Here is a 115,343-nt window from a genome sequence, read left to right as displayed (position 1 = left end):
AAGCCAAGGCATCAACTAAAATAGGGCTGTTTTCAGCCTACATTCAAGCTTTGCGTTCTTCATTCAGGCTTTTCAATCTTCATTCGGACCATTTGTATTAGATTATCAGATCAGTCCTTAAGCGAACGAAGCCACGGTTCAACTTTTCCCAATAAACGTTCCTTGTCATACTGCACATATTGGTTCACCCGATTGCGCACGGGATCACCCGCGTAGAAACGTTCATATAGATCATGCCTTGCTCCGAGTGGACTTCCAGTCAGCTCCCATGCGAGTTGAAAGAGACGAATCTTCTCCGGGGCTTGCATCGTTACTCCACCAAGATATTTGCCTACCATAGAACCCATCATTTCATTTATTTCAAACGTACCTGAAGGAATCTGAATCAGACCACCCGCAGCAATGGTCTTCAAAATCTCAACCGCGCGGGGATAATAGCGATTGCCCAGATTACGTGCGGTTTCAATATATTTGAATTCCGGCAACCAGTTGCCAAATGTGTCTGGTTTGGACTGTGCTTCAGCAGCAGTAATCAGTCCCTCGATAGTCTGCATCTGACTGATCAGCTCTCCAAGTTGTTCCTGCACATTCAGGAAAGAGTCCACCCCAATCTCCTTGGCAATGGATGAGGTCACGGCTGTAATAAACTCCAGTTTCGAGTGTAATCGAATGACACTCTGATGGTAGGCCAGACTGGCCGAAGCTGTATTGCAGCGAATCTGCCATACGGCTTCAGGGTTATTGTGCAGTAATACACGTTCCCAGGGCACAAATACATCGTCAAAAAATAATACAGCATCCATCTCATCATACTGCGCACTGAGTGGATGTGATTTATCTGTATCTTTTGTGGCAAAAGATTCACGACACATCATGTGCAAGCCCGGACTGTCCGCGGCTACAATTACCATATGGGCCAGCTCTGGCAGGTGGCCTGGAATTCGTTGAACGGGATAAGCAATGATATCATCGGCATAAGGCGCTGCTGTTGCCACCATTTTGGCCCCGCGGATCACAACGCCCTCTGTATTCCTTTTGACAATTCGCAGCATGGCATCCTCATCTTCTCCAACAGGCAAGGAACGATTAATCTGTGGGTCCCGCTGGACAATTGTCAGGAATGCATCTTTTCGTTTGGCTTGTGCAAAATAATCCGATATTTTGTCTGCAAATGCCGGGTCATGCGCTGTCATCTCATGTCGTGTTGCATACCAACCGGTCAGCCTGGATCGGGCATAATCAGACAATCGGCTCATCACCCCATACGTCCGATCGGCCCACAGCCGAAAAGCATCCGCCCTGCTGTTTACGTCAGGAAGTGAACGAGGCACAAGAAAAGAGCGATGCACGTAACTTCCCGTCTGTTCGTCCCAATAGGCCACGGTTTCCCTTGTCTCCGGGTCATCCACCAGATTGAACAATCCTTCTATGGTTTGAAGTGTTCCCTGAAAGGCCTGATGCCCAGTTACCTGGATACGCTCTCCGTCCAGCCATACATTCCGCTCATCATTCAGACGCTGAATGTAAGCTTGTCCACGAGACATCGTGATACTCATGATATGTCCTCCCTCTCAGGCACCGGCCTGACATTTCTGTAACTCCATCCTTCTAACTGCTTGAGAAACTATGTAATGATACATTCTGTATCTAACAAAATAGTACTGTGCCAGAGATAGAAAAGTCAACAGACACCGAGCGAAGAGTCCGGTGTCTGTTGGGCCATGCTATTTTAGACTAACTTGGAATACATATGACGCAAGTACCGCCAGCGCACAAGTGCAAAATACAGGATCTGCATGGAAGCAAACACCAGGAAGATGCGAAGACTGTATCCGAAGACTGAGAAATCAACCAACTGTTGCAACGCTACAAAGGCCACCGAACTGTGGATGACGGCAATCAGAATCGGCAGGAAGAACATAAGTAATAGCTGCCTTGTTACGATCTGGCGGAGTTCGGGACGGCTGAGTCCCATCTTGCCAATCATGCGATACTGCGCTTCATCCCGTTCAAGGTCTGCGTAGAGTCTGAAATAGGTGAAGCTTGCTGCAAAGGTGAAGAAAACAATGCCAATCAGGCCGCTCAAAATTAGAATGATGCCATTGGTCTGCTTGGAATTAAGCCAATCCACCACAAGCGCGCTAACCTCGTAATAACCTTTGTCGGAATAATCATCTTCAATCGATTTGATCAATTCAGGAGCAAAACTGCGTGTGCCCATCCAATCTTTCACGATAAATTGGATCGTTCGCCTCGAATAGAAACCTTCAGGCATGCCAACTTCCTCGTTGTACGCAGGCCTCATCTGATTAAATAATTCGTCAGTTACGATATAGAGATTAATTTCACCTTCAAAAGGAATCACAATCTCGGTGCCAGGTGTCGATAGCTGAACAGGTACGCGCTCACTAGTCACCTCCAGAGTGACCTTTCCTCCCGAGAATCCTTGTTCAGCCTGTTTACGGTACGTCTTGCGAACCGCCAAATTGCTTGGTGTCATAAATGACTCATCGACTTGTTTCAACGTACGTTCTTCATACCCCAGTGCCTTCGCCAGACGGTTATAATCACTTAACTTGATAATCTCTCCATTATTATTTTCAGATACAGGAGCATAACTGCCCTTCACGTAGGGAACTTGATGATCAATCAACGCTTCTTCAATCTGTTGAATATGTTCGTCTGACTGAGGAGTATCCCATGAATTCATATAACTGAATGCGTACGGATTCGACATCGACGACAACCCCGGGTCAGCAATCGCGAGCATGGTGCCAATTCCCGTAAATGAAGAAGCCGAAATGATACTTACCATGAAAAACATAATGGCGTTATCTTTCATTCGATACGTAAGTTCTGATAGAAAGAGCATATTGGTTTTACGGAAAAATAACCGTGAATTGCCTTTGAGTGCCCGGATAACGTACACACTGAGCTGTGTGAACAGTAAGTATGTACCTGCAATCACGACCATAACACTCGCAAATAATAGCGGAAACGAGAAGCTTACCCAGACAAAGGTGAATACCCCAGCATAGCCCCCGCCAATGAACAATACGGATAACAAGGCGAGCAGACGCGATGCTTTCGGTTCCGGTTTTGGCTTTTCCTCCGATTTCACAAGTTCAATAAGTGAACCTTTGCGTATGAGCAAGGATGAACACATCGCGATGACAACGAACAACAGCAGAAATGCGCCAACCGTCAGGGCAATACCCTTCAGTGGAAAATAGAACCGAAGACTGTTCTCAACAGCCAGCATGGAGCCACAGATGAGCAGAATCAATTTGCCGAAAATGAGCCCAAGTCCGATGCCCGTAACGATCGAAGCTAATCCGATACTCATATTCTCCATAAACAGGAGCCGGTTCATCTGTTTGGGTGTCATGCCAAGGATCAGGAAAATACCAAACTCTTTCTTGCGTGTCTTCAGAAATGAACCTACCGAATAGAGCAGGAACAGAAATGAAAAGATGAATATAATGATCTCCGCAATCATAAACCCCTGGTTGGCAAGCAAGGTAACCGTTCCATTGGAACCCTTTAACCCTTCTTTCAAATCGGGATGGAAGAGGAGCAATGCGTAGATAAAGAAGATCATGACGGAAAATGTACTGCTCAGAAAATGAGCCAGATAAATTCGTTTGTTGCGAACAACGTTATTAATGGCGAACTGGCGAAAATTCATGTCCGGACCCTCCCATTAGGGATAATACATTAATAATCTTCTGGTAAAAGGCTGCACGATTATCGCCGTAGTGAATTTCGTTGTAAAGTTTGCCATCCTTGATAAAGACGACCCGGCTGCAATAACTTGCGGCGACTGCATCATGGGTAACCAGCAGCATCGTAGCCCGGTCTTCCTGATTGCGGGTTTCCAGAATCTCCATCACATCTCTTGCCGCCTTCGAATCCAGATTACCTGTTGGTTCATCAGCCAGAATCAGCTTGGGTGAATGAATTAGCGCTCTGGCAATAGCCGTACGTTGTGCCTGTCCACCTGAGATCTCATAGGTCCGCTTGTTCAAAATGCTTTCGATTCCCAGCTTGCCCGCAAGTCGTTCCACACGTGTGTTCATCTCTGTCAGTGAAACGCCGTCAAGCGTAAGGGGTAATACGATGTTTTCCTTAACCGTCAGTGTGTTCAACAGATTGAAGGACTGAAAAACAAATCCCAGCTCTTTACGCCGGAACAGCGCAAGATCGTCTGGTTCAAGTTCAAACGGATTCTTGCCTGCAATCCGCAGTTCTCCGGATGTGGGATGATCGATTGTAGAGATCATGTTCAGAAGTGTCGTTTTGCCACTACCCGATGGTCCCATAATCCCGACAAACTCTCCTTCCTGAATACTGAGGTCAATACCTGATAATGCTTCATACGATACAACGCCTTTATAGATTTTGCTGATCTGTTTGACAGAACAAATCTCCATAGTTACAACTCCTTAGTCATGTATAAAATTTAAATCAAGATACGTTCATGCTGTGTGCATGCGGTTTATGCATGGCCTTCCTTTGATCTTCTGACTACAGTCTATCGAAGTTTCGGCCATTCTCCTATGGTTTAACCTTTCACTAACATGACAATGTTGTAAGGTTGCATCATGAAAATCAAAAAGACGCCTTCGCCCCGATCAGGCAATAGACGTCTATACTTACACTTACACTGTAATTCATACTCCACTCACACTTCTTCAACCTGTCACTTCAGGAGTTGAATGTAATTCGGACAGTCGTTCCTTCGCCGTACACGGATTCAAGATCAATCTGATGATTCATCCGCGTTAACACTTCTTTTGCTATATACAATCCCATGCCTGTGGACTCTTTGAAATGCCGTCCGTTCTCCCCGGTGAAGAAAGGTTGGAATACCCGATTCAGATCAGACTTCGGAATCCCGATGCCCTGATCCTGCACTTCCAGCATGATAGAGCGTTCCGCTTCATACGCACGCAGATGAATCTTTTGTCCGTTGCCCGCAGAGTACTTGATTGCGTTCGACAGTAACTGTACCAAGACAAAACGAATCCACTTAGCATCGGATTGTACAACCAGCGCAGAATCTATATGCATCTCTGGATAGACGTGATTGCGAATAAAGAATCGCTTGAGCTCATGGATCGCTTCTTCCCCAGCGGTCTTCAGTATCACAGGTTCCACACTGAAATCCTGCTCGAAGGTATCCAACCGCGCCACATACAGCACAGTCTCCAATCCCCGTCTCATCTGGTCTGCTTCCTCTCGAATGCTTATGAGCCTAGGGTCGTCATCTTCCTGACCTTCCACGGTCAACTCGATGACGGATAACGGTGTCTTCATCTGATGGACCCACTGGTTCATGAATGTCAGATATTCTTGCTGCCGTTGTTCCAACCGATGCAGATGTGCGTGATACTGGCCGTATTGTGAATCCAGCAGCTTTTCCAGTGCCAGTGATAATGGACTTGTTTCGTTCAAGGGTACAAATTCCTTCAGCGAATCCATCGACCGTGACATCCGGGTATAAAAGGAGCGATGTGAATAATAACGATACACCAAATATCCAACGTACAAAAATAATCCCAGCGTTACGGCATAAGCAGCCGTGACCCAATCGTTGTAACCGTCATACCAGAACACTGCAACAACGGTGAACAAGATGGCAACAACCCAGCACGTTAAAGCGAGATGTTCTCGTATAAACAATCTCATGATGGAGAAGAAGCTTTCCAGTTATTGTTCAATCGGTAACCCGAACCTCTGACCGTTTCCAGTGCATCCGTAATACCAAGCTCAGCTAATCGCTTACGCACCCGAGTAACGTTAACGCTGAGTGTATTGTCATCTACAAAAGAGTCATCCCACAGCTTCTCCAAGATTGTCTCTCTGCTCACCAGCTTGGGACTGCGGCGCAGTAACGTTTCCAGCAGAATCGTTTCCTTCTTCGTCAGCTGCACTTTGCGATCACCAAGCTGAATCTCCAGTCTTTCCAAGTACACGACCAAGCCGTCCAGTTCCACCTTGCGTTCTTCGTCACGTGCAGCATAATCCCCATATACCCGGCGTAGCTGACTTCGAATTTTCGCTATAACAATCTCATGCTCAAATGGCTTCGTAATATAATCATCCGCCCCGTTCTCCAGTGCCATGACCTGATCCATCTTCCCACTCCGCGCGGAGATAAACAAAATGGGGCATGTGGACAGCGTACGAATCTGGCGGCACCAATAGAAACCATCGTAACTGGGCAAGTTGATATCCAGAAGTACCACATGTGGCTGTACCTGCTCAAACTGTTGCACAATCATCTCAAAATCCTCGACCAGAACGGCCCGGTCCCCGTAGCGTTCAATATGTGATTTCAATAATCCCGCAATCTTGGGATCATCCTCTATTATCATAATGGTATACATTATTGGATCTCACCTCTGGCAAAATCATAACACAGGATTTATTATCTAGCATCGATTTGCTTACGCCAATCCACAATATCTGCATTCAATTGCTTCAGGTCTCCAGAAGCTTTCTGATCATCCGATAACTTGTATTGTTGCTTCAATGCCAGGATACGATATACACTTTCATCAATTCGGGACTCGGTGATCTTGCCTGACTTCACTGCACTTATTAGCGTATCAAAAATCGTCTTGGCACTCTCATAACTATGAGCTACCAACAGAATGTCACTTCCTGCTTTAACCGTTGCTAGGGCAGCTTCATCCAACTTGAAGTTCTTCGCGATTGCACCCATACTCAGGTCATCTGTGATGACCACACCATCATAATTGAACTTCCCGCGCAAATGTTCACCAATAATGACATCCGATAAGGAAGCCGGATGATCTGGGTCCAGCTTCGGGAACAAAATGTGTGCAACCATGACCGCCTCTACCTGCTCCTTCACTGCGGCCTTGAATGGAATCCATTCAAGTTCGGCCAGTTGTTTTTCAGTTTTGTTCACAACAGGCAGATCAAGATGGGAGTCCACGGACGTATCACCATGACCCGGAAAATGTTTCACTACCGGAATAATGCCTTCACTACGTAGTCCCTTCATCTCTGCAATCCCCATACGTGACACCAGTTCTGCCGAGCTGCCGAATGAACGATCTCCAATCACCGGGTTCTTCGGGTTACTGTTCACATCCAGCACAGGAGCAAAGTCCACATTAAAACCTGCAAGCTGAACTTGTCTGGCCAGCAATTCGCCCATCGTTTCAGCAAGTGCGCTATCATTCGTCTCGCCTACTTTTCTACTGGAAGGAATGGATTCCACCGTCTCTGGCATACGACTGACTTTGCCACCCTCCTGATCCACACTCATGAAGATCGGTACCGGGTTGGATTGATTCGCTTCCTTGATGGATTGTACAAACTTGGCTGTTCCCTCGAGTGTCGATACATTGTTGGCATAGAAAATAATGCCCCCTACCTTTTGATCCGTAATCATCTGTTTGGCTTGATCATCCAACGTTGTCCCTTGAACACCGGCCAGTATCATCTGTCCAATCTTCTCTTCTAACGTTAATGAACTGAGCTGCTCCTGCACCGGATCGACTTCTTCTTGCGGTTCCTCTGGTACTTCTTCCTGCGGTGGAGCGGTATTCTGCTCCGGCGATGAGGAAGATTGCCCTGGGTTGGAGCCAGCGTTTGAGCCGCCGGTATTCGAGTCTGTTGCGGAGGAAGGTTTCTGTGCTTGGCCACATGCCGATAAAAGCAAAACGATTCCCAGCAGAAGACACAGCATATGCAGTGGTTTTCTCCATTTATTGTTCGAGTTGTACCTATAATTGTGCAAGGATATTCATCCTCCTTATGTAATGTCATCTTGGTAATTCGAAGGTTCAGGCCTAACCTTATCACAAGGTGAATGATTTTCAAAATGAGCGCTTCTGAGGATTGAATCGTTGTACTGACACTTAAGCGGCAAAAAAAGTGGTTGCTATAGAACCTGAAATATTGAACTTAATGGTGTTGTGACCAAGCGCGTGCGGGACGTGTGGGGATAATCAATAGGAGCAACGGCGCAGGAAAGTGTTTTACTATTATGAATTTTTCATATGTTGAAATTATTATTATAGCTACATCAAAAAGCCGCCCAAAGGCGGCCTATTTGTTCGTTTTTGTTTTACTTTTCGTTGTAAATCGTTGCCGTTCAGCGTTGGTTCACCTTTCACCAAACGTTCTTAGGCTTCTATTAATGGAGTGTTTGCAACACTTCCGTTGTAAATGGAATGATTTCGGATATGCGACCTTCACGAACTTTGGCAGGCCATTCGGGATCACTAAGCAGAACACGACCCAAGGCGATCAGGTCAAATTCATTGTTCTCCAGCTTCTCATTTAATAGATCCAGATGGGCATCCCCTGTTCCCTGGTTCTCGGTTGCTCTGTCCACAAATTCAGCTTCAAGACCTACCGATCCAACCGAAATGGCTGGTTTGCCAGTGATTTTCTGCGTCCAACCCGCAAGGTTCAGCTCGGAACCTTCGAACTCCGGTAACCAGAACCGGCGTGTAGAGCAATGGAATATATCCACGCCAGCAGCACTGAGTGGTGCCAAGAATTGCTCCAATTGTTCTGGCGTCTCCACCAGACGTGCCTCATAATTCCCCATCTTCCATTGGGAGAACCGGAGCACAATTGGGAAATCAGGACCAACCGCCGCACGACAAGCTTCAATTACTTCAACCGCAAATTGAGTTCGCCGTACCAAATCACCACCATATTTGTCGGTCCGTCGATTCGTCTGCTCCCAGAAGAATTGGTCAATCAAGTACCCATGGGCTCCGTGCAGTTCAATGCCGTCAAACCCGATTCGCTGTGCATCCGCTGCCGCTTGGGCATATGCCTGTACAAGCCCTTGAATCTCCTCTTCCGTTAAAGGTTCACGTGATGGTTCACCTGCCATGCTAACCCCTGACGGACTTACAGGCTCAGCTTCTGCGTTAGGCAAGTCACCGGAACGACGTGCTGTACCCACATGCCACAATTGTGGCATGATTTTGCCACCCGCTTCATGTACTGCTTTCACAACATTAGCCCATCCTTGCAACGAATCTTCACCATGGAATAATGGAATACTAGCTCCACTAACCGAAGATGGATGATTAATGCCTGTACCTTCCGTTATGATGAGCCCCACTCCACCTGCTGCTCTGCGACGATAGTATTCAGCAACTTCTGGTCCAGGTACACCCTCTGGTGAGAATCCGCGAGTCATGGGTGCCATAACGATTCGATTAGACAATGTTAGCTTGTCCGAGGTGAAAGGTTTGAATAATGCTGAAGGTACGTTCATAGTACATTGCTCCTTTGCAATTGGAAGTATGGAACTCCGCATCCACATGAAATGCGACATGCTTTTGTATATTGTAACAAGTGTACTCCAGTTGACTGGTTTAGGATTATTTCTCTATCCATTTTATAGTTTCTTAATTTTATTTTCAAATTTTCGAAGTTGGGCGTTCAAACGTATCTTATAGAAAAAAAAGAAAGCTACCTTACGGCAGCCTCTGTTTGATCCACTACGGAAGCAGTCTGACATGCACTCTACTACATCTTAAAGTATTTTCCCGGTCACCAATAATGTGGATGTAGCATAGTATATAATCCATAATCTTCCTTCGAATTTAATTAGCATTCACAGGGATATCACTGCGGTTCACTCGAAGCAATTTCCCTGATGAAGTCGATAACACATCCGGATCGGTACCCAGACCAAAGTAGAAGTCACCCTCGTTCTCTTCGAAAGACTTGGCATAGGTGTCCTGATTAAAACGTAAAATCTCATTCCATGTGGTCAGATCCGTGGATTGGTAGACCCGATTGATATACAGATTGGCACTTTGGCGAGTGTACGTAAGCACATATACCTTGCCGTCTCGTAACAGCACATCCGTAGGAAGCGCCTTGGCATCTGGGAGATTAACTCGCCTTGCCTGATTAATGTCGGTCATGACATTCAAGGATTTGGGCAGCAGCTGCCCATCATTGAACACGCCTCCCGCTATATAGAGCAACTTGTTATTGAAGTTAACATTTTTGCCTATTTTATTATAAGGAATCGTGCCCGTTTGATAGGTTAGTCCAGGCAGCATTTTGCTGCCATAGATGACAACATCTCGTTTCTCAAGCTTTTCGTTAATCTCCAGAATATTAGTTTTGTCATTCCATATTTTATTGGCAGGATACATCATGCCAGATGCATATAACTTGCCATTAAGATGGAACATGGTATAAGCCCGGAAACCAAACGTATTAATGGTCGCATATTTCTGCCAAGTTTCACCTTCATCATGAGAGATTAATATCGTTGGTTTGGAATCTGTCCCCAGCGCGGCAAACATCTTACCCTGATAAGATGCCAAATCGTATACGTGTACACCAAGCGGCAGATTGCGATATTTGGTCCACACCTCTCCATCCAGACGATAAAAGTTACCCAGTTCCCACTGTTCACTATCGGAATCATTGCCAGGAATATATAACTTGTCGTTTAGTACTCTGTAGATATCAATCTGTTCCTCATCCACATACATCTTCGTTGATGGCAAGATGCCCGGGTTGCTGTTAGTCACCGATTGGGTCTTAAATTTCGCGTTCGCTGTATCATAATAAATGACTGGAATAGGGCCTGAATTTGGAGCTACGCCCAGATTGCTGCTATTTCCGTGGCCCAAATATATTTTGCCGTTGTACAGTTGCATGTCCCAGACGTTATTAGCATATGGTGTTTTGGTAAAAGGTCTGCCTAACAGTTCGATCTTCGATGTTACATCGGCTGAACTGATCGGTACATTCGACACCTTGGCAAGCCCACGTTCCGTCGCAGGGGGTTGACTCGTTGACGTGGTGTTTTTCGGCTTGGAGTTCCCCATAAGCATCCAGCTCATTCCTGCGACAATGGTCAAAATTACGGCTGTCCATTTCGTATGTCTCTGCATGTCCGCTTCCTCCTTCATTTTTTCATCATCATTACCTTCACACCAATATGATACAAATTGTATCTTTTTATACTATGTAAAACCACCCGCACATGCAACAAATTCCGCCCTATTTATACAAAAAAAGTAGACAATCACATCTGTTGATGTGCTGTCCACTTGTTCTTACTGTCTGTGATTTCTATTCAGCTTTTACCAAAATCTTAACCTGATTTTTCTCTTTCAACAGTGCTTCAAATCCATGCTCTACCACTTCATCCAACGAAATTCGTTTGGTCACCAGCTTGTCAGCCGGGAAGAAACCTTTATCCATCAGACTGATCACCGCCGGGAACACATCGCGATAACCAATAATGCCATTAACTGTACGTTCTTTCATGACAATTGAGTTCGGGTGGATCGGTGCTTCCTGTTCAAAAATACTGACGATCATCAACTCTCCACCAATACGTGTTGAATCGATGGCTTGTTGCAGAACACGTGGAACACCGGTTACTTCATAGGCTACGTTAACGCCACCTTGTGTACGTTGATGGATCTCTTCCACTACATTAAACTGCACTGGATCAATCACAATGGCACCAAGTTCTTCGGCTTTTGCTTTCCGTTCATCCGATAACTCCACCACATAAATATCCGACGCTCCCGAAGCTTTAAGCGCTTCGATGACCAGTAGTCCGATTGGGCCTGCGCCAAACACGGCTGCCGTATCTCCCACTTTCAGTTTGCTTTGGCGCACAGCGTGAAGTGCTACAGCTGAAGGTTCAACCAACGCACCTTGCTCATACGAGATTGAATCCGGAATGGCATGTACCATGTTTTCTGCAGCAGTTACATACTCGGAGAATCCTCCTCCGCCTCCAGCGAGTCCAAGGAAACCCATCTGATCGCAAAGATTGTATCTGCCCTGTTTACAAGCTTCGCAGTGTCCACATGCATAGATGGGTTCTACCACAACACGATCGCCCGCCTTGAAACGTGTAACACCTTCCCCTACTTCAACCACCTGTCCTGAGAATTCATGCCCCATGACTATAGGCGCTTGTTCCCCTGTTAGCGGATGTGGCGCTTGAGCCGGAATGAAAATCGGACCTGCTGTGTACTCGTGCAAGTCACTGCCGCAGATGCCGCACCATTCCACTTTTATTTTGACCTTACCTTCTTCAGGGTGAGGTTCATTAATATTTTCGAGACGTAAATCTTTGACTCCATGCCAACGTAATGCTTTCATTCATTTCATCTCCCAGATCATAATGTGTGATATAATCGGAAACGTTTCCGTAAATTAAATATGTCACATTTTAGATACGCTGTCAAACATATTTCTCCACTAATATGTCTATTTCGTGATCATATCGAGTTTACTTTAGAATGCTTATACTTTAATTCAAGTGATCTTAAAACGATGTAATCCTTATTATTAACATATATCATGGCAAATAATATTGCAGACTGAATGAAATATAATCATACCTCGCCATAAATCTGGTCCTTTCACGGGATACTTCATTGCTCAAATGTTATAATCAAGTTATATAACTATCGTGAAGTTCATACATATTCCTAATAATTCGGAATCGTTTCCGATAAAGTGAGGTAACCGTACATTGAGGAAAGAACAGAAACTTACGATCAAGGACGTTGCAGAGCGTGCCGGCGTGGGCATCGCTACCGTTTCCCGGGCCATCAACAATTCAGAAGGCATCAGCAGTAAAACACGGGATAAAGTGATGCAGGCCATTGAAGAACTGGGGTTTGTACCCAACACCTCGGCACAGAGTCTGAAAATCCGGCAAACGCACCAGATTGCACTCGTGGTACCCGACATACGTAACGCCATCATTCCGGAAATCTCCTGGTCTGTAGAGCAAACGGCGAAGCAGCATGGGTACCATGTCGTGCAGATCAATACGGCAGGCAATGCCAGAACCGAGTTGGAAACCATTCGTAATGTCAAAAAATTGCATGTGGACGGACTGATCTTCATGCCTCTCGCGTATCCCAAAACGTTACCCGGGCTGATTGATAAAGCGCCGCTCCCTATCTCCATGATTAATTACGGCAAAAAACTGGAACCGGGCATGAAGGCAGATATCGTCTCTCTGTCTCAACCTGAAGGCAAATTGGTGATGGAGCATCTGTTCAAAATCGGCCGGACTCGAATCGCTTATGCAGGAGCACCGAAGGACATTATAGAAGAACGCTTTCGTGCGTATGAGCAAGCCGTAGGTCACGTGGACATTTCTCTCGTCTACTTTGGTGAGGACTTTTCATTGAATACAGGTGCCAATGCTGCAGATTATTTCTATGGACTTACGCATATGCCAGATGCCGTCTATGCCATTAATGATATGGTTGCCATCGGATTGGTTAATCGGTTCAAGGAGTTAGGGGTTCGTGTACCTGAAGATGTGGCTGTTGTTGGTGTCGATAACAATCAATGGACGACCGTCACGTCTCCTCAGATTAGTTCCGTCTCCATAATGGGCGAAGAAGTCGCCAGACTTGCTACCGAGCTGTTGTTAAAACGAATTCGGGAGATGAATACGACCGATTACGAACATATCCAATTTGAACCGCGCTTAATCGTTCGTGAATCAAGCGTAGCCATGATTCATTCCTCCCAGCGAGGACCACACAGTTAAGCTATTCCTTCATTTGTTCTGCTACACAGATATACTAAAAAGGTGTTGCTCAGGTCTAACTCTTTCCTGGCAGCACCTTATTTGTCGTTGATTCTATATAATTATAGCCGAGTCATACTCCGCATACGTTCATTCTAAGAAAGCAGTTGCCTGATTGGTGTTCCCTTCAGGAACATCGCTATATTCTCCACGGTATGATCATAATAGATTTCATAATTGCCACGAGTCACATAACCCAGATGCGGTGTGGCCAGAACGTTGGGCAATGTTCGCATCACATGGTTAACTGGCAGCGGTTCCTGCTCATATACATCCAGACCTGCACCAGCAATCACACCACTCTGCAATGCCTCCACCATAGCTTCCTGATCGACAATGCCCGCTCGCGACGTATTGATGAGTAGCGCACTCGATTTCATTAGTTGAAACTCGGCTTGTCCGATCAGATTCCGCGTACGATCACTCAATACCAGATGAATGGATACGATGTCGCTCTGTGCAAGCAATTGCTCCTTGGTCTCGGACCAGATGACACCATGTTTTTCGGCTTTCTCTTGTGTTAGATTCTCGCTCCAGGCCATCACATTCATACCAAATGCTTGTGCGATCTCAGCCATGCGAGTGCCTATCTTGCCCAAACCGAGCAATCCAAGTGTTCTCCCATGCAAATCCAACCCTACAGTGCTCTGCCAGTTTCGATTGGAGCGAAGTGCATTATTTTCCGTAACCAGTTGTCTGGACAGCCCCAGAATCAGTGCCCAAGTAAGCTCCGTCGGCGGATTAGAGCTTCCCTCGGTTCCACACACAATGATCCCGTTCTTCTCTGCAGCCTTGAGATCTATCGACGCGTTGCGCATACCACTTGTAATCAGAAGTTTTAGCTTAGGGAGCTGAGAAATGACCTTCTCCGGAAACGGTGTACGTTCCCGCATCAGAACCACAATATCGAAATCCTGCAATTCCTGAATGACTTTTTCTTCCGAGCCCATATAGTTGTTGAATGTCTGAATCTCTACCTGATCCATCAACGGACTCCAGTCCGCCGACGTCAGCGCAACATTCTGATAGTCATCCAAAACGGCACAGCGCAACTTTGTATTCATTTCTGATCTCCTCCTATATCTGCTCAATTCTTATCTGTATAAATTGTCTAAAGAATCTTTACACTGGTCACTCCAATGACAGAACAACCTTCTGATCGCTGTTATCCCCAGATTTTCTTCGATTCCTTTTTATAAAGGAAAAATCCGGGGATAAAGGCGAACGCTCCGCTTCCTCAGCTTATTTCTGTCCTCTCCGTTTTGTGTAAATGTTTAGTCCTATTTATGTATATTGTAGCAACTCTGGCTTCATCTGCCCAATGCCATCAGACACAGATAAGAGCAGGGAAGCAACTTACATAACCCTCGTATATTGAGGTACTCTGCATCACTTTAAAAAGTATCATTCCGATTACTGTAACAAAGATAGTGTAACCTGGATGCTCTGCTCTACAAACAATCGGTCCGGTCCTGATTTCATCAGAACAGTCAATCCAATCATGGATACCACCAAAGACTGTGCTACCGCACTCGCGTTCAATTGGAGGGACAATTCCCCGCTCTGTTGCCCTCGTTCTATCGTTTCTTTGAAAAGAACACCCAGGTACATCTGATGCTCCCGTGTAAGGACAGCGAATTTGGGATCATGTGGAGCCAGTTCAACCATCGTATTAATGCAAAAACAGCCGTGACTAGGCTCGGTCACACTCCCCTCTGCTCCTATATGTTCAAACAGTCCACGAAAGGCTTCTCGCACGGAGGAGCTCTGTTGAAGTCTGGCTCTGACTTGAGCAGCATGCTGAGTGGTATACCTGCGAAGTGCTGTTTCAAATAATTCCTTTTTATCGCCAAAAGCCGCATACAGACTGGGACGTTGTATGCCCATTGCGGTCGTCAAGTCATTTAAAGATGCCGCTTCAAATCCCTTGTCCCAAAACGTATGCATCGCTGCATCGAGTGCTTTATCCGTATCAAATTCCCGTTGTCTAACCATACAATTCACCTCTTTATGTATCGATCAGTATGTTTATATATTTTAACCTCATACCAATGGATAAGTCAAAGATCACTCAATAAAGATTATTAAAATTAAAAAAACTCTTCCATAAAACGTTTTTAACCAAATTGAAAATCTCATCCAATTCTCTGTTGACAGAATTCACGTAAATAAAGTATGGTTATCCCGAAACATAACATACCGATCAGTACATAATAGAAAGGTGACAAATACGCATGCAAACTTCTTCTTCAGATGCACAATTATCCAATAAGGATCGTCCTGCCATGTCACGGTTAGTTGCTCTTCTCTTTGCCGTGTGCAGCGGACTTGCGGTCGCCAATATTTATTATGCTCAACCTCTGCTGGACTCCATTGCTCAAGAATTCAGTCTCTCTCCATCATCCATAGGGATTGTCATCACAGTGACTCAAATCTGTTATGCCTTGGGGCTGTTCCTTCTCGTTCCGCTTGGTGACCTCTTAAATCGCCGCAAGCTGATCATCATTCAAATGCTCTTATCTGTGCTTGCACTGGTTCTCGTAGGAACCGCACAATCCAGCTCACTTTTATTCACGGGCATGGCTGTCGTTGGTTTATTAGCCGTCATTACGCAAACGCTCGTTGCCTTTGCTGCACACTTAGCAGCCCCGTCCGAACGTGGTCGCATTGTCGGGCAGGTAACCAGCGGAATCGTCATTGGCATTTTACTTGCACGAACGGTTGCAGGTACACTGAACGATTGGCTCGGGTGGAGATCGGTATATCTGTTCTCTGCCAGCCTTACATTACTCGGAATTGTCGCATTATTTTTTGTTCTCCCAAGGCAGCAATCACCACAAGTGAAACAAAGCTATATCCAATTAATCGGTTCCGTCTTGCAACTGTACCGTGAGTTGCGTGTGTTACGAGTACGAGGTGTGCTGGCCATGTTGATTTTTACAGCCTTCAGCATCTTGTGGACTTCTATGGTACTGCCACTAAGTAGCCCTCCACTGTCCTTGTCTCATACGGTCATAGGTGCATTCGGTCTGGCAGGAGCGGCTGGGGCACTGGCCGCTGCCCGTGCAGGTAAACTCGCCGATCAGGGCCTTGGGCAGAAAACAACCGGTGTCGCCCTTGTCATTTTGCTCTTGTCCTGGCTGCCCATCGGTTATGTCCATCATTCTCTCTGGTTCCTGATCCTGGGTGTTATCCTGCTCGATCTCGCCGTGCAGGCCGTACATGTTACCAACCAGAGCCTGATCTACGAAGTTCGCCCCGAAGCACAGAGCCGCCTGACGGCAGCTTATATGATCTTTTATTCCATCGGCAGTGCAACCGGCTCCATCGTTTCTACCCAAGTGTATGCATGGGCGGGCTGGACAGCCGTATGCTGGTTAGGTGCTGGCGTTAGTGCAGCAGCCCTTGTGTTCTGGATGATCGATCGTTATATGCATCGGAATCTCAATCGTTGAATTAGTCCAGTTTATTCCACACCACAATAAAGAGGGTTGCTAACGGACCAAATAACAGGGAAATCAGAAACCAGTTCCGACCACTTCTGTTTTTTCCCTGAGCTAGTCCGGCATTAATCAAGGCAAGTGTGCCCCAACCTACAAAATATTCATTATCCATCAAACGTCTTCTCTCCTCTATCCCTTCAATTATGACTACTGCTCAAGCATATCTTTGAGCTTACGATTGCGACTCTCCAGAAATGCCTGCATGTATCTCTTCAGCACAAGTCGTTCGGTTGCCCATCCCAGCAATCCAAGTGGAGCTTCAAACCGCAGCGTGTCTCTCATGCAAGTCACCTGTTCTCCGCATTCGCTAAAATGATGTTCATGTCGCATGCTCTTGAAAGCCCCTTTCTCCATCTGATCCACAAAGAGGAAAGGTCGTTCAAACTGCACGATTCGGGACTTCAACTTCTGTCTGATACCAAAATGAGTAGCCTGAAATGTAACTGTATCCCCTGCTCCAATTCTTCCTGTGGTTACTCCTGCGACTGCTCGCTCTCGCGTATGTTGCCAGACGGTCTGAGTATGTACATCAATATCCCGGGCATAGTCAAAGCACCGTTCAATCGAGGCATGTATCGTAATCTCGGTTGTCACTTCAATCATGGCGATCGCTCCTTGGCAGGAAAAATAAGGTCTTTGCAAGTATACGCTTGCTTCCTTGGTCGAACAACACATCGTGGATGATATAACAAAAAACGGGTCCCCTGTCTTAGTACAGGAGGCCCGTTCTCAATATAAGTAAGGAATACAGATCATATTCAGATTAAATAAGCAATTCATCAATGGCAAGCGTACGCTCTTTGGAGAGATCGCGATATTCTTCAGACTCCACTTTGATGAGTGGTTTGAAAATATCAGATGTATTGTTCATGACAATAACACCTTTTTCTCCATTGCTGAGCAGAACCTGTTTCCCGATGAAATTAGGAAGCAAATGTTGCATCAATGCCTGAACCGGTTTTTCATTCAATTTACCAAATCCCATTCCATAGATATCTCTAAGGTTGTTGATCAGGTTTGGATTGCTTCCTCCGTGATTCCCGGATCTCATGCCTATATAGATATCCGCTACAGATACAATTTGTGTATATGGATGAATTTCACTTTTCTCAAGTTGCATCGGATAACCCGACCCATCTTCCCGTTCGTGATGCTGCAGAGCAACCAGTGCTGTCGCTTCATCCGTCATCGAATTTTTGATAATTTCATGACCATATATGGTGTGACGTTGCATTTCAAGCTGCTCATCAGCCGTCAACGGTTCTGTTTTGTTCCGAATCCGGTGGGATACTTTGCACTTTCCAATGTCATGCAGATAACCACCGCGACTAATCTGATAACTCTCCTTCTGAGAATATCCAAGCCAGTTCGCAAGGTAGAAGGACAACAATCCTACCTGGATTGAATGTGTATAGTTATTGACGTCATCCCGCTCCAGCATCATCAGGAGATGAACGACATCTTTCTGCTCATCCAGTCCCTCAACCATCGGTTGCAGTGCATCATCCACCATGGTTGCGTTGAACTTGCCAACGGTCAGAGCTTCGAGAAAAGCATTTTGATAATTATGTACAGTCTGAATAAATTGGGACTTCATCTCTTCTTCAGGTGCTTCTTCCTTCGTGCTAGTACTTAACCCGGAAGCATGCTTTGCCGCTGCAGCAAAAAATTCTGCTTCAGTGATTTCCTCTTCGCGTGATTCAATATCTACATAATCTACACGGTGCTGCATAAGCAAGGAGATATCCTCACCTTTGATCACAGTTCCCTTCCCGAGAACGTGTAATCCTGCATCGCTGAATGTATCCGCAGTTAGACGGTCTCCGTCTTGCAGGTTCATAATATGGATTCTCAAATCGGTATTCCCCCTGAACAATTCATTATAGTAACAGCACCCAACGGAACGGGGCCACAAAAATACCTATACTCTTTATATCGTTATAATTCTTCATTTCATACATAGTTCAAACGACCTTAATCGAAAAGGTAAATACGAACGTATAAGACTTTATCCTCACTCCAATATCCAAATTAGTCCCGGTTTTAAACTTTTACACACTTTTGTGCCTCATTGCCGTATCAGAATAAGCCAAAGAAGTTCAAACTCTTTCGTTTGAACTTCTTCAGGACATCTCAAATTAGATTTTGATCGAACCCAGACTAGCCCCTTTAACAAATAAACGTTCAATGCTCTTCTCGACCGAAACATCGGGAATCAGCGGCGGTGCCTGGTGAGGTTTGGTACGTGCATCAATAATGACCTGATCACAACCCCAATGCTTGTGGTCATATCCGCTATTAACCCCGTACATGTCATGTGAAGGGTTGCTTCGAGTAAACGTTGCCCATAAGAAGTTGCTGAGGTTAGCACTCAGGAACGAACTGTCGTCACATAGAATGATCATCGGACACGAGTCCAGATCGCCTTGTTCTTTCAATAGAGAAGTGAATGCTTGCATCTCCTGTGCTGTATCCGCATAACTCGTGAAGGCCGATGTCTGGATCGAAACGATACCCGGCATGATGAGCTGCGGATTCTCATAACCACGAATGTTTTTCAAAGACTCTGGAACTTCCGTGCACAGATCCCGAATCTTGTCGCCATAGGCTGCAAAAACAACTTTGCTACCGCTGTTCAGCCCTGTACCCGAGTAATCCAATGTATCAATGGTCGTATGGGTATGGAAATGAATATCCCGCTGCATATCCATGCGCTCCAAGATATAGGTCAGGAATTCAACTTCCTTATGGGTGTCCAAAGGCTGCTGATCCTCTGCGGTAATGAAGAGATACTTCGCCAGACTGAGCTGACCCGTACCCAAAATACGATTGGCAATCGTAAGCAACTCTGTCGGCTGCTTCACCGCCTGATACGGCGTGTAACGTTCACTGCCGATTGCAAATAGCAATGGATGGACCCCTGCCGCATCGACCGCATGCACTTCTTTGACACCTGGAATCTCCTGTTTGATCGCGTCTCCAGTAATCTCATGAATCAAATCCCCAAAAGCCGTATCCTCTTGCGGTGGACGACCAACAACCGTAAACGGCCAGATAGCATTAGGTTTGGCATAGACTTTATGCACACGCATTAGCGGAAATTCATGCGTCAGACTGTAGTAACCCAGATGATCCCCGAACGGACCTTCGGGCTTTGTCTCGCCTGGGTAGATATCACCCGTGATGACAAAATCGGCATCATTGCTAATGCAATACCCGTCCTTGTAACTGTACCGGAAACGACGTCCAGCGAGCAGACCGGCAAATGTCATCTCACTGAGTCCTTCAGGCAAAGGCATAACCGCTGAAAGTGTATGTGCTGGTGGACCACCAATGAAAATACTAACTTTCAATGGTTCTCCCTTTTTGACCGCTTTGGCTTGATGTATACCAATTCCGCGATGAATCTGATAGTGCAATCCAATTTCTTTGTTTAATTCAAAATCATTGCCATTTAGTTGAACCCGGTACATCCCCAGATTGGAATTCATGATGCCTGGCTTATCTGGATCTTCGGAATACACCTGTGGCAACGTTACGAATGCCCCACCGTCCATAGGCCAATGTTTGATGAGCGGCAGGTCCGAGATTTGAATCTCTTGTGCCGACACGGGTAGGCTGATAGACTTCTGCTTTGGCAGTGCCTGCCATGCAGCAAGACCTGTGCGGACATGCTGAAATGGCGTCTTAAGCGCCTTCATGGGATCGTCACGAACAGCCATGACCCGTTGTACGCCTTCGAGTGTACCGCGGAACATGAATTTGCTTCGTTCCACCGTGCCGAACAGATTCGATACAGCCTGGAACTTTGAGCCTTTTACATTTTCGAATAATAACGCAGGGCCTTTAGCCTCGTGCACTTTCATGTGGATCGCTGCCATCTCCAGATGAGGATCAACCTCTTCTTTGACCCGAATCAAATGACCGTGCTGCTCCAGATCGTTAATACAATCTTCCATATTGCGATATTTCATTGGATGGCTCCATTCTGTGTATAATAAATTGATTAAGTTCATAGATTCACATAACGTCTCTTCTATTTTATCAAATGATCCTCTGCTAAACAAAACTATATGTGAAATTTTGTCGCGAATACAGATATCAAAAAAAGCAATATGGCAGCAATCTGAATCCTGAACGCACAGGGACCGATTGTTTCCATATTGCTTCTCTCTATTTTGACTTGCCTTAAGATGTAATTCCCGATCTGGGAATCGTGACAATAAACTGCGTACCTTTTCCGACTTCGCTCTCTACATCAATTGTACATTGATGCAATTTCAAAATTTTAATCACAATGGACAACCCCAATCCATTGCCTCGAAGCGAGCTGCTTCGGGCTTTGTCCACCATATAGAATCGATCAAAGATATACGGAAGAGCTTCCTCAGGAATGCCTTGTCCAGAATCTCTAATCAATACCTTCACAAATGAAGATGACGTCTCAATTTCGACATGAATGGTACCTTTAGGTTCGGTGTATTTGATCGCATTGTTTATTAAATTCTGCCAGACCTGACCAAACAAATCTTTGTCCACTGTGATTTCGCAGGGCAACAAGTCCAACTCGATCTGGATATCCTTCTGCGCCCACTGCGGCTCCGCCAGTAAGATCGCCCTTCTTAATTGTTCATCCAACTGGAACGTGGTGAAATGAACCGGATGATGCTCTGAATCCAGCGAGGCTAGCCGAAGCAGATTATCACTGAGCCTCGATAAGCGCAGCGTTTCCTCATAGATAATATCCAAATGCTCTTTCTGCTCTTCTAATGGAATAACACCATCCTGTAGTGCTCTGGTAAATCCTCTTATCGATGTGAGCGGAGACTGCATTTCATGAGAGACGTTGCTGACAAAGTCATCACGAACCGAATCGATTTTTTGCAACTCACTCGCCATATGATTAAAGCTCTCCATTAGTTCGCCAAACTCATCCTTGTTATTATGTTTCAAGCGGACCGATAGATCTCCTGATGACATCTCTTTCGCTGCCATCGTTAATCTCTTAATCGGTTTCACAATGTATCCGGACATGAACAGGATTAATAAGCTGCCAATCACCAGAACCGTTAACAGTGAGGTTAAGAGCGTGTTTCGCAGTGTATGAAAAAGAGAGGAAAAATCACTTTGAATCAGAAATGTGCCAATTCCCTCGTTTGTTCCGGGAACACCTATGGTTGCAATTCCATCTTTACTGGACAAAAAAATGGCATCTGTTGTACCCGTTTCAAATAACGAATGAACTTTGTCCTCTGGCATGGAAGATAACACTTCACTTTGTTCATTCACGGGAGTGATATTCAAGCCGTAGCGAGCAAAGATATCGAAGCTTAATTTCACTTTTTCCGGATCATCAATCAGGTTAATCAGTGTAGCGAGATCTTCAGCAAAAGTAACCATAAACCGATTAGGTGTCTTCTCCTGGGACCCGTTATTTAACATAAAGGAGAGAATTAAACTCACCAGAACAATCCCGATAAACGTAGCTACGATGCGAAGTCGCAGGCTTTTCCTAAACATGTTCATGCCCGCTCCAGACGATATCCAAGTCCTCTTATCGTTGAGATCACTAGCTCAGGTACAGGTTCAAGCCGTTCCCTTAACCGTTTGATATGTACGTCAACCGTACGCTCATCTCCTTCGTAATCGATGCCCCATATGTCATCTATAAGCTGTGTACGTGTGAATATTTTCCCTGGCGAACTCGCCAGAGAAAATAACAATTCACATTCCTTCTTTTTCAATTCGATAGTTTGTCCGTCCGCAATGACCATCAGATTGCCCAAATCAATCGTCACACCGCTGATCTGAATCATGTTTGATGAACTTTTGTTATATCGTTTTAATAATGATTTTACACGCAGGATTAACTCCACAGGATCAAACGGTTTAACCAGGTAATCGTCTGACCCGGCATTAAATCCTCTGACTTTGTCCTTGGATTCTCCCTTGGCCGTCACCATCAAGATTGGAATATCCAGATAGGACCGAATATCTTCCGTCAGTTCAATGCCGTCTATTCGCGGCATCATCACATCCACAATCGCCAGATCAACTTTCGTATGCGAAAGGATATCTAAAGCCTCTTGACCGTCTGGTGCTTCCAGCACGGAGAATTGATTCTTTTCAAGATAGATTCGGATTAATTTGCGGATATGGGAATCATCGTCCACCACCAGAATTGTGTTCATGCAGCCATTATCCTTTCCAAAATTGATATTTATTCGTATCGTAAGGATTCCATCGGGTCCAGCTTCGCCGCTTTTGATGATGGCATCAAACCGGCCACAATACTAATCGCTGTACTTACCACGATACCAAACAAGATATAATATCCCGAGAGATTAATGAGTTTTGCTCCAAACGCATTGTCCAAAAGAATGTTTAACACATAACTGATGATCACTGCAAAAATTACCGCAATAATACCACTAAATACGCCTAATAAGGCAGATTCGGAGAAGAATATGCGCTTGATATCTTTCTTTCGTGCTCCAATGGCCCGAAGAATGCCGATCTCTTTCGTCCGTTCCACGACACTAATATAGAGGACAACCAATATCATAATACCAGATACGATCAACGAAATGCCTGCAATACCCGCGAGTACAATGGAAGCCATACTTACATATGTGGTGATATTCTCCATGACCTTGGCCATCTGGGAGCCTGCGAAGCCCGCATCAACAGCAGCTTCATTGATTTCATTTACATATTTCATATCGGTTGCATAGGCGTTAACCTGAATCGGCCCGATTGTTATTCCTTTGTCCGTATACATTTGCTCCAACGTCTCTGATGAAATGTATCCCGGGGATTGCTGCATTGGAGATCGTGGATCTGCCGCTTCGTAGATCCCTGAGATGGTTACTTCTTTCTCCAAAGTTAACGGTTTATTATTGCCATCCATCTCATTGATATATAGAAACACGGACTTGCCGATCATGGATTCAGCTTGGTCATTTCCGCTTAATTGTTTCGCCGTATCGAGAGGTAACAGCATCTGATTTTCTACCGGCAGAACACCAATTGTCATCAGTGCTGGATCAAAAGCATCCGTTAACGTTGTTAACTGTGTGAGTCCTACACTTTGTTTTTCATTCACCATAGTGGATTTGCCTGTAATGGTCGTGATCGTCTCTACATGATCCACATTAGGGAAATTTCGGATCGTCTCGATATCAGCTTCGGTGAACGGTTCACCTGGTGCCATCAAAGCCTCGGGGCCTTGCATATCCTTGGCTTCTTCACTCGGCTTTGTTATATCCACGAGCAAAGGGTCCATACTTGAATTGATTTCGTCATTCATATACGTCGTTATACCATTCCCCAAGGAGAGCATCAGGAGTACACTTAATATACCTATAGATCCCCCCAATGCTACCAGTACATTACGCTTGCCGTTGAGTTTCATATTTTTAAGTGCCATCTTGAATGAAGCAAGCAAGCTCAGGCTCCGGGAAGAATCCTGACCACTCTCGTAAACAGCCGTAGAAGGATTTTTCAGGTGAATATCGTCACTAATGCGCCCCTCTTCAACCTTCACAATACGTGTACCGGAATCAGCGACTTTCTGCGAGTGAGTTACGGCAATCACCAGCATTCCCTTTTTGGCTATACTGTCCAGCAAAGCGAGGATTTGATCTCCGTTTTCCCTATCCAGAGCACCCGTCGGTTCATCAGCCAAAATAATATCGGGATTGTTGGACAAAGCCCGTGCGATGGAAACCCGTTGCTTCTGCCCCCCGGATAACTGGTTGGGACGTTTGTTCAGATGATCTTTCAGTCCGACCTCTGTCAAAATATCAACAGCACGTTGGTTGCGATCCTTCTCATTGGTATCCGTCATTTGCATCGCAATCGTCACATTTTCGAGAACAGACAGATGCGGGATCAGATTGAAATTTTGAAAGACAAAGCCGATATTATTCTTCCGATAATCATCCATTTCCTTTTCTGTCATGGCACTTAAGTTCTTGCCACGAACAACGACGTCCCCTTCATAATCGGAGTCCATGCCACCAATGATATTCATCAGTGTTGACTTACCGCAGCCAGATTCGCCAAGGATCGAGACAAATTCTCCTGTCTCAAAACTCAGGTTCAAACCGTGGAGTACGGGAACTTTTTCTTTTCCATATAAGGTGTATGATTTCTTCACATTTTTAACTTCTAGTATTTTCATATGGATCTCTTCCTCTCCTGATCATGCACAATATCTATCTATTTGATGTTCATATCGTAACAAATCAGTATGAACTGATAATGAACTGGACCATTGCACCTATAAGAGGTTCGAGAAAAACGATATGCAAAAAAAACACCTACAGCTTGCTTGAAATAAATCATTTCAAGTAAGTGTAGGTGTCCAAAATTTGATTAGATTAATCCGGCTTTTGCCAGCAGCCTTTTCACAATTGCCGCAGATTGTGCACGACTAATGTCTGCATCTGTCATCAGCTTGCCATCAGCACCTTGTACCAGCTCTTGTTTAATCGCCGATGCAACCGGCTCTGCTGCCCATGCTTGTACTGTAGCGCTATCGCTGTATGTGCTCAGCAGACTTGTTGTCTCTGACGCGTCGGCCTGTGCCAGACCGACCAGTTTCATTGCACGTGACACAATGGTCAGCGCTTCAGCACGAGAAATTTCGCTGTTCGGACGGAAGCTGTCATCAGCATAACCTGAGATCAGACCGTAGGACACAGCCGTCTGAACCTCATCCTCATACCAGCTGCCTGTCTTCACATCCGTGAATGATGCCGCTTCTGTACTGCGCGGTGCGTGCAGCCCCAAACCTCTTAACAGAACAGCCGTAAACTCTGCTCGCGTAATACTCCGGTCTGGCGCAAACACGTTCTCACCAGTACCTTGTACGATCAGACGGGATGCCAGATCCTGTACGTCATCACGACTCCAGTGGTTCGTTACATCACTGAATGTTGCCGGATGATAGATCAGAGCATAAGTGCTGTTCGTCAAGCTGTTAATAATAGCAGAATCTTGTCCATTACCTTTGATAACCTTGGTTGGTACATGCAGAAGGCTGCCATCTGGCTGAAGTACAACTCCTGTCGTGATCTTTGAACCATCGACACCCTCTGGCAATGTAATGGAGCGCTCTACATATGAGTTGAAACGATCCACATTAACCTGCTGTCCATTCCAAATCGCTTTCACTTCAAAATCAACCGGAGCTGCGATCACTGTAGTGTTCTCCAATTTGTCCGCTGCCGCCTGAATGGCTGTTTGTTTGGATGCAGCACTAGGCGCAATGGCGATCTGAATTGTGATATCTTCGAGTGGAGTCGTTCCTCCAAATTGGTTATGAATCTGATCCACCTGAATCTGGTTAGCTGGGAGGGTGTATGTACCACTGTCAGTCTGAATGACAACTTCGGCATTACTTCCTTCCATTGTTTTGACCAGCTTGCCGTTCAGTTCACCAACGACCGCGCCCTTACCTGTACCTGTAATCGGCAGCAGAAGCGTTCTTAGTCCACTACCAATCTGATTGATGACTTTGTCATTATCCACGTGAATCGTGGTGGTAACCTGATTGTTTACCGTTGATGTGGTAGCTGTCGCAGATTGTTCCTGTTTCTGTCCGTTCACATAGATGTCTACACCTTTAGTTACCGCCGGAGTCGATGGAACTGGGGTAACGACAGGGGAGGTTGGTGATACACTACCTCCTCCACCCGAAGAGTTACCAGGATTCGGTGTAGGTGTCGAACCAGAATTGTCGCCACCTGAGTTTGCTGCTGTAATTGTGATTGTTCCACCAGACAATTCAGTATAATTTTCATAATCTACGTTTGTGAAACTCCAGTGCTCTGCATCTTCCCTATTAACCGTGAGTTTTTTCGTTCCTGGAGCCGCATTATTTTTGGCTTTGACCTCAATATCAAACAGTTGTTGCTCCACAGGTACTGGATGTTCGCCTGCAGTAAAATCAGCCCAGATGATCCGCACCCAGCCAGCTTCATTATCAATCTTATAATGGAAGTTTTCTTCATTGTTTTCCACTATGGATGGTAAATTGCCGCCCACATATTTAGGCGTGATACGTACGATCTCCAGTGCAGACGAATCATAATCAATCTGCATATTATAAGCGGTAACTGCCGCATAATGCGGTTGTTTTAACGTCACAGGAACATGCACGCTCTGTCCAGCCTGTACGCTGACATCCGTAAACTGTACCTGTGATGGTTCCATCGGCTCCGCCCCTGCTACACTCGGCAATACGAGTGACGAGAGTAACGCCAGTGCGATCAAACCTGACATTGTTTTTCTGATTCTTGGACGTTTCTTTTTCGGTTGAAACATGTAATAACCTCCATAGTCTTTATTCTTTAATAGATGCACTGATGAACGAGATTTTTATCCCCTACTTAAGATCAAGGGGGTGGTGGAGGTCCTTCAACAGCTTGTTTGCCAACAATTGTTACTGTTCTTCCTCGGAATTGCTCGTCGGAAGTAGATTGAGGTGTGATTTCAAGGAAAAGGTATTTTCCCAAGTCGCTCGTAGTAATAGTGTACTCAGAGCCTGTTGCTTCCGCGATCTCTGTCTTACCTTCTCCCGTTGCATCCGAACCTTGGTACCATTGATACAGCGTCGTATTAGGGTAATCACCATCTGCGTCAAAGTATTCGACTGTACTGGTTATCTTGACTCCGGTCTTCATCTCACCGATTAGTTGAGCATTCAATGCATAAGGCGCATCGTCCACTTGCTTGAATGTCAATACATAACGGTTATCCTTGGCACCAAGCTCTGTAACGGCATAGCCTTCCAGCAAAGCCTGAGGATCAGACCAAAAAACTTCACCGTCACGGTTGACATCCATCCGATTCATCTCAACAGCAGAATAGGAGCGACGGTTGAATTCGTTACGAAGATGTTTCAATAGCGCTGCTGCATCCGCAGAATTCACTTTGCCATCATTATTCACATCACCTTGTTTACTAATATAAAGTTCGAAATTATCCTTAACAGGTTCACCAGATAAAGTATAATTGGCTTTCAATTCAATGTTGATCTTACCCCATTTATAGGGAATAATTACCAATTTATTTTCATTGTTTACGTATACGCGAGCCACACTATCATCATCTGAACTGGCGCCTACCGAATCGTATGCATTGAGTGGAAAATGCGTATTTAAATCAATGATAACAGTCTTATCCAGTGCCTCGATTGGTGTATACGACACGAGAGAATGCTGATTTGAATCTTCCGATGAACGATTCAACCATCGAATATCCTCGTTGAGCACAGGTCGTGAAATGGTTATTTCCGCACCAATGGCTCCTGCGTTAGCCTGTGGGAGCGTTCCACCTATAGGCAATGCAATGCCCAATCCGAGCGCAGTCAACATGCTTTTTTTCAATATCGGCTTAAGCCGTTTTTTGTTTTGTTTCCCCTTCAATTCATGTTCCTCCTCGTATACATTTCAAATTTGAACAACTACATGCTCAGTATAACGACCCATTCTGAACCAATTCTGAACAGGACCATGGACCTATTACCAGTTATAATTCGACAAAAAACGCCATGGAGTAAGCCTCCATAGCGTTTTGAGTACAAATATTTTGCCAGTTTGGATCAAATTCACTAAAAATTAAATTCCCTCAACAATTCTTTTTGCTCTAACCTTTACCTCACGGTAGAGTTCATCCTCATCAATCGTCAGCAGTTTCCTGCCTCGCATGAGGATCTGACCGTTCACAATGGTGGTGTCCACGTCCGCCCCATTTACACTGTAAGCCAGTAGCGACTCTACCTCATGTATCGGTTGAAGATGTGGTTTTGCCAGATCGATCAGGATCAGATCCGCTTTGTGCCCCACCTCAAACATACCCACTTCATCCTGTAGACCCAACAGATTAGCGCTTCCGCGTGTAGCCATGTGTAGAACGTTCTTGGCTGGCAAGCGAGTGGGGTCACCATAGTCCAGCTTTTGCAGCCAAGTCGCGGCTTTGATCTCCTCGAACATATCCACAGTTGTGGCACTTCCCGCTCCATCGGTTCCGATTCCCACGTTAATCCCCTGTGCCAACATCTCGGTGATCGGAGCAATTCCACACCCCAGCTTCAGATTACTGACCGGATTGTGCGCTACACCTCCTCGCATGCCCTTCAATCTGCCGATGTCCCTGCGATTGAGGTGTACACCATGTGCAAGCAGCACATGTGCCTGTTCGAACATGCCCGCCTCTTCCAAATACTCTGTTGGTGTCATGCCATAGCGCTCACGGATCTTCACAACTTCTTCCTTCGTCTCAGCCAGATGAATATGTAGCGGGATATCCTCCGTGACAGCCAGAGCAATGACTTCACGTAGCGGCTCCATGGGACAAGTGTAGGGTGAGTGGGGCCCATACATGGTTGTAATTCGCCCATCGGCCGCTCCAGACCAGCGTTGCACCAGATCGATTGCCTCCTGCAACCTGCGTCCCCCATCCTCCTCCATGAATACCATCCCACGTGTAAGCGATGCCCGGATGCCCGTTTGCTGAACAGCTTCCGCTATCTCATTCATGTGAATATACATATCCGCAAAAGCAGTGGTACCTGAACGGATCATCTCGGCGATGGATAACTTGGCACCCCAATAGATGTCTTCCGGGTTCATCCGCGCCTCGGCAGGCAGCATTTTGCGTTCAAGCCAGTCCATCAGCTTCAGATCATCCGAGAATCCCCGGAGCAGACTCATCGGTGTATGTTGGTGGGCATTAATCAGTCCTGGCATGGCAACCTTATTGCGTCCATCGATAATCTCATCTTGCGGTTGAGGCAGAATGTGATCAGTAATCTGCGTAATGCGATCTCCCTCAACACGAATATCCCCCGTAAAGGGGGCATCGGCATCTTTCATCGTTAGGATCGTAGCTTGCTGAATCAGTATACTCATTACATTCACGGCTCCTCTGGATTCGTTATCATTCCTTCCATATCCGAGAGTAAGCCTTTACGTAACGGCAAGGTCAAGTCATTTTAATTTTTGAATCGTCATCTTTCTGAAACTTTGTATAAAGGGTTTGGGATCAATTTCAACCATATATGGATACACGCCTGTACTTGTGTGCAGATAGAAAAATCCACCTTCATCACCCATCCGGCGAAATGACATATCAAACACTTCTGTGATGTTGAACTCACGGTATTTGGTCACAATTTTATCTGAATACAGAATCATGGAGCGGGCATTCATCTCAATCTCTTGGGCGAGACCCGTCACTTCTCTCTGCACTTTGTAATAAGGTAATACAGCAACACAGTTCATGATCTGCCTCCATTCATGCCTTGATTATTGTTCCATCATAGCAGATCGGAGGTTCTCAGCAAAAGAACATGAAACTAGGTGATCTTTGTCGTCACCTTTAGTGGCATATGAAGTGCATCCTGAATGTCCTGCAAAGAGAGACACTGTTCAATATGAAATACACCATGTGGCAACTCTGTTTTGTACACACGTTCTGCCACGGCTGCAGCTACTGCTGCTGTTGCATCTGCTTCCTTTGCGCCGACCAGTAGTTGTTCGACGCGGATTTGCTCACCATTTTCCCACCCTACGGCATCGACCTTGACTGCATACATCGGCTCTCCCCCAGGAATAAGGCCAAATGCCTTAACCGTTCCACTCCGAATAGACGGGATACGCAGCAACGAAAACAAACCTGCACGTTTGGAGATTGCCATGGATCTTGTGATCCAGCGGGAGTCCAGACAGAGTCTGGTAGATACGGTTGGAATACGTAACGTCCGAGCAACCACGTGCTGATCGGAAAAGTTAAATCGATAGGCCTTTCGGTTCCCCAGTTCCGCTCCAAAATCAATACATTTGCCATCTCCGAAACTTTGTACCTCAGCAGATTTGCCCTTTTGCATCACTTGGTAGGTGGCATTCATCTGATCAACGGTCCACTCCACGGCAGCTTTTCCGTGTTTCTCTCCAAGTCCCAGCATTACGGTAATGTCTGCTTCCTCCACCTGATCCATATGCATGGTCGCTTCACGTACAAGCAAATTAGTCACTCCGGGAGATAATCCAACGCTGAGTATCGCAGTCGATTTGGAACGTTGCATTTTGGTGTGCAGTTGTTCCACCTGGGCGAGAAAATCATATTTTGCAGAAATATCAATATAATCGGTTCCGGCTTGTGCACAGGCTTCAACAAACCGGGTATCGCTTTGGTCCACACACATGATGACCAGCTTCACTGGCCTTAACATAGATGGCTCTACAGGTCGTGTTACATCCAGTTGAAGAGGTAGCACAGCACCACCTGTAGATCGGCTGAACTCTTCCGCACGGCTCATACGCGTACCCGCAGCCCATACTTTACCCGGGAACAATTTCCCCAGTTGAGTACATATCATCTGCCCCACTTGACCATAACCGCCAACCACCCAGATCTGATCTTTCATAGGCTTCACGTTAGTTTCGAATTGCATAATACCCCTCCACCCAGAACGCCCCGAAGTAACGTGTAATATGTGAGAAACCGCATTCCGTCAGCAGCTGAGTCATCTCTTCAGAGCATATCGGATCGGATTCACGGCCTAGGGAAGCAGCAAAACGCTCCCACTCTTCAGAAAGCACGCCCACACTCAACATGTGATCCTTCCAAGCTTGCATCATGATTGGATGTGCAGGTGAACGAAGATCGGCATTTACAGCCGCAACAATCAATGGTGCACCCGGTTTAAGTCTCGCTGCGAGGCTGGTAAGAAACATTCTCTTGGCCTCCATCCCCTGAAGGAAATGTAACATGAGCATGCTTGTCGCCCCATCATATACGATATCCTCCGGCAATTCTTCAACCGTGACAGGTTGCAGCTTCACTCTGGAACCGATGCCTGCTTCCTCGACTCGTTTCTCAGCAAGTTGCAGCATGGGCAGTGAAGGATCAACACCGATCATTGTCCACTCCGTATGGCGTGAGCCAAGCAGAGCAATCTCTTTTCCCCCTCCCGCTCCGGCTACAAGTATATGAATATCGTTGTTATCCGCAAACGATGCTGCGAGCAGCCGTTCCATTAGATCATGCATATGAGAATAACCCGGAATTTTCAGGGCTATCGATTGTTCGTAACGATGAACATCTGCCGTTTCCCAGCTCATCGGTGATGGATTGTGATTCATGGACACCGCACTCCTCTTGAATTGAAGTTAGACTTGACTCGTTGTTCGTCTAATTTCATTATAGAAGGATACGGCGAGCCTACAATCCCAGAACATTGGGATATGTGCGCAGAGAGAGGAGTAATTTTGTTGACATCACGTATTGATCGGAACCATAGACTTATCACTTCTCTTGAAAAAGGAACCTGGACCTCACGTACCTATCGGGAAGCTGTTCTCAAGCAGATCCATTCGGTTGTACCTTACGACGCATACTGTTTCACTACCGTTGATCCTCTGACTCTTCTTTCCACAGGAGCCGTGACAGAAGATGGCATTGAGGCCATTCATGATCGGTTATTCATCAATGAATACATGGAAGAAGATATACATAAATACGCTGAATTAATTCGCAGCGGTGAACATAGTGCTACACTTCATACGTCTATGAACTCACAGCTTGAACAAAGCCCACGTTATATCAACATTCTTCAGCCAGCGGGGTTTGGTGATGAACTACGTGCTGTATTGGTCAGTGGAGACGCTTGCTGGGGATATCTGACCCTATATCGTAAGACAGAAAGTGCTGTCTTTACAGAGGAGGAGCGGTTGATGATTCAGTCCTGGACCGCTTCTATTGCATCGATGCTGCGGTCCACGAGCCTGACACTGATCGATGAGATTACGAGTGAAAGTCCCGAGGAACCCGGAATTTTGATCACCTCAGACACGTTCCAGCTTTTATCCCTAAACGCCCCTGCTCAGTATTGGCTATCCCAATTGCGCATGCTGGAACATGTAGGGCCTGATGTTCTGCCCCGTCCGGTACGTGCAGTGAGTTCCCACTTGCAACGCAAGAATCAGGCAGAACGGGCTGAAAATACTCAACTCACTCCTGACTCGCCCTCCAAAGTCTGTATCCAACTTCCGGATGGGCGTTACCTCCTACTTCATGCCAGTCTTATGCAACACCTCGCGGGACCGGATCAGATTGCCATCCGTTTGGAGCAGGCGATGCCGCAGGATTTGCTTCCCTTGCTCGCCGAGAGCCATGGATTATCCAGTCGAGAGCGGGAATTGCTCGGATATGTGCTCCGCAGCTATTCATCCAAAGAAATTGCTGCTGCGATGCATATTTCTGTCTACACCGTTCAGGATCATTTAAAATCCATTTTTGCCAAAACCAAGGTATCCTCACGTCGCGAGCTCATCTGGTATTTCGTTTCCCGTTTTCAGCTGTCGGAAAACCTGCCATATAAATCCTGAGTAATTTCCTAGTAATCCACTTGACTATCAAATGAGAAAAAATCAAAAGATGCCACTACGATATCCTCGTAATGGCATCTTTTTTTATATGCTATTGATTAAGAAGCATAGCGGTAGCAGGCAGCTTCGATCGTTGAACTTTTGATATCGTGCATTCTGCTTTAAAATGCAGCGCACAGTACTACCAAGCCGTTTTCCACAAAAAATTCAGACCATATCATTGATTGTGTTATTTGGCTTTTGCTAGTAAATAAAGAAAATATGGAACACTAATGACTGTAATGACGATTCCTGTCGGCACATCTCCTACCAGGCTAACCGTGCGCGTAATCGTGTCAGCCAACACCACGACTAGTCCCCCGGCCAAGCTGGCAGCCGGAATGAGCAATTTATGATCGGGACCGACCAGTTTTCTGGCCATATGCGGAGCGATCAAGCCAACAAAAAAGAAGCTTCCCCCCACAGCTACACTTCCAGAGGATAAAGCAACAGCAGCGATTGACAATCCCAAAAACTGCCGATTTACGGAAACACCAAGCCCCTGTGCTGTCTGATTGCCCAGATGGAGGGCATTCAGTATGCGAGCCTTGTAAAAAATATAACCGAGTAAGATCAAAACCCATGGTGTCAGTATGGAAATATAGCCCCAATCATCGCCCCATAGGCTCCCCGCGAGCCAATACAGCATGAAATTCATCTGCGAATCATCCAGCTTGAGTGTCAAGAAAGTCGTCAGCGCCCCATACCCGCTTCCTAGCGCGACCCCGGTCAAGATTAAACCGATTGGTGAGATGTCTCGTCCGCGGCGATACGATAATAAGAAGATCAATCCCGCCGCCAATAGTCCGCCAACAAAAGCCAACAGAGGCAGAGCAATGAAGGAACTCTTCCCTGTTGGTGCAATGAATACAACGAAGAACAGGACAAACAAACCCGATCCCGAACTAATTCCCAGTGTTCCCGGACTAGCCATGTCATTGCGCAGCAAACTCTGCATCACGCCCCCCGCCGCTCCCATCCCCAGACCTACCAAGATCGAAAGTACAATTCGTGGCAAACGAAAATCAAACACAATCAGATTTTGCTTATCGGTACCGTTTCCTATGAGAACGTTCAGCACTTCTAGCGGTGAAAGATTCATCTTGCCAGAATTCATGCTAATGATAGCAAACACAAGGATGAGCACCATAAGCACTGCATTGATGATAATGCCTCGTTTCACCGTATAACGCCGCTTGGTCATTCGTATTCCCTCCTTTGTCTTCGAGCCAAGAAGAGAAAATACGGCACACCAATGATAGAAAATATAATGGCAATCGGCGTTTCGAACGGTTTATTGATCAAGCGTCCAGCCAAATCGGCCGATACGGTGAGCAACGCACCATATATTGCCGCTGCCGGAATAATGTATCGATAGTCGACACCTACCATATATCGCACAATATGCGGGGTGATCAGACCCACAAAACCAACCGGGCCAACCACAACAACAGCCAATCCAGTCAGCACAAGTACAATAAATGTCGACAAAATCTTGACCAGTCCGCTACGAATGCCGAGTCCACTTGCCACATCATCTCCCAAACTGAGCAATGTAACGGAAGGGGATAAGGCCAGTGCCAGCAGTATACCACCAACAAAGAGCGGTGAGATAATCAGCAATTCTCCCCATTTGACCCCCGCTGTACTACCCGCCGTCCAGAATGTCAATGCTCTGCCCAGGTTATAATTGATCGCCAAATACTGACTGAGTGCGCCAAACAACATTGAAATAGATAGACCTGCCAGTACAAGCCGCTGTGGCGTCATTCCGCGATTGCCCAGTGATGCGGTAAAGTAAGTCATACCGGTGGCGATCGCTGCTCCCAGACAAGCGAACAACATCATCTGCCAATACGAATAACCCGGCAGAAAGGCCAGGCATAGTGCAATTGCAAATGCTGCGCCAGAGCTAATCCCCATGAGCCCGGAGTCGGCCAGCGGATTGCGCGTTGTCCCCTGCATGATAGCGCCACATACCGCAAGGCTGCACCCAACGATCAGATCAGCTACGGTACGCGGAAGACGCATGGTTTGAATAATTTGATGTTCAGTGCGCATTGGATCAAATCGGAAAATAGCCTCCCATACCGTTGCTAACCTCATATCAGCAGCACCAAACATAATCGATGCCGCCGACATGAGAACCGTTAATCCAAGCCCTACTACCATGTACATGGTGAAGTTCATCGCCCCACGGCGTTTTTGTTCAGGCTTGCTTTTCATCTCGTTTCCCTTTCATCACCTATTGACAATCCAAACGAATATGGATATTAACGTCCATAAATTCGACTGGTCATGTTTGAAAATTTGGAGTTCTCAATTAAAATTTCGTTCTAACTCTTATTTAGCTAATGCCAGCAATTGACTAACAATATAATCAATCAATGCACTGGAAGTCATTACGTCGGTGGACCAAGATAGCGAAGAATCTACCTTTACGATCCGATCATGTTGCACAGCAGGTATGGCATTCCACACAGCATTATCAGAAGCAACGTTTCCATCTCCTAAGAAGATCATATAATCCCCAGAGTAAGCGGGTAATACTTCCATGGAGACATCGCCCCAATATTTATCTGCATCGATAATATCCGTTTGGACTTTTGAAGGTGCCTGCAATTGAAGTTCATTGTAAACAAGCTCGCCAACGGCATGCTTGGCTCCAGCTATGTAGTTACTTTTATCACTGAATTCTCCAACCGTAATCGTCATATCGGAAAGGCCCGCATTCTGAAAGGCTAGCTTTGCTTCTTCGATTTTTCCGGTATAAGCATTCAAAACATCCTTAGCCTCTTCCTGTTTGTTCAAAACATCGCTAATAAATTGTATCCGCTCTTCTGTAGTCATATCACCATAGGGAACATAAATGGTCGGGGCAATTTTGGATAAATCATCATACGACTCATCACTCCATGCCAAAATGATAAGATCAGGCTCAAGCGTCATGATATCTTCCGGCTCCATGGCTACTTTTATGGAGTCTGTAATCTGGTTAGCATAAACAGGCTCTGTCTCTCCCCGTGCAGCTCTAGCCACACCTAAAGGAGTTACACCTAGGGCTACCACATCACCAACCAAATAATCGACTACAACTCGCTGAGGATTGTTAGGCACCTCAACATCACCCTTAACTGTGGTTATCGTTCTGGTCTGCGAGACTGCTTCCGAAGCTTTTGTCTCCGACCCTTCCTGTTGTGCCGTCTGCTGTGTCTGTGCAGGTGTTGTATTTGCCGTTCCCCCATTATTCGCTGGCGTCCCTGACGTACATGCTGTCAATAAGAGCATCATGCTTATCGCCGCCGCCAAAATCATTTCTTTACTTCTTAATGATCCAAACATCGTTGATTCCCCATCTCTATAAGACTTGACTAGACTCGCTAGTTCCCTCTCATCGTAAGGGAGATGAGAATCATTATCAATACCATCAACCTGCATGGATAGTGCGTTTATTTTCCGATAATCACTTGGTGTCATCTTGTAATGTTTCTTAAACATGCGGAACAGGTTTTTCTCATCTGCGAAACCAGCTCCAGTTGCGATTTCTTTAACCGTCGCTTCTGTATGTTTCAAGTCATGACAGGCAGCTTCAATCCTTCTCTGAATGAGATACTCCTGTAAGTTCATCCCTTCCCTTTTTTTGAACAACCGCGTTAATTGTCCACCACTGATCCCAAACATATCGGCAATTTGTTGAAACATAATCGGCTCCCTGTAATGTTTATCGAGATATATCTTGGCAGAACAGGCTGGATCTGGCTGGAGATACCGAATCTCACCACCCTCCAAATCCCTATACACCTCATGAATCAATTGATATAGAAAACTTTTGGCCTGTAGCTGATCCATCGCCTTGCCACGTTTCCAGCCATTCATCATCCGTTGGAACCAATCGCGTAGCAAGATGGGATTACTTGGCGTATAACCAAACTGTTGAACAAATGGATTTACTTGCTCCAGTAATTGTTGCAAATGTTTCTTGAAAAAGAGAGGTGATTCTGCTCTATAAAACACCATAAAGGTCTTCACCATCTCCTCTTTAGGTGTAATACTGAGCAGGCTCCCCTTCCCACCGTGAACTAAGCCAAAACGTTCCATTGCAAATGTGGTTTCATTCAGTTGGATTTGCGCTTCTCCCCCATATGCATAGATAAACATGCTACTAGGCATTTTATATTGCTCCAACGGGTATTGTGACGCTACATTCTGAAAGCGTACATCTATTAATGTAATGATCGAACGTGTCCAGATACTGGCCATCATATCAATCATCTCCGGTGTAAATCCCTGTCTTGCTTCTTCCTCTTGCATCTATCCGCGCTCCTCGTTTCACTTTTTCCAATGTATACATCACTCAATAATTGATATTGATTATCAATATCATATTTGATCAGGTAAGTATATCATCATTAAGTGATATTGGGGAACAGGCAGTGGACGTTATGCTTTTCATCCGCTTTCGTAAAAAAAACTAAAAAGGAACACCTGAGAGTACAAAAAAAGCCTGATCCATATGGATCAGGCTTCTTCATTATGTTTTTTTGTATTCAACAAGTTTACGTAGTCACCATGTTTCTCTTGTCACCTGCGACCAAATTTATTAAGACTTTGCAGGTTTCCGAGAAGGTTTGGCGGAGCTAGATTTTTTATTCTTTTTCTGACTCACTTCCACAACCACAGGCTCCTGCGGATGTTCTACAGGGTACATTTTACGGAACAATAACGTCTGCAGTACCAGGAACGAACCCCCAACCGTCCAGTAAAGCGGCATGGCTGCCGGGGCTGAAAGAGAAAAGAATGCCATCATCAATGGGGAGAGATATCCCATGATGGCGAACTGTTTTCGCTGCTCAGGCGCCATATTGGCTTGTGATACCTTGGCTTGAATCAGATATATGACCGCGACCACCACTGCGAGTACGTAGTCCGGCGCTCCCAGTTTGAACCACAGGAACGAGTGGGAGGACAACTCCGGTGTAAGTCGGATGGCTGTGTAAATACCGGACAGGATAGGCAACTGAATGAGCATTGGCAAGCAACCAATGTTCAGCGGATTGAACTTATGTTTCTTGTATAGCTCCATCGTTTCCTGAGACAGCTTTTGCTTATCAGCAGGGTCATTTTTGCCTTCATATTTTTTCTTGAGCGCATCCATTTCGGGTTTCATGGCGTTCATGATGACTCGTGTTCCCTGCTGGGACTTGGCTTGGCGCATCATCAAGGGCAAAAGCGCTAAACGAATGACCAGCGTAATCACGATAATCGCGACCCCGTAGCTTCCGTTAAATATCGTGGCAATATGCTGAATCAGATACGACAGTGGAAATACAATGTAGTGATTAAAAAATCCCGGTGTCGATGAAGTAATCTCCGACACGTTGTTGCTGCATCCGGCAAGCAGCATGACTGCAAACAAAATGACAATCAGGCCATAGATCCGTCCCTTGCCCAAAGTAAAAGTGAATCCCTTGTTAGTCTTATGTTCCATATATATCCTCCTCGTTGATTTGTTGACCAATCGTTCAACGAGGAATGACAATCTGGTTCATCTTCATCGGGCGCTTCTCTTCGTCTAATCATGCGGCTCCAGTCTTCCTGTCTATGCTGTCTGTCCAAACATAAGGCGGGAAGTACAGGTTCAAGTCCACCACCGGCGCCACCTTCCATCCAGTACTCTGTCATGCCACAGTGAAGATGGGCAATATAGGCATAACTGACGGTGAAGATGAGTCCAATCGAGAATAAATATGGTAATAACTCCTGCAGTTCAAACAAGGGATTCACCCCCTTTATAGGTTAGTTTTTATATTATAACACTTACATATTGTTTTTGCATAAATCCGTACGTGAAAACAACTACTATTCAGCTATTCCGTTCTCAATTTGGACATTTCTAGCTCAGCTCGGTATCTTGCCACGTTATAAGAAGGCCATGAACGATCTGATGAATCCTCGTCCAAGTAGGCTTGACGTTCCAGCATTTCCCTCTTGAGATCCGGGTACTCCTCCTGAGCAAAATCTCGAAGTAACGGAACTGCATCTGCCGACAGACTTGCCAGATAGGTTGCATCAATATTGCCAGTCTGATGATAACGTTCAATATTCAGCTCGGCAATCCGTTTATCCATGCCCACATAGTTGACAGCAACATATGCAGTGAGCGCAAGCACAAGATACCAGCGGATCAGCGGTATTGATGTGTACCGTATACGAAGGCCAGCAATCAGCAAGAGGAGTGCGAGGAAGATCATGAATGCGTGTACCAGAAAGCGGATGTACGTATATCCATATGCCTGCTCATACAGATTTAGGCGCATAAACGCGGAATACAACATAATTGCTGAACAACTGACCAGAATCAGGAGAAGTACCTGATGCACGATGGAACCCGCTTTGCCACTCGAACGGGTATACTGCAAAGCAACAATAAGAATAAAGAAGTTAATACCTGTGACGAGAATTAACTCTGCGAATCCACTTCTAGCATAGTCTGCGTAAGACAGATCTACCGGAAGATGCCCCTCTCCTGCACCAAACAGATACGAAAACTGTACAAGTACAAACAAAACGTACACACAGTTAATGACAATCAGCATCGTCCCCACAATGATGGGGTCCAATCTGAATGGTTCCCGATGAACCGGAGTGCGTTCGGGCTCGGGTGTAATCTTATTTGTAACCTTACCTTCAGTGGCCGGGTCCACAGGAGAGAATATATAGGTGTGATCACGCTTATCAACCGTGGATGCTGCTCCATTTTTCCAATGTGCGTTCTCTCTCTTCTCTGCCTCATATTGCATTGGCTGTACAAATCCCCATGCATAACCGAACAGCAATACACCCACAATGACAATCCAGATGATTCTTGGTATCCCTGGAGTAAAAGCCAATTGATTCAGCCACTCCGGAAAACCGGCTAAATACTGATCAAAGACCCCGTCAGCGGAGGACAGTAATGCAACGACTACAATGAGGATAGGCAAGGACGCCACAAGACCAATGAGCACTTTGAACACAACTGTTTTCTGTGATTTGCCCATGCCACGCCCGCCTGCTCTCACAGCAATGGCAGCAACAGTCCCCCAATGACGTATGGCTTGAGGCAACAAGTGGTCAATAGCCGTACCAATCAAACCAATCTCCCACCACTGCTTCTGTTTTCTGCCCATCAGATAAGTCATATGTAAGATAACTACGCCGGGTATAACCAGAAAATTAAGAACATACAGCAGTTCATTGTCGTATAACAGGAACGTTAGCGACAACAATAGCACTACAGCCGCCACAAAAGCATCAATGAACTTGAAAGACCTCATGCGGTCCCTTGCAAACAGATACATGAACACATAAAAGAGAATTACAAAAATAGGATACGATACGCCAATCTCATTACCATAGAATAAATACTGATGAATGATTGCCAGCATCCATGCAGACAGTAGCGTGATTAGAGCACGTTGCGGTGAAGCCATTATTTTATCAATCATCGGAATAACCTCCATTAACCTTTCTATGCTATATTCTAGATGATAAAATAGGAATATAAATAGAAATTAAAATCGACAAAACTTCTTATTTTAGAGGAATACGTCAGAGTTCACCTCCAGGAGGGAATCAACACTTGAAATTACATCAGCAATATCTGCTGTTGCATCGTCATTACGGCCACCAAACAGAACATGAACTTACACTCGCCGATCTCGCTGAGTTGCTAAATTGTACGCACCGCAATACGTTAACGATTGTCAAAAAGATGGTTGCCCATGATTGGATTAGTTGGGTTTCCCAGCGTGGCCGGGGTCGACGTTCATCACTGACTTTGCTTGTTCCGGCTGATCAAATCGCCGCAGAATATATGATGCAGGCCATGAATCGCCGGGAATTGCAGGAAGCTGCCGAGCAGGTGAGCGCATTCTCCAGTTCAACAATCATGCAGGATCATCTAAACCAGTGGTTGCTTGGATATTCAGGACATCATACGGAAGCCGGTACCAATAATGAGCAGATTGATACACTTCGGTTGCCCCTGCGCCAACAGCTTCATGCGCTTGATCCGCTGTACATTAATCTGTTGGCTGAATCCTTTGTGACTAGCCATGTCTTTGACGGGGTGGTTCAACGGGGTGAACAGGGAGAGATTCTTCCATGTCTCGCTCACACTTGGGATGTCAGTACAGACCGTAAGACCTGGATCTTTTATTTAAGAAAAGGGATTACATTTCACGATGGTCAGTTGTTGACGGCCCATGATATTGTGCATACGTTCGAACGGCTGCAATCTACAGATCTCCGGACACTGTACCGTGATGTAAGTAAACAGATTCTATCTATTGAAGCGGTCGATTCCTTAACCGTGTGTTTCCAGTTGAAAGACCCTCATGAATTGTTTTTGTCTTTCCTGACAACAAGTCGTGCGGCGATTGTACCCTCACCAAGAACAAACGAACATAAGATGAAGCATGCCCGTGATGTGCATGGAATGCAAAAACCTGTTGGGACGGGACCGTTCAAGGTCACTGCCTGGGATGATCACTTGTGCAGACTTGAAGCCTTCTCATCATATTTTCAAGGTAGAGCACATATGGACCGGGTAGATATCCTGCAGATTCCGTGGAGTGCCTCGGCAAAAATGGACGATAGCCAAGATATCGAAACTCCGTTCTTTCATCTTGTTCATAATCCGTCTTCGTCTGCGGGTGCAGACTGGACACAGATTAGTGCAGGGGTGATGGTTCATAAATTACTCACGTGTAATACACAAAAAACCGGACCGTTAAACGATCCGGAAGTAAGAGCACACCTTCAGTCATGCCTAGCTAAAATGTATAGAGATGACGGACGTGCAGATGACTCTAAACGACTCACTTCAGCTAGTCCCATCTCCCTGCACATTGCAACCATTCCACAATATCGCAGGGATGCTCAACATCTGGCCTTCATACTGGAGCAGTGCGGTTTCTCCTGTACCGTCCGTACTGCTACGATGGAGCAGTTCAAAGGAAATCTGCGGCTGGAATCTGATCTGATTCTCTTCTCGCTGATTCGGGACAGGGACGAAGAACTGCGAAGGTATGATCTCTACTCTACGTTATCTGAGCATCTGGAAGATTCTGCTCGTATAACGATCCATGAGATCTTGCAAACGATCGTCGCCTCTCCCATCGCAGCAGATCGAACTTGTGAATTAGACCGGATTGAGCAATTTTTAGTTGATCAGAATTTACTGTTCCATTTATCCGAGAAACCGGTAGAAACCGCTTATCTGCCTTCGGTTCGTGGCCTATCTTTCAATAGCCAGGGCTGGGTGAACCTGCGTCATATCTGGTTTCCGTGAATGCTCGTTAAACGAGCATAACAATACTCTCATTTCATGATGTGGTAATGATTTTGGATGCCTATGAACTGGTCATTGGGTCGGCATCCATCTTCTTCCTTATTTTTTTCATTTCTCTTCGAAATAGTATCCTTGCGGCGGTAAATACCGAGCAGTAAACCGAGCATGGCGTAATCAAACATCAAGTGATTTCCGTATCCAATAAAAGGGAAAGTAATACTAATAATAGGTGCTTTTCCGGTAGTCATAGCCAGCGAATAGATGATTTGCATTGCAAACATAGCTGTGATACTCACAATAATCATACGGCCAAAATCATCCCGAATTCGAGGAAGCATCTTCACCATACTTGCAACAAACCAGATGATACCCACCAATAATAGTATCCCGGCTGACCAGCCAAACACATCAATGAGCAGCACACCTGGGTAATTGAAATAACTCGTTTTGAACCTGTCAAACGTTGTATCAATCCCGTTCCCCCACCAGCCCGATGATCGAATAACTTCAATAATGGAATAGTTACTATAGGCGCTGCCGTAAGGGTCATCCTGAAGATTCAAAACAACAGTGAGCCTCTCCAGCCGTCCGTATTGATCTGCAAAGAACAATAACAATACAAAAATACTTCCTGTTATAACAGCACCTATGACTATATAAAGCCATTTTCGCGTGAGCCAGCCAAATAAAATAATGGACATTATGCCAAACAGAAACAAGCGAACCCAGTCCAACGTTTGAAACAATAGTACTGCGGGAATCGTTACCATCGCAATGTAGGTCAATATGGATTGCATATTACAATTGGAACGAAGCTTGTCCAGCATAACGGCACCTATAGCAAGTGGCAAAATCCACACTGAAGCTGTGGTAAGGTCTAATGTTAATCCAAATAAGCTCCAATATCTGCTATTACCATAAAAATCTGTAGTTATCATTGGACTGATCCACAACATGACATTAAGCAGAATATAGATCCACCAAGCTGCTTTTTTCAACTTACGATAATCAAAGTAAATAAAGAACAACATCAACATTACACCTATAACGGTGTACACCACATGCCCCCGATATAAGGACTGATACTTTTCATCTGCGACATTCGTTGTAAAAATCCATATCAGTAACAGGCTAGTTATAGACAAACCAATTAGTCCAACTAACAGCCCCCAATGCATGCGATGACGATGTAAGCGGTGCATACTCTTGCCTACGACAGCTGGATCACCCATCTGTTCAATGGCATATGCAATTGCTTCTTCCTCTGTATAACCTTCTTGTTCTTTATCCAAAATCATTTCTTCCATGTGGTTCCCCAACTCATTACGCAAGTCGTTATGTACTTCGCGAGCTTTAACCTGAACACACATGTGATCAAGATAATGCTGAATTCGCTCATCTCGATTCGTCATGTCAGGCCTCCTTCCCCAAGCACTCGATCCACAGCGCTACGGAACAAATTCCATTCTGCTTTTTTACTTTCTAAGGCCTTCATGCCCTTGTCACAAATCGAATAATATTTCCGTTTACGGCCTTCAACCTCCATCCAGTACGACTCTACCCATCCTTCAATCTCCATGGCATGCAAAATAGGATATAACGTGCCCTCTTTCAGATTAAACACACCCTCGGATTGACGATGTAGTTCCTTAATTAATTCATAACCGTACAACGGTCGTTCCTGAAGCAAGGTCAGAATCAATGTCTCGGTACTGCCTTTAATCATTTGTTTGTTAACCTGCAACGCGCTCACTCCTTCCTTTTCAATTCATTTAGCAAGAGTTTTTAGATTTCGAAAAATACACTTCTACATCTCTTCTTTTTATATACATCGGAAACATATGCATAGAACAACTAGGTATGATATTACCTTATCCTTCCTTTTCTGTCTAGCCAACAAGCTTCTTTATTTATGTTAAAATAAACAAGTCCTTTCATTCACGAACTCTAATGATGAATCTAAATATTCGTGTATTTCTCAATTACATATCCTATTTTTTGAATCTAGTTAAAGGAGGCATTACATTCATGAGCAAACTAATTTTCTTTCTTGGCGGGGCCGGAAGTGGCAAGACCACACTTGCCAAAACCCTTTCCCGTAAACATAAAGCGGCTTTCTTTGATATGGATATTCTGCTTCGTCCCGCGGCTGAGGCAATTATGACCCTTCAGGGACTTGACCCATCCGACCGAGATTCGCCTGAATACAAAAGGTTATGCCGTGATCTTGGGTACCGCATCACAATGGACGCCGCTCTGGATAACGTTCAGTTAGGTATCGATACGATCATTGTGGGGCCATTTACCAAAGAAATCGTTACCCCTGACTGGATCGAGCAGGAACTCGCACGGATTGGACGTTCTCTAGATGATACGGATGTGCGTGTGGCCTATATTTATCTTGAGAATGAAGCGTTGTATCACAAACGGATCTCAGCAAGGAAATCCCCACTAGATGAATGGAAATTAGCCAACTGGGATGCCTTCACAGCTTCTCTCGTCCGTAAAGAAATAGTCTGGCCGCTCCCTGCTTCATCCGTCGCTTATATTGACAATTCCAGTAATGATCCTGCCATTGCCTATGCTGAACTTGAACGACGGATGTACGAGTAGCTTTATAAAATTCACATCACAATTCCTTTGCACGATGTCGCTTCACATGGAAAATAAAAGAAGAAACAAAAAGAGGTATTTGTCGAGATCCCCGTTGGGTCCATCATGACAAATACCTCTTTTTCATATATTCAAGATCATCTTTTCATATGTTCAAGATCATTCGCAACTCACTATTCACCTTCTGCGATTGCGGGATCACGCAAAAAGGTTTGCGGATGTCCTGCCGTAATAAGTGCGTACTACGGAATCGCCATTACATTCGAACTGATAGATTATAGATGTACTTAAATGTAAGAGAACGAACATATCTCAACTCAAAGGAGAATTTCATGAAATCTCACGTAGCAACATGTCCAACTCGACAAAAACAACACAGCTACAAATCGAATCCTAATTGGAAACGTGCCATAGCCAACATCCTCCTGGTTGCATCTCTGAGTTTCACCATAATGACCAGTGTATCGGCAGAGAGCAGTCTCCCTCTTCACCACGTAAGCCCTAAGGAAACTGAATCGTTCATCAATCAGTTCTTCGCCCAGCCTGAAGTGAAATCTGCTCTGAAAGGGGCTGTCGTCACCGTTGTTCAAGACGAACAGATCGTACTTAATAAAGGATATGGTTATTCCAATGTGGCAAAACAAATCCCAGTCGATGCCGACTCCACCCTGTTCCGTGTAGCTTCGATCTCCAAAACACTGACAGCAACTTCCATTATGCAATTGGCAGAGCAAGGTAAAGTCAAGCTTAATGAGGATGTCAGCACATACACGGATGGTTTGGAGCTGACCAATCATACCGGAACAGCGTTAACATTGGAACATCTGATGACCCACACCAGCGGGTTTGATTTCACAGATGCAACAGCTATACCCAGGGAGTTGAATCATTCTTATCCGCTTGAGCAATTCATCCAAGACAACAAACCGTCCGTTGTTCGCAATCCAGGAGAAGTTTTCCGTTACGACAATTACGGCTATGCACTCTTAGGCTACATTGTTCAGAAACAGTCCAAACTTCCGTTTGAGACTTATGTACAACAGCATATATTCAACCCTCTTGATATGTCGGATAGCCATTTTACACTAAGCAAAGACACGCTGAGTAAACTCGCAACTCCTTATAGCGCTGAAGGACAGGAACTTCCCCAATATCCCAATGTACCGGACAGCTCCCCTGAGGGCGGATTAATTACGACTGGACGGGATATGGCTCACTTTATGCTTGCGCAGCTCAATCAAGGTTCGTATCAGGGTGCACGTATACTCGAACCGTCATCTGTCCAAGCAATGCAAACGTTGAATGTCTCCATACACCCGGATATACCTGGCACAGGTTACGGATTCGAATCCACCTATTCGCAGTATAATCATGGACGGAAAGTCGTGAGTAAAGCAGGCGATCTGGACGGATTCCACTCCAATCTGTGGCTGTTACCTAACGAGAAGACTGGACTATTTATCGTCTCCAACAGTGATGGACCAGATGTGCGAGAAGCGCTTTTTCAAGCATTTATGGATCATTTTTATCCAAATGACGAGACGCATTATAGTGATTATAGCGTACCAAAGTCTTCACTCCGTACCTATGAGGGACTATATCGGGATATTCGCTTGCCCGCATGGTTGTATGATATTTCAGCAACAGAGAAAGGTCTTCAGGTTATAGATGCTTATGGCACTCACACCTTAACACCCGTTAAGGACATGTTGTTCATGGATGAGGACGGTAAGCTTGCTGGTTTCAAAAAAAACCAGTCAGGTGAAATCACGTATTTCTATTACAACAAGTCAGATAGCTGGTCCGAGAAATTGCCAGAAGCCAGACCTTATGAAGATGTGCCAGAAGACCATCCCTATGCTCCGTACATCTATCGCTTAACACAGATTGGCCTGTATCCACAGGATCAATCTCTATTTGAACCAGAGAAGCCTGTTAGTCGTGGGGAATTTGTAGCACAGGTTGTGGGCATAAGCGGAATGTCCATTTCAGCTCAATCACCAAAATTTAAAGATACCCAATCAAGTCCCTATGCCGCCTACATTCAAACAGCGCTTGAACTGGGTATTGTACAAGGTAATACCCGTGGATTGTTCCATCCTGACCAAGCCATAACAAGGCAAGAGGCCGCGGTGATCATATCAAGAACGGCACAACAACTACTTGGCTCACCTGCCGTAACTGCCGATCTCATCGGTTCACAGGATCGTTGGGCTGAAGAAGGTGTTCAATTTGTAGTCGCTCTAGGTCTCTACGGTCCAGAAGTATCCATATCCAGCAGCGGTGCTGTGGATTATAGATCGAAGCAGCCTATGCTCAGGCAGGAATCATCAGTTTTGATGTACAAAATGTTAGGCACTCTGCTACATTAACATAGAGTGATGCTCGGCAAGCCATGTCATTGCTACATGGCTTGTTTTTCCGCTTCATTTTACCAATGATGCATTTTATAAGAACGGATGATTTTACCATGCGACTAAAACTCCCATTACATAGATTCATGAAAACTAAATTTAATTTCGTGTGGTTTGTAACGATGTTGTGCTTTATACTGACAGCCACGTATATCCATATCTCTTCATTTGTTAATCCTTATATTGGACTTTCGTTAACGCCAAGTGCCTCTAATTCTTGGGCAGTACATGATGTAGATCCGCAAGGTTTAGCTTATACATCCGGGATTAGATCGGGTGACACCGTTATCTCGCTGGAACCCAAAAGAGAAGTCCGGTTACTCCATCAAAAAGGTGTATTCTTAGTGACTGAAGCCTACACCATCGGCGTTGAGAATTCTCGCGGTCAGGCATCCGAACATACAATGAAGCCTGGACCACGTGAATGGTTCAACATCGGCTTCTCATCCATTGTAGAATTATTGCTACTGATGACCGGAACCTATGCCTTGTTTAGCCAACCCGGTTCACGAGTGATGCGTCTGTTCTACCTGCTTAACCTGTCCATGGCCATATGTATACTGACGATATACACGTCCCAGTTGCCTTTATCCAATTATATTCTGGCCTTTTGTGCGGCATGGTTACCTTACTGTCTAACTGCTTTTTATGTGTCTTTTGTATTCCGTACCCGCCTGCTTCGTTTCCGGTGGTTACTATTCATCTGCAGAGGTATTGCAGTTGCTTATTCTGCAGGCCTAGTATTTCTGTACATCAAGCAGTGGATGATGACCGATGTTCAGATCAATCAAGGCATTACCACCGTCAGTACTCCTGTTGCGCCGTCTGGACCAACCAATCTGCTTAACTTTATTCTTTGTGCAACCCTTCTGATCATAATCTGGATGACATGGGTTAATCGTAAAAGCTACAATCGCAAGGAGCAGAACCAGCTATTGCTTATGTTAACAGGAATACTTGTTAGCCTGATTCCCTTCATCATCTGTTTTGCCATTCCAACCCTGCTTCAAGGTGAACCATTATTGCCTGTAGAGTACACATTAATTGGATTTCTGCCTTTATCATGGATGTTCACTTATGTACTTGTACAACGGAGTATGCTTGACCTCAAACTGGTTATGCCAAGGTTGATGATTCGTGGACTATATGCTTTGATCGTATTTTTACTGTTTCTGGCTGCTTCTCACCTGAGTAGGTTAGTTCATATTAGCTTGCTGTTTGTCTCGTTTTTGCTGATCACTTGGGCGTATCAGTACACGCTCACCCGCTCTCGCAAGAAAAACAAACGTAACAAAGACTGGTTGGAACACCAGCAACTGCGGTTAACTGTGCGAATGGCTGAGCAGCAAAACATGCGAGACATGATTCACGTGTTTGCCGAGATGTTCCACAAGATGCTCGATATTGAAGGCGTAATTGTCATATGGATTGATGATAAACACAGATATTCTCAGGAAGGTACAGGGATTTTTGCTTCCATTCAGAATATCGATAACAAGGCGTTGGATATTGAAGGTTTACGACAGAAATATGATCTGGCACAGGTTTGGGAGCTGTCAGGTGAACCCACTACGGAGACGATCGGATTTCTGGGCATTGGTCACAAAGAAAATCGCACCCTTTTTTCAGCAGAAGAACAGGAGATCATTGATAAAGGCAGGCTGGAAGCGATTCGAATGCTCGTCAATGGCAGACTCTTATCCGATCTGCAGAAGCGATATGAATACCATGTAGACCAGACAGCTTTTCATGAACACCAGATACGCCGTCATCGGCAGTTCAATGATATTATGATGGAAGCCCAACAGGCAGAGCGTATGAAGACTTCTTATTTCCTTCATGACCAACTGCTTCAAAATCTGATTTTCCTGTCTCGTGATTTGGAGGAATTACACGATACCGGAGAGACGCATAAGGATCAAACGGCTGTTTGGCTGGAGTGCCTGTATGCTTCCCAGAGAGATATACGCCAATTATGTGATGATCTCTACCCTCATATTATGGATCGAAGTGATCTTGAGGAAGCGTTGCAATGGCTCATCCGTACACTTCAAATGCAAAGTGGCATCAGAATGGAACTGAACTACAACGCCCTGTCTGAAGAGTTGAAGCAAGAACCTCTGAAGTCCACCGTCTTTCGGACGATCCGTGAACTCATTATGAATGTGATGAAGCACGCACAGGCGTCGTTTTGCTCCATTCAGGTACATACAAGGGATAATGACTTGATTCTCCAAGTAGAGGATGACGGTTTGGGGTTTAATGCTCATACCACATTTGATACTGCAACAGGACACTTCGGTTTGATATCCATACAAAGCAGCATTCAGCATCTCGGTGGAAAATTCACCATACATTCCAGCCTTGGCAAAGGAACCTCAATCAACATTCGTTTGCCTTTAATCAAAGGAGCAACTGAACAATGAGCGAACCCATTACAGTCGTACTGCTTGATGATCATCCTCTGGTCATGGAAGGTCTCAACAACCGTTTGAATCGTGAACCAGACATACAGGTAGCGAAGACATTCAGCGACCCATTGCTTTTTTTATCCGAAGTAGAGGCGCTGCGGCCAGATGTTGTTGTGATGGATATCCGCATGCCCCAGCTTGATGGTTTTGAGGTTGTGAAAAGATTGAAAGATCAATACGGGTTATCCGTCAAAATTATACTGCTATCCGGATACAACTATCACGAATTCCAGTTGAAAGCTTATGATCTGGGCGTCCATGCCTACTTGTCAAAACAAGCAACGTATGGACAGATTATCAACGCCATCCACCAAAGTATGTTGGGTCATGTGCTTATTCCAGAGAAAATGTTATCTCCTAATCTGGAGGAATCTCTCACAGCAACTGAACGGGAAGTACTTAACCGCATTGCACTGGAGATGACCAACAAGGAGATTGCACAAGATCTGGCGATCAGTCAACGCACAGTGGAGTATCATATCACCTCTATAACACAGAAATTTGGTGTGAAATCTCGAATTGGTGCTGTAGTCAAAGGCTATCAGGCAGGGATTCTCGGTGAGGTAACACTCCCGGAGAGACGGTAAAAACATGTACCACATTAAATGAACAACAAAAGAGCGGCAGAACCCCTCCCAACGCAACCTAAGGTATGTTCTGAACCGCTCTATCTGTTGGTTTACTTTCCCTAATAAAGTGCATTCATGTTTGATGCGTGTGCTCTCTATCCGCGCTGACGCGACGCATGACGTTCAGCAATACGAGCCGTGATTATTCCATGACTCTCATCGATTTCTTCCGGGGTACACGCGGCTTTCAGCTCATATACTTTCACCGGTGAACGATCAATAACATCCAAAAATGAATCAAAAAAGGTCATGTCTTTACTATGAATGTATGGACACCAATGATCTGCCAACCCTACGGTTTCATGAATATGCACCCCAACCACGTGATCAATCAACGCGTTAGCCTCACGTACATTATCGTACAGCCCCATTCGATCCATCATCATACCGTGACCAATATCGTACCAGAGACCAAGCGGCGCACCCTTCATGTGTCCAATAATCGTTCCGGCTTCGTGCAAAGTGGGCATCTGATAACAGCGTGAACGGGTCTCAATACCGAAGTTCACTCCGTATCCCCGCTGCTCCGACAAGTTGCATACCTCTTCCAGACTCTCCTGAATCCGGCTCAGGTAATGTACGCTGCCATCTTCCCGCTTCTCCAGCATCTCTTGCCATAAAGATTGATATGAAGGTGAGTCCGGCCCCTGATCGTGGTATATCTTTTTCAACGCTTCATCTATATTGTATTCAAACGGAACCTCACCCGGATGTACAACAACAGCCTTGGCCCCATAACGATGTGCGTACTCGGCTGAGCGAAGTAACAGTTCAATCGCCCGCTTGCGGCGCGGTTCATCATCGAATCCGAGCAGGACGGAATCCGTCCCGTAATCTGGATCAGCCACATGCGGGAATGTATTATGCACACTGGATACACCGATCTCTCCCCGTTCAATCATCGGTTCTATCGTCTGCAGCATCTCTTCCGTAACGTTGTAATTCAATTCCACCTGTCTGAACCCAAGAGACTTGATCTCTTCAATCATGCCTTGTCCGGTCGTATGACGTTTGATATTCCAACATGTTGAAAACGAATATTCCTGCTTGTCCGTATACATGATTGGTCCTCCTGTCTATCATTCTATCGCCTTCCCCAGATTTTTTTGATCCCCTTCTCCAAAGGGAAAAATCCGGTGATAGCTTATGCTTCCGATGCAGCTTTCTTGCAGAAAGCTTTCAGGCGAACGCTCCGCTTCTTCAGATCGGTTCTGCACTCTTCGTTCTCGTGTAAATGTTCAGTTCATCTTATATACCTATTTATTCCTCATACCGTTGTCTTCACGGAGGGTCAGTTCAAATCTCATCTTGTTCGCAGTTTTCCCAGGCACATAACGATAGATGATCTCCGCATGATTCACGTACATTAACACGGATGGTTCAGGTGCTTCAGCCTTCACGGTACACGTAAGTCCCGGGAACTGCCATAACACTGGTGTAATATCCTGCTGACGAAGGGATGGCCCTCTGATTTCAAAATAAACATCGATCTCTTCCGCCGTATCCAGCTCCACATCAATGGTTAACGAATCTGGCGTGAGATCCGCGTCAAACGTCACTCCGCGCAGATGACTGTTCCACCCCTCGCCTACCTCACGGCGGATCAAGCGAAGATAATAACGTTCACCCATCTCTGTCTGCCAGTGGATCGTGGCTGGATGCATCTGGCCGTTGGTATTCACACTTCCCGACATGGCACCAATCATCCGGTCCTCACCAATCCAGGCTTTGGCCGTACATAGATTCCGATTGGACGTTGGATCATTGCGCTCACACAGTTCCATGAACTGTTTCTGCACAAGCCGATCCTCTTGATGAGCCTTGAAATACGGCACGGCTTCCGCGGGCACATCTACCCCAAGGAGCGCAATCAGTGGATCATGGCCTGACTCACAGTTGATTCCTGCCAGATATTCATACCCTTCTCCAAGCAAGAGATAGATAAATAAACCGATTGAACTATGCTCTCGCATTTCCATGTCGTACGCCCGAGAGAATGGGCCGGAGAGATTTTCGAGGTTGGCATTATAATATAGCGCAATGTTATTCCACAGCCCATGTTCAATTCGGTGTCCAATTTCAAGTAAACGTTTGGTGACTCCGTACTTTCGATACATGCCAAGCACGGAGAGATCCACCCCGTAATACGTTGTTGTATTGAATTCAGCGAATGTCCCGTCGTACTGTTCAAACTCCTTCATCAATCCCTCCGCCTGTTCATCCGAATGCTGAATCCATTCTGTTCGGTTCAAGCGATGGCCGTAGTAGTGGGTAATGAAAATATGCATTAACTCAATATTGGTGTTCATGGGGATTACGTCAGATAACCTGCGTTCTATTGACCCTTGCACAGCCAACTCCATCGCATGGTCCATCCGTTTCATGAGTGTCTCCGGTATAAGTTCAGCGAATTCAGCAGTTACGACCACACAGACACAAGCGATAAACTCGCGCCAGTTGGGATCATAGCTGATCCAGACCGGTGGCAGAATCTGATTCACTGCCGAATGAAAAAGGCGTTTCAGTTGTTTGGAATCTGCCGCCTCTGTGAGCAGAGATCCATATTCCTGTAGTTTATGGATAAACTGCGCAGACACCTTCTCAAAGGTGCGTTCCAGGAAATAGGCCGTGCCTGGCGCAAAAGATTTCCAAGCATAGTGACCCGCTGGTGGATGCACATCAGTTGGCCGGGTCGCGAAGGTTCCGTGATAGATCTCATCCGGAGCGTCATATTGAACATCGAGCACCTTGTGGAACACTTGTATCGCGCGTTCCACATCACCAGGCTCATTTCGAATCAACAACCCAAGCGCATAATGTGCACTGGCTCGTGTGCTGTGCTGCGATGAATCCTCTTCTTCAAAACTCCGAAGCAGATCCAGTTCCTTATCATAGAAGCTATCCATCATCGTCATGGACTGGTTTACAAGATACTGCTGCTCTTTCGACATCTTTTCTACCATTCGTTGTGTCATGTCATGCGCCCTCCCGAGACTATAGGTGCGTGTTCAAAAAGATCAGTTTTCAGTACCAAGAAGATGGAATTAAGCTAGAAATGGAGTAGCGGAGCGTAGGACAACTACGTGAGCAACTACAATGTTTCTGAAGGAAACATACTTCGTAAGCATCAACCTATTTCGGCTAAATTTCATATTCGATGCTGATGATGCCACTAGGCATCATTCGTAATCAAAAGTGAACTTTTTGAACAACCTCTATTAACCTTTTACAGCACCTACCATTACGCCACTGATAAAGTACCGCTGCAACCACGGATACACAAGCAAGATCGGTAAGGTTGAGAAAATAACGCTGGCTGCTTTCAGACTCTCAGGCAGGACTTGAACGGCACCAATGCCTTCGTTCTGCATCAGTTCTGTAATCTGGTTTTGCTGAATCATCTGATACAATTTCAATTGCAAAGGGTATAGTTCAGGCTTGGTGATATACATCAGTGCATCCTGGAAACCATTCCACCGTCCTACTGCGTAGAATAGGCTCAGTGTTGCCATAACCGGAAGGGATAGCGGCAAAATAATACGCATAAGTGTTCCGAAGTGGCTGCTTCCATCAATGCCCGCCGCTTCTTCGAGACTTTCGGGAATCCCTCGGAAGAAGGTGATGAGGATAATCATATAGAATGGACTAATCAATCCAGGCAGAATAAGTCCCCATGTGCTGTCGAGTAGATGCAGATTTTTGATCAGAATGTACTCGGGAATAATGCCCCCACTGAAGAACATCGTCACTACAATGACAAGCATGAACCACTTACGCCCTTTCAGATTACTCTTCGCCAGTGGATAAGCTGCTGCAATGGTCATCGCCATGCTTAACACCGTACTCAGGACGGTCAGCCAGATCGTATAGATCAGGGAACGAATCATCGATCCATCTGCAAATACTTTGGTATACGCCTCAAAGGATAACTCTTTGGGGAAAAAAGAAACTTCTCCTGAACCGATCGCCCGGTTTGAGCTGAGCGAGATCGCAATAATATGAATGAATGGTGCAAGACACAGCACCATCGTAATGATAATAAGAATGACGTTTACCGTGTTGAATATTCGATTCGCCGTGTTTTCAGACATCTCACTCACTCCTTACAGATCATATGTGAATCAAATCCACTACATAATGCTCTCATCGGTCAATTTCTTGGACGTATAGTTTGCTCCGAGTATGAAGACAAGTCCAACTAATGCCTGGAACAAACCTACAGCTGTTGCGAGCGTGACCTGACCGGATTGTAAACCGACACGATAGACAAACGTGCTGAGCACATCCGAGTATTCACGTACAGCCACGTTACCGATAATAAACGGTCGGTCGAAGCCGATAGAGATCATGTTGCCGACATTGATGATCAATAAGGTAACAATCGTTGTTTTGATGCCTGGCAAGGAGATGTGCCAGATTCTGCGTAACCGACTTGCTCCATCCACTTCTGCCGCTTCATACAGCTCACGGTTAATCCCTGTCAGAGATGCCAGATACAGAATCGTACCCCAGCCGGCACTCTGCCACACACCTACCGCAAGATACGTAAAGAGCCAATAGTTTTTGTCTGAAAGGAAAGGTAATGGATCAAATCCCATGCTCATTAAGATATTGTTAATGAAACCAGATTGTGTACCGAATACCTGAAGTACGATCCCTCCAATAATGACCCACGAAATAAAGTGAGGAATGTACAGTAAAGTCTGTGCCAACTTTTTGAACCAAGCCTTTTTCAGCTCAAACAATAAGATGGCCAGTATTAGTGGCGCCGGGAAAGAAACCAGTAGATCCAGCATGTTTAGCACTAACGTGTTGCGTAATGCAGTGTAAAACCCCTGATTTTGAAACACTTCTCTGAATGCATCCAAGCCAATCCACTCACTACCAGAGATCCCTTGAAAGAAGTTAAAATCCTTGAACGCAATCTGCACGCCATACATTGGCCCATACTTGAAAATAATGAAGTAGATCATGGGCAGTAGGAGCAACGCATATAGTTGCCAGTTTCTGCGGAAATAGATGCTTGTTTTCATAAACCTTCCCCCCATGTCATTCAGGATTTTTCATCAAGGCGATGTTGCCATCGCCCTAATGAATTCCCTGTTCTTTGTTGTCATACACATTAGATGTGAACTCTACTCTGCTTATTTCATCGCTTTGTAAGCTTCTGTACGTTCATCCAGGATCGCTTGACCACCGCTCGCCATGTAGTCTTTCATCATGCTGTCATACGTGGCTTCAAAATCAGCGGGTTTGGAAATGGTTGTTTTCACGAAGAACTCCATAAACTTGTCTTTCAGGCCGTTACCGTAACGCGCTTCTGCATCAATCGGTTTGGAGAAACGTACCGGTTGAATCGTGTCCGTGTTGGAAATTGCTACCGACTTGCGCATGTCATCCCGATACTTCGACTCTACCTGTACGACATAAGCCTCTTCATTTTTCTTGTCATCCCCAACGTATTTACCATTAACGATAATGGCAATGTCACCGGAATTATAGATACGACCTGCGATTTCAGGTGAAGCATCATCTTTGATCAGTGGTACACCATCCACGAGCTCATAGTTCTCATTTTCAACACCGAATTGCAGGTCGAACAGGTTGTTGCCCGAAGCCATCCAATCCAGATACTTCATCGCTGCTTCCGCATTTTTGCTCGATTTTGGAATCATGACATACATCGCATTGGGAGCATATGCCGGTTTGGCAAATTTGCCTTCGGAGTTCTTGAATGCATCAATCGGTGTGATCACTGCACCCGGTTGATTGGTTTGCAAGTTTTTGTACGTACCGGAGATGTAAATCTCCCCTGCATCTTCGGTGTAGAATCCAACTTTGCCGTTAGATACATCTTCCCACAGCTTTTTCTTGTCTTTATCTAGTCCAAAGTCCTTGCTCATTAATCCTTCATTATAAAGTGTGTTCATATATTTCAGGGCGTCTTTGAAACCAGGCAACAACGTTGGATAGTCATTGGAACCCAGTTGTTGTGTTAACGTATATTTTTGTTCTTCCGTCAGTGGTTCAATGAATGACCAGATGAGTGGTTCATATTGAGCCGAGGCAATCGACATCCCCATTGGGATAAGTCCTGTGCCCACCTTACCTGGATCTTTTTCCTTAAAGGCCTTCAATGTTGTATGCAACTCCTCAGCTGTCTGAGGTGAAGGCAGTCCGAGCGCATCCAGCCAGTCCTGACGAACATAGGATGCGTACTTGCCCAGAACAAGACGTTTACCTGGAACCGCAAACTGTTGTCCATCGTATTGACCGTAGGCCAGCGTTTCATCTCCCAGGAACTTCTTCAGGTTAGGACCGCTTTGATTGATCAGATCCGTAAGTTCGGTCAGACCTCCTTGCTCTGCATACCGATTGAATGTTCCCGAATCGTAGGTAAAGACGATATCAGGTACTTCAGAGCCACTCGCCATCAGAACGTTAAGCTTCTGTACTTCCTCCGAGCGTGGTACCGGAACAAATTGAACATCGATGTTGTTTGGATCACCAAACTTCTCTTGAATGAAGCGAGTCAGATAACTGTCCGAAATGGTGTAGCCCGCCGGAGTGTTTCCCCGATCGAAGATTTCTACTTTCAAAGTTGTTTTTTCCCCCGAACCCGACTCTCCAGATGAAGATGTTGATTCGCTTCCCGACGAACATGCAGATAATAATAGAGTGAATGCTGTTACCACTGCGAGGATTGAACTTGCCTTGCCTGCCTTACGCCTTTGAAATAATCTCATTTGACCTTTCCCCTTTCGCACACTCTCTGAATGGATTCACATGATTGCCACTCCACTTTGTTCATCCCATTTTGTTGCACCTGTGAATGTCACTAATCATTACATATGATCTGATATTTAGACAATAAACTATTTTCAAAATGTAAAATTCACGTTTTTTAAGTTGAATAGCACGATATATAAACATATTTCCTGACAATATACAATTTTCACGCCTTTAATGTTAATTATAATAACATATTATGTTGCATTGAGATCGATTTCTCATACTCAATCTGGCATCCCCCATCTTGCAATAATCCTTTTTCCATTGAATCTCTCTTCAAAAAAAAGAAAAAGAGACCACATCTTATGTGATCTCCTTGTTTAGCAACACGTGTAGAACGTTTCGACGCACTAATTCCTCGGCGGAAGATTAAACTTCACTTGACCAAACAACGTATCGATGGCATTTCCCGCAAATTGATCGATAACATGTTCGTTGTTCGTATCCGTATGTTCCAAAATCAATACATTATACTTCTCATCATAATGCATTCCGCCCAAAATAAATCGTACAGGAATGTTCTGAGCCGCCCCTGCCTTCGAAATGGCCTGAATAAGTTCGGATTCATGCCTTTGTTGACTTGTTGTGTAGGTACCCACAGGTATAGTTATCGTATATGACAAGTTATCTACATGAAATATAAATGTGTTGTTGTTTGCTGTAATGGTAACCCCTTTACTGATATCTACTGACCCCCATACTTGCTGTCCGTGTTTGTACATCATCTTCACTCCTGCCCTATTAATCTATGAATTGTCATAATGCTAGTATAGGACATTCGTAAAATTTCATAACAACATACCAGCTACACTGTCCTAAGATCGTTGTTGAACATCCAAAAAATCTCCTGCAAAGGACGATAAGGGAAAAACCTTATTGCCTCATACAGGAGATTTCATTGATATCTCTAAGATTATTGGATTTCACCCGATACTCGGATGTTCTAACACGTGCAATTCCGTTATTGATCTCCTTGTTTTCCACTCTGCTTGCGGTAGTCGCCTGGTGTCACGCCCATAATCCGTTTAAATACTCTGCCGAAAGAGATGGCATTGGCATAACCCACTTGCAGAGCAATATCCTGAACAGCCATATCGGATGCAGACAACAAACGGCAAGCCTTTTCGACCCTCAATTTCACCAGAAAATCAACAAACTTCATCTCAAACTCTTCCTTGAACAAATAACTCGCATATTTACCCGAGATCTGGAACCGATCACTCAGATGTTTTAGCGACAGATCGGGATCATCAAAATGCTCTTCGATATAAATTCGCAGCTCGTTGATCATCGCACGATGACTTTTCGTTTCATTCACAGACACATAATTGCGATAAACCTCTTTAAGCCACTCCTGCAAAATCTCTTGAATCCCCTCCAGTGTCTCCACCTGCTGAATATCACTGCGAAGGCGAGTCAGGATTTCCTCGGCAAATTGGCTTTGCAACCGCTCAGACAGCTCCCCGAATTCACGGGACAACATCTGGATTAACGCCTGCAGCAACATGCGAATATCGTTATCTGTAATCTGATCTTCGCTGAACGCAACAAACATCTGATCCAGCTGCGTTCGCCAACCATCACCGGTTAGTCTGAATTCACGGACAAAGTCTGCGAGCATCTGCAAATACTTGTACGATTGCAGCTCAATACGATCGGGCAGTTGCTCACTGAGAACGATGGCATCTTTACCAAGGGTAAGTCTATGCTGCAAACCCGCATCTGCACTCGCATAGGATCGAGTAATCTCCTCCCAGCCCGATACGGTTCGTCCAATCCCGAACGTAAACCGTAAGCGGAAGTTTTCCGCAATCCACATATGCATCTGCTTAGCCAGATCCATAAGCAATTCACGGTCCAGTCCTTCCTGCTCATCCGACGCAATCACCACAATAAGCCTGCGGTTCCCAAACCATTCAGCCCAACCGCCGAACTGGGTCTCATTCTGCACAAGTTCTTCCACTACGTTCATGAGCGCAATCTTCAGAATATTCTGATTGGTCGAGAGATCGTCACCATTCATCTCCGCAATGAGGACAGCAACACTCTTCGGTTCCATGAATCGTTCCTCTAGTGGTTGCAGATGGCGAAGTCGCTGACGGAACGAATCCATTCGCTCTCCTTCCATCAGGTCAACAAGCAACTGTCTGCGATGAATCAGCAAGTTTTCATGATGTTGTTTCTCATAGTCAACCGTCTGAGCAATCAGATGTTCCAGCGCACGGTCGATGAGTGCCAGTTCATCCTTGACGGATGGTGCTGCTTCATCCTCCTCAGCACGTGGCTGTAACGCCTGAATTCGATTCATGATGAGCTGGATGGGCCGCGTATTTCTGCGCGTAATGTAGATTAGTCCCGCCACTGCACCAACAATCGTTAATAATCCAATACCGATCCACACATAAGAGACAAGTGATACCCATGAATACAGCTGTCCGGATTGAATGCCGCTCTCAAAGACCAGACCAAGCTTGTCCGCAGTCACACGATTAAGGATTTCACCTGCAGAAGGGTCCATTTGATGCGCGGTATAGATCAGATTGTCGCTCTTGTCCCGAACCTGAAGAACAGATAACTTTTCATTGGTCATGTTATCAATCTGCCGTTCTACTGCATACATGCGGATGGTAATGACGAGCAGTCCTTCCCCGCCCCACGGCAAAGGAAGCCACTTATTCATGCTAATCACCTGTGAAGGTACGTCGAAGGAACGTTCCTTATAATCACGTGGCAAGTTCCAACCGAGATTCTCCCGATCTTTCAAAGCTTGCTCAATATAGGCGCGATCTTCAAAATCTTCCAAACGCATCATGCCTCTGGGCGTAAGAATCTGGGAATCGGACATGCGATAGAGATAAATGGATTGAATCATATCCTGCTGATCCAGCATACGTCCCAGCCCACTTGCTGCATCATAGATGAATTGACTCGATAATTGTCCCTGTTCAGCTTCCAGAAAGCGACTATATGTTTTGTTCGCACCAATGTCTTCAAGCAACCGAAGTTCAATGTCACTTAGCGAGCGCTCCAGTGTATCCACGATATAGCGGGTGGAGATCATGTCGGCTTTTTGCGTTTCGTTACGTGAGAGTTCGTTGACAATCAGGAAGGAGAGAAAGATCAGAATGGAAATCGTAAGCAGAAAAATAGGAAAATACGAATACATCAACTTGGTGTGCCAATTCCGCTTCAGATTTACTTTCATAGGCTCCAACTCCTTCCATCTCTATTCTAATGAGTATGCTCTTCTCTGTTCTTTGGCCTGCCTGCTGACGATATACAGAATCACTGATCCTAGTGCCGCACTGATCGTGCAAGCCAGATACATCAGTGATGGACCGCCGGAATCGAGTAAATATCCGTTAAGCATATTACCAACAATTCCGCCCAGACCAGCAAACACCATGTTAAATAAACTTTGTCCTGTGGCTTGCATCTCCCGTCCCGTAACGGAAGCCACATATTCCACTGCTGCAATATAGAAGAATCCGAAGGATAACCCATGCAGCACCTGAACGCCAATCATGACCTCAGGTGTCGGCCATAGCCATTGTATCCCCCAACGTAACATATACGCCCCCGCTGCAAGCAGCATCGTCCGTTCATGTCCCCATTTTCGGAGTATGAATGCCGCTGCCAACATGGATGGAACATTGGTGATCGATGCAAGCAATAGCGCTGTACCTGTCATCGTCACAGAACCGCCAGCCATTTGAAATGAAATAACAAAAAAGGAGTTAAACGCAGTGAGCGTTTGGTTAACCAGGAAACAACCTGTTAGAAATAGAAGGAATGTCCGGTTTCGGAGCAATCTTGCCAAACCTACGGAGAAGGTTACCGAGGACGAGGAGATACTCGTCTGCCGGGGAAGTGTACTTGCCAGTATAGCGCTCAGAATGTTAAACAGGAGAAATGGCAGCCATAACATGTGAATGGAAAACTGGGAGAGATACATCCCTGCGGCAAATCCACCAACTCCCGTTCCTATGCTGCCGAAGAGTCGGATCATGCCATATGAGGTGTTTGCGGCTCTCGCGGCTGTAACCGCATAGGAGTCAGCAACGGGTATTTGAGTCACTTGGAATATAGTGCATAAAGTATAAATCAATATTAATATAAAGTACACTTGAATATTGTAGAAGTACGCTAACGATGCAGGAACAAGCAGGCTTATCACCAGGACGAACCGTGTCTTTTTAAACTTATCTACCAGAATTCCCCATATAGGTTGAAGAATAATGGATACAAGTGTGCCAAACGCCATGATAAATCCGGTTTCTTTACTGGAAAAACCTTGTGCAACCAAAATGGGATTAATGTACGGGTTAAACATCCCCCCGGCAAGCCCCATAAACAGATATAGGCCCTGCAATTGGAGTAAAACACGTTTTGCATCATTGGAATCGGCTTTTGTTTTCTCTGTGTAAGCCTTCATATGTCTACTTCTCATCCGGATCTCCATCCTTTATTTCTGTAGTTGCTTCGCCTATTCTCTATTTTTATGTGCGTTTCAGACTCGACTTGATTGCAGCCAATGCCCCGATTGCTCCTGCTTTGTTCCCCAGTTCAGCTACAGCTAAAAGTGTAGGCAGAACAGTGTAACGTTGGAGGCGTGTGCGCACTTCATTTAGATAATAGGATGGGTTGGATGCAGCCACGCCACCACCGATCACTATGATGGAAGGATTGAGTAAAGCCGTAATATTCGCCAAACCTCTAGCCATATAACGCATGGGCAGTTCCAGAATCTCCAGGGCAGCAAGATCACCTGACTCGGCTGCTTTGAATACATGCCTGGCTTCAATCTGTTCCGCTTCCCCTCCTGCCAGACTCATGATCAGGGATAAGGAACTTCCCTTTCCAGCAGCAAAATAACGCCTCGCCTGTTCGGTAATTCCCGTACCTGAAGTCACTTGCTCAAATACGCCAAAGGAATCCGCATCTGCAACGTAACCGGTATGAAGCCCTTCGTCTCCTGCAATGAAATGCCCAATCTCACCTGCTGCTCCATTCTGGCCGCTGTAGAGCTGTCCATTCAGGATAAGAGCAGCTCCAATGCCTGTTCCAACCGTGACCATCACACAGTGTTGATGTCCCTGTGCTGCCCCTTGATCATATTCTCCCATTGCAGCCAGATTCACATCATTGTCCAACATGATATTCCCGCTATAATACTTTGCAATCACAGGGCGAATATCATGCTCAGGCCACTGAAAAGCTGGAGCATTTCGCAGTATTCCCTCCTCCTGCAAAATCACACCAGGGAATCCCAAGCCTACACCGTTAAGTTGATCCAGACTGCATCCAACTTCGCGGCAGAATGTTTCCAATTCAGCGAATAACCATCGGAAGAACTCATCCGGCTGATCACTGGCAAGAGTAGGCAAGATACGTTCATGAACTTCACTTCCAGCCTGTTGTGATGACATGAGCATTAATGTTTTGGTGCCTCCAATGTCAACACCTGCTATCCAACCGGATCGATCACCTCCAACCGTACCATCCTGATTGGACAGATCATCATTACTTACGTTTTTCACGGATTCTGTCATCCCGTTTTCCTCCTCACATGTTGTATATCCATTCTCTTAGTCCAACGCTTCCTGCTGAAGGTTCAGCATCGTTTGTTGGATGGCCACCTGCACCGCACCAGTGACAACAGCCTGCTCACCAAGCTTGGAGCAGATTAACTGTGGTTGCACCGGGAATTGCTCAGATATGATCTGCCTTAGTACAGGCAATAACACATCGCCGTTCCCTCCTACGCCTCCGCCAAGCACAATGAGATCTGGAGCAAGCACAACGCTAATCTGACGCAGAGCTGAAGCAATCATCTGGCTGTATTGTTGTAGAATGTCTAACGCCTCAACTTCTCCACTGCGTGCAGCTTCAAATAACTTTTCGGGAGTCAGGTATCTGTGAAGATCATCTGCAACTATATGTACTTTTCCATCCACATCCGCGTCCATATCAGAAGAACCAGCTACTTCCATTAGTTCATAGTGCGGATTAAGGTGAAGATTCGCCAGTTGCATCAGACCATCAGCTGATAACACTTCCTCCAGACGTCGACCATCCTCCATCAGCATCTCTGCAATCTCTCCAGTTAAGCCACCAAGACCTCGTAGCAGTTGGCCATCTACCATGATGCCAGCTCCCGTCCCTGTACCGATGGAGAAAAAAACAAACAAGGGATAACCTGCTGCTGCACCACTCCGATACTCCCCAAGTGCCGCAAGATTCACATCATTTTCCAGGATTACTTCACAGGGAAAAGCTCCTGACAACGACTCTAGAGAGAAAGCTTCTTCCAGACCCGCTAACGGGTCCACAATACGATGGATACGCCCTGAATCAGGCAGCACTACGCCTGGTATACCAAACCCGATGCACTGAATCTGATCCCAGTTCAGATGATTCTCATCAAGCAATTCGTTCATATGGCTTCGAAGAAGGTCCAGCATCGTTGCTTCTGCTCGTTCATAAACTTTTTGAACAACCATGGGATATGTTTGATAGGCAATGATCTCTCCATTCAGATCGGATAATGCAATCCGAATACGTGTTGCGCCGATATCTATACCACAGACATAATAAGCCGTTTCATTGAAACGAATGAGGGTTGCTTTGCGACCCTGAGCGTTGTCAGCTGGCCCCATTTCCCTTACCAGATTACGGTTAATCAGATGTTCGACTGCCAAAGACACCGTTGGTTTACTAAGTCCTGTCTGACGGCTGATATCCGCTCTCGACATGGTCCCCTGAGTTATCAGGGCATCCATAATGAGATTTTCATTCAGATTGCGGATAAATTGCGGTGTGCCAGCCATGCTATCGCCCCCTCTTATAGTTAGTTAAGTTTATTAACAAATTAATTAAATTCAATATATCATCGTGCTTGGTAGGTGTACAGCTTTTTGTCATTGCACTCTCTTACTAGAAAGAACCAACCTTCACCTGTAACACAAAAGCCTAATAAAGGAATTATTATACAATAATAGACGTTTATACATTTCCGAAACAGTGACGCGGTCATAGAATACCTTATCACGATCAGGGAGGTTTTAATATGTATAGAAAACATCATAAATGTCATCATCCAAGACCAAAGTGTTTTTACAAAAAAATTACGAAAACTTGTGTTACCAAAATCAAATATGTCCCTACAAAGTGTAAAAAACATTGTTGTGTCACTGTTGAATATTGTCCAGTCAAAAAAAGAAAACATTATTAATATTCTTTTGCCCTTCTCTATAGAGAAGGGTTCTTTCTATTTGAACTAGATTAATACCGGATACCATTAACCTATCAAAAAAGTTGCGGTGATATTTCACCGCAACTCCTTTCTTCCTTATATACATATTCATCAAGTTTTGGAGAGTTCAATAAATCCTTCACCAAATACATCACGCACATCATGAATGGTGATAAAAGCAATCTCATCTTCTGCTCGTACAATTTTCTTCAGCATAGAAACTTCCTGCTTGCTAATCACAATGTATAAAATTTCTTTCTTATTTTTCGTGTAATAGCCATGACCAGACAGGACGGTTACTCCGCGATCCATCTTCTCAATGACTTGCTTCGCGATTTCATCCTGTTTGGAGGAAATAATCATAACTGCTTTTTTCGGATTGAGCCCTTCAATAATGAACTCCATTGTTTTGGTTCCGACAAACAGCAAGACAATTGTACACATTAATCCTTGTGGCCCAATGATGAAGTATGAGGAGAAAGCCACAATCAGATCGAAGAACAGAAGTCCGTAACTGATATTCCAATCCAGATATTTGTTGGCAAGTCGGGCCAAGATCACTGTTCCCGCCGTTGTGCCTCCCACTCTAACAATTAAGCCAATACCAAGACCGGCAAATACTCCAGCAAAAATGGTATTGATCCAGAGTTCATCCGATGCAATCGTCCAACTCTCCGTCAGATGCAGGAACAACGAGTTGAATACCACCGCAATAATCGTATATACCGTAGTCGTTTTATCAAGAAACCGATATCCCGCAATTAACAAAATACCGTTCAGAATCAAGTTCATCAGTCCAGGGGACCATTCAAACAGGTAATACAAAATAATCGTGATACCCGTGACGCCGCCTTCAGCCAAATCGTTCGGGATGACAAACAGGTTCACCGCCAGTGCAAACAGAAATGCACCTGCCATAATAAATAGGATATCCGTAATTCGTTTCTTCATTATGCATTCCATCCAATCCATCAGAAATCAACCTAATCGACCCGTCTCATAAGTTGTCATAACCACTCAAAGATAGATTTTACCATGCTCTCAACAAAATTTGTATACATAATACAAATTGTTGCGTAATTTGTGCAAAGGAATTTGTAAAACCTGCTCTTCCGTCTTCTGCAGAGCTATTGAGCATCATACACCCATGACAAATGTCATGGTCCGTCATTGATATTCATCATTACAGAAGGCTGACGTTTATGACTTACTGTCATGTTCGGATTGTTTTACAATGATAAAAACGCTTCCTACAGGAAAGTCTAGCGGGAAACGCCAAGTTGTAGCTGATTACAGTTATAACGATTGAGGAGGACACAATATTATGAACAGATCAAAAGAAATGGCCTTAAAAAAGGAAGTTACCCCTTACGAAAAAAATGATCTCAGATTAAGTATCCGTCAGTTAATCAATACATTGCTCCCGCTCTTCTTGTTATGGGCTGCAGCTTACTTTAGCTTATCGGTTTCCTACTGGCTGACCTTCCCGATTGCTTTGGTGGCATCCGGATTTGTACTTCGGACCTTTATTATTTTCCATGACTGCTGTCATGGTTCGTTCTTCAAGAGCAAACGCGCCAATGATATTCTCGGTACCATTACGGGTGTATTAACAGTCACACCTTATCAGCAGTGGAAAAACGAGCATTCTATCCATCACGCAACAAGCAGTAATCTTGACAAACGTGGTGTAGGTGATATCTGGGTTATGACGGTTGACGAATACAAAGCAGCTTCTCCTTGGGGACGCCTCTTCTATCGGATTTATCGTAACCCGTTTGTATTGTTTTGTATCGGACCTATCTACGTGTTTCTGTTGGCTTACCGTTTTAACCGCAAAGGTGCAAGACGTAAAGAACGTATCAACACACATCTGACTACAGTATTAATCGTAGTGCTCTATGCATTCATGTCCTGGTTAGTCGGATGGCAGGCTTTTGTAATGGTGCAGGCACCTATCTTCTTCTTCTCCGGTTTCTTTGGTATCTGGCTGTTCTACGTTCAACATCAGTTCGAAGAGACGTATTTTGAACATGAAGATGAGTGGAGTTATGTAAAAGCAGCTGTTGAAGGCAGTTCTTATTACAAATTGCCAAAATTATTGCAATGGATCAGTGGTAATATCGGGTTTCACCATGTGCATCACTTGAGCCCACGTGTACCTAACTATTTCTTGGAAGAAGCACATAACGCAACACCACCCTTGCAAAAAGCAACGACTATTACACTACGTTCCAGTCTGGTTGCCCTTCGCTTCCGTCTGTGGGATGAAGATTCTAAACAGTTTATTAGCTTCAGACAGCTCAAAAACTTGTCCCGCAAGCCGTATGTTCAACCGCCTATCCGAGTAACGAATCCAGCGGGTCTGACAGAGAAGCCTTAACTCTGTCGGATTCGTTTTCTTGTGTTCAAGCCATAGTCATGCTACAGTCATGCTAAAGTTGAGTACAAGTGCAAGGAGGAGAATTACATTCAAAAGTGGATGCAGATTTTTTATAAAAATACAGGGTTAAACCCTTATGTATGGCTCGTCTTTTTCATCCTGCCCTTCTATTACATTTCACAATATTCCAAATTATGGACGATGGTAACAGGCATTATTATCATTCTCGTTTTCTTCGTCTGTTATCTGCTCGCCTTCATCACCAAGGGCTGGCAGGTATACATGTGGATTGGATTGCTCATTGCCATATCCATTACGATGACGATCGCCTATGATTATGCCTACTTCTCATTGTTTCTTGCTTTTTTTATTGGGAATATTAAAAATAAAGCCGGTTTCTTCACCCTCTACTCGGTGAACTTGGGAGCCAGCTTCCTAACCATTAATTATGGTTTTATCAATCAGAGTTCATTGCTTGTGAGTCAGTTTCCGTTTGTATTCATCAGTTTAATGGCCTCCATCCTGCTCCCAATCAGTACGTATAACAAAAACAAAACTGAACATTTGGAAGGCCAATTGGAGAATGCGAACAAGCGACTTGATGATCTCGTAAAAATGGAAGAACGCCAGCGTATCGCTCGTGACTTGCACGATACACTTGGACAGAAGCTCTCTCTCATCGGTCTGAAAACCGATCTGGCGAGACGGCTGCTCCGCAATAATCCCGATCAGGCCGAGATTGAATTGAACGACCTTAGACAAACGGCAAGCACAGCTCTGAAAGAGGTCCGGGAAATGGTCACCACCATGCGTGGTACACAATTGGTTGATGAACTGTTTCGAGCGGAGCAGATTCTGAAGGCCGCTTCGATTGATTTTGTGCTGGAAGGCAATCCGAAGTTACAGGATACATCACAATTAAATGAAAATGTGCTCGGTATGTGCTTGAAAGAAGCCGTCACCAATGTCGTCAAACACAGTCAGGCAACAACCTGTACCATCATCATTAAGGAAACCCTAGCGGATAATGTATTAACCGTTCAAGATAACGGTGTTGGAATAGAACGAACTCGCAAACAGGATCGGCGCGGAACAGGAATTTTGGGCATGAAGGAACGACTTGAATTTGTGAACGGTTGTCTGGATATTCGCTCTGCAACAGACATCCCGGGTACAGCGATCATTATTCATGTTCCGAAACTCGTCCGCAAACCGATAAAGGAGGCAGAATCATGATTAGAATTGTAATCGCGGAAGATCAGCGCATGATGCTCGGCGCCTTGTCCTCCCTCCTCAATCTGGAGGAAGATATGGAAGTCGTCGGACGTGCCAGCAACGGCCAGGAAGCCCTCGCCCTTGTCCAGGAGCTTGCACCAGACATCTGTCTGATGGATATAGAAATGCCCGTGAAAAGCGGCCTTGAAGCCGCAGAAGAACTCAAAGGAATGAACTGTAAGGTCATTATCCTGACCACTTTTGCCCGGACCGGATATTTCGAACGTGCCCTAAAGGGCGGTGTCCGTGGTTACCTGCTCAAAGACAGTCCAATTGAAGAACTTGCCGAGTCGATCCGCCAAGTTATGAATGGCAGACGCATCTTCGCTCCCGACTTGGTAGATGAAGCTTATGTAGAAGAAAACCCCCTGACAGAACGGGAGAACGCCGTACTAGGCCTCATGGCAGATGGGAAAAACACCAAGGAAATCGCCGGGCATCTTTTCATCACAACGGGAACAGTGCGTAACTACATCTCCATTATTCTCAACAAGTTAAATGCCAGTAACCGCATTGAGGCCATCACTCGCTCCAAGGAAAAAGGGTGGTTCAAATGAAAGTACCGCTTTAACCCATTGAAACAAAAATAAACATGTGTCCCGGCTGCATAAGCTGCGATAACATACTCAAAATAAAAAGCTTGGCCCAGCAATTCCTTCCTGGGCCAAGCTTTTTTATGTGTATCGTCACAATCCAACACTCATCTCTTCTACATTGCAGAATATCCGTAAAACACTTAGGATTTCACAGATACAACCATGCCAAGAGCTTCTAATGGCACTTGATCGGTCTTAAGCTGATGAATTTGGTTACCATCCTGCCATGAGATCGTTACATGAACAGACTTTCCACCACTTGGATATTCAACCTTGATATACCCTTTATCTTTGGGTACAGGCAACGTATGTGACTCCAGGTACTCCACCATTTTCTTCGCTATGCCCGGATTATTCATTTCATCTTCGGAAACCGAACGAATTTCCAGCGTCCATCTACCTTCTTGCCAAGTCAGATATTGACTGCCTGCGGCACCTTCACTCATGCCTTTGATGCCATGTCCCAGATCCACAGCCATATCTGCTGGAATATCTTTCAGGTCCGTCTCAGGGAAAATTCCTGGCTGATTCGGGTCCTTATAGGTCTTCACTTCATAGGTAGCCAGAACAGGTATCTTACTTTCGGATGCAGTTAAAGACGGATCATTAATGGCAACAGACTGAGTGGTAGCGTAGAAGTTTACCTTAAATGCATCAGCAGTATTGGACAGTATTGCCGCACCCAAAGATGTACCCTTGTCCAATGTGAATGAAGTGGGTAACGCTGCATCCTTCATCTTCAACTGGTTGCGAACTTGCTTGATCACATCATTCACACCTGATTGACCCGTGGCAACTTGGTTGTCATTTGCCTTCGATCCTGATGTGTCTTCATTATCTGTTGTGCCCGTATTCTCTTTGGTTCCCGTTTCATTTTCATTAGAGAAATCAGCACCACCGCTGCCGGTCTCGGTCTGCTCACCCACTGTTGTCGTTGGTGAAGAACTATTCTCTGAAGATGTTGCATTTGAATCCGGTCCGCCACATCCTGCCAGAGCAAGTAAAACGGCTGTCGTTACTGGAATCGTGATCCATAATGGTTGTTTCTTCATGATGTGTGCCTCCTTCGTTGTAGCCAATCTGTAGAAAAATTAAAAAGATTAACGCTTGTCGTTCCAGAAGTTAACCGGCTGCACTTTTTTGCTTAATACTTCAAAACGATATCCTTCTGCCTTCAATGTTTTCAACACTTGCGGTAATACTTTCAGCGTTGCTTCCTGGTCGTGCATAAGCACAACTGGTGTTGTTCCGCTCTTTTGCACTTTGTGGATTTGCTTCATTACACTGTTATAGACTTTCTGGTGATCTTTCTTGTATTTCCAGTCTTCCGAATCGACATTCCAATCCCATAGATGGAATCCACCCTGGCCCAGCAGTACATTACGGAATGCCGGTTTGAGATAAGGTTTACTACCATATGGCGTCCGCACGAGACTTGTTTTAACTCCGGCAACCTTGTTCAGACTTACATTGGCCTGTTGCATCTCTTTTAATCCGCTATATGCAGATTTATAGAATTTGCCTGGAACGTGAGACACCCCATGCAGACCCAACCCATGCCCGTCAGCTACGATTCGTTTGGTAGCCTTCTGAAATTTCTCCATTTGAGGACCCAGCATGAAAAACGTTGCCTTCGCATTATACTGATCCAGAATATCCAGTAACTGACCCGTATGAGCGGTTGGCCCATCATCAAACGTCAGGTATATGATTTTGGAATTTACTTTGCTTGCACCATCCTTGGATGCAGCTGATTTGGCAGATACCGACTGCGGCAATAAGAGTGGAATGATTAGTAAAATAGCAAGTGTGACCATGATAGATTTACGAATATGTAGCATAATTAAAAGTCTCCCTTATGTGTTATATTTCCCCGGGTGTCCATGTTTTTCTACCTTCATCCCTTGGCGATTAATCCTAATACTATCAAAGATAGTGGCTCCTGTTCTCGCTCCAAAGGCTACGGTAGAGTTACACTTTTGTCAGATAAACCTAAAATTTAATACGAATTTGATAGATTTGCGCAAAATAAGATCCCGCCAGGATAGATCAATTGTGACATATCCTCTATTACCCAAATTCAGAATTTTGATAGACTATTACTCCAATTCAAGCAAATCAATACAATCATTAAATATCGTTGCATGCAAAAAAACCTGCACAAGTGCAGGCTTCTATGTCTTCAATCAGCATATGGCATCAAACCATCATCCCTTGCAAGGAGATTGCCCCCATTGCATTCAGGATCATTACCTTATGCTGTATGTACATGGTGTTTTGACGCTGGAATCTTATCGACTCCTACGTAAAAGTTATTCAGCAGGAGCAGTGAACGAACGTTTGCCAAACTCGGCATCCAGCATGTAGAAGGCATTGCTGTCTTTTTCAATACGGCGCAGCTTCTGAATAATGTTGTCAAACAATGCTTCCTCTTCAACCTGCTCATCAATGAACCATTTCAGGAAATACATCGTTGCATGTTCACGTTCATTCAGAGCGATGTCAGCCAGATTGTAGAATTTTTTCGTGTTTTGCTGTTCATGAGCATAACCATGTTCAAATACATCCAGCATCGAAGCATATTCATTCTTCGGTTCTGGCAAAGCCGCAAGTGTGGCACGTTGTCCACGATCATTCAGGAATTTGTATATTTTCATGCCATGGAATCGCTCTTCTTCCGCTTGCACGATAAAGAAGTTCGCAAATCCATCCAGACTTTTGCTGGAACAATAAGCTGCCATAGCCAGATATACATGAGCGGAATAAAACTCAAAGTTCATCTGTTCATTTAAAGATTCTGTTAACGTTTGGCTCATAATCAAAACACCTCTTTCTTTCTCTAGGGATGGTTATATTCTAACATAACGTAAGCAGGACTAACACCGATTTTCTACAAAATTCGCCAATGACTGAACGAACAAAAAAGCTCTGCCATGATGGCAGAGCTTCTTTCATTCTTTAGAGATATGCAATTATACCAAGAACGCTTTGGAGATGATAACCAACAGGATGAACAGAACCAGAATGGCACCTACAGAAGTGAAACCTCCGTATCCGTAGCCTCTTGTTTCTCCACCTAATACTTCGCTCATTGACCGTACCTCCTCTGCAACAGGTATGGGTTATCTTATGCAGGAAGAACGACTTTGACAGGGCGGATGCCCTAATTATTCAGATTGCTATTTTTTTCGTTCAGTACCGGGGAGATTGCACACGCATGATATCCAGAAAAGGTACCTTCGCTGTGAACTCTTCTTCGGTATACTCTACATGCACTAGTCGTGTACGGGAGTCCATTTTGACGATGACTCCTTGCACCTGATCTTCCTTGCCCCATACCGTCAACAGTACTTCCGAACGTTCCCGAAAGGCTTCAACCAGCTGGTTTCCCAACTCTTCAAGTTCAAACTCATCCCGTGTAGGTCTTTTTGCTACTTTTGCTTTTGCCAATGTGGCTGCCTCCTCTACTCCGACGTCCCGATTCCACGGGTTGATTGCCGAGTTCATATTCAATTAGTATACCATTCATTTACGTTCGTGTAATCTCATGGCATCCAGAATGAGCAAATTCCTCAGGCAAGTTACCGTTAACCGTGATACCTCCTATTCTTCTCCATACTCCACAATGATGCTGTACTCATTCGATCGGGTTTCGCCAGCGCGTTTTTGTCCATTCCATTCATACGTGTACCTAGCAATCAAGGCTCCTTGCAGCGTCCCCGTCTTCTCAGAAGCTAACTTCGCTACATAGGAGATGTTCTTTTCCGTTCCAGGCTCAATCACACCCACATGCAGAACCCGTGGTGTGGAATACTCTGGTAAGCTCAATTGGATCTCACCCGTAGCTTGCCCAAGCCATCTGGCACCCTCAGGTAAAATGCTCCCAAGTTGTACACGTGCCGGCAAATTGCCCGTATTCTCCACACGTACCTGAAAAGTGACGGTACCTCCCTGCTCGACCAATGTGGGTGTCACTTGAACATAAGCCTGAATTATCGGCGCTTTTAATTCGACCACAGCTTCATTGGATGTAATCATCCGCTGCACTGATCGTGAATCCGGCAATCGAAATGTATACATCAGGCTAGCATGATTCACATACCTGTAATCATCAGGCATCGAATCATCTCGATCTGGAAGTTTCGCTTCAAACTGAATATTCAGAACCGACCGGGCTGTCAACGTCCCCAGATTAAGCCCTCTAGCTAGATTGGTTCCGGGACGTTTAACCCCATTCCAGCCCAAACTGCCTTCGACAAACGTCAAACCTGTTGGCAGTACATCCAAGAGAATTCCATCCACCGCATAACTGCTTGCATTGGAGACGGTAATATTATATTGGACGGCATCACCCAATGTGGCCGTTACCGGGAGCACACTTTTCAGCACAGAGACCTGGGGCTGTATAACTTCCAGGGTAACCTGATTGGAGTAGACCGTCTCCTGCTGTCCTGCCGAGATATACGCCAGTACAGCTACACTTGATATTCCGTTCGCATCGCTTCCCCCCATAACCTGAACCCGATATTGTATCCTCATTGAGCTTCCGGGCAAAATCTCTCCAAGTTGTATGCCCGTATCAGGCGTTACTTGTGGCGCAAACATTTCATCTACGATGACACTCGCAGGTATAAAAACAATACCTTGTGGCAAAGAAATCGTTACTTGGGCATTCGTGGCTGTAATAAAACCCGGATTGCTCACGATGACGGTGTACATGACAATATCCCCTGAGAAGGTATAGATGTGATCCGCCTGAAAGGAGATCTCCAGCCGGGATGAGACCATATTGACCTCCACGATATTGGATTGTTCCACACCCGTAACCGTTCTGCCTTCCGGTGTCAAAAACTCATAGTTAACCTGTGCCTGATTCAGCAGCTTCAGTGTCTCAGGTAAACGTAAGATTACAACTTGGAAGTGGTACCGCAACATGGCTCCGGGCGCGATTTCAGCTGGAGGCAATCCTCTCTCCGGTGATGCTCCCGGTAACGGAATACCATCACGCAATACACTGTTGGGAAGCAGTGCCGTCTCTGCAGATAGCTGATCCAATAGGTGCACTAGGGCCGTAAGATTTCCGGTGTTAACAATTTCAACACGGTAGATAAGAGACTGCCCCAAGGCAGCCTCTGTGACATTGCACACTTTTCTGACTTCAAGCCTGGGGCCGATCCACGGTGTTACAACCGTATTCGAATAGGATACCTGTTCCAGTTCAGTCGCACCCGAGCTGAATCGAACCAGGGACTGATTCTTTAGCCAGTGGGACAACGGACCGGAAGATTGGCTCATATCACCACAACCTCTACTCTGAATGTAACCGTAACGGAAGCACCCGCAGCAATCGAACCAAGCGTGATGCCTGTATTCGGATTCCCTGTTGGTCTTGGCACACCATCCACCGTAACACTTCCTGGCACAAATACTGTACCGACAGGTACCGGGTCAACCATGACCACATTATTCACCACTTCAATGCCGCTATTGGTTACTACAACCGTATAGGTGATTACATCACCAACAACAGCATCAATGGCACTTGTGCTTTTGGCAACAACAACATTTGGTGCGGATACCGGGATAACCAGAACATTCGAAGATACGGTCCCCGTCAACAGACGGCCATCGGGTGGACTAAATGTATAGTTGGCCACCGCCTGGTTAACCAGTTGCTGATCCTGCGGCAACGTATCTACAGTCACTTCGAGGGTAACCGTTACAATAACCGTACCTCCGGACGGTATGGCACCCACAGCGATACCCGTCTCCGGATTGGCACCTGGCTGTGGAACACCATCAATCAGAACACTGTTGGGAAGCAGTACGGCTCCATTCGGTATATTGTCCGTTAATGTCAAAATTGCATCAAGATTCCCGCTATTGTTAATGGCAAAAGAATAGGTGATGGTGTCACCAATCGTTGCATTGGAAGTGCTCCCCGTTTTGGTTACGGCAATAATCGGCTGATAGATTGGTGTTACAACCGTATTGGAATACGCTGCTCCCGAGAAGACACCCGATGTGAAACTTACGGAAGACTGACTGCTCACTTGTGGTGGTGTTGGAAGCGTATTGACCCGCACTGCATACGATACCGCTATCGATGCTCCAGGCGCCAAACTACCAAGAGCTATGCCCAGCGCAGGGTTGGCCAAGGCACGTGGGACGCCGTCCACCAGAACACTGCCTGTAACAAATGTGGTGGCTGGGTTAATCGGATCGGTGATCACAATGTTGTTTACCGGGTCAATTCCTTCATTGGTCACAACCATCTCGTATACAATCGTATCGCCCACCACAGCATCAATCACCGGAGTAGTCTTCACAACGCTGACATTCGGAGCAGATACCTGAATGTTGAGTGCGTTGGACGTAATCGTGCCTCCAAGTGTTCTTCCATCAGGCAATGTATACGAAAATGTAGCAGAAGCCTGATTGGTGATGGACTGGCTCAAAGGTAACGTCACAATCACAACGGAGAAGGTAACTAGAGTTGTTGTGGAAACGACACCAAGCGGAATACCCGAAGCCGGATCTGCACCTGGTGCAGAAGCCCCGTTAATAATAACGCTATTTGGAACAAGCTCTGTTCCTGCTGGAATGGTATCGGTCAACGTGACGGATGCCCCATAGTTCCCGGCATTGGAGATGGCGATGCTGTACACAACTGTATCCCCTACCGTTGCTATCGTCTGATCTCCCGTTTTGACTGCCGACAGAATAGGTTGATAGACCGGAGTTGTAACCGTATTGGAGAATGTGGTCGCTGAGAAAACACCTGATGTAAAGCTGACCGTGGACTGATTGTTTAACACTGCACTTGCCGGGAGCGCCGTAACCTGCACACTAAATACAACGGTTACCGTAACACCAGGTGCGATGGAACCAAGTGTTATTCCCGTAGAAGGATTGGCACCAGGGCGCAGAACACCATCGACAAATACGCCGGTTGGCGCAAGAACGGTACTTGTCGGCACTGCATCCGTGAAAACCACATTGTTCACCGTTGCAATTCCGTTATTGGTTACAGCGATGCTATACGTTACGACATCACCAACAGATACCGCCGTTGAAGTTGTGGATTTGACGACATCGACATCCGGTGCCGATACGGTAATGGTCAGCACATTGGATAGAACGGACTCCGTGATGTTCCGCCCATCCGGCAATGTATATGATAGAGCTACCGTAGCCTGATTCACCAGTTGTTGCGGACTTGGCAGCGTATCAACAACTACTGAAAAGGTAATGGTGGTCGTAGCTCCAGGAGCCACATTGCCTGCGGGGATGCCCGTTGCTGGATTTCCTGCTGGCAGTGGTTGACCGTTCACAATAACGCTATTTGGAACAAGGATGGTTCCGGCTGGAAGGTTATCTGTCAGGTTAATCTGGGATCCATAGTTTCCCTGATTGCTCACGGTTATCGTGTAGCTGACCGTATCCCCAACGGTAGCGTTTTGTGTACTGGCTGTTTTTTGTGCTGAAAGAATAGGCTGGTACACCGGAGTGACCACGGTATTAGAGAAGGTTGTGCTTGAGAATGTACCTGAGGTAAAACTGACCGTAGAGCGATTGCTCAACTGATTGCTTGGCGGGATCACGTCGACACGGATACTGAACGTGACCGTTGCGGACGTTCCGGGCCCCAATGTCCCAAGGGATACCCCACCTGCTGGATTGGCTCCAGGTTGCGCAACCCCATTCACTGTGACACTCCCTGTTACAAAGGAGGCTCCAGCTGGAATCGGGTCCGAAAACTGAATATTGTTCACCGGTGCAATTCCGCTGTTGGTCACCAGAATGGAATAGGTCACCGTATCGCCTACCGTAGCCGCAGTGGAAGCTGTGCTTTTGACAACAGCGACGTTTGGTGACGAGACTGGAAACGTGAGCGTATTCGAAGTGGCTGAGCCAGTCAACGTCCGCCCATCTGGAGGTGTAAATGTAAAGGATGATGTAGCAAAATTGCTAAGCTGCTGCGGAGATGGAAGTGAATCCACAACAACGGCAAACGTGACAACAGCCGTCGCCCCCGCTGCTACAATGCCTACCGGAATGCCTGCTGCTGGCGTCGCTCCAGGCTGTGGCACACCGGATACAACCACACTGTTGGGTACTAAAGTAGTCGCAGCAGGAATGGTATCTGTCACGGTAACATTTGCCTCGAGATTGCCTGTGTTGCTGACCGTTACCGTGTATACAACCGTATCACCTACGGTCGCATTTACGGTATTTGCCGTTTTGACAAGTGAAATCTGCGGTTGTATAACCGGAGTCTGTGTGGTATTGGAGGATGATGACCCTGAAAATGAACCGGATGTGAAGCTGACCGTCGACTGATTGTTAATCTGCGAAGGAATCGGCATGGTAATCGTCACCTCAAAAGTTACGGTAACCTCGGCTCCTGGAGCCAACGTACCGATTGGAATGCCGGCTGTCGGATTGGAGAGCGGGAACGAAGTCCCGTTCACAATGACACTTCCGGGTACAAATGGGGTATTTGAAGGAAGAGGATTGACATATACCACATTATTAACGGCTACTGTGCCGTTATTACGAATAACAGATGTGTATCGAATGACATCCCCGACTACGCCGTACTCTACATTGTCACTGTTAACAATCGTAACATTGGGTAGAGACACTGGAATAGTGATGGTGTTTGATGACGAGAGACCGGCAATCGTTCTACCACTTGGAAGCGTGTAGGCAAACGAAGCAACCGCCTGATTAATTAACTGTCTTGCATCTGGCAAACTGGTAACCGTCGCAACAAAGGTGACCGTTGCACCTGAGCCCGCAGCAATCTCTCCTAGACTGATTCCTATTTCCGGGCTGAGCCCAGGTGTAGGTACGCCATTAATAATGACACTATTTGTGCTGAATATTGCTCCTGCTGGAATGGGATCTGTCAAGGTAACCGATGCAGCTATATTACCTGTATTGTTTATCTGGATGGTGTAATTAAACGTATCGCCTACCGTCAAACTTGTTGTACTTGCTGATTTCACCACTTGAATCACTGGCAGAAATATGGGGGTATTTACTGATATGGAAGAAGAAACACCATTAAAACTGCCTGAGGTAAATGCTGCATTGGCCCGGTTACTAACCAAACCTGTGGATGGAACAGAATTCACTCTGGTCTGATAGGTCACAGTTACACTACTTGAGCTATTCAATGTACCCACTGCGATTCCCGCAACGGGGCTTGCGCTGGTAACAGCAGATCCATTAATCGTGACACTACCCGGGACAAATTCAGAACCGGATGGTGCATCCGAAATCACCAGATTTTGTACTGCACTAATTCCTGCGTTTGTTGCAACAACGGTATACGTAAGCACATCTCCTACTGTCGCATCCGGTGTATTTACTGTTTTACTAATAGAAATATTCGGAGCCGATGCAGATATACGAACGATATTGGATAAGCTGCTGCCTGAGAGATTCCGTCCACTTGGAAGCTGGTACGTATAACTTGCAGTCCCTTGATTCTCCAGTGTCGGGGGAGTCGGAAGTGTGGTGAGTGTAGCGCGAAACACCACCGTAGCCGTAACTCCCGGCAGGAGGCTGCCCAGTGTTATTCCGGTTAATGGGCTGGTTCCAGGACGTGCAGTACCATTCACGGTTACCGAATTCGGGACAAACGTCAGCCCCGCTGGAATCGTATCGGTCACATTCACTTGAGTCGATATGTTCCCACTGTTCGTGACCACAAGTGTGTATGCAATCTGATCCCCCAGTGTCGCATTGGTTTGGCTTGCCGACTTGTTGATCCCGACAACAGCTTGGTATACAGGGGTTGTAATGGAATTGGAGTTGGAAATACCCGTGAACGCACCTGAGCTATACGATACTACCGCTCGGTTGACTAATGAACCCGAAGCAGGCTGGGACTGCACATTCACCTGAAACGTCACCGTTGCAGAACTTCCGGCCGCCAATGTCCCAATAGAGATTCCACTGCTCGGATTCGCAGACGGTACGACAGTTCCCCTTACGGTTGCACTACCGGAAACAAATGTTGTTCCAGCAGGGAGCGCATCTGTAAGTACCACATTGTTAATCACCTGAATACCGCTGTTGGTAGTAACTACGGTGTACGTGAAAGTCTCCCCGACAGCAACATCGGTAACGGATGCTGATTTTACCGTGTTCACATTGGGCAATGTTACCGGGATTGTTAAGGTATTCGAGGCGATGTTTCCCGTGATCGTCCGACCATCAGGTGAATTGAAGGAATAAGAAGCCGTAGCCTGATCCACAAGAGTCGGAGGTGTCGGCAAGCTTGTTACAAGTACCTGAAAGGTCACGGTATTGGCACTTCCTGCCGCGAGGCTCCCCAGATTAACGCCGGTAACCGGATTGGCGCCAGCAATCACATTTCCATTCAGACGAAAGCTTCCTGCTACATATGAGCTACCACTTGGAATGTTATCCCTCAACGTAACGTTGGCAGCAACATTCCCTCCGTTGTTCACTTGGAGTGTATAGGTTACCAGGTCACCCACCGTGGCATTGGTAGTACTCGCCGATTTCACAATGGACAGGTTTGGCGAATAAACAGGAAGGGTGGAGTTATTGGACGGAATAACTCCGGTAATGACCGGCCCCCCTGCTACACTTTGAAATGTAAAGGCTGCATTGGCCGAATTCACTAGTTGCAGGATGCTTGCATCCTGACCGATGAGTGCTCGATAGGTTACAACGACACTGCTGGATAAAGTTAACGAACCCAGCGGAATGCCTGCCGTCACATCAAGTGTTGGACGGGGTACACCTGCAACCGTGACACTGCCTGGAATAAAGGTAAGCCCTGCAGGAAGTGAATCGGATAAAACAACACTGGCCGCACTCGCAGTGCCTGCATTGGTAACGGTAACCGAATATAGAATACTATCCCCGGCAACTGCACCGGCGGCGACCGTTGCCTTAGCCAATGTGATCTTGGGTGCATTAATATCAACTTGAATTGCATTGGCGTTGACAATGTAGGCATCCCCCGAGGTCGTTAATGTCAACACCGCAGATGACTGGTTATTGATCAGTCTTGCTGAAACATCCACATTGGTAATATCCCAGCCTTGACGTCCACCGATAATATTGGTACCTGGAGCTCCGTTGATCTGATTTCGTGTCCCAAACGTTCCGGTTGTATTAAGCGCTCCGGTATCTCCGTTAATCTGAGAAGCAAAAAAGTTCGCAGCTAGATTATTGGGCCCGGACAAAGCAACCGATGTAGCTGAGGTTGGCCCGAATAATGCCTGGTCACCGGTGCGGTTCGCGTCGCCCTCCTGCGCACTGAACAGTATTCTTCCTCCCAATACACCGGAAAGGGGCGTTGCAAATCCAGTCAGTGTGGTAACGACAGGGGGTGAAGTGGATTGAACGAGTACGCCCCCTGCACGCAAAGACATGTTGCGAAAAGGCAGATTGGGATTCTGATAAATGACTCCAAGTGTCCATCCCGCATGATTGGCCGTGGAATCATTTGTAATAACAATAGTTCCTACCACTGCTCCGGTGATATATGTACCTGCTCCCCCATTTTGTACAAGTGTCGTCACATTGGCGGAACGTACATAGCCAGCAGCACCGCCCCCAAGATCGAATTGATTGTAGGTAAGTGGATCTGGGGTGACACTGGAAGTCCCTGCGGGTGTAATAAACGTAACCGGATTGTTGATGGCAGCACTCAGATTGACTGTACCATTGATGTAGCTGCCGCCCCAGATCAATTCTGCATACAGAACGGTACTTCCAGCAGGTAGTGTAAGAATGGCTGCTGAACTGTTGCTCTGATACAGGCTTGTAGTTCCCAATGGATAGGTGCCGTACTGGAGGCTGGTGTTGGTTGTGATAAAACCTCCAATACTGTCCTGTGTTCCAGGTACCCCCGCTGTTTCCGAACGACTCAGTCCAAGCGTATTTCCTGTAAATGTAATTGCTCCCGTAGCATTAACGGTTGAACGAACGACAAGAGGAATGAAGATCACCTCCCCTTCATCAATGATTTCCTACATATGGAACGGAGCCATGTATATAGTCTATGAGTGTATCGTTGAGTTTTGTTTGTCCTCCACAAAAAGTTTGTGACAACTCGAAACTTCTGTGAGTCTTGTTCTCATATAACAGTTAAATACATTTGCGTTTTGTTCATTGTCATTTATAATCATCATATACGAGAGTAATTCTGTCGTACCATTATGATGCAGTCAGCGGTGATATATGAAAGGTTTCCATACGCAAAATAGTCACATTCCAACAGAATACGAGTTCAAACATTCCAAATGGATTCAAAAAATGCTCCATGCCTACTGGATAGTCATCATTGCACATTTCGCCATTCAGATTGGCTGTTTCCTGTTTCTGGAGTATGATCGCACACCTACAGATTTCTTGATGAATGTCCTGTTCTGGCCTACGGCCGTCAGCAGTTCATGCATTTTGTTCGCAAGTTGGGTTGATCGGCGCTTCAGTTCATATTCCTTTTACACCATGTCTATAGCCAGCACGGTTATCGCCTGGACGATTATTCATGTCAATTATGACATTCGGATTATATTAGCGATCTGCCTGTTGCCCATCTTTGCTTCGGTGCTGTTCTTCAGTAAAAAGAGAGTCTGGATTGTCTTTCTGATGCAGATGGCTGGTTACCTTCTGGTTTTGTTCGATCCGGCCTACCGGTTGTACCTGTCTTCATTTGACATGGTATCCATTCCTGCTTTTCTAATCTTAGGTACATATGTAGCACAGGTTATCGTAACTAGCGGCGTTGAGGTGCTCGATGATCTTCAAGCCAGCATGCTTGCCAAGCAGGACCTTATTGTGCGGAATGCCATTATGACCAAACAGTCCAAAACAGACGGTTTAACCAACCTTTATAATCAAAGCTCCTTCAAGGATTTTTATGAAAAAGCATTTGAGTATGCCAACAGTGGCATGAGTCTGCATCTGGCCCTGATCGATATTGATGACTTCAAATCCATTAATGATACGTATGGTCATCGGGTTGGAGACATCATTCTGGAGAAAGTGTCCCTGATCATTCAGGAAACCATTACCTCAAGTGATATTGCAGCACGGTACGGGGGCGAAGAGTTCGCCTTATTGATGTTTGAGCAATCTTTCAAGCAGGCCTATGCCATGGTGGAACAGATTCGTCAGAAGATTGCCCTGATGGGCCATCTGGAACTTGAAGGAGCTTCCATCACGGTGAGTATCGGTCTCAAAAGCTACAGTCCTAATCTAACCAAAGACAAATTGTTCGAGGAAGTGGATGCCTGTCTGTATGCCGCCAAACGAACAGGTAAAAATAAAACCGTAACATCACTTGATCTGACTTCGTCCTTGGCAGAGAAAATATAAATAAAAAAGTTGTGCTGTACACCGGAATTCCGGTGTACAGCACAACTTTTTTTGGGTCTGAATACGATCAGCAGGCCGATCTTCTTCATATGTCTATGTTTTCATTCCGCCCATTCCCAGCGATGACGATTTTGCTCCAGCTTGGGATGAAGATCACCTGATGACCCGTCAATGATGAGACGAAGCTCTTTGATCCAATCCTTGAAGGAATCAAATGAAGCAAACATATTCGCCATCTCTATCGTCAAATAAAGAAAATGAGGGGCTGGATATTCCGCAGTGATATGGCGCAGCGCGCTATCCACAGGTGTATATTTCTTTCTCTTGCCCTCAAGCCCCTCCACACGTATACGTGAAGTCGGATGTTCTCGCCGCCAATCATGAAGGCGATCTTCTCTTTTGTAATATGCCTGTATCGTATCCTTGCTCATTCGCTTAAACGTGCTCTCGTGTAAAGGATACAGCACAAGCTGTATGAATGAACGGGTATCTACCGTTGCAGCGGCGCGCTCGAGTTGCTCATCGGTCACATGTTCAAACGAGTCATAAAAAGTCAGTGTGCCCTTGCGGCTGGCCGCAGGTGGCTCATAACCATAAGGTACAGTTGTATATTTTCCAGACATTTCACCCCTCCTTGTTTATACGCGCATTCGCACAAAGGTGATTGGGATAACCCAGCTAATGTTATTATACGCTAACGATCCTGCTTCAACTCGGAATAAAATGTCATTCTGTTCTTCCCTGCACGTTTGGACTCATACAAAGCTTCGTCCGCCATCCGGATTATCTCACTTGGGTTGTCGCTGTTGGTTGGATATTCAGCTCCTCCAATGCTACATCCAATTCGAATGCGCTCGTATTCGATAATAAACGGCTTGTTCAGACTTTGAATGATGGCTTCTGCATAAGCCATGGCTTCTTCCCTCGGATGATTTCCAACAGATTGAAGTACAATCAGGAATTCATCCCCGCCCAATCGGACTGTTATACCCTTCACCTGACCAAGAGCAGACAATCGCTGGGCCACTTTCTGTAGCAGCACATCTCCAGTCTGATGCCCAAGTGTATCGTTGACCCGTTTGAATCCATCGAGATCCAGATAGAGAAAAGTCAGCGTGTGATTTTCACTTTCGGTCTCCAGAGACTCCTCCAGATACACTTCAAGAGCAGTGCGATTCGGCAGTCTAGTCAACTGATCAAAATGCGCCAGATTCTGCATCACGACCAGCTCTGAGTTTTTATTCATAAGAGAGGTCAGCATATCCCGAAGCGAACGGGACAACACTTCAATCTCCTTAATCCCCTTAATCGCAGGAATCTCAAGCTCTTCCCCTGCACGCAGTCGATTGGCTACTCTGGTAAGACGCACAAGTGGGGCAGAGATCAGACGTGAGACAAACCAGCCAATCAATGCAAATAGCACGGTAACGGCAAGTCCCGCCCACACATTAAACCACATCAGGTCAAACACAGAAGCAAAAGCAGTCGACTTGACTTGACGAATGACTACAGTCCAGCCTAATCCGGGATAATCCAGATGACCCTGGCTGTAGGCAAACCCTGTCACATATTCATTACCGTCAGGCCACTTTTCTATGGACCAACTGCTTTTGTTGCGCTGGGCCTCTTTAATGCCGGGCAATACCAACGGTTTACCGATCCATTCCTTCGGCCCGAGCAGTACTGTATGTTCCTTTTTGCTCACGATAAAAAACTCAATGTCTTTTTCTTCCCTTTTCAATGGGGCGAGCACGGATTCCTCGACTTCCTTCGCCCATTCCCAGCTTAAATGTGCAGCGAGCACACCTTGAATCATTCCTTTGCTATCCTTCAGCGGAAAACTGATATCGACAAATTGCAACGGCTCTCCCGTTGGATTCGGAAGCAGCTTGGCAAGAAGTACTGCATTATGCACATCTCCAATGAATTTACCCTTGATTCCCTCCTGATACACAGGTCGCTCTGATAAATTTTCCCCAAGCAAGATACCATCCGTAGCAGCTAACACTTTTCCTTTGGGGTCCATGAATCCAACCCATGAGAATGAGGGAAAGCTATCTTGTAACTGATCCAGCAGCATCTGAATCTCATCAGGTTGGAATTCATCTTCCAACGAAGCCATTTGGCCCAGCAGGTCCAGTTCACCCGCGCGAGCGGACATGAATCGATCCAGCTTGTCCGATGCCTGTGAGGCCGTTCCTGTAAGCGAGTGACCAATCTCAGTCTCTACAGCAACAAATGACTTTTGGCTAAAAATAGACCCAATCGTCAGGGTAACCAGCAAGGATAACACAGCAAAGATGACTGTAAGCACAGTTCTAATTTTGAATGACATTACTTCCTCCATTACACGGTGAAACCATCTTGCTTTTCAACATAACTATGCTGCAAAGAGTACACGGAATGTCACCTAATCGTTTTCATATTTATCGGAACTTGTGTGTTTTTTTATTATACATGCCCATACAATATTATACTGAAATCTTCACCGTGTTTCTTCCATTCAAAGAATAGACACGATTCTGTATATACATACTTGGGTTATGAATATAGAGAGCAAGCATATCCTTCAAAGGATCATGCGCCTGTATGTCACAGAGAGAGTAATCGAAATACTAAACATTGGGGGTGTAATGTTGAGCCTGCTTCATGTTGCTGTTATTCTGCCTTTTGCCGCTGGCATTCTTCTTGCCATGCTGCATCGTTTCTTCCGTAAATTACATTTGGGATGGCCGGTTCTCCTTGTCCCGGCACTATTATTTGTATACTTTGCGAGTCTAATACCCGCTGTGTCACAGCGCAATACCGTATCCGGAAATATCCCATGGATTCCTTCACTGGACATTGGATTTAACCTGTATCTGGACGGTTTGAGCCTCATGTTGACACTGCTAATCACCGGAATCGGTGTCCTCGTTGTTCTCTACTCCATCTTCTACATGGATATGAAAGAAGCGCTGAACCGTTTCTACCTGTATCTGTTGATGTTCATGGGAGCCATGTTGGGCGTGGTGCTGTCTGATAATATGATCGTGCTCTACGGATTCTGGGAATTGACCAGTATTACGTCATTCCTGTTGATTGCATTTCATTACAAACGTAAAGCCTCGACTTCAGGTGCACAAAAATCATTCCTGATTACGGTATTTGGCGGTTTCGCCATGCTTACCGGATTCATGATGATGTATCTCATTACCGGAACATTCAGTATTCGTGCAACCATTGCAGGATTGGGTCAGTTTCAGGAAAGCGCACTATTTCTACCCGCACTTATCTTGATCCTGATTGGAGCTTTCACCAAATCAGCTCAGTTCCCATTCCATATCTGGTTGCCGGATGCCATGGAAGCCCCAACACCTGTCAGTGCCTATCTTCACTCAGCCACCATGGTTAAGGCTGGACTGTACGTTGTAGCCCGGTTTACACCGATCTTCGGTGGACAGGAACTCTGGTTCTGGCTCGTTACTGGCGTTGGTCTTCTGACTTTGTGTTATGGATCATTCCTGGCGGTGAAAAAAAACGATCTCAAAGCGATTCTTGCCTATTCGACCATCTCTCAACTTGGTCTGATCATGTCCCTCTTAGGGGTTGGATCTGCTGCTCTCTACTTCGGATATGGCGAATCCTCTGCGATGTACACTGTGGCAATAACCGCTGCGCTGCTTCACCTGTTTAATCATGCGACCTTCAAGGCCGCTCTGTTCATGGTCGTAGGAATTGTTGATCATGAAACGGGTACGCGTGACATTCGGAAGCTCGGTGGACTTGCTTCATTCATGCCAATTACATTCACCGTGGCATTGATCGGTTCACTTGCCATGGCGGGTATTCCGCCGTTCAACGGATTCCTGAGCAAGGAGTTATTCTTCCAGGCGATGGTGGAAGTCACGAATCTACGAATCTTTGGACTTGGGTCCTGGAGTGTTCTATTGCCGGTATTCGCTTGGCTTGCAAGTGTGTTTACCCTGATCTATGCGCTTATAATCGTGTTCAAAACATTCCTCGGTCGTAGCCAAAGCGAAATCCCTGCCGAGAAGCTGCACGAAGCGCCCGCTGGCATGCTCATTCCGCCTGTTGTTCTAGGTGTTCTTGTCATTGTATTCGGACTCTTCCCGAATCTGCTGGCCGGATCACTGATTGAACCGGCAATGGCCGCTGTGCTTCCATCCCTCTTGAATGGGAATGAGCGCTTCGATGTACATTTCTCCCTGTGGCATGGATGGACTCCGGAACTGATTATGACGATCGGAGTCGTGATTCTCGGAATCACTCTCTACAAGCTGTTGCCACGATGGAGGAATATTTATGAGCATTATCCACAAGGATTAACAATTAACAATATGTACCACGTCGTGCTGGATAATCTTCAGCATTATGCACGCAAATGGACGGAAGCCTATATGAATGGCTCGGTTCGTAATTATCTCGTTTACATTTTCTCATTCACGGTCGCGTTGCTGGTCTATGCCTTCTTCCGTTCAGGAGAAAATATCACCTGGAATCTGCAGGGCAATGCACCTTACTCATTCTACGAGGTCGTACTGCTAGTCACGCTCATCGGTGCTGCAGTCTCGATTCCTTTTGCCAAGAACAGACTGTCAGCAGTCATTATGACCGGAGCAGTTGGTTACCTTGTAACTCTGCTGTTTGTACTCTTCCGGGCGCCGGATCTGGCGTTGACACAGATGATTGTTGAGACGGTATCCGTTGCACTGTTCCTGCTCTGCTTCTACCATCTGCCTGAGCTTCAACGTGGCAAATCAAGCCGCAGTTATCTCACGGTGAATATGATCGTAGCGATTGCAGTCGGAATTGTGATGACTTTTGTTGCATTGGCCGCAAGCGGAACAGCCTCACTGGACAGCATTTCTACCTTTTTCCTTCAGGAAGCGTATGACTCGGCTGGTGGTAAAAATGTCGTGAACGTGTTGTTGGTAGATTTCCGTGGCTTCGATACGTTATTGGAGATTATGGTGCTTGGCGTTGCTTCGTTATCCATCTACTCCATGATTAATCTGAACCTTGAAGCAAAAGATCTCGGAGCCCGCTTGAAGTTCCGTAAGAAGGACGAGAGTCAGGATTCCGAACCTGCTCTGGATGATGAAGCGGACAATACGAAAAAGTATGGTAACCGGGAACGCAGCTCATCCTCGTGGGATACCGTCCCCTTGCAAAGTAATGATGTATTGCTGCAAACGACCACCAAGGTCGTTGTGTTCATCATACTGACGTTTGCCATGCACCTCTTCTTTGCAGGTCACCACAATCCGGGCGGAGGTTTCATCGGCGGCTTGGTAACAGCGGCAGCGCTCGTATTGATTGCTCTGGCATTCAGTACAGATACGATACGCAAAGCGTTACCGGTTGACTTCCGTATTCTAACAGGAATCGGATTGGGTATAGCCTTACTTACGGGTGCGGGTTCATTTATATTCGGAGTCCCGTTCCTCAGCCAAACCTTCGGTTATTTCGAACTTCCTTTGCTGGGAGAGACAGAACTCGCCACGGCCATGCTGTTTGATCTTGGCGTGTATCTCGCTGTCCTGGGTGTCACCATGACCATCATTCTACAGATCGGGGAGGATCGCTGATATGGAAATATTGATGTGTGTAGCCGTTGGCATTCTGTTTGCGGTTGCCGTCTTTTTAATCTTGTCGCGGAGCCTGCTCCGTATCGTACTTGGCATGTCCATACTAACCCATGGCGTGCATCTGCTCTTGATCACCATGTCACGTCTCAAAACCGGGGCACCACCACTGCTTGGGGAGATGGCTGAACGTTATGTCGATCCTCTTCCTCAGGCTTTGATACTAACTTCGATTGTTATTAATTTCGGACTCACTGCGTTCTTCTTTGTTCTCTCCTATCGTTCTTATCTGAAGCTGAGAACAGACGATATGGAAGAAGTAAGGGGGCGCCCATATGAATAATCTCGTTGTTCTGCCGATTCTCTTGCCTTTGATTACAGGTGTTCTGGCTCTGCTATTTTTCCGAAAAACAAATATCCAGCGGATCATTAGTGTCATTGGACTTTTGTTTACAGCAGCGGTCTCAACGATACTCATTACGCGGGTAGCTCAGACTGGAGTTCTAACGCTTAATATGGGTGGATGGGCACCTCCCTATGGTATTGTGCTTGTTGCGGACATGGTATCGGCGCTACTTGTCGTTGCCGCTTCCATCATTGCACTGGCGTGTTTGCTGTATGCGTTCCGCAGTGTGAACAAGGAGCGGGAAGAGCACCACTTCTATCCGTTCTTTCATTTTCTGATCGCGGGCGTTAACGGTTCATTCCTAACCGGAGATTTGTTCAATTTGTTTGTCAGCTTTGAACTGATGCTCATCTCTTCCTATGCACTAATCGTATTGGGAGGCACGGAAAGACAGCTTCGGGAAACGATCAAATATGTCTTGATTAACATCGTTTCTTCAGCTCTTTTTGTCGCTTCCATCGGCTTCCTCTACTCCATAACTGGCACACTGAACATGGCAGATTTGTCCGTCAAAATTGCTGAGGTGGGACAGAGCGGAGTCATTACCTTAATTGCTGTTCTCTTTCTGATCGTATTTAGCATCAAGGCCGGGCTGTTCCTGTTCTTCTGGCTGTCGGGCTCTTATGCGGCACCACCTGCTGTCGTCACTGCATTGTTCGCAGGATTACTCACCAAGGTTGGCTTGTACGCGATTGTGCGAACATTCACACTGATCTTCTATCATGATCCGGATTTCTTCCATGCACTGATCGGATGGATGGCTGGTGCAACGATGGTCCTGGGTGTCATTGGTGCGATCTCATACCGCGATGTAAACAAGATTCTCATCTACAACGTGGTCGCAGGTGTAGGTTTTGTTGCTTTTGGTATGGCCGCGGCCAGTCGCCCTGCACTGGAAGGTCTGCTCTTCTATATGCTGCATGATATGTTGATCAAAACTTTGCTCTTCCTGCTCGGGGGTGCTTTGATCGCTGTTGCCGGAACATCCAAACTCGATAACATGGGCGGGCTGATCCATCGCTATCCGCTGCTCGGCTGGATGTTCTTCATCAGCGCACTTGCCTTGGCAGGTTTGCCGCCATTTAGTGGATTTCCAGGGAAGTTGCTTCTCTTTGAAGGTGGCTTGCAGGCAGGCTTGTATGGTCTTACCGGCATTGCGGTGCTTTCGAGCTTGTTGATGTTATATTCGGTACTGCGTATCTTCATACAAGCGTTCTGGGGCGAACCGCCTGCCGGGGTTACAAGACGCCCTTACGCGGTGAACGGCCTGCTGATTCCTGCCGGAATTCTGTTTGTATTCATCATCGTAATGGGTGTGGGGGCTGAAGGCATGTTCCAATTGACCTCCCGCGCAGGCGATATTCTACTGCATCCCAATATTTATATTGATGCCGTATTGAAGGAGTAGATGTCTATGGCCTTTCAGATTGTACTGAATCTTATCATTGCTTTTGTATGGATGTTTCTGAACAACGCCTGGAATGGTGTTGGTTTTCTAATAGGTTACCTGCTCGGACTGCTTCTCATCGGGGGGATGCGCAGATTCTTCCCCCAGCGCTTTTATATTGTGCGAGTCTGGGCCATCTTCAAACTGATTACACTGCTGTTCAAGGAACTGGTGCGAGCCAGCATTGAGGTTATACGCCAGATTATCAAGCCCAAGCTAGATATAAGGCCCGGTATTTTTACGTATAAAACTCAATTGTCCTCGGATTGGGAGGTTACTCTGCTCTGCTTACTCATCTCATTGACACCAGGTTCTCTTCCGCTTGAGATCTCGGGTAATCAACGCAAACTGTTTATTCACGCACTGGATATCAAGGATGAACAGAAAATGAGAGATGATATCCAAAATACATTCGAAAAAGCAATTATGGAGGTGACGCGTTAATGTTATCCTCACTGTTGTTCATCTCATTGCTCATTCTCTCCTTAGCCATTCTGGGTTGCTTGTACAGGGTGCTGCGGGGACCATCCATGGCTGATCGGATCACGGCACTGGATACCATCGGTATCAATGTGATTGCCATCGTTGCCGTTCTGTCGATGATGCTGCAAACCCAGGCCTATCTGGATATTATCTTACTGATTGGCATTTTGGCTTTTCTAAGTACAGTGGCATTTGCACGTTATATTGAACGGGGGGCGGTATTCAAAAATGATGGAGATCGTTAAAGTAGCCGCTGAAACCGCTATAGGTCTACTCGTACTGCTCGGTGCACTACTCAGTGCACTCAGTGCATTCGGACTTATTCGTCTGCCTGATGTATATCTACGTGCCCATGCCGCAACCAAAAGTATGACGCTTGGTGTGTTCTGTGTATTAAGCGCTACATTTTTCTACTTCTGGTATTTCGATAACTATATCAGTGCCCGCTTGTTGTTAGGTATCCTGTTTGTATTTATCACGGCTCCGGTCGCCGGACATCTGAACGGACGGGCCGCCTATCGCACAGATGTACCACTGTGGGAGCAGAGCGTGCAAGATGAACTGGAACCCTTGTTAAAAGGGAAAAAAGTGAACCATGAAGCCAAGGATATGATGGAGTAATCCCCAGCCTAGGCATAACGAATACCCCCGAGGATCAGCCGCTCGTTTCGCGGTATGTTCCCGGGGGTATTTTTTTATTTTTCATACACGGATCATATCAAGCACTGATTATGCAGACAGATTAAGTAGTAAAGTCAGAATCCATTCAGTCCCTGTCTTCTCAGATCCGCAGCCACAATACGTGCAAGCTCCGCAGCCCCTTGACGATTCGGATGCAGACTATCCCCTGTCATATACAGACCAAGTGTTGCCGCTGGACCAATGGACGTGAAATAGGCAGAACTTAACTTATTCAGTTCAACCAGGGTGACTCCCTCTTCCTGAGCGAGTGCACGTGTGGATTGATTGTACCAGCGGTTCTCCGCTTGATGTACATTGGCTGTATTAAAGTCTGTTGCCCGGCCCTGAGGCGTGGAGAGGATAACCGTTGCTCCTTTATTCTTCGCCTGACGTACCATATCCCGCATAATCTCCTTGAACTGCGCCTCCGTTGTATTGTTCTTGGCATTAGTATCGTTAATTCCGAATTGCAAAATAAAATAATCTCCCGGCTTGATATACTTCAGAATCGCTTCCATCTGACCATCATCGCGGAAACCTCTCGCAAATTGACCACTTGACGCCATATTTCGAACCTGGAAGGTAGCATTGTTCACATAAGACGGAAACAGCTGTCCCCAACCTCCTTGTACACTGCTACCCAGCGGATAGTAATTGCAAACTGTTGAATCACCACCAATGTAGATTGTGCGGTTGGTAACGGTCTGATTGGATAACTTTCGGATTTCGAGTGCACTAAGTGTGAAGGCGGTGCCTGTCTTTCCTTCCGTAATGAGCAAATTTAATTGCCCGTCTGTTATCGGAATTTGAAATTTATCCGTCGCCCCGTTACCCGTCATATTGATGATCTGGTATACACCTTCTGCCGCTACACTCGCTCTGGCTGTATTGCCCAGGACCACTTTAACTTCATATAGTCCATTGGACAGATTCACATTGAAGGTATTGGTGCTCTTAGTGCCGTAAGTCAGAAACTGGACAGCGTCGCTCATCACTCCGCTTCCGGAGGCAGACACATTTCGCATATTGGCAGGTGTATTGAACCCATATCCTTTGGTCGCAGTATAGGCATCTCCTGCGGACACACCTGTGTAACCGCTCTCAACAGCACCCGAACCAAAATCAAATCTGTAATTGTCCGTTGCCGCTTCGGCGACTTGCCCTACACTGCTTCCCAGACCAATGCCCATCGTACTTGCAAACAGAACAAGACAGAGCAGAAACTTTACCGATGTTGACCATTTCATCACTGAATTCTCCTCTCGAATCAGAATTAACTCGGTGCACGATCCACAACTTCACAGAACTTGATCAAGCCAGTCGTAGGCCTTCGCTCCGCTAATCTCATGTCCACCTGTAAAGAAATCCGCATCCAATGATTCTGATGCTCCCGCCTGCTCATATATGTGTGTCAAACGCGCATACGCCTCTCTCGCTGCATGGATCGGGAACACCTGGTCATCACTTCCGGCTTCAATAAAGAGTGGTCTAGGCACAATCAGGCCAATGAGATCCGGCAACTCCGCTTCACGCAGGATACCTGGCACATAGTTGTCGAGACAATGGTTCCGGTCCAGTATGCTGCCCTGGAATGTATTTGCATAACCACTTACTACAGCTGCACGGAACCGTTCATCCAATGCGGCTGTAAATGCGGTCACCAGACCGCCGCCCGAGATGCCCATGCTTCCAATTCGCTCCGAGTCCACTTCAGGTCGAGTTGATATATAATCCAGTACTCGTGTTGTTTCATATACCCGATGCCCGGCGAGAGTTTTCCCCACCATAAGCAGATGCGCGGCAATCTTCGTACAGGAACTTACCCCCGGTGGCGAATCGCGGTCTTCTTCCAGTCTTCGATCACCAAACCCGAGCAGCTCTGGAGCCGCAACCACATATCCACGCTTCACAAGAGCTACTGCAAAGTCCTTGTGTAATCCGGGCTCTCCTGTCCGCGGTGACCCATCCGGTTCCATACCCGATATCTCTCGGCTACCGTAGCCATGCCCATGACAAGCAATGATAGCAGGTCTCTTAGTATCGGTAACGTTACCCTCACCTGGAATTAATAAATACACAGGCATGCGAAGTCCTGCATAGGTTGTGATTTCAATCCGCTCCCGAATATATCCGTCACATGTAATGCGCTCCAGTAAGACAGGATTCAGTGCTGCACCCATTGTTGGAACCCCCCCCAGCCGTTCTTTCACGCGGGTACGTAACTGACTGCGCCATAATTCCAGGGGTTGATCTGCATGATACGCGGAACGACCACGGAGATTCGTTTGTTGTTGTAGATAGGCTTCAATATCCGACATGGGCCTGTGTCCCTCCTGTTTTTCATAGGTTAACGTAGATGAAATACTATCTTATGGAATTAATCCCATCCATTATAGAACATCTAGGTCAGCCATGAATTGAACATGTTTGCCTGTTTTGAATGGAATCACACGATTTCTAGCCAAAAAGGATATCTCCAACCTGAAGACAGGTTACGGAAATACCCTTCATTTTATCTGACCTGGCAGCCACCAGTTCCACCTGCCCATTAATTTCATGAGCGCAGGTACCAGTATTAGACGAATCAACGTAACATCAATCAACACCGCTGCCGTGATTCCGATCCCTAACTGCCTCACACCTGCGACTTCAGCAAAAGCAAACGGCACGGTCACCGCAAGCAGAATTGCCGCTGCGGAGGTAACCAGACGGCCTGTAGAAGCCAATCCCTGTTGGACAGCCACATCACTGTCTCCGGTTCGTCTATACACTTCCTGAATACGGCTCAGCATAAACACACCATAATCCATGGATATGCCAAACACCAATCCTGCAATGAATACAGGAATCATAATGGCAATGGCTGACGACTCCATACCCAGATGTCCTTCATTGAACACCCACACCAATATGCCAAATGAAGCGGCTAAGCTGAGCAGATTCATCACAATTGCCTTGATTGGAATGAGCATCGATCGGAATGCCGCCAGTAACACAAGATAATTGGTGACCACTACAAATACCAGCACTTTGGGCAGTTGACTTGTGACTTCCTGCATTATTTCATACTGCTTGGCAGCTTCCCCACCATAACGTATTTTTACGTTGTTGAAACCTGGTGCATGATCGCTATTCCTCATTCGTTCAAGCCAGTCTGCAACCTGTTCCGAACCAGGCCCCCCGTGCACGGTGGCTATCAATCGTATGGAATGCTCAGAGACCGTTGAACGCAGCCATGCCGTCCTTGTTGACTGTTTGCCTTCTATGGAAGGAGTGAGCGACGACGGTGGGATCCGAAAAAGACTTTGCGAGCCAGTTTGATTCGGCTGTAATAGGCCCCATGGTGAAACAATGCTCAATACGTCTGAGTCCTGCAGTAGTTGACGGGCTTTGTTGTGGGCCATCTGCCAGTGTGAGGCAGTCAACCGTTCCTGCTGTCCGCCAATCAGAATCTCGATAGCGGAGTTGTCCTTTTGCCCCAGATCATATTGCAACTGCTCTGCTGCCTGGCGGGACTCCATTCTCTCTGGCAGTGAAGAAGCATCCGGGACAGACAGTTCCAACCGGGTCACTGGATAGACGCACAGAAGCAGCACAACGGTACCTCCAATGGCCATACTGACTGGTCGTTTCATGACCATTGCTGACCATCTATGCCAGACCGAGCTTCTGGGTAACCAATGGACTAACTTTCGCCTGAAGACCCGATCCGCAGACAGTGACAGCAGAGCTGGCAGCAGCGTAACATTTAACAGTAGCGATAGGAGCAGAACAATAATAGCCCCCAAGGAGACACTCAGAAACATCGGCAGTCTGATCCAGAGCAGACCCAGCAGCCCAAGGAGCACGCAAGCCGCCGAGAACAACACCGCTCTGCCTGCTGTACGTAATGTTCGCTGAAGAATCTCGCTCCGCAAAACCTCGCTCTGCATATCCAGGCTGCTGCCCGTAACGTTAGCTTTGCCTTCATCTTCATACACCCGCTGAAGTTCTTCCCTGTACCTGCTCAGGATGATCAGGGCAAAGTCTGTGCTCAGTGCCATGCCCACCATGGGAATCACATTAATGATAAAGTTGGACAATTCCAGATGATAACCAAGGAGTGACGTGACTCCCATAGCGGTAATCACAGCACTGATCCCCATCATGACAGCAATCAACGCGGCATATAGCCCCCTGAATGCAAAACACAAAACGATCAGGGCAATCGGCAGTCCCACCATCTCTGCCCGTTCCAGATCACGAAAGCTCAGATGATTGACATCCTGCTGCACGACTACCTTTCCCGTCAATTGCACCGTACCTGGACCGTCTGTTGCCAGCACGGCGCGCAACTGCTCCAGTGGGGGACCCATCTGATGCGGGGGCACATCCATTTTCACAAGGGCATATGCCCTATGGTCTTGAAACGTCACCCTTTCTCCAGCATCCAAAGGGGACGTGATAGATGTTACCTCAGGCAACACTTGAACCTGTGTCAAACGATCCTTGATCCACTGCCGGAACTGTAAAGGCGAGGTATTTTCCTTTTTCTCAAAAACCAGAATAACCGGATCAGCAGGAGAACCGAATTCGTCCTCCAGAACAGCTTCAACTGCTTGAGCATCGCCGTGAACCCGTTTTAATCCGTGATCTTGAACAATATCAGGTAACTTATATGCCCAGACCGCTGACATCCCGATGATAAATACCCAGCAGAGAATAATGAACCGCGGATATCGGCTGATGAAGGCAGCAAGTCTGCGATAACCCATACCTAAGCTCCTCTGCGATCAGATTAGTCATTCGATTATGTTCATCGGTAAGATCATAAGCACATTCATACACTTGCGGTGTATGTCTCCTTCACTCGGGTTCGCGAACTATTGGATACCATGATTCACAGGTGTTCTGTTCGCTATGGGGGCAGGGATGTATGTAAAAGGAAGTAACTCTGCTGTTAATCCCGGGCCAAAGGCCAGCGCTATCCCACTGGAATGCTCTTCCTTCTGTCTGTAATCCTCGCGGATGGCTTGAAGAACAAAAAGAATCGTCACGGACGACAGGTTGCCATAATCCCGCAGGATGTTTCGGCTGTAGGAGACCTGCTCATCTGTCAACTGATATAGCTTCTGAACGGCATCCACGATGCCTCTGCCTCCCGGATGGATCGCCCATATTTCCGGTAAACTGCTACCCTCTAGCAACCGTTCTATCTCTGGACCGAGATGCAAACCAAGCAACTTCGGAATCTGTGGTGACAGGTAGAGATCAAAGCCTGTATTGCCCACTTCCCAGATCATTTCTTCGGCACAATCCGGGAGCAGCGTTGAGTGCCCACGACCTAATTGAAAACATTCATTGTGGTCTGTTCCGGACGCACCAATAACACAGGCAGAGGCACCGTCTCCGAAAAACGATGCGGCATACAGGTCGTCCCGTTTGGCAGATGGCTGAAAGTGAAGTGTGCATAGTTCCACACACACGATGAGAACTGTAGCCTTCTGATCTGTCGTTACAATGGAATTCGCCAGTTGGATCGCCTTCAGACCGGCTGCACATCCTTGAAACACCAGTGGAATCCGGTTGATCTGCGGTGAAAGTTCAAGCTGCTGGATCAGCCGAACATCAAGTCCGGGCAGGAATTGCCCCGTGCAACTCACCGTAATGAGATGTGTAAGTTCCGAGGAGGATATGTCTGCATCGTGAAGGGCCTGTCCGGCCGCTTCCAGACCAAGTGGAACAGCAGCAGCTTTGTATTTTGCCATACGCTCGGCTGTAGTCGGGACTTCCTCCACAGAAGTAAAGGGTAAATATCGGCAAGCCTCCACAGGCTCAAGCAGATTCGGTTCACATGTATAACGAGTCTCCACACCGCACTGATTAAAGATTCGCTTCGCCCATCTTCTCGCATCCGGCTCATGTTCCAGCGCCTGTGCGAGACGGGCAGACACATCCTTTTGCTCAATACGGTGGGCAGGCCACGCCGTTCCTATTCCCATAATACTTGCCCCAGTTGTTGCCTCAAGCTGGTTCATCGGCTTAACCTCCTATATCGTACGTGTTCAAAAGTAGGCTTTTTAAACAACCTATATATAAAATAGGTTCATATGACATATGTGCAGGATATAGTACAAGTCTATTCACTACCTGTCCTGTTTATGTTCATATTAACAAGCAAAGGCGGACAACATATGCGAGTTTCGCACGTGCTGTCCGCCTTTGCTACCGGATTAAACCCATTCCTTATTACATATTCGATCTGTCAGAACTATTCAGGTCGAATCACCGTGAATCTCTCCCCAAGCTTGGCATAATCATTACCCGCCAGTCGGCTGACTGGTTTCAAATGATCCATCAGGATATAGCCCTTGTCCGGATTGTAGACTTGTTCGCTGAAATGATACTGTACAATACGTACCAGCAGCAAGTCGCTCGTGGGTTTGCCCTCATCATTCGTGATGGGAATGTGCTGATACAGCTCACACTCCATCCGAATGAGTGCTTCCTGAATTCCTGGCACAGCAACCTTGGTACTTGGCACTGTAGTAAGTTTTGTCCGCTCTAACTCACTTTCGTGGGGTTCCAGTATGGCTGCTGTCTCATTCACTTCTGTTATGATTGCTTCATCACAGATATGCACGACCAGTTCTTGATGAGCAAGCACATTACGTGCAGTATCTTTCATGGCACCGTCTTTACGTGCAATGGATATGGATAACAGCGGTGGGTCCGAACTAACCACATTAAAGAAACTAAAAGGCGCTGCATTAATTACACCATTCTCATCTGAAAGTGTCGTCACAAAAGCAATTGGACGTGGTACCACCGAACCACTCATCAGTTTATAATTGTCTCTTCCCGTTATTTCACGTGGATCCAATGTATACATATGTAAATATCCCCTTCCATGCTCATGTTACGTTAATCGTGGTTCACTTACGTTACTTCCTCGTTATTATATATCCATATCTGTTCAAAAAACAAAAAACGCCTTGATGCTCATGGCATCAAAGCGTTCAAATGACTGTTTCGCATATGTTTGGTTGTTACTTCACAATACTGCTTTGAATATCTTGCAGAATTTGCGTATTTGCTTGAACGCCACTGTACAACCAGCTGCTTGTGCTTTCAAATTCAAACACATTACCTGTCTTTACAGCAGGGATGCTCTGCCATACGGCATCTTTCAGCGCTTCTGAGCCTGCTCCCTTGTCACTGTTCACCAGGAAAAGATAGTCTGCGTCCATTTCCGCGATCTTCTCCAATGAAATCTCAGACCAGTTACCCGTTGCCTTTGCGGATGCTTCCTTCACAACATTAGGCTCTGCAAGTCCAAGTTCGTTGTACATCACTTCACCACTGGAAACATTGTTGCTTACAACATAAAACTTGTTATTGAACAACCACAACGCTGCGGCCGATTTTGTTCCTCCAGTAACAGCAGTTACTTTTTCTTTGACATCCTTTGCTTTGGCATCATAATCGTCAAGCGCCTTCTGCGCTACATCCGATTTGTTCAGAAGCTCGCCGATCTTGAGCAGAGCCTGACGCCAATCCTTGTTGACCTCATCTCCGAGTACATACGTAGGGGCAATTTTATTGTATTGTTCGTATTTCTCCCCTTCAACTGTACTTTCAGAACCCATAATAATCAGGTCTGGTGAGAAACTGGCCATGGCTTCAAAAGGTAGGTCACTTGCAATACCAGGTATGCCATTCAGATCGTTTTGCAGATAATCCTGCAAACCACTGCCGTTGTTGATGGACCACTGTGCTGCTGGCTTAACACCGAGTGTAACGAGATGGTCTTCCAGATAAGACGCGATGACACGCTCAGGATTAGCCGGGATGGTTACTTCATGTCCCATAGCATCTGTTAGTGTGCGCTCTGTCGGGACTTCTGTTTGTGTCTCTGTCTCCGTTGTTGTATCGTTCTCTCCTGCTGCTCCGTTCTCTGCAGGCTTCGCTCCACACGCGGCCAACCAGATGGACATGACCATTACCGTAATCAGAAGTAGGATCATCTTTTTATTTCTCTTAAACAATTTATTATCCCCTTTCAATATGGAAACCTTATTGGCTGTATTGGGACAGATATCAACGTTCAAAAATATTGAAACTATTATTGATACATATAATATCCGTATGTACATTTGTCCGATTCCATTGACAATGATAATTGTTATCAGTTCACTTGTCAATTCGATTATGTGGCGAGGCGATCATATACAATCTTCTTGGCGGCACTCACATATAGGCGGATGCCGCCATATGCTGAATGCAGAATACGACGACAGGAAGGATGTTCTGTACATGTATTACGAATATAACCCTTATCTAAGTTATGGAGAAGACCGTTCCTTTCAATTGCCTCCACTGTTCCCAGGAGGTGGCGGCACACCGGGTGGTCCGACGTTTCCTGGTATACCTGGCGGTCAAGGCTCCTATCCTCCATACATTCCAGGCGGAGGACCCGGTCCATATATCCCCGGAGGCATTCCAGGTACAATCCCGGGTACAGCACCGGGCGTACCTGCGCAGCTGACTCAAGGCAATCTGCCCACCCTACTTAGTGCCTATCCTCGTCCGGTAGGTCAGCCTCCGGCAGAAATGCTTTTTCTATACAACCTGATCAAAAGCAGCCCGGGTCTGCTTCCGCTCTTCCTCCAGCAACAGCCGCAAAGCCTCACTCAAGCTGTGCAATTTGCACAAACTGGTACAGCGGCACCACGAGATAACGAAGAACGTGCGCTGCCCTACTTTTGCTACAACCGATGGTCCCTTGTCTTCACATACAATGATGTCTACCTGATGTGGCCTGCGATTAATCTGTTTGGTTTTGTGGTGGGGTACTTTTATCCATTCCTCACGCCAGGTATACTGTCCAATACACAGATTTTGTTTGCACTCTGCTAAACCCGTCCTTACCTACAGCAAGAGCCCCACTTGGAAGCATAATTCCTTCCAAGTGAGGCTCTTGTTCGTTCTTTTATCCAGATGTACTTTTACATTATTAAGACTCCACAAATGCAAGGTGTGCAGAATCAGTACATTTAACTCAACACTTGTTCGTTCTGGCGCTTCCTGCCTCTACTGACCATTAGGAAGTAAATCACCAAGGCACCGAGATCAGCACACGCGATAACGATTCCCATTGGCACAGCTGTGCCTTCTCCCCCGAGACCTACGAGGGGAGCGACAATACCACCGAACAGGAACGTCATCACACCAATAAGCGCAGACGCACTGCCTGCCGACTTCTCCTGATTGGCCATCGCCAAGGCAAAGGACGCGGTATTGACCAACCCAACACTGGATACCACCAGAAATAACGGAATCAGTACAGAGATTAGATTACCTCCAGCCAGAATGGCGATGAGCAGTGAAGTTCCTCCGAGCGCCGCGGTTAGCAGCCCCGCGATTAACAGCCGGGTTTCAGATACCTTACCTGCAAGTCTTCCAGCAACCTGACTGGCCAGAATAATGCCAAGTCCGTTTATGGCAAAGCAAACACTGAACATTTGCGGAGATACCCCGTATAATTTCTGAAGCACAAACGGTGAACCGGATATGTACGCAAACATGCCAGCAGCTACAAAACCCTGGGTCAACGCATAACCCATAAACTGAGGATCCCCTGCGATTTGGCGAAACGTAATTAATGTCTGCTTCAATCCCCCGCTTGATCTGCGATTGGAAGGTAATGTCTCTCCAAGACCGAAAATGACAGCCAACAGCGTCAGTATTCCGATGAGGCTGAGCAAAATAAATACGCCGCGCCACGACGTATACGTCAACAATTGTCCACCAATGATTGGTGCAGCAATCGGGGCTACGCCGTTAATCAGCATTAACAGAGAGAAGAACCGTGTCAGTTCCGGGCCCGAATATACGTCTCTGACGATCGCGCGCGAGATGACAATCCCTGCCGCTCCAGCTACACCCTGAATGAATCGCAGCACAACAAAAGAGCCCATCGTAGGGCTGACCAGGCAAAGTATGGAGGCGATAGTATAGAGCACAAGCCCTGCAATGAGCGGTGTTCGCCGACCACGTACATCACTTAGAGGTCCGGCAAGCAACTGTCCAACCGCAAGTCCAATCATACACGCCGTCAGACTGAGTTGGGCATACGATGTAGATGAACCAAACTCATCAGCCAGCGTGGGCAATGCGGGTAAATACATATCCAGGGACAACGGCCCAAAGGCCGACAGTGTCCCCAGAATTAAAGCCATCCGTACACGAGATGTGGAGTTTGTTTTCAATGAAGCTGTTGTACTTTTCATCAAATACTACTCCCCGCTACCCAGCAGCTTGAGCAGGTTGGACGGCAGTGTGAACTGTTGATTGTTAATAATAATACGGCGCAGTTCTTCTTCATCCCGCTCGTTCTCGGCGTCCTTGATCTCCTGAATTTCACGGTGAAGTCGTTCCATCTGTTGATCCAGTGCATTTGCCGAATCTGCCGCACTCTTTAACTCTCTCGTCAAATGCTCGGGAACATCCTTATTGTATTTATAAAAAATCTTATGCTCCAGACTCGCCCAGAAATCCATCGCGATTGTACGGATCTGGATCTCCACACATGCTCGTTCTTCACCATTGGACATGTACACAGGCACTTCCACCAGAAGGTGAAGGCTTTGGTAGCCGTTTGGCTTTGGATTCTCGATGTAGTCTTTGACCTCCAGTACACGCAGATCACTCTGGTTGCACAGCATATCCTTAATGCGATAGATATCCGAGATAAAGGAACATGTAATCCGTACCCCGGCGATATCCTTGATATTTTGCTTGATGCTCTCAAATGTTAACTCATGATTTTTGCGGAACATCTTGTTCATAATGCTCTCAGGAGATTTCAGTCTGGACTTTGTATGCTCAATTGGACTGTAATCATGCAAAGACTGGAATTCTTCCTTCAGGACTTCAATCTTGGTCTCCATTTGATCCAGAGCAAATTTATAGATCATCATAAATCTGGTAATTTCATATTTGAATTTCTTGAATTGATCAATTGGATGTGGAGCGTTCATCATAGCTTTCTCCCTTTCTTTCTGCACACTAAAATTAGTTTTATAAAAATGAGGACAGTGGTCAATGCATATGCCTCCTGAACCATTATAAATCATATGGAGCCAATAAACGAATTTCTTACATTTGGGCTGGCGATTTAGCCTGGAAGGTATGGGAACTTGTTTTACGCGCATCCTATAGAAGCATGCCTGTTATTTGGCCCGCAATTATTAATAAAAGAGGTGGATTTTACTGCTCTATCAAGTGACGTATTCGTCCGATACGCTTCGAGTTAAAGCTTATTTATACCTGCCACAAGGTTGTTCATTACCTGATATCACGACATATGAAACTTCTCATCCCGGCTCTGTCTCCTCTGCCTTTCCGGAATTCGCTTCCATACATACAACTCTACATTTGCAACCACTCGCCAGCCATTACCCTGCTGCAAAAATGCATGATATCGCTCACACACAGGAACAGTGGCCTGTGCTGATCTATTGTCGCGGCGGACTTGGCAGCTATGGCGGGGTAAATACTGTTTGGCTTGAGCAATTTGTACATAAAGGTTATATCGTGTTCGCCCCATCCTATCGTGGCAACGAAGGCGGTGAGGGTCGTGACGAGTATGGCGGAAGAGATGCCGAAGATGTGCATGCCGCTTATCGGTTGATCCAGCGTTTACCTTTTGTCGACCCGACTCGGATATCGTTAATGGGGTTCTCCCGTGGAGCCATTAATGCTGTACATACCGCAACTACCTATAATGAGGGACCGGACAAAGTACATAAGTTAGTTCTTTGGAGCGGTGTCACCGATGTGGAACGCACTTACCATGAGCGAACCGACCTGAGGCGCACATTGAAACGTGTGCTGGGTGGCTCCCCACGCGCAGTTCCGGAAGCTTATCTCGCCCGTTCTCCCTTGTCAAAAGCAAACAAACTATCTTGTCCCGTGTTAATCATGCATGGTACATCAGATACACAGGTGAATTACAGTCACGGAACCCGAATGTATCACTGGCTTAAGCGCCGAGGTGCAGACGTCACATTTCACGCTTATGGCGGGCAGGATCATCATTTTCACGAGAAAATACATGAGTCAGCAGTGAACAATATGTTTGATTGGCTCGCTGCACCTTAAGTCTTGCGCTATGAATTCATTTTGAAGAAGCATGGGTTATGGCTGTATACTAGAGGGGCTAGGTTTTTTTGAAAGGACGGATAGGATGAATCAAAGTACCCTCCAAAAATACGCCATGCTGCTTCTCTGCATGTCTGCCGGAATGGTAGATCTGATCGGATATCTGGGACTGGGGCATGTGCTCACAGCCAATATGACGGGAAATATTGTACTGCTCGGTATTGCCATTGCCCGTGCTCAGGAATTTGTTGTGCTGCGGTCATTGCTTGCTCTCATTGGTTTTATTGCTGGCAATGCCATTGCAGCACATATGGTCGGACATGTGCAGACCAAAAATGGCTGGTCTTCCAAGGTCACAGCTGTATTTACTGTTGAAAGCATATTGCTCCTGCTGTTCGCGATCGCTATGATTAGTCCATTTTCAGAACAACTGTCTTATCTGTTAATTGTCATCCTAGCCGTTGCAATGGGGATGCAGACAACTGCGGCACGCCGCATTGGAATTGCTGGCATCTCAACAACCGTACTCACCAATAATTTGGCCGCTGTGGTTGAAGATACCGTAAGCATCCTCAAAGAGCTGCGACATGCCAATATCCGATCGTTAGCCAAAGCCTTGTCCACAGACTCCTACCTTCGTGCAGGTGCTGTTGTCATCTATTTGGTCGGCGTCATTGCAGCCGCATTGTTATTCCACCGTGTGCCCATGATTGCAGTCTGGATTCCTGTCCTGATCATTGGCGGCGTAACCCTATACGCCCGATTACATGCATGGGGAACTTCACAACAAAGCGAAAGTTAATAGTTAAAAAGAACCTATTCATTTTCAAGAGGATGTTCAAAAATCCGCTTTAGGGTACTGAAAACTGGTCTTTTTGAACACGTATTTTAAGTTATTTTAAGTACAGTCACGCTATTTATTTCATCAAAGCAGCTTCTTGGCGGATAAGCTTGACCAGATGCTGTGCAGCAGGCGATAATACCTCCCCGGCTCGTGTACATACGGCAACCGTATTTCTCAGCTGTACACCTCGAACAAACACACGTGCCAGCCTGCCTTGCTGCACATCTTCGTTCACAACCAAAGAAGATATAAAGTTGGCCCCATAACCTGCCTTCACCGCACTAATCGTTTCGTTCAGTCCGTTGAACTGAAGCGCAATGCGGGGAGCGGCCAGGTTATTTGTTGTGCAAAGGGAAACGAGTCTCTCACGCGTGGCACTGCCTTCTTCGCGCATGATGAACGGCTCTGCCATCATCTCATGCAGCTCGATTTCTTTTCCCGCATACGGATGGTCAGGGTGCACAACAAACCACATCTCATCGTCAAACAATTCATCCCATTGCACACCTGCATGTGTAATGCCACTTCCACCATACACTGCAATCTCTGCCTCATAACGAAGCAACTGGTCAAAAGCCATCCGGGTGTTGGTTGTGCTCACAACAATCTCCACATCCTCGTGCATTTGCTTAAACCGCGCAATCCAGCCAGGCAACAGAAAATTCGAAGGCAAGTAGGTTGCCGTAAGACGGATTAGTCCTTTCTTGCCCTCCCGAAAATCCTGCACAAAATTCTCGACATCCTGCTCCAGCATGAACAGACGTTCCGCATATCCTGTTAACTGTAACCCCGCATCCGTAAGCACCAGTCTTCTTCCCTCCGAAACAAAAAGCTGGATTCCCAATTCACGTTCAAACTTCTTCACCTGAGAAGATACCGCAGGCTGACTAATATTCAGTTCCTCTGCGGCACGAGTGACTCCGCCATATCTCACAATGGCATGAAATAATCGTAATCCATGCAGATTCATGTTTACACCTCTTCCATGTCAATTACATAATCTAAATATATATTAACATACATAATATATATTTTATTTATATATCCACTCCATCTATAGTTGAAATATGAAATCCAATACATGAAACAAAGAAAGGAACATATGAAGATGAAAAATATTAATACGACCGACCTACAGCATACCTGGACTCAAGTCGACGATTACATGAATGATCTGCTGATTCCATCAGATACCCTGCTGGAACATACACTGCAAAGCAATGCCGAAGCTGGACTCCCTGCTCATGACGTAACACCAAATCAAGGAAAGTTACTTCAGCTCCTGCTGCAAATCCAAGGCGCATCCCGTGTACTTGAAATCGGCACATTGGGTGGATACAGTACCATCTGGATGGCAAGAGCGCTGCCTGAACACGGATGCATCGTCTCACTGGAATCGGAATCACACCATTCAGACTTGGCCCGAGCCAATCTCACACGAGCAGGACTGATGCACAAGGTTGACCTGAGAGTTGGTCCTGCTCTGACCACCCTTCCCGATGTTCAGGAAGAATACAGGGAACCGTTTGATATGATCTTCATCGATGCAGACAAACCGAGTAATCCCGATTATCTGAGATGGGCCCTGCGACTGACTCGGCCGGGAAGTCTTATTATTGGTGATAATATCGTTAGGGACGGTGAAGTGATCCGCGCAGACAGCACGGACCCCAGAGTTCAAGGCGTTCGATCCTTCCTGCAATTAATTGCCGATAACCCCCGCCTTGAAGCTACAGCACTGCAAACCGTCGGTAGCAAAGGTTACGATGGATTCGTCATCGCTCGTGTGATTGATACCCCTATACCAAAATAAACAGTGGTCAATTCTTCCGCAAATTCTCCTTTCCTGTTAAACTGGAATCACTGCACAGGCAGACTGGAGGGAACCACTTGAGAGTTTTACGACATATTCATGATGAAATTCGCGGCTGGTCCCGCAATATTCAACTGTTTTTCCTGGCTAGCATATTGTATCAGATCGGAAATGGCATGTTCTCTGTCTTGTACAATCTGTACATTCAGGGTCTGGGCTATAATGATACAATGAACGGCCAGATTGTAAGTATTCAATCACTGGCAACAGCCATTATGTTTGTTCCTATCGGTCTATGCGGTGATTTGTTCAGTCGCAAGCGGCTACTCATTACGGGGGCGTTATTCAGCGGTATATTTCTGATTGGACGCTCCTTCGATTATTCGGCTACCGGACTGATCTGGTTTGCGGTATTCTCTGGCCTTTTCGCTGGTGTATTCCAGGTACTGGCCATTCCTTATCTGGCGGAAAACGTCAAGAAAAGCCAGCGGCTGAAGATGTTCAGTTATTATTCTTCCCTTGTGCTTGCTTCCCAGGTTCTTGGTAGCCTGGGTGGCGGCGTATTCGCAGATTTGCTACATACGGCAGGACTCGCCAAAGTGACTGGATTACAGACGGTTTTATTTGTCGGCGGTGCAGCAACCCTTGCTGCGTTTATACCACTATTATTTGTAACCGAAGACAAGATTGCTCCGCAGACACCAATTCCGGCTCAACCCGTTCTTCAGCCCAATGCAGATCTAATAGAAAATTCAACGAATACCCTCAGCACGGACGATTTGATCACGAAGAAAAAAGATTCCCGACTGATTGGTCAGTTTGTAGTGACCCAGTTATTAATCGGATTAGGCTCAGGACTAGTTGTACCGTATCTGAATCTGTACTTCACCAATCGCTTCTCGGTTTCTCTGAGCGGCATGAGCCTGTTGATTGCACTTGGTCAGATTATGACGATTGTATCCATGCTGATTGGTCCTACCCTCGCGGCAAAGGTCGGAAGCGTAAGAGCCGTTGTCATTTTCCAGGTCATGTCGTTGCCCTTCCTTCTATTAACAGGCTTCACCAATCTGTTGTTCATCGCTTCGCTCAGTTTCTTGTTCAGACAAGCATTGATGAACGCAGCCAATCCCATTCATTCAGCCATACTGGTGGATCGGATCTCGGACAAACGCCGCGGCATTGCCAATTCACTGATGCAGACCTCGTTCATGATCGGTTGGGCTACCATGGGACCTGTCCAATCCTATCTGGTCACCACGTACGGAACGTATTGGGGTTATGCAATCACATTCAGCATCACAGGCTGTCTATACGTTATTTCATCACTGATGTACTTTGTAATGTTCAGAGAACCCAAACCTTCCGCTACGGCTCTCGCAGGATCTTAATGAGTTGAACAGAAGTAGCCTGGTTGTTCCGCAGATAACGCAACGTATCTCATCATCAGGAGTGATCACACATGAACATGAATCTTTCATTACACCTGAATGTATACCTGAATCTCATACCACCTCATTCAACCGGTAGGCTAAACGGATGGAACTGATGCGCAAGCTTGGTTCCCACGTTGTCTTTCGGTTTTTTCTTAGTCTGGGTGTCTCTGTTCTTGGCGGATTGCTGTTCACACTCATTCATACACCGATCCCGTGGTTGCTCGGGCCAATGGTATTCATGCTGCTTGGCTCCCAAGTCGCCAAATGGCCGCTCTTGTGGCCTTCCTCCATTCGGGACTATGGCATTTTGATTGTTGGTTATTCGATTGGACTCACCTTAACAAAAGAGGCACTGCAAGGCATCCTGCAACAACTTCCCATGATGTTGCTGATGACCTTGCTCTTAATCGGGTTGTGTGTGATTACGGCTTACATCGCTTCAAAGGTAACCGACTTTGATTTCCCCTCCCTGCTGGTTGGCAGTATTCCAGGAGGACTATCCCAGATGGTGTCCCTTGCAGAAGAGATGAAATCCATCAATCTGACGCTGGTTACTTTTTTGCAGGTGACTCGGCTGATCATGATTGTCTTCTGTGTTCCGTTCCTGCTATTTAGTCCTTGGATTGGAGGTACTGTAGGTGGTGGAACAGATCAGCCTTTCATTGACGTAGCAACATGGGGTACCCTTTTTCCTGAGATTCTTCTCTATGCTCCGCTCTGTGTAGCGGGTGCATGGGTTGCACGCAAACTCCGATTTCCGACGGCCTTTATGTTGGGTCCCATGATTGTTATGTGTGTCGTTCAATTAAGCACAGCGCTGCACACACCCAGTCTGCCAACCTCCCTCTTAAACGTATCGCAATTGATGATTGGCAGTCACGTTGGACTGATGCTCAAGCCGGAACAGTTGCAACGCAAGACACAGACAGTCACGCTAGCGGTGATGAGTAGTGTACTGCTCATTGTTGGTGCGCTTGGATTGAGTTATCTGTTAATGAATGTGTTCTCCCTCTCCGCGGCAACCTCACTACTCAGTATGGCCCCTGGCGGGATGGATCAGATGAGTATCATGGCACATGAAGTGAATGCCGATCTTTCGGTTGTATCCGGGTATCAATTGTTTCGGATTCTATTTATTTTCTTCATCGTCTCTTCCGTACTGAAGATGATTCTTGTACATATGTTGAAAGAAAAGAAAGCTAAGCCCTATCCTCAATGATCATATTCCTACCTGATCCCATGCCAAAGAGAGTATCCATTTGATGTCACATCCTGCGGATACTCTCTTTTATTTGTACACACTCATCTTCAACATTTGGCCTCATTCAATTTTAAGCATAATGACTACTTATGAATAAATTCGGTTGTACATCCAGCCTACAATGCCCACCGTAACCACTGTTGCCCCAATAATAAATGCATAATAGCCAATCTTACTTTTGGACTCCGAAGTCTGATGGTCATAATAATCCGAGTTACGTCGGTAAAATCCCATCCATAACTCTCCGATCATATTCACAACTACCAATACAAAACGTTTAACAAGCCCCATGGTATTCGCGTCTCCTCTCTCTGATCAACCTTCTTCCATATTAAGTATAATTATCCTATTTAATTAAAACAAGTCACTCAAACTACTTTCGGTGTGATTACCTTTGGCGCAGTTTCTTGTTCCAGCCAGGTTAGAATATCAAATGCTTCCTGATCGGTGCTACCACACATCTCTTCCTCAGCTTGCAATCCGCTGCATACCGCAGGACGATCTTTTTGGCCAAAAATTCCGCAGCGATTATCATCCGTAAGCTGCACACAACGTACACCTGCCGGCTTGCCATGGGCCATGCCCGGTATCGGTGATGATATGGAAATCGCGATACAACATGCGGCACAGCCTGTCCTGCATTCCATACATAGTCCCTCCTAATTATAAAACTTACAATATGTGTTCAAAAAGACCGGTTTTCAGTACCAAGAAGATGGGATGAAGCTAGAAATGGAGTAGCGGAGCGTAGATAGAGCTACGTGAACAACGGACATTTCGGCTGAATTCCATATTCGATGCTGATGATGCCATTAGGCATCCTTCGTAATCAAAAGCGGACTTTTTGAACTACCTCTGATATTATGATCGATTTATCCAGGTCCAGGTTCGAGCAAGCCCCTGAGCAATTCTCCGATTCATGCTTCGATTGGAAAAATACCCCCCATGACTTAGCGGATTCCAACTCATAGCCACGCCGCCAGAGTTCACTTCAATGTCTTCTTTGACCGCTTTCTCATAAGCAGGATCAATGGGGCGTAAAGGATAACCCAGAATATCATCCCGATCGTAGAAGTTCACCCACTCCCCTTCCAGCCCGGCATAATACTGATTCACATGGGAAGAGGGCACCTGAATTGGGCAACTAAAGTCATGATAACGCAAACTCCATAAGGGCAGGGTTGTACCAAACGAGTAAAAATTGGTCAGGGTGTCACCCCGCTCCAAAGCCGAGTTCACATCCACAACTTCAGGAACACGACTGGACGGATATTGCAGATCGTAGAAGAAGTTACTGGCGATTACGGCACCCAAACTATGAGCAACCACACAGAGTGGAGCTTCCGGTCCATTACGCTGTGCAAGGGTATGCATCGCCTGATTCAACGTTCGATGTACGGCATCATAGTTATGGCCTTGATTTTCCACCGGTTGATAAGCAACCGCATCAGCCAGGTAATGGATGACAAATCGGCGCAACGCCTGAAAGTTCAATCCCGGAGAGCTGACGAGCTGTTGAAAGAGCGCCTCTTCCCGCTCCTCAAATACATCCGCCCAATATACAGGTTCGATATCCAGCATCTGTTTGGAGGCTCCAGGCAAGACCATCACCTTGTCCAATTCCTTATGCAAACAAGCAATCAGCCTGTCCGCGTACCCATTCTTCCGCATACCCAGCCCATGAATGACCATCACCGCAATACGTGTCATGGCTCTCCTCCTCATCGATTGACTAGGATCTCTTTCTCCACCATATGAACGCCACGACTCGAACATGCCTGAAGCTTGCTTTGTCAGAAGAACCTTTCCAACCACCATTATTTTAAAAATGTGATTCTTCCATTTTATATACAGTTTACCATGATCGTCATGAAAATAACGATCATACAACAAAAAGGAGCTGCACATCACGCAGCCCCTTCTTGTTGTTGTATTCAATTAACCTTTCAGATGAACCTTCAACACACCATTTTGATTAGATGTAACATCACCTGTCGTGACTTCCACCCTTTCAACCATATCCTGACCATCTGGAATGATAATCGGTGTAATCAGCGGGTATCCCGCATCTTCAATTACCTTACGATCAAACTCCAACAGTTTTTGTCCAGCCTTTACATGCTCGCCAGCTTCCACATGCATGTTGAAGCCTTCACCTTTGAGGGATACTGTATTAATACCGACATGGATCAGAACTTGTAATCCACTTGCGTGTTCAAGAATCACCGCATGTTTACTTTTGATCACATGAGCTACCTGAGCATCAAACGGGGCAACAACCAGGTTGCCGGAAGGTTCAATCGCTACACCTTCACCCATCTGTTTCTCGGCAAAAGCCGGATCAGGTACTTGCTCCAGTGACACAGCCTGACCTGTTAATGGCGCCATGATTTCAAGTGTATTCACTGCTTCGTCCCCTACTTGAGCTGCACTACGTGTGCGCTGGTTTGGATCTGTTTTTGCAGTTGAAGAGGTAACGCCCGAAGCAGACTGCGATGTAGCCGCTTTAGGCTCATTAATGGTTTCATTGCTTGCACTACGATCTTCTTTTCTCAGTTTGGCTCTGCCAAAAAGGACGGTCAGTACAAATGGTACAACAAGGACAATCGCCATGCCGATGAAGAAGACGCCCCATTTGTTAGGGAAAATCGACAGGAATCCCGGTACGCCACCTACACCGATGGAGGTTGCCTGAACATTATTCATCGTCAGCAGCACACCACCAATTGCGGAACCGACCATACCAAAGATAAACGGATAACGGTAACGGATATTCACTCCGAAGATCGCCGGCTCAGTTACCCCGAGGAAGGCCGATACCGAGGACGTTGCCGCAAGTCCTCTCATTTTCTTCTCACGCAGGACAAGCATCATCGCAAGTGCAGCCGAACCCTGTGCGATATTGGACAATGCAAGCATCGGCCACAGGAACGTACCGCCCTGACTACCAATGAGCTGAACATCCACCGCGAGGAACGTGTGATGCATACCGGTGATAACGAGCAAAGCGTACAGACCACCGTAGATCAAACCACCCAGCGCCGCGTATGAATCGTATACATAGATCAAGCCGGATGTAATTGCATTTGCAATAGCAAATGTAACCGGTCCAATAATCGTAAATGCCAGGAATCCGGTAATCAGCAAGGTAACTGGTGCAACGACCAGCAGTTTGATCGAATCATGTACCCTTTTATTCAGGAAAATTTCCATCTTCGCAAGCAGATAGGCCGATACCAGTACTGGCAGAACCTGCCCTTGATAACCGATCTTCTCAATCTCCCAACCGAACAGATTCCATGTTGGCACCGTGCCATTATTCACAGCATCAGCGTAACCATATGCACTCAGCAGATCGGGATGTACCAGAATGAGACCCAGCACGATCCCGAGCAGCGGACTGCCGCCGAACCTTTTTACAGCTGCCCAACCAATTAGAGCCGGCAGGAACGTGAAGGCTGTACTTGCGATCGTATTAATAATGGACGCAAGATCCTTCCAGGCTGGATAGACATCTACCAGTGATTTTCCATCAAAGAAAATGCCTGGACCTGTCAGAATATTGTTAATTCCGAGCAAAAGACCTGCCGTAATGATTGCAGGCAAGATCGGAATGAAAATATCCGAGAGTGTTTTGATCGCTCGCTGAATTGGATTTTGCTTTTTACCAGCAACCGCCTTCACATCATCTTTGGAAGAACGATCTCCCCCGGTAATCTGAATCATCTCATCATAGACTTTATCCACCAGACCAGGCCCAATAACGACCTGGAATTGTCCTTGGGAAGAGAACTGTCCTTTGACCAGATCATTCTGATCCAGACTTTCAGTATCCACTTTACTCTCATCGTACAAGGCAAACCGGAGTCGTGTAACACAGTGTGTTGCAGCTTCAATATTCTCTTTGCCACCGACTGCCCGGACGATCTCCTCAACCTGTTTTTTATCGATTGCCATAGTGTCACTTCCTATTTATAAAATGTGATTAGTCCTGTTGTGGCACAAGCCACATATAGGATGCATACGGACTGAGAGAGATTTCCTGCGTCAGCGCAGGGGCTGCCTCCGTATTTCCTATGAGTAACTCTGCTGATTTGCCTGCAATGTGATCATTCCAGACCGCTTCCGGAAGCGAGAACGTGACGTCTCGTTTACTGAAGTTGGATACAACAATCAGGGTTTCATTTCCATTGGTCCGTGCGTACGCGAATACATCCGGGTGTGCATCGTCCAATCGTTCATACAGACCGTCGATCAGCACGTTAACCTGTTTACGCAGGGCAATCAATTTGCGGTAGTGGTAGTAGATCGAATCCGGATCAGCCAGCTGCTGTTCCACGTGAATGGAAGGATACCGCTCATCCACCTTCAGCCAAGGTGTTCCGGTAGTAAATCCGGCGTTCTTACTTCCATTCCACTGCATCGGTGTTCGGGAGTTGTCCCGGGAACGCTCTTTCACGATGTTGAAAGCTTCTTCAGCGGATTTGCCTCGTTCTTCCTGAAGCAGGCGGTACATGTTCGTTGATTCGATATCGCGGAACTCACTAACGTCATTCCAGACTGGATTCGGCATTCCAATCTCTTCACCCTGGTAGACATAAGGTGTACCTTGCATTCCGTGTATCGTTGTTGCAAGCATCTTGGCACTCTCGGCACGATAATCACCATCATCGGCGAATCGGGATAGTGCCCGCGGCTGATCATGATTATTAAGGAACAGCGCGTTCCAACCTCCACCGGCCTGCATGCCTGTCTGCCACTCACTGAAGAGCTGCTTCATCGCTTCGAAATCATACGGCATCAGTTCCCATTTCTGACCATTCGGATAATCCACTTTCAGGTGGTGGAAGTTAAACGTCATCGAAAACTCCCGGGAAGCCGGGTTCGAATATTGGATGCAATGTTCCAGTGTTGTCGAGGACATCTCGCCTACCGTCACCATGTTGTAAGGCCCAAATACTTCATCGTACATCTCGGTGATGTACTCATGCACACGTGGTCCATCCGTGTAGTATTTGCGTCCATCACCCGGTGACACGCTTCCATCATCATCAGGGAACCGCTGGTCTTTGGAGATCAGGTTAATCACGTCCATACGGAAACCGTCCACACCTTTTTCGGCCCAGAACTTGATCATATCCCGTACAGCTTTGCGTACTTCTTCATTCTCCCAATTCAGATCTGCCTGCGTTTTATCAAATAAAGTCAGGAAATATTGTCCCGTTTGTTCATCATACTGCCAAGCGGGTCCACCGAACTTCGATTGCCAGTTGTTTGGCACACCGCCATCCGGGGCAGGATCTTTCCAAATATAATAATCCCGATACGGATTATCCTTGGAAGAACGGGATTGCTGGAACCACTCATGATCGGTCGAGGAGTGATTCACCACAATATCAATCATCAGTTTCATATCACGAGCCTTCAGACCTTTCAGCAGTTTGTCAAAATCCTCCATCGTCCCATAATCCGGATTAATTCGGTAATAGTCCGCTACGTCATATCCATTATCATGCTGCGGGGATACATATACCGGCTGCAACCACACAATATCGATACCCAGATGCTGCAAATAATCAAGCTTCTCGGTTAATCCACGAATATCTCCAGTACCCGATCCAGTTGTATCATTAAAACTCTTCGGATATACCTGATACACCGTTGATGTCTTCCACCAAGATGACGGAGTGGTGTTATTAGAACTCATGTTAACGCCTCCAATAAATTGTAATGCTCTCATGTGATGTTCTCGGTTAACTTCATATCTATATTACATAAGTAAACATGTATATACAAGTTGAAACTATAATATGTATATTCTTCGCCTCTTCTACACATTCCCCATAAATCTTTCCTCTGTAACATTTATTTTGGAACTTGCGTTCGTGAACCCAATGATATCTGTATTGGGACAACAAGAAACCGTCTGTTCTTCCCACGATCGGAGTGGGCAACAGACGGTCTAATTTGGTTGAACTTGGTTGAACATTTTAAATGTATTTTACTGTCTTTTTACTGTTGTAATGGATTGTTATTTTTAAGTTGCTGTCACTTCACTTAATCACCACAGCGGAGACACGCCTCTTACGACATCTCCGGTGAAACTACGGCTTTCCCTTGTTTTTCCTGCATGTTTAACTTCAATAAAGATAGTGCAGCCTGTTCTTCCCTTTCCAGTTCAGCAGCACTGATCTCACCAGAGAGTACGGCACGCATTCGCTTCTGATCCAGCAGACCTTCCCATTTTGCAACCACAAATGCTGCGACACAGTTGCCCATCAGGTTTGTGAATACACGCATTGTATCCATGAATCGATCTGCACCAAGCAGCAGAGCAACCGCTGCTACCGGAAAAGCATTGACAGCCACTGCCGTTGCGGACAGGGCCAGGAATGCGGAGCCAGGTACTCCTGCCATGCCTTTGGAACTTAACATCAACACCAGTAAAATTGTAATCTGCTGCATCAATGTCAGTTCAATCCCTACGGCCTGAGCAACAAAAACCGTTGCCAAGGATAAATAGATCGAAGCGCCATCCAGATTAAACGAGTACCCC

At 46.1% G+C, this 115,343-nt stretch carries 91 protein-coding genes (1 of these 91 running past the window's edge); 24 read left to right on the top strand and 67 right to left on the bottom strand.

Going from position 1 to position 115,343, the window contains the following annotated elements; all coding sequences use genetic code 11:
• Positions 1-110: 110 nt before the first annotated feature.
• The 9 genes from NZ043_RS22430 to NZ043_RS22390 all read right to left on the bottom strand — a co-directional run bounded on the left by NZ043_RS22430 (position 111) and on the right by NZ043_RS22390 (position 12,156).
• Entirely contained in the window at positions 111-1,556 is a 1,446-nt protein-coding gene (locus NZ043_RS22430) for a 4-hydroxyphenylacetate 3-hydroxylase N-terminal domain-containing protein (protein ID WP_339309268.1), read from the bottom strand.
• Positions 1,557-1,729: 173 nt separating this feature from the next.
• Positions 1,730-3,688: an ABC transporter permease gene (locus NZ043_RS22425; protein ID WP_339309267.1), complete on the bottom strand. Its 1,959-nt coding sequence runs from the start codon at positions 3,686-3,688 to the stop codon at positions 1,730-1,732.
• On the bottom strand, positions 3,663-4,433 hold the full coding sequence (locus NZ043_RS22420; protein ID WP_091031241.1) for an ABC transporter ATP-binding protein: 771 nt from the start codon (positions 4,431-4,433) through the stop codon (positions 3,663-3,665). Before NZ043_RS22420 ends, NZ043_RS22425 begins: the two co-directional genes overlap by 26 nt.
• Positions 4,434-4,707: 274 nt before the next feature.
• Positions 4,708-5,691 carry a sensor histidine kinase gene (locus tag NZ043_RS22415; protein ID WP_176872664.1) on the bottom strand — a complete coding sequence of 328 codons (984 nt, stop codon included), beginning with the start codon at positions 5,689-5,691 and terminating at the stop codon, positions 4,708-4,710.
• Positions 5,688-6,392 carry a response regulator transcription factor gene (locus NZ043_RS22410; protein ID WP_091031246.1) on the bottom strand — a complete coding sequence of 235 codons (705 nt, stop codon included), beginning with the start codon at positions 6,390-6,392 and terminating at the stop codon, positions 5,688-5,690. Before NZ043_RS22410 ends, NZ043_RS22415 begins: the two co-directional genes overlap by 4 nt.
• A 41-nt stretch (positions 6,393-6,433) precedes the next feature.
• Positions 6,434-7,777, bottom strand: a complete 1,344-nt coding sequence (nagZ, locus tag NZ043_RS22405; RefSeq protein ID WP_339309266.1) for a beta-N-acetylhexosaminidase — start codon at positions 7,775-7,777, stop codon at positions 6,434-6,436.
• Positions 7,778-8,176: 399 nt separating this feature from the next.
• Positions 8,177-9,280 carry an NADH:flavin oxidoreductase gene (locus tag NZ043_RS22400; RefSeq protein WP_249910892.1) on the bottom strand — a complete coding sequence of 368 codons (1,104 nt, stop codon included), beginning with the start codon at positions 9,278-9,280 and terminating at the stop codon, positions 8,177-8,179.
• Positions 9,281-9,611: 331 nt separating this feature from the next.
• Positions 9,612-10,925, bottom strand: coding sequence for a hypothetical protein (locus tag NZ043_RS22395; RefSeq protein WP_339309265.1), 1,314 nt, complete (start codon positions 10,923-10,925; stop codon positions 9,612-9,614).
• A gap of 181 nt (positions 10,926-11,106) precedes the next feature.
• Positions 11,107-12,156: a 2,3-butanediol dehydrogenase gene (locus tag NZ043_RS22390; protein WP_339309264.1), complete on the bottom strand. Its 1,050-nt coding sequence runs from the start codon at positions 12,154-12,156 to the stop codon at positions 11,107-11,109.
• Between the two features lie 376 nt (positions 12,157-12,532).
• Between NZ043_RS22390 and NZ043_RS22385 the strand changes: the two genes are divergently transcribed.
• Positions 12,533-13,570 carry a LacI family DNA-binding transcriptional regulator gene (locus NZ043_RS22385; protein ID WP_017688801.1) on the top strand — a complete coding sequence of 346 codons (1,038 nt, stop codon included), beginning with the start codon at positions 12,533-12,535 and terminating at the stop codon, positions 13,568-13,570.
• 134 nt (positions 13,571-13,704) lie between these two features.
• On the opposite strand, the gene NZ043_RS22380 is transcribed toward NZ043_RS22385, so the two are convergent.
• Complete coding sequence (locus tag NZ043_RS22380; RefSeq protein WP_249910894.1) at positions 13,705-14,673, bottom strand: D-2-hydroxyacid dehydrogenase family protein; 969 nt, start codon at positions 14,671-14,673, stop codon at positions 13,705-13,707.
• A gap of 349 nt (positions 14,674-15,022) precedes the next feature.
• Positions 15,023-15,604, bottom strand: a complete 582-nt coding sequence (locus NZ043_RS22375) for a TetR/AcrR family transcriptional regulator (protein WP_091031256.1) — start codon at positions 15,602-15,604, stop codon at positions 15,023-15,025.
• A 239-nt stretch (positions 15,605-15,843) separates the two neighbouring features.
• Between NZ043_RS22375 and NZ043_RS22370 the strand changes: the two genes are divergently transcribed.
• Complete coding sequence (locus NZ043_RS22370; protein WP_339309263.1) at positions 15,844-17,064, top strand: MFS transporter; 1,221 nt, start codon at positions 15,844-15,846, stop codon at positions 17,062-17,064.
• Position 17,065: 1 nt separating this feature from the next.
• Here the strand turns inward: NZ043_RS22370 and NZ043_RS22365 are convergent, their stop codons facing one another.
• The 13 genes from NZ043_RS22365 to NZ043_RS22305 all read right to left on the bottom strand — a co-directional run bounded on the left by NZ043_RS22365 (position 17,066) and on the right by NZ043_RS22305 (position 32,267).
• A complete protein-coding gene (locus tag NZ043_RS22365; protein ID WP_155985038.1) occupies positions 17,066-17,227 on the bottom strand; it encodes a hypothetical protein in 162 nt (53 codons plus the stop codon).
• A 32-nt stretch (positions 17,228-17,259) separates the two neighbouring features.
• The gene (locus tag NZ043_RS22360; RefSeq protein WP_133384536.1) at positions 17,260-17,715 is read right to left on the bottom strand and encodes an SRPBCC family protein; all 456 of its coding nucleotides are present in this window, start codon (positions 17,713-17,715) and stop codon (positions 17,260-17,262) included.
• Between the two features lie 160 nt (positions 17,716-17,875).
• Positions 17,876-18,967, bottom strand: coding sequence for an HD domain-containing phosphohydrolase (locus NZ043_RS22355; protein WP_133384535.1), 1,092 nt, complete (start codon positions 18,965-18,967; stop codon positions 17,876-17,878).
• A gap of 283 nt (positions 18,968-19,250) precedes the next feature.
• On the bottom strand, positions 19,251-21,086 hold the full coding sequence (locus tag NZ043_RS22350) for a UbiD family decarboxylase (RefSeq protein ID WP_339309262.1): 1,836 nt from the start codon (positions 21,084-21,086) through the stop codon (positions 19,251-19,253).
• A gap of 214 nt (positions 21,087-21,300) precedes the next feature.
• Positions 21,301-22,632 carry a HAMP domain-containing sensor histidine kinase gene (locus NZ043_RS22345; RefSeq protein WP_339309261.1) on the bottom strand — a complete coding sequence of 444 codons (1,332 nt, stop codon included), beginning with the start codon at positions 22,630-22,632 and terminating at the stop codon, positions 21,301-21,303.
• 2 nt (positions 22,633-22,634) lie between these two features.
• Positions 22,635-23,303, bottom strand: coding sequence for a response regulator transcription factor (locus NZ043_RS22340; protein WP_076327861.1), 669 nt, complete (start codon positions 23,301-23,303; stop codon positions 22,635-22,637).
• Positions 23,304-23,332: 29 nt separating this feature from the next.
• Complete coding sequence (locus NZ043_RS22335) at positions 23,333-25,297, bottom strand: ATP-binding cassette domain-containing protein (protein WP_339309260.1); 1,965 nt, start codon at positions 25,295-25,297, stop codon at positions 23,333-23,335.
• A 194-nt stretch (positions 25,298-25,491) separates the two neighbouring features.
• Positions 25,492-27,444 (bottom strand): S-layer homology domain-containing protein, encoded by a 1,953-nt coding sequence (locus tag NZ043_RS22330; RefSeq protein WP_339309259.1) that lies wholly within the window; start codon positions 27,442-27,444, stop codon positions 25,492-25,494.
• A gap of 71 nt (positions 27,445-27,515) precedes the next feature.
• Positions 27,516-28,547 carry a dockerin type I domain-containing protein gene (locus NZ043_RS22325; RefSeq protein ID WP_339309258.1) on the bottom strand — a complete coding sequence of 344 codons (1,032 nt, stop codon included), beginning with the start codon at positions 28,545-28,547 and terminating at the stop codon, positions 27,516-27,518.
• A gap of 192 nt (positions 28,548-28,739) precedes the next feature.
• Positions 28,740-30,032, bottom strand: a complete 1,293-nt coding sequence (locus NZ043_RS22320) for an amidohydrolase (protein ID WP_339309257.1) — start codon at positions 30,030-30,032, stop codon at positions 28,740-28,742.
• Between the two features lie 78 nt (positions 30,033-30,110).
• Positions 30,111-30,404 (bottom strand): hypothetical protein, encoded by a 294-nt coding sequence (locus NZ043_RS22315; RefSeq protein ID WP_076214685.1) that lies wholly within the window; start codon positions 30,402-30,404, stop codon positions 30,111-30,113.
• Between the two features lie 74 nt (positions 30,405-30,478).
• Positions 30,479-31,576 carry a saccharopine dehydrogenase NADP-binding domain-containing protein gene (locus tag NZ043_RS22310; protein WP_339309256.1) on the bottom strand — a complete coding sequence of 366 codons (1,098 nt, stop codon included), beginning with the start codon at positions 31,574-31,576 and terminating at the stop codon, positions 30,479-30,481.
• On the bottom strand, positions 31,560-32,267 hold the full coding sequence (locus NZ043_RS22305) for a class I SAM-dependent methyltransferase (RefSeq protein ID WP_339309255.1): 708 nt from the start codon (positions 32,265-32,267) through the stop codon (positions 31,560-31,562). The genes NZ043_RS22310 and NZ043_RS22305 overlap by 17 nt, the downstream gene beginning before the upstream one ends.
• Positions 32,268-32,396: 129 nt before the next feature.
• Here NZ043_RS22305 and NZ043_RS22300 point away from each other — a divergent pair, with 129 nt between their 5' ends.
• Positions 32,397-33,512 carry a LuxR C-terminal-related transcriptional regulator gene (locus tag NZ043_RS22300; protein ID WP_339309254.1) on the top strand — a complete coding sequence of 372 codons (1,116 nt, stop codon included), beginning with the start codon at positions 32,397-32,399 and terminating at the stop codon, positions 33,510-33,512.
• Between the two features lie 229 nt (positions 33,513-33,741).
• Here NZ043_RS22300 and NZ043_RS22295 read toward each other — a convergent pair whose 3' ends face one another.
• The 6 genes from NZ043_RS22295 to NZ043_RS22270 all read right to left on the bottom strand — a co-directional run bounded on the left by NZ043_RS22295 (position 33,742) and on the right by NZ043_RS22270 (position 41,038).
• Positions 33,742-34,755, bottom strand: a complete 1,014-nt coding sequence (locus NZ043_RS22295) for an iron ABC transporter permease (RefSeq protein ID WP_339309253.1) — start codon at positions 34,753-34,755, stop codon at positions 33,742-33,744.
• Entirely contained in the window at positions 34,752-35,777 is a 1,026-nt protein-coding gene (locus NZ043_RS22290; protein ID WP_339309252.1) for an iron ABC transporter permease, read from the bottom strand. The genes NZ043_RS22295 and NZ043_RS22290 overlap by 4 nt, the downstream gene beginning before the upstream one ends.
• 117 nt (positions 35,778-35,894) lie before the next feature.
• Positions 35,895-37,862, bottom strand: coding sequence for an AraC family transcriptional regulator (locus NZ043_RS22285; protein WP_091031296.1), 1,968 nt, complete (start codon positions 37,860-37,862; stop codon positions 35,895-35,897).
• Between the two features lie 289 nt (positions 37,863-38,151).
• On the bottom strand, positions 38,152-39,039 hold the full coding sequence (gene yidC / locus NZ043_RS22280) for a membrane protein insertase YidC (RefSeq protein ID WP_133384522.1): 888 nt from the start codon (positions 39,037-39,039) through the stop codon (positions 38,152-38,154).
• Complete coding sequence (locus NZ043_RS22275; RefSeq protein WP_339309251.1) at positions 38,976-39,326, bottom strand: hypothetical protein; 351 nt, start codon at positions 39,324-39,326, stop codon at positions 38,976-38,978. The genes yidC and NZ043_RS22275 overlap by 64 nt, the downstream gene beginning before the upstream one ends.
• Positions 39,327-39,418: 92 nt before the next feature.
• A complete protein-coding gene (locus NZ043_RS22270) occupies positions 39,419-41,038 on the bottom strand; it encodes a DUF4173 domain-containing protein (protein ID WP_339309250.1) in 1,620 nt (539 codons plus the stop codon).
• 134 nt (positions 41,039-41,172) lie between these two features.
• Between NZ043_RS22270 and NZ043_RS22265 the strand changes: the two genes are divergently transcribed.
• A complete protein-coding gene (locus NZ043_RS22265) occupies positions 41,173-42,885 on the top strand; it encodes an ABC transporter substrate-binding protein (RefSeq protein ID WP_339309249.1) in 1,713 nt (570 codons plus the stop codon).
• Positions 42,886-42,914: 29 nt separating this feature from the next.
• On the opposite strand, the gene NZ043_RS22260 is transcribed toward NZ043_RS22265, so the two are convergent.
• Both NZ043_RS22260 and NZ043_RS22255 read right to left on the bottom strand, forming a co-directional pair.
• Positions 42,915-44,297 carry an FtsW/RodA/SpoVE family cell cycle protein gene (locus NZ043_RS22260; RefSeq protein WP_339309248.1) on the bottom strand — a complete coding sequence of 461 codons (1,383 nt, stop codon included), beginning with the start codon at positions 44,295-44,297 and terminating at the stop codon, positions 42,915-42,917.
• A complete protein-coding gene (locus NZ043_RS22255) occupies positions 44,294-44,629 on the bottom strand; it encodes a helix-turn-helix transcriptional regulator (RefSeq protein WP_339309247.1) in 336 nt (111 codons plus the stop codon). Before NZ043_RS22255 ends, NZ043_RS22260 begins: the two co-directional genes overlap by 4 nt.
• Positions 44,630-44,913: 284 nt before the next feature.
• Between NZ043_RS22255 and NZ043_RS22250 the strand changes: the two genes are divergently transcribed.
• From NZ043_RS22250 to NZ043_RS22235, 4 genes are all read left to right on the top strand, one after another.
• Positions 44,914-45,498, top strand: coding sequence for an AAA family ATPase (locus NZ043_RS22250; RefSeq protein WP_339309246.1), 585 nt, complete (start codon positions 44,914-44,916; stop codon positions 45,496-45,498).
• 332 nt (positions 45,499-45,830) lie between these two features.
• Positions 45,831-47,870 (top strand): serine hydrolase, encoded by a 2,040-nt coding sequence (locus tag NZ043_RS22245; protein WP_339309245.1) that lies wholly within the window; start codon positions 45,831-45,833, stop codon positions 47,868-47,870.
• Positions 47,871-48,034: 164 nt separating this feature from the next.
• Positions 48,035-50,338 carry an ATP-binding protein gene (locus NZ043_RS22240; RefSeq protein WP_339309244.1) on the top strand — a complete coding sequence of 768 codons (2,304 nt, stop codon included), beginning with the start codon at positions 48,035-48,037 and terminating at the stop codon, positions 50,336-50,338.
• Entirely contained in the window at positions 50,335-50,970 is a 636-nt protein-coding gene (locus NZ043_RS22235; protein WP_339309243.1) for a response regulator transcription factor, read from the top strand. The genes NZ043_RS22240 and NZ043_RS22235 overlap by 4 nt, the downstream gene beginning before the upstream one ends.
• 137 nt (positions 50,971-51,107) lie before the next feature.
• On the opposite strand, the gene NZ043_RS22230 is transcribed toward NZ043_RS22235, so the two are convergent.
• From NZ043_RS22230 to NZ043_RS22180, 11 genes are all read right to left on the bottom strand, one after another.
• Positions 51,108-52,073, bottom strand: coding sequence for a TIM barrel protein (locus NZ043_RS22230; RefSeq protein WP_339309242.1), 966 nt, complete (start codon positions 52,071-52,073; stop codon positions 51,108-51,110).
• 195 nt (positions 52,074-52,268) lie between these two features.
• Positions 52,269-53,987, bottom strand: coding sequence for a hypothetical protein (locus NZ043_RS22225; protein WP_339309241.1), 1,719 nt, complete (start codon positions 53,985-53,987; stop codon positions 52,269-52,271).
• A 243-nt stretch (positions 53,988-54,230) separates the two neighbouring features.
• Positions 54,231-55,103: a carbohydrate ABC transporter permease gene (locus tag NZ043_RS22220; RefSeq protein WP_062834079.1), complete on the bottom strand. Its 873-nt coding sequence runs from the start codon at positions 55,101-55,103 to the stop codon at positions 54,231-54,233.
• Positions 55,104-55,142: 39 nt separating this feature from the next.
• Positions 55,143-56,045, bottom strand: coding sequence for an ABC transporter permease subunit (locus tag NZ043_RS22215; protein WP_062834078.1), 903 nt, complete (start codon positions 56,043-56,045; stop codon positions 55,143-55,145).
• Positions 56,046-56,156: 111 nt separating this feature from the next.
• Positions 56,157-57,758: an extracellular solute-binding protein gene (locus tag NZ043_RS22210; protein WP_339309240.1), complete on the bottom strand. Its 1,602-nt coding sequence runs from the start codon at positions 57,756-57,758 to the stop codon at positions 56,157-56,159.
• Between the two features lie 396 nt (positions 57,759-58,154).
• Positions 58,155-58,529, bottom strand: a complete 375-nt coding sequence (locus tag NZ043_RS22205) for a hypothetical protein (protein WP_339309239.1) — start codon at positions 58,527-58,529, stop codon at positions 58,155-58,157.
• 236 nt (positions 58,530-58,765) lie between these two features.
• Entirely contained in the window at positions 58,766-61,009 is a 2,244-nt protein-coding gene (locus NZ043_RS22200; protein ID WP_339309238.1) for a helix-turn-helix domain-containing protein, read from the bottom strand.
• A gap of 21 nt (positions 61,010-61,030) precedes the next feature.
• Positions 61,031-62,254: an MFS transporter gene (locus NZ043_RS22195; RefSeq protein ID WP_240661826.1), complete on the bottom strand. Its 1,224-nt coding sequence runs from the start codon at positions 62,252-62,254 to the stop codon at positions 61,031-61,033.
• 49 nt (positions 62,255-62,303) lie between these two features.
• The gene (locus NZ043_RS22190) at positions 62,304-63,356 is read right to left on the bottom strand and encodes an ROK family protein (protein ID WP_133384510.1); all 1,053 of its coding nucleotides are present in this window, start codon (positions 63,354-63,356) and stop codon (positions 62,304-62,306) included.
• A 36-nt stretch (positions 63,357-63,392) separates the two neighbouring features.
• Entirely contained in the window at positions 63,393-64,634 is a 1,242-nt protein-coding gene (locus tag NZ043_RS22185; RefSeq protein WP_339309237.1) for an ROK family protein, read from the bottom strand.
• A gap of 536 nt (positions 64,635-65,170) precedes the next feature.
• A complete protein-coding gene (locus NZ043_RS22180) occupies positions 65,171-66,010 on the bottom strand; it encodes a YitT family protein (RefSeq protein WP_133384508.1) in 840 nt (279 codons plus the stop codon).
• A 373-nt stretch (positions 66,011-66,383) separates the two neighbouring features.
• Here NZ043_RS22180 and NZ043_RS22175 point away from each other — a divergent pair, with 373 nt between their 5' ends.
• From NZ043_RS22175 to NZ043_RS22165, 3 genes are all read left to right on the top strand, one after another.
• Positions 66,384-67,442, top strand: a complete 1,059-nt coding sequence (locus NZ043_RS22175) for a fatty acid desaturase (protein WP_091016855.1) — start codon at positions 66,384-66,386, stop codon at positions 67,440-67,442.
• 87 nt (positions 67,443-67,529) lie between these two features.
• Positions 67,530-68,678 (top strand): sensor histidine kinase, encoded by a 1,149-nt coding sequence (locus tag NZ043_RS22170; protein ID WP_133384507.1) that lies wholly within the window; start codon positions 67,530-67,532, stop codon positions 68,676-68,678.
• A complete protein-coding gene (locus tag NZ043_RS22165) occupies positions 68,675-69,274 on the top strand; it encodes a response regulator transcription factor (protein ID WP_133384506.1) in 600 nt (199 codons plus the stop codon). Before NZ043_RS22170 ends, NZ043_RS22165 begins: the two co-directional genes overlap by 4 nt.
• 179 nt (positions 69,275-69,453) lie before the next feature.
• Here the strand turns inward: NZ043_RS22165 and NZ043_RS22160 are convergent, their stop codons facing one another.
• The 7 genes from NZ043_RS22160 to NZ043_RS22130 all read right to left on the bottom strand — a co-directional run bounded on the left by NZ043_RS22160 (position 69,454) and on the right by NZ043_RS22130 (position 81,315).
• Entirely contained in the window at positions 69,454-70,365 is a 912-nt protein-coding gene (locus NZ043_RS22160) for a hypothetical protein (protein ID WP_133384505.1), read from the bottom strand.
• A gap of 48 nt (positions 70,366-70,413) precedes the next feature.
• Positions 70,414-71,154: a polysaccharide deacetylase family protein gene (locus NZ043_RS22155; RefSeq protein ID WP_133384504.1), complete on the bottom strand. Its 741-nt coding sequence runs from the start codon at positions 71,152-71,154 to the stop codon at positions 70,414-70,416.
• 471 nt (positions 71,155-71,625) lie between these two features.
• Positions 71,626-72,129, bottom strand: a complete 504-nt coding sequence (locus NZ043_RS22150; protein WP_076217026.1) for a ferritin — start codon at positions 72,127-72,129, stop codon at positions 71,626-71,628.
• A 156-nt stretch (positions 72,130-72,285) separates the two neighbouring features.
• Positions 72,286-72,405, bottom strand: coding sequence for a hypothetical protein (locus tag NZ043_RS22145; protein ID WP_017688846.1), 120 nt, complete (start codon positions 72,403-72,405; stop codon positions 72,286-72,288).
• 100 nt (positions 72,406-72,505) lie between these two features.
• Positions 72,506-72,763, bottom strand: coding sequence for a YolD-like family protein (locus NZ043_RS22140; protein ID WP_036608707.1), 258 nt, complete (start codon positions 72,761-72,763; stop codon positions 72,506-72,508).
• Positions 72,764-72,916: 153 nt separating this feature from the next.
• The gene (locus tag NZ043_RS22135; protein ID WP_133384503.1) at positions 72,917-74,608 is read right to left on the bottom strand and encodes a DUF11 domain-containing protein; all 1,692 of its coding nucleotides are present in this window, start codon (positions 74,606-74,608) and stop codon (positions 72,917-72,919) included.
• Positions 74,605-81,315 carry a DUF11 domain-containing protein gene (locus NZ043_RS22130; protein WP_133384502.1) on the bottom strand — a complete coding sequence of 2,237 codons (6,711 nt, stop codon included), beginning with the start codon at positions 81,313-81,315 and terminating at the stop codon, positions 74,605-74,607. The genes NZ043_RS22135 and NZ043_RS22130 overlap by 4 nt, the downstream gene beginning before the upstream one ends.
• Positions 81,316-81,547: 232 nt before the next feature.
• Here NZ043_RS22130 and NZ043_RS22125 point away from each other — a divergent pair, with 232 nt between their 5' ends.
• A complete protein-coding gene (locus tag NZ043_RS22125; protein ID WP_339309236.1) occupies positions 81,548-82,687 on the top strand; it encodes a GGDEF domain-containing protein in 1,140 nt (379 codons plus the stop codon).
• A gap of 101 nt (positions 82,688-82,788) precedes the next feature.
• On the opposite strand, the gene NZ043_RS22120 is transcribed toward NZ043_RS22125, so the two are convergent.
• Together NZ043_RS22120 and NZ043_RS22115 are read right to left on the bottom strand one after the other, a co-directional pair.
• Entirely contained in the window at positions 82,789-83,310 is a 522-nt protein-coding gene (locus NZ043_RS22120) for a hypothetical protein (protein ID WP_339309235.1), read from the bottom strand.
• A 71-nt stretch (positions 83,311-83,381) separates the two neighbouring features.
• On the bottom strand, positions 83,382-85,022 hold the full coding sequence (locus tag NZ043_RS22115) for a diguanylate cyclase (RefSeq protein WP_091031360.1): 1,641 nt from the start codon (positions 85,020-85,022) through the stop codon (positions 83,382-83,384).
• 301 nt (positions 85,023-85,323) lie between these two features.
• Here NZ043_RS22115 and NZ043_RS22110 point away from each other — a divergent pair, with 301 nt between their 5' ends.
• From NZ043_RS22110 to mnhG, 6 genes are read left to right on the top strand one after another with little or no spacing between them, the layout of a single operon-like run.
• Positions 85,324-88,278, top strand: a complete 2,955-nt coding sequence (locus NZ043_RS22110) for a Na+/H+ antiporter subunit A (protein WP_339312831.1) — start codon at positions 85,324-85,326, stop codon at positions 88,276-88,278.
• A 1-nt stretch (position 88,279) separates the two neighbouring features.
• Positions 88,280-88,618, top strand: coding sequence for a Na(+)/H(+) antiporter subunit C (locus NZ043_RS22105; RefSeq protein WP_036608715.1), 339 nt, complete (start codon positions 88,280-88,282; stop codon positions 88,616-88,618).
• Positions 88,611-90,089: a Na+/H+ antiporter subunit D gene (locus tag NZ043_RS22100; protein ID WP_036608717.1), complete on the top strand. Its 1,479-nt coding sequence runs from the start codon at positions 88,611-88,613 to the stop codon at positions 90,087-90,089. Before NZ043_RS22105 ends, NZ043_RS22100 begins: the two co-directional genes overlap by 8 nt.
• Before the next feature lie 6 nt (positions 90,090-90,095).
• Positions 90,096-90,572, top strand: coding sequence for a Na+/H+ antiporter subunit E (locus tag NZ043_RS22095; RefSeq protein WP_036608718.1), 477 nt, complete (start codon positions 90,096-90,098; stop codon positions 90,570-90,572).
• On the top strand, positions 90,572-90,856 hold the full coding sequence (locus tag NZ043_RS22090) for a Na(+)/H(+) antiporter subunit F1 (protein WP_017688855.1): 285 nt from the start codon (positions 90,572-90,574) through the stop codon (positions 90,854-90,856). The genes NZ043_RS22095 and NZ043_RS22090 overlap by 1 nt, the downstream gene beginning before the upstream one ends.
• Complete coding sequence (gene mnhG, locus NZ043_RS22085; protein ID WP_017688856.1) at positions 90,840-91,232, top strand: monovalent cation/H(+) antiporter subunit G; 393 nt, start codon at positions 90,840-90,842, stop codon at positions 91,230-91,232. The genes NZ043_RS22090 and mnhG overlap by 17 nt, the downstream gene beginning before the upstream one ends.
• Positions 91,233-91,366: 134 nt before the next feature.
• Here the strand turns inward: mnhG and NZ043_RS22080 are convergent, their stop codons facing one another.
• The 6 genes from NZ043_RS22080 to NZ043_RS22055 form a co-directional block, all read right to left on the bottom strand.
• Positions 91,367-92,482, bottom strand: coding sequence for a GDSL-type esterase/lipase family protein (locus NZ043_RS22080; RefSeq protein ID WP_339312829.1), 1,116 nt, complete (start codon positions 92,480-92,482; stop codon positions 91,367-91,369).
• Positions 92,483-92,590: 108 nt separating this feature from the next.
• A complete protein-coding gene (locus tag NZ043_RS22075) occupies positions 92,591-93,610 on the bottom strand; it encodes an alpha/beta hydrolase family protein (RefSeq protein ID WP_133384497.1) in 1,020 nt (339 codons plus the stop codon).
• Positions 93,611-93,799: 189 nt separating this feature from the next.
• The gene (locus NZ043_RS22070) at positions 93,800-96,046 is read right to left on the bottom strand and encodes an MMPL family transporter (protein ID WP_339309234.1); all 2,247 of its coding nucleotides are present in this window, start codon (positions 96,044-96,046) and stop codon (positions 93,800-93,802) included.
• A gap of 108 nt (positions 96,047-96,154) precedes the next feature.
• The gene (locus NZ043_RS22065) at positions 96,155-97,309 is read right to left on the bottom strand and encodes a type III polyketide synthase (protein ID WP_339309233.1); all 1,155 of its coding nucleotides are present in this window, start codon (positions 97,307-97,309) and stop codon (positions 96,155-96,157) included.
• 233 nt (positions 97,310-97,542) lie between these two features.
• Positions 97,543-98,163, bottom strand: a complete 621-nt coding sequence (locus NZ043_RS22060; RefSeq protein ID WP_249910932.1) for a flavin reductase family protein — start codon at positions 98,161-98,163, stop codon at positions 97,543-97,545.
• A 157-nt stretch (positions 98,164-98,320) separates the two neighbouring features.
• Complete coding sequence (locus tag NZ043_RS22055) at positions 98,321-99,319, bottom strand: ABC transporter substrate-binding protein (RefSeq protein WP_133384493.1); 999 nt, start codon at positions 99,317-99,319, stop codon at positions 98,321-98,323.
• Between the two features lie 226 nt (positions 99,320-99,545).
• Here NZ043_RS22055 and NZ043_RS22050 point away from each other — a divergent pair, with 226 nt between their 5' ends.
• Positions 99,546-100,190, top strand: coding sequence for a hypothetical protein (locus tag NZ043_RS22050; RefSeq protein WP_133384492.1), 645 nt, complete (start codon positions 99,546-99,548; stop codon positions 100,188-100,190).
• A 137-nt stretch (positions 100,191-100,327) separates the two neighbouring features.
• Here the strand turns inward: NZ043_RS22050 and NZ043_RS22045 are convergent, their stop codons facing one another.
• Positions 100,328-101,563: a multidrug effflux MFS transporter gene (locus NZ043_RS22045; protein WP_339309232.1), complete on the bottom strand. Its 1,236-nt coding sequence runs from the start codon at positions 101,561-101,563 to the stop codon at positions 100,328-100,330.
• Between the two features lie 6 nt (positions 101,564-101,569).
• Positions 101,570-102,313, bottom strand: coding sequence for a GTP pyrophosphokinase family protein (locus NZ043_RS22040; RefSeq protein ID WP_062834047.1), 744 nt, complete (start codon positions 102,311-102,313; stop codon positions 101,570-101,572).
• Positions 102,314-102,746: 433 nt separating this feature from the next.
• On the opposite strand from NZ043_RS22040, the gene NZ043_RS22035 reads away from it, so the two are divergent.
• Together NZ043_RS22035 and NZ043_RS22030 are read left to right on the top strand one after the other, a co-directional pair.
• A complete protein-coding gene (locus NZ043_RS22035; RefSeq protein ID WP_339312827.1) occupies positions 102,747-103,436 on the top strand; it encodes an alpha/beta fold hydrolase in 690 nt (229 codons plus the stop codon).
• 85 nt (positions 103,437-103,521) lie between these two features.
• The gene (locus NZ043_RS22030; protein ID WP_339309231.1) at positions 103,522-104,238 is read left to right on the top strand and encodes a YoaK family protein; all 717 of its coding nucleotides are present in this window, start codon (positions 103,522-103,524) and stop codon (positions 104,236-104,238) included.
• 115 nt (positions 104,239-104,353) lie between these two features.
• Here NZ043_RS22030 and NZ043_RS22025 read toward each other — a convergent pair whose 3' ends face one another.
• Positions 104,354-105,250: a LysR family transcriptional regulator gene (locus tag NZ043_RS22025; RefSeq protein WP_091031383.1), complete on the bottom strand. Its 897-nt coding sequence runs from the start codon at positions 105,248-105,250 to the stop codon at positions 104,354-104,356.
• 132 nt (positions 105,251-105,382) lie between these two features.
• Here NZ043_RS22025 and NZ043_RS22020 point away from each other — a divergent pair, with 132 nt between their 5' ends.
• From NZ043_RS22020 to NZ043_RS22010, 3 genes are all read left to right on the top strand, one after another.
• Positions 105,383-106,093 carry an O-methyltransferase gene (locus NZ043_RS22020; RefSeq protein ID WP_339312825.1) on the top strand — a complete coding sequence of 237 codons (711 nt, stop codon included), beginning with the start codon at positions 105,383-105,385 and terminating at the stop codon, positions 106,091-106,093.
• Between the two features lie 77 nt (positions 106,094-106,170).
• Positions 106,171-107,481 carry an MFS transporter gene (locus tag NZ043_RS22015; RefSeq protein ID WP_339309230.1) on the top strand — a complete coding sequence of 437 codons (1,311 nt, stop codon included), beginning with the start codon at positions 106,171-106,173 and terminating at the stop codon, positions 107,479-107,481.
• A gap of 148 nt (positions 107,482-107,629) precedes the next feature.
• On the top strand, positions 107,630-108,745 hold the full coding sequence (locus NZ043_RS22010; protein WP_339309229.1) for an AbrB family transcriptional regulator: 1,116 nt from the start codon (positions 107,630-107,632) through the stop codon (positions 108,743-108,745).
• 129 nt (positions 108,746-108,874) lie between these two features.
• Here the strand turns inward: NZ043_RS22010 and NZ043_RS22005 are convergent, their stop codons facing one another.
• The 6 genes from NZ043_RS22005 to dctA all read right to left on the bottom strand — a co-directional run.
• On the bottom strand, positions 108,875-109,078 hold the full coding sequence (locus NZ043_RS22005) for a hypothetical protein (protein WP_017688872.1): 204 nt from the start codon (positions 109,076-109,078) through the stop codon (positions 108,875-108,877).
• A gap of 77 nt (positions 109,079-109,155) precedes the next feature.
• Positions 109,156-109,434, bottom strand: coding sequence for a YkgJ family cysteine cluster protein (locus NZ043_RS22000; protein WP_133384486.1), 279 nt, complete (start codon positions 109,432-109,434; stop codon positions 109,156-109,158).
• A 214-nt stretch (positions 109,435-109,648) separates the two neighbouring features.
• The gene (locus NZ043_RS21995; protein WP_339309228.1) at positions 109,649-110,497 is read right to left on the bottom strand and encodes a chemotaxis protein; all 849 of its coding nucleotides are present in this window, start codon (positions 110,495-110,497) and stop codon (positions 109,649-109,651) included.
• A gap of 228 nt (positions 110,498-110,725) precedes the next feature.
• A complete protein-coding gene (treP, locus tag NZ043_RS21990; protein ID WP_339309227.1) occupies positions 110,726-112,744 on the bottom strand; it encodes a PTS system trehalose-specific EIIBC component in 2,019 nt (672 codons plus the stop codon).
• Between the two features lie 28 nt (positions 112,745-112,772).
• Positions 112,773-114,494 (bottom strand): alpha,alpha-phosphotrehalase, encoded by a 1,722-nt coding sequence (treC, locus tag NZ043_RS21985; RefSeq protein WP_133384483.1) that lies wholly within the window; start codon positions 114,492-114,494, stop codon positions 112,773-112,775.
• Between the two features lie 377 nt (positions 114,495-114,871).
• On the bottom strand, positions 114,872-115,343 hold the 3' portion of the coding sequence (gene dctA / locus NZ043_RS21980) for a C4-dicarboxylate transporter DctA (protein ID WP_133384482.1). It continues 884 nt past the right edge of the window; only the last 472 of its 1,356 coding nucleotides appear in the window; the start codon falls outside the window, past its right edge; it ends in the stop codon at positions 114,872-114,874.

Origin of the sequence: Paenibacillus sp. FSL k6-2145 (genome assembly GCF_037976585.1) — a bacterium.
In the GTDB taxonomy this organism is placed as follows: Bacteria; Bacillota; Bacilli; order Paenibacillales; family Paenibacillaceae; genus Paenibacillus.
Note: the sequence above shows the minus strand (reverse complement) of the source record. Positions and strands in the feature narration are given on the sequence as shown.

Excerpts from the sequence above, each read along its gene's own strand:
- NZ043_RS22430 (WP_339309268.1), bottom strand. The coding sequence starts at position 1,556 with ATGAGTATCACGATGTCTCGTGGACAAGCTTACATTCAGCGTCTGAAT.
- NZ043_RS22425 (WP_339309267.1), bottom strand. The coding sequence starts at position 3,688 with ATGAATTTTCGCCAGTTCGCCATTAATAACGTTGTTCGCAACAAACGA.
- NZ043_RS22420 (WP_091031241.1), bottom strand. The coding sequence starts at position 4,433 with ATGGAGATTTGTTCTGTCAAACAGATCAGCAAAATCTATAAAGGCGTT.
- NZ043_RS22415 (WP_176872664.1), bottom strand. The coding sequence starts at position 5,691 with ATGAGATTGTTTATACGAGAACATCTCGCTTTAACGTGCTGGGTTGTT.
- NZ043_RS22410 (WP_091031246.1), bottom strand. The coding sequence starts at position 6,392 with ATGTATACCATTATGATAATAGAGGATGATCCCAAGATTGCGGGATTA.
- NZ043_RS22400 (WP_249910892.1), bottom strand. The coding sequence starts at position 9,280 with ATGAACGTACCTTCAGCATTATTCAAACCTTTCACCTCGGACAAGCTA.
- NZ043_RS22395 (WP_339309265.1), bottom strand. The coding sequence starts at position 10,925 with ATGCAGAGACATACGAAATGGACAGCCGTAATTTTGACCATTGTCGCA.
- NZ043_RS22390 (WP_339309264.1), bottom strand. The coding sequence starts at position 12,156 with ATGAAAGCATTACGTTGGCATGGAGTCAAAGATTTACGTCTCGAAAAT.
- NZ043_RS22380 (WP_249910894.1), bottom strand. The coding sequence starts at position 14,673 with ATGAATACAAAGTTGCGCTGTGCCGTTTTGGATGACTATCAGAATGTT.
- NZ043_RS22375 (WP_091031256.1), bottom strand. The coding sequence starts at position 15,604 with ATGGTTAGACAACGGGAATTTGATACGGATAAAGCACTCGATGCAGCG.
- NZ043_RS22370 (WP_339309263.1), top strand. The coding sequence starts at position 15,844 with ATGCAAACTTCTTCTTCAGATGCACAATTATCCAATAAGGATCGTCCT.
- NZ043_RS22360 (WP_133384536.1), bottom strand. The coding sequence starts at position 17,715 with ATGATTGAAGTGACAACCGAGATTACGATACATGCCTCGATTGAACGG.
- NZ043_RS22350 (WP_339309262.1), bottom strand. The coding sequence starts at position 21,086 with ATGAAATATCGCAATATGGAAGATTGTATTAACGATCTGGAGCAGCAC.
- NZ043_RS22345 (WP_339309261.1), bottom strand. The coding sequence starts at position 22,632 with ATGTTTAGGAAAAGCCTGCGACTTCGCATCGTAGCTACGTTTATCGGG.
- NZ043_RS22340 (WP_076327861.1), bottom strand. The coding sequence starts at position 23,303 with ATGAACACAATTCTGGTGGTGGACGATGATTCCCATATCCGCAAATTA.
- NZ043_RS22335 (WP_339309260.1), bottom strand. The coding sequence starts at position 25,297 with ATGAAAATACTAGAAGTTAAAAATGTGAAGAAATCATACACCTTATAT.
- NZ043_RS22330 (WP_339309259.1), bottom strand. The coding sequence starts at position 27,444 with ATGTTTCAACCGAAAAAGAAACGTCCAAGAATCAGAAAAACAATGTCA.
- NZ043_RS22320 (WP_339309257.1), bottom strand. The coding sequence starts at position 30,032 with ATGAGTATACTGATTCAGCAAGCTACGATCCTAACGATGAAAGATGCC.
- NZ043_RS22315 (WP_076214685.1), bottom strand. The coding sequence starts at position 30,404 with ATGAACTGTGTTGCTGTATTACCTTATTACAAAGTGCAGAGAGAAGTG.
- NZ043_RS22310 (WP_339309256.1), bottom strand. The coding sequence starts at position 31,576 with ATGCAATTCGAAACTAACGTGAAGCCTATGAAAGATCAGATCTGGGTG.
- NZ043_RS22305 (WP_339309255.1), bottom strand. The coding sequence starts at position 32,267 with ATGAATCACAATCCATCACCGATGAGCTGGGAAACGGCAGATGTTCAT.
- NZ043_RS22295 (WP_339309253.1), bottom strand. The coding sequence starts at position 34,755 with ATGACCAAGCGGCGTTATACGGTGAAACGAGGCATTATCATCAATGCA.
- NZ043_RS22290 (WP_339309252.1), bottom strand. The coding sequence starts at position 35,777 with ATGAAAAGCAAGCCTGAACAAAAACGCCGTGGGGCGATGAACTTCACC.
- NZ043_RS22285 (WP_091031296.1), bottom strand. The coding sequence starts at position 37,862 with ATGCAAGAGGAAGAAGCAAGACAGGGATTTACACCGGAGATGATTGAT.
- yidC (WP_133384522.1), bottom strand. The coding sequence starts at position 39,039 with ATGGAACATAAGACTAACAAGGGATTCACTTTTACTTTGGGCAAGGGA.
- NZ043_RS22270 (WP_339309250.1), bottom strand. The coding sequence starts at position 41,038 with ATGATTGATAAAATAATGGCTTCACCGCAACGTGCTCTAATCACGCTA.
- NZ043_RS22260 (WP_339309248.1), bottom strand. The coding sequence starts at position 44,297 with ATGACGAATCGAGATGAGCGAATTCAGCATTATCTTGATCACATGTGT.
- NZ043_RS22250 (WP_339309246.1), top strand. The coding sequence starts at position 44,914 with ATGAGCAAACTAATTTTCTTTCTTGGCGGGGCCGGAAGTGGCAAGACC.
- NZ043_RS22245 (WP_339309245.1), top strand. The coding sequence starts at position 45,831 with ATGAAATCTCACGTAGCAACATGTCCAACTCGACAAAAACAACACAGC.
- NZ043_RS22240 (WP_339309244.1), top strand. The coding sequence starts at position 48,035 with ATGTTGTGCTTTATACTGACAGCCACGTATATCCATATCTCTTCATTT.
- NZ043_RS22235 (WP_339309243.1), top strand. The coding sequence starts at position 50,335 with ATGAGCGAACCCATTACAGTCGTACTGCTTGATGATCATCCTCTGGTC.
- NZ043_RS22230 (WP_339309242.1), bottom strand. The coding sequence starts at position 52,073 with ATGTATACGGACAAGCAGGAATATTCGTTTTCAACATGTTGGAATATC.
- NZ043_RS22225 (WP_339309241.1), bottom strand. The coding sequence starts at position 53,987 with ATGACACAACGAATGGTAGAAAAGATGTCGAAAGAGCAGCAGTATCTT.
- NZ043_RS22220 (WP_062834079.1), bottom strand. The coding sequence starts at position 55,103 with ATGTCTGAAAACACGGCGAATCGAATATTCAACACGGTAAACGTCATT.
- NZ043_RS22215 (WP_062834078.1), bottom strand. The coding sequence starts at position 56,045 with ATGAAAACAAGCATCTATTTCCGCAGAAACTGGCAACTATATGCGTTG.
- NZ043_RS22210 (WP_339309240.1), bottom strand. The coding sequence starts at position 57,758 with ATGAGATTATTTCAAAGGCGTAAGGCAGGCAAGGCAAGTTCAATCCTC.
- NZ043_RS22205 (WP_339309239.1), bottom strand. The coding sequence starts at position 58,529 with ATGATGTACAAACACGGACAGCAAGTATGGGGGTCAGTAGATATCAGT.
- NZ043_RS22200 (WP_339309238.1), bottom strand. The coding sequence starts at position 61,009 with ATGAAAGTAAATCTGAAGCGGAATTGGCACACCAAGTTGATGTATTCG.
- NZ043_RS22195 (WP_240661826.1), bottom strand. The coding sequence starts at position 62,254 with ATGAGAAGTAGACATATGAAGGCTTACACAGAGAAAACAAAAGCCGAT.
- NZ043_RS22190 (WP_133384510.1), bottom strand. The coding sequence starts at position 63,356 with ATGACAGAATCCGTGAAAAACGTAAGTAATGATGATCTGTCCAATCAG.
- NZ043_RS22185 (WP_339309237.1), bottom strand. The coding sequence starts at position 64,634 with ATGGCTGGCACACCGCAATTTATCCGCAATCTGAATGAAAATCTCATT.
- NZ043_RS22180 (WP_133384508.1), bottom strand. The coding sequence starts at position 66,010 with ATGAAGAAACGAATTACGGATATCCTATTTATTATGGCAGGTGCATTT.
- NZ043_RS22175 (WP_091016855.1), top strand. The coding sequence starts at position 66,384 with ATGAACAGATCAAAAGAAATGGCCTTAAAAAAGGAAGTTACCCCTTAC.
- NZ043_RS22165 (WP_133384506.1), top strand. The coding sequence starts at position 68,675 with ATGATTAGAATTGTAATCGCGGAAGATCAGCGCATGATGCTCGGCGCC.
- NZ043_RS22160 (WP_133384505.1), bottom strand. The coding sequence starts at position 70,365 with ATGAAGAAACAACCATTATGGATCACGATTCCAGTAACGACAGCCGTT.
- NZ043_RS22155 (WP_133384504.1), bottom strand. The coding sequence starts at position 71,154 with ATGCTACATATTCGTAAATCTATCATGGTCACACTTGCTATTTTACTA.
- NZ043_RS22150 (WP_076217026.1), bottom strand. The coding sequence starts at position 72,129 with ATGAGCCAAACGTTAACAGAATCTTTAAATGAACAGATGAACTTTGAG.
- NZ043_RS22145 (WP_017688846.1), bottom strand. The coding sequence starts at position 72,405 with ATGAGCGAAGTATTAGGTGGAGAAACAAGAGGCTACGGATACGGAGGT.
- NZ043_RS22135 (WP_133384503.1), bottom strand. The coding sequence starts at position 74,608 with ATGAGCCAATCTTCCGGTCCGTTGTCCCACTGGCTAAAGAATCAGTCC.
- NZ043_RS22125 (WP_339309236.1), top strand. The coding sequence starts at position 81,548 with ATGAAAGGTTTCCATACGCAAAATAGTCACATTCCAACAGAATACGAG.
- NZ043_RS22120 (WP_339309235.1), bottom strand. The coding sequence starts at position 83,310 with ATGTCTGGAAAATATACAACTGTACCTTATGGTTATGAGCCACCTGCG.
- NZ043_RS22115 (WP_091031360.1), bottom strand. The coding sequence starts at position 85,022 with ATGTCATTCAAAATTAGAACTGTGCTTACAGTCATCTTTGCTGTGTTA.
- NZ043_RS22105 (WP_036608715.1), top strand. The coding sequence starts at position 88,280 with ATGGAAATATTGATGTGTGTAGCCGTTGGCATTCTGTTTGCGGTTGCC.
- NZ043_RS22100 (WP_036608717.1), top strand. The coding sequence starts at position 88,611 with ATGAATAATCTCGTTGTTCTGCCGATTCTCTTGCCTTTGATTACAGGT.
- NZ043_RS22095 (WP_036608718.1), top strand. The coding sequence starts at position 90,096 with ATGGCCTTTCAGATTGTACTGAATCTTATCATTGCTTTTGTATGGATG.
- NZ043_RS22090 (WP_017688855.1), top strand. The coding sequence starts at position 90,572 with ATGTTATCCTCACTGTTGTTCATCTCATTGCTCATTCTCTCCTTAGCC.
- mnhG (WP_017688856.1), top strand. The coding sequence starts at position 90,840 with ATGATGGAGATCGTTAAAGTAGCCGCTGAAACCGCTATAGGTCTACTC.
- NZ043_RS22080 (WP_339312829.1), bottom strand. The coding sequence starts at position 92,482 with ATGGGCATTGGTCTGGGAAGCAGTGTAGGGCAAGTCGCCGAAGCGGCA.
- NZ043_RS22075 (WP_133384497.1), bottom strand. The coding sequence starts at position 93,610 with ATGTCGGATATTGAAGCCTATCTACAACAACAAACGAATCTCCGTGGT.
- NZ043_RS22070 (WP_339309234.1), bottom strand. The coding sequence starts at position 96,046 with ATGGGTTATCGCAGACTTGCTGCCTTCATCAGCCGATATCCGCGGTTC.
- NZ043_RS22065 (WP_339309233.1), bottom strand. The coding sequence starts at position 97,309 with ATGAACCAGCTTGAGGCAACAACTGGGGCAAGTATTATGGGAATAGGA.
- NZ043_RS22060 (WP_249910932.1), bottom strand. The coding sequence starts at position 98,163 with ATGTATACATTGGATCCACGTGAAATAACGGGAAGAGACAATTATAAA.
- NZ043_RS22050 (WP_133384492.1), top strand. The coding sequence starts at position 99,546 with ATGCTGAATGCAGAATACGACGACAGGAAGGATGTTCTGTACATGTAT.
- NZ043_RS22045 (WP_339309232.1), bottom strand. The coding sequence starts at position 101,563 with ATGAAAAGTACAACAGCTTCATTGAAAACAAACTCCACATCTCGTGTA.
- NZ043_RS22040 (WP_062834047.1), bottom strand. The coding sequence starts at position 102,313 with ATGAACGCTCCACATCCAATTGATCAATTCAAGAAATTCAAATATGAA.
- NZ043_RS22035 (WP_339312827.1), top strand. The coding sequence starts at position 102,747 with ATGCATGATATCGCTCACACACAGGAACAGTGGCCTGTGCTGATCTAT.
- NZ043_RS22030 (WP_339309231.1), top strand. The coding sequence starts at position 103,522 with ATGAATCAAAGTACCCTCCAAAAATACGCCATGCTGCTTCTCTGCATG.
- NZ043_RS22025 (WP_091031383.1), bottom strand. The coding sequence starts at position 105,250 with ATGAATCTGCATGGATTACGATTATTTCATGCCATTGTGAGATATGGC.
- NZ043_RS22020 (WP_339312825.1), top strand. The coding sequence starts at position 105,383 with ATGAAGATGAAAAATATTAATACGACCGACCTACAGCATACCTGGACT.
- NZ043_RS22010 (WP_339309229.1), top strand. The coding sequence starts at position 107,630 with ATGGAACTGATGCGCAAGCTTGGTTCCCACGTTGTCTTTCGGTTTTTT.
- NZ043_RS22005 (WP_017688872.1), bottom strand. The coding sequence starts at position 109,078 with ATGGGGCTTGTTAAACGTTTTGTATTGGTAGTTGTGAATATGATCGGA.
- NZ043_RS22000 (WP_133384486.1), bottom strand. The coding sequence starts at position 109,434 with ATGGAATGCAGGACAGGCTGTGCCGCATGTTGTATCGCGATTTCCATA.
- NZ043_RS21995 (WP_339309228.1), bottom strand. The coding sequence starts at position 110,497 with ATGACACGTATTGCGGTGATGGTCATTCATGGGCTGGGTATGCGGAAG.
- treP (WP_339309227.1), bottom strand. The coding sequence starts at position 112,744 with ATGGCAATCGATAAAAAACAGGTTGAGGAGATCGTCCGGGCAGTCGGT.
- treC (WP_133384483.1), bottom strand. The coding sequence starts at position 114,494 with ATGAGTTCTAATAACACCACTCCGTCATCTTGGTGGAAGACATCAACG.